The 81,452-nt window shown below is 42.9% G+C and carries 67 protein-coding genes, 17 tRNA genes and 9 pseudogenes (1 of these 93 only partly in view); 67 read left to right on the plus strand and 26 right to left on the minus strand.

The window, feature by feature from the left end; all coding sequences use genetic code 11:
* From LC586_RS03790 to LC586_RS03875, 18 genes and pseudogenes are all read left to right on the plus strand, one after another.
* Positions 1 to 436 (plus strand): annotated as a pseudogene (locus tag LC586_RS03790) (group II intron reverse transcriptase/maturase) (it extends 1,078 nt beyond the left edge of the window).
* Between the two features lie 157 nt (positions 437 to 593).
* A tRNA-Asp gene (locus tag LC586_RS03795) sits at positions 594 to 667 on the plus strand.
* A gap of 73 nt (positions 668 to 740) precedes the next feature.
* Positions 741 to 813, plus strand: a tRNA-Cys gene (locus tag LC586_RS03800).
* Between the two features lie 10 nt (positions 814 to 823).
* Positions 824 to 899, plus strand: a tRNA-Met gene (locus LC586_RS03805).
* Positions 900 to 902: 3 nt separating this feature from the next.
* Positions 903 to 974 (plus strand) — tRNA-Trp (locus tag LC586_RS03810).
* 145 nt (positions 975 to 1,119) lie between these two features.
* The gene (locus tag LC586_RS03815) at positions 1,120 to 2,130 is read left to right on the plus strand and encodes a hypothetical protein (RefSeq protein ID WP_229483129.1); all 1,011 of its coding nucleotides are present in this window, start codon (positions 1,120 to 1,122) and stop codon (positions 2,128 to 2,130) included.
* Positions 2,131 to 2,237: 107 nt separating this feature from the next.
* A tRNA-Tyr gene (locus LC586_RS03820) sits at positions 2,238 to 2,319 on the plus strand.
* A gap of 4 nt (positions 2,320 to 2,323) precedes the next feature.
* Positions 2,324 to 2,411: transfer RNA gene (locus LC586_RS03825), tRNA-Ser, on the plus strand.
* 4 nt (positions 2,412 to 2,415) lie between these two features.
* Positions 2,416 to 2,490: transfer RNA gene (locus tag LC586_RS03830), tRNA-Arg, on the plus strand.
* 21 nt (positions 2,491 to 2,511) lie between these two features.
* Positions 2,512 to 2,586 (plus strand) — tRNA-Phe (locus LC586_RS03835).
* A 6-nt stretch (positions 2,587 to 2,592) separates the two neighbouring features.
* Positions 2,593 to 2,667: transfer RNA gene (locus LC586_RS03840), tRNA-Asn, on the plus strand.
* 150 nt (positions 2,668 to 2,817) lie between these two features.
* A tRNA-Gln gene (locus LC586_RS03845) sits at positions 2,818 to 2,890 on the plus strand.
* Positions 2,891 to 2,893: 3 nt separating this feature from the next.
* Positions 2,894 to 2,969: transfer RNA gene (locus LC586_RS03850), tRNA-Gln, on the plus strand.
* Between the two features lie 6 nt (positions 2,970 to 2,975).
* Positions 2,976 to 3,049, plus strand: a tRNA-Leu gene (locus LC586_RS03855).
* 177 nt (positions 3,050 to 3,226) lie between these two features.
* A tRNA-Ala gene (locus LC586_RS03860) sits at positions 3,227 to 3,300 on the plus strand.
* Between the two features lie 6 nt (positions 3,301 to 3,306).
* Positions 3,307 to 3,380, plus strand: a tRNA-His gene (locus LC586_RS03865).
* Between the two features lie 7 nt (positions 3,381 to 3,387).
* Positions 3,388 to 3,470: transfer RNA gene (locus LC586_RS03870), tRNA-OTHER, on the plus strand.
* A gap of 262 nt (positions 3,471 to 3,732) precedes the next feature.
* Positions 3,733 to 3,803: transfer RNA gene (locus tag LC586_RS03875), tRNA-Lys, on the plus strand.
* 93 nt (positions 3,804 to 3,896) lie between these two features.
* Here the strand turns inward: LC586_RS03875 and nagZ are convergent.
* Positions 3,897 to 4,985, minus strand: coding sequence for a beta-N-acetylhexosaminidase (gene nagZ / locus LC586_RS03880; protein WP_229483131.1), 1,089 nt, complete (start codon positions 4,983 to 4,985; stop codon positions 3,897 to 3,899).
* Positions 4,986 to 5,368: 383 nt separating this feature from the next.
* On the opposite strand from nagZ, the gene LC586_RS03885 reads away from it, so the two are divergent.
* The 5 genes from LC586_RS03885 to LC586_RS03905 all read left to right on the plus strand — a co-directional run bounded on the left by LC586_RS03885 (position 5,369) and on the right by LC586_RS03905 (position 10,918).
* Positions 5,369 to 6,325, plus strand: coding sequence for a phytanoyl-CoA dioxygenase family protein (locus LC586_RS03885; RefSeq protein ID WP_229483133.1), 957 nt, complete (start codon positions 5,369 to 5,371; stop codon positions 6,323 to 6,325).
* A gap of 492 nt (positions 6,326 to 6,817) precedes the next feature.
* A complete protein-coding gene (gene pds, locus LC586_RS03890) occupies positions 6,818 to 8,257 on the plus strand; it encodes a 15-cis-phytoene desaturase (protein ID WP_229483134.1) in 1,440 nt (479 codons plus the stop codon).
* On the plus strand, positions 8,241 to 9,173 hold the full coding sequence (gene crtB, locus LC586_RS03895; RefSeq protein ID WP_229483135.1) for a 15-cis-phytoene synthase CrtB: 933 nt from the start codon (positions 8,241 to 8,243) through the stop codon (positions 9,171 to 9,173). Before pds ends, crtB begins: the two co-directional genes overlap by 17 nt.
* 141 nt (positions 9,174 to 9,314) lie before the next feature.
* Positions 9,315 to 9,406 (plus strand) — tRNA-Ser (locus LC586_RS03900).
* A gap of 192 nt (positions 9,407 to 9,598) precedes the next feature.
* Positions 9,599 to 10,918 carry an ABC transporter substrate-binding protein gene (locus LC586_RS03905; RefSeq protein WP_229483137.1) on the plus strand — a complete coding sequence of 440 codons (1,320 nt, stop codon included), beginning with the start codon at positions 9,599 to 9,601 and terminating at the stop codon, positions 10,916 to 10,918.
* A 77-nt stretch (positions 10,919 to 10,995) separates the two neighbouring features.
* On the opposite strand, the gene LC586_RS03910 is transcribed toward LC586_RS03905, so the two are convergent.
* Positions 10,996 to 11,838 carry a hypothetical protein gene (locus tag LC586_RS03910; protein WP_229483139.1) on the minus strand — a complete coding sequence of 281 codons (843 nt, stop codon included), beginning with the start codon at positions 11,836 to 11,838 and terminating at the stop codon, positions 10,996 to 10,998.
* Positions 11,839 to 12,503: 665 nt separating this feature from the next.
* Between LC586_RS03910 and LC586_RS03915 the strand changes: the two genes are divergently transcribed.
* From LC586_RS03915 to LC586_RS03925, 3 genes are all read left to right on the plus strand, one after another.
* Complete coding sequence (locus LC586_RS03915) at positions 12,504 to 12,821, plus strand: hypothetical protein (protein ID WP_229483141.1); 318 nt, start codon at positions 12,504 to 12,506, stop codon at positions 12,819 to 12,821.
* Between the two features lie 250 nt (positions 12,822 to 13,071).
* Positions 13,072 to 14,799, plus strand: a complete 1,728-nt coding sequence (locus LC586_RS03920; RefSeq protein WP_229483143.1) for a succinate dehydrogenase/fumarate reductase flavoprotein subunit — start codon at positions 13,072 to 13,074, stop codon at positions 14,797 to 14,799.
* A 269-nt stretch (positions 14,800 to 15,068) separates the two neighbouring features.
* A complete protein-coding gene (locus LC586_RS03925; RefSeq protein WP_229483145.1) occupies positions 15,069 to 15,956 on the plus strand; it encodes a 4a-hydroxytetrahydrobiopterin dehydratase in 888 nt (295 codons plus the stop codon).
* 117 nt (positions 15,957 to 16,073) lie between these two features.
* Here the strand turns inward: LC586_RS03925 and LC586_RS03930 are convergent, their stop codons facing one another.
* Positions 16,074 to 16,472, minus strand: a complete 399-nt coding sequence (locus LC586_RS03930) for a helix-turn-helix domain-containing protein (RefSeq protein WP_229483147.1) — start codon at positions 16,470 to 16,472, stop codon at positions 16,074 to 16,076.
* The gene (locus LC586_RS03935; protein ID WP_229483149.1) at positions 16,456 to 16,755 is read right to left on the minus strand and encodes a type II toxin-antitoxin system HigB family toxin; all 300 of its coding nucleotides are present in this window, start codon (positions 16,753 to 16,755) and stop codon (positions 16,456 to 16,458) included. Before LC586_RS03935 ends, LC586_RS03930 begins: the two co-directional genes overlap by 17 nt.
* 199 nt (positions 16,756 to 16,954) lie before the next feature.
* Here LC586_RS03935 and LC586_RS03940 point away from each other — a divergent pair, with 199 nt between their 5' ends.
* The 4 genes from LC586_RS03940 to LC586_RS03950 all read left to right on the plus strand — a co-directional run bounded on the left by LC586_RS03940 (position 16,955) and on the right by LC586_RS03950 (position 19,844).
* A complete protein-coding gene (locus LC586_RS03940; protein WP_229483151.1) occupies positions 16,955 to 17,917 on the plus strand; it encodes a protochlorophyllide reductase in 963 nt (320 codons plus the stop codon).
* Positions 17,918 to 18,153: 236 nt separating this feature from the next.
* The gene (locus LC586_RS40505; protein WP_267921642.1) at positions 18,154 to 18,282 is read left to right on the plus strand and encodes a hypothetical protein; all 129 of its coding nucleotides are present in this window, start codon (positions 18,154 to 18,156) and stop codon (positions 18,280 to 18,282) included.
* 166 nt (positions 18,283 to 18,448) lie between these two features.
* Positions 18,449 to 18,913, plus strand: coding sequence for a DUF29 domain-containing protein (locus LC586_RS03945; RefSeq protein ID WP_229483153.1), 465 nt, complete (start codon positions 18,449 to 18,451; stop codon positions 18,911 to 18,913).
* Positions 18,914 to 19,223: 310 nt separating this feature from the next.
* On the plus strand, positions 19,224 to 19,844 hold the full coding sequence (locus LC586_RS03950) for a TMEM165/GDT1 family protein (protein WP_229483154.1): 621 nt from the start codon (positions 19,224 to 19,226) through the stop codon (positions 19,842 to 19,844).
* A 129-nt stretch (positions 19,845 to 19,973) separates the two neighbouring features.
* Here LC586_RS03950 and LC586_RS03955 read toward each other — a convergent pair whose 3' ends face one another.
* Positions 19,974 to 20,867, minus strand: a complete 894-nt coding sequence (locus tag LC586_RS03955; protein ID WP_229483156.1) for a tetratricopeptide repeat protein — start codon at positions 20,865 to 20,867, stop codon at positions 19,974 to 19,976.
* A gap of 378 nt (positions 20,868 to 21,245) precedes the next feature.
* Between LC586_RS03955 and patR the strand changes: the two genes are divergently transcribed.
* Positions 21,246 to 22,268: a heterocyst master regulator PatR gene (gene patR / locus LC586_RS03960; protein WP_229483157.1), complete on the plus strand. Its 1,023-nt coding sequence runs from the start codon at positions 21,246 to 21,248 to the stop codon at positions 22,266 to 22,268.
* Positions 22,269 to 22,432: 164 nt separating this feature from the next.
* Here the strand turns inward: patR and LC586_RS03965 are convergent, their stop codons facing one another.
* The 3 genes from LC586_RS03965 to LC586_RS03975 all read right to left on the minus strand — a co-directional run bounded on the left by LC586_RS03965 (position 22,433) and on the right by LC586_RS03975 (position 26,554).
* The gene (locus tag LC586_RS03965) at positions 22,433 to 23,602 is read right to left on the minus strand and encodes a homocysteine biosynthesis protein (protein WP_229483159.1); all 1,170 of its coding nucleotides are present in this window, start codon (positions 23,600 to 23,602) and stop codon (positions 22,433 to 22,435) included.
* Between the two features lie 249 nt (positions 23,603 to 23,851).
* Positions 23,852 to 25,126 carry a methionine adenosyltransferase gene (metK, locus tag LC586_RS03970; RefSeq protein WP_229483161.1) on the minus strand — a complete coding sequence of 425 codons (1,275 nt, stop codon included), beginning with the start codon at positions 25,124 to 25,126 and terminating at the stop codon, positions 23,852 to 23,854.
* 423 nt (positions 25,127 to 25,549) lie between these two features.
* A complete protein-coding gene (locus LC586_RS03975; protein ID WP_229460473.1) occupies positions 25,550 to 26,554 on the minus strand; it encodes a phosphoribulokinase in 1,005 nt (334 codons plus the stop codon).
* 1,200 nt (positions 26,555 to 27,754) lie between these two features.
* Between LC586_RS03975 and cpcD/petH the strand changes: the two genes are divergently transcribed.
* The 8 genes from cpcD/petH to LC586_RS40510 all read left to right on the plus strand — a co-directional run bounded on the left by cpcD/petH (position 27,755) and on the right by LC586_RS40510 (position 34,056).
* Complete coding sequence (gene cpcD/petH, locus LC586_RS03980; protein WP_229483236.1) at positions 27,755 to 29,068, plus strand: bifunctional rod-capping linker CpcD/ferredoxin--NADP reductase PetH; 1,314 nt, start codon at positions 27,755 to 27,757, stop codon at positions 29,066 to 29,068.
* A gap of 150 nt (positions 29,069 to 29,218) precedes the next feature.
* Positions 29,219 to 30,505, plus strand: coding sequence for a homoserine dehydrogenase (locus LC586_RS03985; protein ID WP_229483163.1), 1,287 nt, complete (start codon positions 29,219 to 29,221; stop codon positions 30,503 to 30,505).
* A gap of 162 nt (positions 30,506 to 30,667) precedes the next feature.
* Positions 30,668 to 31,390, plus strand: coding sequence for a Uma2 family endonuclease (locus LC586_RS03990; RefSeq protein WP_229483165.1), 723 nt, complete (start codon positions 30,668 to 30,670; stop codon positions 31,388 to 31,390).
* Between the two features lie 228 nt (positions 31,391 to 31,618).
* Complete coding sequence (locus LC586_RS03995; protein WP_229483167.1) at positions 31,619 to 32,401, plus strand: Uma2 family endonuclease; 783 nt, start codon at positions 31,619 to 31,621, stop codon at positions 32,399 to 32,401.
* A 47-nt stretch (positions 32,402 to 32,448) separates the two neighbouring features.
* Entirely contained in the window at positions 32,449 to 32,601 is a 153-nt protein-coding gene (locus LC586_RS04000) for a hypothetical protein (protein ID WP_229483169.1), read from the plus strand.
* Positions 32,588 to 32,887, plus strand: coding sequence for a type II toxin-antitoxin system HigB family toxin (locus LC586_RS04005; RefSeq protein ID WP_229483171.1), 300 nt, complete (start codon positions 32,588 to 32,590; stop codon positions 32,885 to 32,887). Before LC586_RS04000 ends, LC586_RS04005 begins: the two co-directional genes overlap by 14 nt.
* Positions 32,871 to 33,269 carry a helix-turn-helix domain-containing protein gene (locus tag LC586_RS04010; protein WP_229483173.1) on the plus strand — a complete coding sequence of 133 codons (399 nt, stop codon included), beginning with the start codon at positions 32,871 to 32,873 and terminating at the stop codon, positions 33,267 to 33,269. Before LC586_RS04005 ends, LC586_RS04010 begins: the two co-directional genes overlap by 17 nt.
* A gap of 658 nt (positions 33,270 to 33,927) precedes the next feature.
* The gene (locus LC586_RS40510; RefSeq protein ID WP_267921643.1) at positions 33,928 to 34,056 is read left to right on the plus strand and encodes a hypothetical protein; all 129 of its coding nucleotides are present in this window, start codon (positions 33,928 to 33,930) and stop codon (positions 34,054 to 34,056) included.
* 175 nt (positions 34,057 to 34,231) lie between these two features.
* Here the strand turns inward: LC586_RS40510 and LC586_RS04015 are convergent, their stop codons facing one another.
* Both LC586_RS04015 and LC586_RS04020 read right to left on the minus strand, forming a co-directional pair.
* Positions 34,232 to 35,560 carry a serine/threonine protein kinase gene (locus LC586_RS04015; RefSeq protein ID WP_229483175.1) on the minus strand — a complete coding sequence of 443 codons (1,329 nt, stop codon included), beginning with the start codon at positions 35,558 to 35,560 and terminating at the stop codon, positions 34,232 to 34,234.
* A 148-nt stretch (positions 35,561 to 35,708) separates the two neighbouring features.
* Complete coding sequence (locus LC586_RS04020; RefSeq protein WP_229483177.1) at positions 35,709 to 36,743, minus strand: serine/threonine protein kinase; 1,035 nt, start codon at positions 36,741 to 36,743, stop codon at positions 35,709 to 35,711.
* Positions 36,744 to 36,953: 210 nt separating this feature from the next.
* On the opposite strand from LC586_RS04020, the gene LC586_RS04025 reads away from it, so the two are divergent.
* From LC586_RS04025 to LC586_RS04035, 3 genes are all read left to right on the plus strand, one after another.
* Entirely contained in the window at positions 36,954 to 37,205 is a 252-nt protein-coding gene (locus LC586_RS04025) for a UPF0175 family protein (RefSeq protein WP_163930595.1), read from the plus strand.
* Positions 37,198 to 37,683 (plus strand): PIN domain-containing protein, encoded by a 486-nt coding sequence (locus tag LC586_RS04030; protein WP_229483179.1) that lies wholly within the window; start codon positions 37,198 to 37,200, stop codon positions 37,681 to 37,683. Before LC586_RS04025 ends, LC586_RS04030 begins: the two co-directional genes overlap by 8 nt.
* Before the next feature lie 72 nt (positions 37,684 to 37,755).
* Positions 37,756 to 38,457 (plus strand): Uma2 family endonuclease, encoded by a 702-nt coding sequence (locus LC586_RS04035; RefSeq protein WP_229483181.1) that lies wholly within the window; start codon positions 37,756 to 37,758, stop codon positions 38,455 to 38,457.
* A 53-nt stretch (positions 38,458 to 38,510) separates the two neighbouring features.
* On the opposite strand, the gene LC586_RS04040 is transcribed toward LC586_RS04035, so the two are convergent.
* From LC586_RS04040 to LC586_RS04060, 5 genes are read right to left on the minus strand one after another with little or no spacing between them, the layout of a single operon-like run.
* Positions 38,511 to 39,050, minus strand: a complete 540-nt coding sequence (locus LC586_RS04040; protein ID WP_233715467.1) for an oxygenase MpaB family protein — start codon at positions 39,048 to 39,050, stop codon at positions 38,511 to 38,513.
* Positions 38,984 to 39,361, minus strand: coding sequence for a hypothetical protein (locus tag LC586_RS04045; protein ID WP_229483183.1), 378 nt, complete (start codon positions 39,359 to 39,361; stop codon positions 38,984 to 38,986). Before LC586_RS04045 ends, LC586_RS04040 begins: the two co-directional genes overlap by 67 nt.
* 25 nt (positions 39,362 to 39,386) lie before the next feature.
* A complete protein-coding gene (locus LC586_RS04050) occupies positions 39,387 to 40,517 on the minus strand; it encodes a CO2 hydration protein (RefSeq protein ID WP_229483239.1) in 1,131 nt (376 codons plus the stop codon).
* 19 nt (positions 40,518 to 40,536) lie between these two features.
* Complete coding sequence (locus LC586_RS04055; protein WP_229483185.1) at positions 40,537 to 40,677, minus strand: hypothetical protein; 141 nt, start codon at positions 40,675 to 40,677, stop codon at positions 40,537 to 40,539.
* Positions 40,678 to 40,687: 10 nt separating this feature from the next.
* Positions 40,688 to 42,163 carry an NADH-quinone oxidoreductase subunit M gene (locus LC586_RS04060; protein ID WP_229483241.1) on the minus strand — a complete coding sequence of 492 codons (1,476 nt, stop codon included), beginning with the start codon at positions 42,161 to 42,163 and terminating at the stop codon, positions 40,688 to 40,690.
* Here LC586_RS04060 and LC586_RS41355 point away from each other — a divergent pair.
* Positions 42,060 to 42,284, plus strand: a complete 225-nt coding sequence (locus tag LC586_RS41355) for a hypothetical protein (protein ID WP_229483245.1) — start codon at positions 42,060 to 42,062, stop codon at positions 42,282 to 42,284. The two genes, LC586_RS04060 and LC586_RS41355, sit on opposite strands and share 104 nt — an antisense overlap.
* A gap of 88 nt (positions 42,285 to 42,372) precedes the next feature.
* On the opposite strand, the gene LC586_RS04070 is transcribed toward LC586_RS41355, so the two are convergent.
* Positions 42,373 to 44,229 carry an NAD(P)H-quinone oxidoreductase subunit F gene (locus LC586_RS04070; RefSeq protein ID WP_229483187.1) on the minus strand — a complete coding sequence of 619 codons (1,857 nt, stop codon included), beginning with the start codon at positions 44,227 to 44,229 and terminating at the stop codon, positions 42,373 to 42,375.
* 661 nt (positions 44,230 to 44,890) lie between these two features.
* On the opposite strand from LC586_RS04070, the gene LC586_RS04075 reads away from it, so the two are divergent.
* From LC586_RS04075 to LC586_RS04115, 9 genes and pseudogenes are all read left to right on the plus strand, one after another.
* Positions 44,891 to 45,199 (plus strand): carbon dioxide-concentrating mechanism protein CcmK, encoded by a 309-nt coding sequence (locus LC586_RS04075; protein WP_190891121.1) that lies wholly within the window; start codon positions 44,891 to 44,893, stop codon positions 45,197 to 45,199.
* Between the two features lie 95 nt (positions 45,200 to 45,294).
* Complete coding sequence (locus tag LC586_RS04080) at positions 45,295 to 45,639, plus strand: carbon dioxide-concentrating mechanism protein CcmK (RefSeq protein ID WP_039748664.1); 345 nt, start codon at positions 45,295 to 45,297, stop codon at positions 45,637 to 45,639.
* A 7-nt stretch (positions 45,640 to 45,646) separates the two neighbouring features.
* Complete coding sequence (ccmL, locus tag LC586_RS04085) at positions 45,647 to 45,949, plus strand: beta-carboxysome shell vertex protein CcmL (RefSeq protein WP_109011817.1); 303 nt, start codon at positions 45,647 to 45,649, stop codon at positions 45,947 to 45,949.
* Positions 45,950 to 46,049: 100 nt separating this feature from the next.
* Positions 46,050 to 47,714: pseudogene (gene ccmM / locus LC586_RS04090) on the plus strand (beta-carboxysome scaffolding protein CcmM); the annotation flags it as partial.
* Positions 47,715 to 47,816: 102 nt separating this feature from the next.
* Positions 47,817 to 48,062 (plus strand): annotated as a pseudogene (locus tag LC586_RS42525) (RuBisCO small subunit-like domain-containing protein); the annotation flags it as partial.
* A 165-nt stretch (positions 48,063 to 48,227) separates the two neighbouring features.
* Positions 48,228 to 49,001, plus strand: a complete 774-nt coding sequence (ccmN, locus tag LC586_RS04100) for a beta-carboxysome scaffolding protein CcmN (RefSeq protein ID WP_229483189.1) — start codon at positions 48,228 to 48,230, stop codon at positions 48,999 to 49,001.
* 57 nt (positions 49,002 to 49,058) lie between these two features.
* The gene (ccmO, locus tag LC586_RS04105; protein ID WP_229483190.1) at positions 49,059 to 49,847 is read left to right on the plus strand and encodes a beta-carboxysome assembly protein CcmO; all 789 of its coding nucleotides are present in this window, start codon (positions 49,059 to 49,061) and stop codon (positions 49,845 to 49,847) included.
* Positions 49,848 to 50,259: 412 nt separating this feature from the next.
* The gene (locus LC586_RS04110; RefSeq protein WP_229483191.1) at positions 50,260 to 51,201 is read left to right on the plus strand and encodes a LysR family transcriptional regulator; all 942 of its coding nucleotides are present in this window, start codon (positions 50,260 to 50,262) and stop codon (positions 51,199 to 51,201) included.
* Positions 51,202 to 51,345: 144 nt separating this feature from the next.
* Positions 51,346 to 52,968 carry a mucoidy inhibitor MuiA family protein gene (locus LC586_RS04115; RefSeq protein WP_229483193.1) on the plus strand — a complete coding sequence of 541 codons (1,623 nt, stop codon included), beginning with the start codon at positions 51,346 to 51,348 and terminating at the stop codon, positions 52,966 to 52,968.
* A gap of 225 nt (positions 52,969 to 53,193) precedes the next feature.
* On the opposite strand, the pseudogene LC586_RS04120 reads toward LC586_RS04115, so the two are convergent.
* Positions 53,194 to 53,351: pseudogene (locus LC586_RS04120) on the minus strand (ISKra4 family transposase); the annotation flags it as partial.
* A 517-nt stretch (positions 53,352 to 53,868) separates the two neighbouring features.
* Here LC586_RS04120 and LC586_RS04125 point away from each other — a divergent pair.
* A pseudogene (locus LC586_RS04125) lies at positions 53,869 to 54,777 on the plus strand (HetZ-related protein 2); the annotation flags it as partial.
* Positions 54,752 to 55,069: pseudogene (locus LC586_RS04130) on the plus strand (Uma2 family endonuclease); the annotation flags it as partial. The pseudogenes LC586_RS04125 and LC586_RS04130, both read left to right, overlap by 26 nt.
* A gap of 38 nt (positions 55,070 to 55,107) precedes the next feature.
* Here LC586_RS04130 and LC586_RS04135 read toward each other — a convergent pair.
* Complete coding sequence (locus tag LC586_RS04135) at positions 55,108 to 55,308, minus strand: hypothetical protein (protein WP_229483194.1); 201 nt, start codon at positions 55,306 to 55,308, stop codon at positions 55,108 to 55,110.
* Between the two features lie 248 nt (positions 55,309 to 55,556).
* Here LC586_RS04135 and mnmE point away from each other — a divergent pair, with 248 nt between their 5' ends.
* From mnmE to LC586_RS04150, 3 genes are all read left to right on the plus strand, one after another.
* A complete protein-coding gene (gene mnmE / locus LC586_RS04140; RefSeq protein WP_229483196.1) occupies positions 55,557 to 56,975 on the plus strand; it encodes a tRNA uridine-5-carboxymethylaminomethyl(34) synthesis GTPase MnmE in 1,419 nt (472 codons plus the stop codon).
* Positions 56,976 to 57,070: 95 nt separating this feature from the next.
* Complete coding sequence (locus LC586_RS04145; protein WP_229483198.1) at positions 57,071 to 57,598, plus strand: GNAT family N-acetyltransferase; 528 nt, start codon at positions 57,071 to 57,073, stop codon at positions 57,596 to 57,598.
* 463 nt (positions 57,599 to 58,061) lie between these two features.
* Positions 58,062 to 58,211, plus strand: a complete 150-nt coding sequence (locus tag LC586_RS04150; protein WP_229483199.1) for a hypothetical protein — start codon at positions 58,062 to 58,064, stop codon at positions 58,209 to 58,211.
* 159 nt (positions 58,212 to 58,370) lie between these two features.
* On the opposite strand, the gene ilvD is transcribed toward LC586_RS04150, so the two are convergent.
* Positions 58,371 to 60,056 carry a dihydroxy-acid dehydratase gene (gene ilvD, locus LC586_RS04155; RefSeq protein WP_229483244.1) on the minus strand — a complete coding sequence of 562 codons (1,686 nt, stop codon included), beginning with the start codon at positions 60,054 to 60,056 and terminating at the stop codon, positions 58,371 to 58,373.
* A gap of 105 nt (positions 60,057 to 60,161) precedes the next feature.
* Between ilvD and LC586_RS04160 the strand changes: the two are divergent.
* Positions 60,162 to 60,254, plus strand: a pseudogene (locus LC586_RS04160) (LysR family transcriptional regulator); the annotation flags it as partial.
* Between the two features lie 446 nt (positions 60,255 to 60,700).
* Here LC586_RS04160 and LC586_RS04165 read toward each other — a convergent pair.
* The 3 genes from LC586_RS04165 to LC586_RS04175 all read right to left on the minus strand — a co-directional run bounded on the left by LC586_RS04165 (position 60,701) and on the right by LC586_RS04175 (position 67,130).
* Positions 60,701 to 61,453 (minus strand): calcium-binding protein, encoded by a 753-nt coding sequence (locus LC586_RS04165; protein ID WP_229483201.1) that lies wholly within the window; start codon positions 61,451 to 61,453, stop codon positions 60,701 to 60,703.
* Positions 61,454 to 62,776: 1,323 nt separating this feature from the next.
* Positions 62,777 to 63,640: a calcium-binding protein gene (locus tag LC586_RS04170; protein ID WP_229483203.1), complete on the minus strand. Its 864-nt coding sequence runs from the start codon at positions 63,638 to 63,640 to the stop codon at positions 62,777 to 62,779.
* 655 nt (positions 63,641 to 64,295) lie between these two features.
* On the minus strand, positions 64,296 to 67,130 hold the full coding sequence (locus LC586_RS04175; protein ID WP_229483205.1) for a coiled-coil domain-containing protein: 2,835 nt from the start codon (positions 67,128 to 67,130) through the stop codon (positions 64,296 to 64,298).
* A gap of 572 nt (positions 67,131 to 67,702) precedes the next feature.
* On the opposite strand from LC586_RS04175, the gene LC586_RS04180 reads away from it, so the two are divergent.
* From LC586_RS04180 to LC586_RS04195, 4 genes are all read left to right on the plus strand, one after another.
* On the plus strand, positions 67,703 to 68,983 hold the full coding sequence (locus LC586_RS04180; RefSeq protein WP_229483206.1) for a histidine kinase: 1,281 nt from the start codon (positions 67,703 to 67,705) through the stop codon (positions 68,981 to 68,983).
* Positions 68,984 to 69,138: 155 nt separating this feature from the next.
* Positions 69,139 to 69,597, plus strand: a complete 459-nt coding sequence (locus tag LC586_RS04185; RefSeq protein WP_229483208.1) for a BON domain-containing protein — start codon at positions 69,139 to 69,141, stop codon at positions 69,595 to 69,597.
* A gap of 184 nt (positions 69,598 to 69,781) precedes the next feature.
* Entirely contained in the window at positions 69,782 to 70,216 is a 435-nt protein-coding gene (locus LC586_RS04190; protein WP_229483210.1) for a CAAD domain-containing protein, read from the plus strand.
* 748 nt (positions 70,217 to 70,964) lie between these two features.
* A complete protein-coding gene (locus LC586_RS04195; RefSeq protein WP_229483211.1) occupies positions 70,965 to 71,372 on the plus strand; it encodes a hypothetical protein in 408 nt (135 codons plus the stop codon).
* Between the two features lie 214 nt (positions 71,373 to 71,586).
* On the opposite strand, the gene LC586_RS04200 is transcribed toward LC586_RS04195, so the two are convergent.
* Together LC586_RS04200 and LC586_RS04205 are read right to left on the minus strand one after the other, a co-directional pair.
* The gene (locus tag LC586_RS04200) at positions 71,587 to 73,176 is read right to left on the minus strand and encodes a metallophosphoesterase family protein (protein ID WP_229483213.1); all 1,590 of its coding nucleotides are present in this window, start codon (positions 73,174 to 73,176) and stop codon (positions 71,587 to 71,589) included.
* Positions 73,177 to 73,294: 118 nt separating this feature from the next.
* On the minus strand, positions 73,295 to 74,266 hold the full coding sequence (locus LC586_RS04205; RefSeq protein WP_229483214.1) for a YegS/Rv2252/BmrU family lipid kinase: 972 nt from the start codon (positions 74,264 to 74,266) through the stop codon (positions 73,295 to 73,297).
* Positions 74,267 to 74,456: 190 nt separating this feature from the next.
* Between LC586_RS04205 and LC586_RS04210 the strand changes: the two genes are divergently transcribed.
* The 4 genes from LC586_RS04210 to LC586_RS04225 all read left to right on the plus strand — a co-directional run bounded on the left by LC586_RS04210 (position 74,457) and on the right by LC586_RS04225 (position 79,780).
* The gene (locus tag LC586_RS04210) at positions 74,457 to 74,879 is read left to right on the plus strand and encodes a lysozyme inhibitor LprI family protein (RefSeq protein WP_229483216.1); all 423 of its coding nucleotides are present in this window, start codon (positions 74,457 to 74,459) and stop codon (positions 74,877 to 74,879) included.
* Between the two features lie 249 nt (positions 74,880 to 75,128).
* Positions 75,129 to 76,100: a hydroxymethylbilane synthase gene (gene hemC, locus LC586_RS04215; protein ID WP_229483217.1), complete on the plus strand. Its 972-nt coding sequence runs from the start codon at positions 75,129 to 75,131 to the stop codon at positions 76,098 to 76,100.
* 139 nt (positions 76,101 to 76,239) lie between these two features.
* The gene (gene glgA / locus LC586_RS04220; protein ID WP_229483219.1) at positions 76,240 to 77,679 is read left to right on the plus strand and encodes a glycogen synthase GlgA; all 1,440 of its coding nucleotides are present in this window, start codon (positions 76,240 to 76,242) and stop codon (positions 77,677 to 77,679) included.
* An 898-nt stretch (positions 77,680 to 78,577) separates the two neighbouring features.
* On the plus strand, positions 78,578 to 79,780 hold the full coding sequence (locus LC586_RS04225; protein WP_229483221.1) for an acyltransferase family protein: 1,203 nt from the start codon (positions 78,578 to 78,580) through the stop codon (positions 79,778 to 79,780).
* Positions 79,781 to 80,189: 409 nt separating this feature from the next.
* On the opposite strand, the gene LC586_RS04230 is transcribed toward LC586_RS04225, so the two are convergent.
* The gene (locus LC586_RS04230; RefSeq protein WP_229483223.1) at positions 80,190 to 80,606 is read right to left on the minus strand and encodes a hypothetical protein; all 417 of its coding nucleotides are present in this window, start codon (positions 80,604 to 80,606) and stop codon (positions 80,190 to 80,192) included.
* Positions 80,607 to 80,655: 49 nt separating this feature from the next.
* Positions 80,656 to 81,055, minus strand: a pseudogene (gene tnpA / locus LC586_RS04235) (IS200/IS605 family transposase).
* Between the two features lie 73 nt (positions 81,056 to 81,128).
* Between tnpA and LC586_RS04240 the strand changes: the two are divergent.
* A pseudogene (locus LC586_RS04240) lies at positions 81,129 to 81,452 on the plus strand (hypothetical protein); the annotation flags it as partial.

The following is an 81,452-nucleotide window of genomic DNA, read 5'->3' on the forward strand; positions in this document are numbered from 1 at the left end:
GAGGAACTACCACCGCTTCTGCAAGATGGTAGGTTCAAGGTTCTCCTTGTACCACATCCAACGCAGAGCTTATGAGGTGTTCAACAGGGAAACGAAGAACGACCGATACACAAGCAAGAAGTTGCTTGACAAGGCGTTCCCTGCAATTCCCTACTCCGAAAACAAACACGTCAACGTCAAAGGAAGCAAATCACCTTTCGATGGAGACATCACCTACTGGAGCGAACGAAACAGCAAGCTCTACGACGGTGAAACCTCTAGAGCCTTAAAACGGCAACGCCATTCATGTGGACATTGTGGACTAAAAATGTTTGGGGAAGAGAGAGTACACTTACACCACGTAGATGGAAATCATCACAACTGGAAGGCTAAAAACCTACTAGCCATTCACGAAAGCTGCCACGATTACATTCACATGGGCAAACGCGAAAGCTAAGAACATCGGGAGCCGGATGCACGGAAACGCGCACGTCCGGATCTAACAGAGAGGTGCGGATGATAATACATCCCATCGACTCTACCAATAAGAAATGGGCAAGTTCACCAAAAATCTGTGCCTAGAAGCTTAAATATTAGGCACAGATATCAACTATGGGGGTATAGCTCAAATAGCTAGAGCGATCGCCTGTCGAGCGATAGGTTACGGGTTCGATTCTCGTTGCTCCCGTGTAGCCTTGTGGACGACTAGATAAGTCGCTGTGCCTCTCAAGCGCGTGCAACTTCCGTCGAGGCTCCTAAATGGCTGAGTAGCCAAGTGGTCGAAGGCGTCGGTCTGCAAAACCGATATCGTGAGTTCAAATCTCACCTCAGCCTCTGGTGCGATCGCAGCGTAGCTTAATCAGCAAAGCCCCAGGTTCATACCCTGGTATATGCGGGTGCAAATCCCGCCGCTGCCACCAAATGCAGGGATGGTGTAACGGCAACACCTCGTGACTCCAAATCCGATGTTCTAGGTTCAAATCCTAGTCCCTGTGTCAGAACCTATCCCACTAATAATATATGTGTTACAAAGCTTAACTGGTGTTTAGACTAAAAACAGGCGTTCGCCAAAAAATAGTTATTTTGTACTAAAACTAAGCCGGAATGCACTGGTGTAAAAAATAGAGGGCGGTATAAGCTATGGGACAAAGAGCAAATCTAATTCTTGTCGAAAGCGGTAAGTACCAGTTGTTCTACAACCATTGGTGCGCTAATACGATATATCGCGATTTGTTTTGGGGCGTGGAACACGCCGTCGAGTTCATTCGAGCGCAGCAGGAAGTTGACGAATCGGGTTGGCTTGACGAGGTGTGGGCGGAAGGCGGCGCGGTGGTCGATCTTGACAAGCGAGTTTTTCTGATTTTTGAAAGAGAGGACATTGCCTCTGACGTTCAATTGCGCCGAGTGTATCTCGACGTTTTGCGCTCTGTCTGGCAGGGGTGGCAAGTGCGATGGGCTTACGAGGGAATTGCCGACATGGCGGACTACGTCGGCTTCCCGCGCGAAAATGTTTTAGTTGAAGTAAAAAGCGAAGACGTTTTGCGATTCGAGGTGTTGCAACAGCAAAAACTCGGCTGGATCGACACGGTGGCGAGCATTGTCACCGAAGACAAGGCGGTAAAGCTGTTTCCGCTTTACGACAATACGCAAGACTATCTCTACTATGGAAGTCCGTTGCTTGCCGCGATTCGTGAATATCAAGGCTTAGACGATCTAATAATCGCCGACGGCGACCAATTTCCCCGCGGCGGGTTTCATCTTGATGTCATGGCAAGAACGCTCGAGTTTTGGGTAGCACCAAGCATACCCGACATTAAAAACCGCGTGCGGCGAAAGTGGCAAGGTTGGAGCGTGCAGTCACATCGCGACCGATTCGAGTTTCAGGCGGAGCGAACAAGCGGGCGACTGCGGTTTCCCACCGGATTTGAACGCGACTTTAAAACGGAAATCAAAAGGATGCTGTTGGGCAAGATGGCAATAAGCGGAGCCGAATTGATTTTACAAAGGGTTCAAGCTCACTTGGAGGAAGGGCAAGAGGTCAAGGTAAACCCGTGGATAATGGCGGATGTTCGCCTTGACGTGGATTTAATGCAGCGGCAAGAGATTTTGAACCGGGCGTTCGAGGCGTTGTCGCAGAAACAAAAGAACTAATGACTGGACTTTAGACTAAAGGTGAGTTTCTTGAACATGACTGATTTAGTCTAAACTCCAGTTCAAAGCACAAATGCGAGTTCAATTCTCGTCGAGGGAATGATTATGGGTCGGTGGCCGAGTCTGGCTGAAGGCGACAGTCTGTAAAACTGTTCTTTTTGCACGCAGGTTCAAACCCTGCTCGACCCACTATGGAGAGGTGGCTGAGTGGCCCAAAGCGTCCTCCTGCTAAGAGGAAACGGGTAGTTTACCCGTCACAGGTTCAAATCCTGTTCTCTCCGCTTTGAGAGTGTGGTGTAATCGGATAACATCTCAGTCTACGAAACTGAGGACTTGAGGGTTCAAATCCCTCCGCTCTCGTTACACGATCTCTTCTCCTATCCCCCGGTAGCTCAGTTGGTAGTTAGCGCCTGTTTGAAAAACAGGAGGTCGTCGGTTCGATTCCGACCTGGGGGGCTTCGTTGCCTCATAGCTCAATGGTAGAGCAAGCGGCTGTTAACCGCGCGGTTGTAGGTTCGAGTCCTACTGAGGCAGCCAATCATAATTCGTAATTACTAATTCGTAATTCGTAATTAAATAGGGGTTGATACCCACGTTTTTATAAACGGCTTTTATGTTAGTCGGGATTTAAATCCCCGTCACAAAACATAATTACGAATTACGAATTAGTAATTACGAATTGTTTAATGCCGGGTGGACGAATTGGTAAGTCGCATCGCTCTGAACGATGAGGTTGCAGGTTCAAACCCTGCCCTGGCAATAAAGCCCTGTGGTGTAATTGGCAACATAGCGCCCTTTGAAGGCGAAGATTCCAGGTTCGAGTCCTGGTGGGGCTGCCAAACTTTGCTCTTGTAGCCCAATTGGAAGAGGCTGCCGTCTCAAAAACGGTGTGTTGTGGGTTCGATTCCCACCAAGAGTAGCAAAATTTGCTCCTGTAGCCCAATTGGAAGAGGTGGCAGACTTAAAATCTGTTTTGTTGTGGGTTCAAGTCCTACCACTCCCGCTTAAACAAGTCAAAAGTCAAAAGTCAAAAGAAAGAATTTAATTATTTCTTTTTCTTTATTACTTTTTACTTTGCTATTTTCACTTGTTTGATGGGGTCATAGCTCAAATGGCTAGAGCGCCTGTTTTGCAAGCAGGAAGTTATGGGTTCAAGTCCCATTGATTCCACTGATGGTGTCTGAAGCCAAAGTGGTCGAGGCGCTGGTTTGTGGAACCAGTCATAGCGGGTTCAAGTCCCGTCAGCCACCCTTGAATGGAAGATGCCGCTGAATGGACGGCAACTGGTCTTGAAAACCAGGGTATGGGCAACTATAGGGGTTCGATTCCTCCATCTTCCACTTATCCACCTGAAGCCGAAAAGTGAGGCGCTGTGCTGATAACACAGAAATAGAAGGGGCAGTACCTCCCTGGTGGATTTATACAGCAGAATTCAGAATTCAGAATTCAGAATTCAGGAGTAAAACACGCTTTATACCTGGGTAACAGATTTAGCTTGTGTACCTCACCTTCCTTGAAATCTGCTGTATCTAGTGTTGGTGTTACAAAGGTTGCGATGTAAGTATACGATCGCACTTGCTCATTTCTTATTTAAATTAACTAGGGTGGTTGGCATAACGGCTGTGCAGCAGGCTTTTAACCCGCAGAAATAGGTTCGACCCCTATACCACCCACTAAGCAATTCAAAATTCAAAATTCAAAATTAGAAATGCAATCCTAGCCAGCCTTTTGGCAATTGCTAATATGTAATTTGAATGCACCTTAGATTATGAATAGCAACTAGCGATCGCTAGTTGAGCATGTTGCAATAGTATATCTTTATCCAAAATTTGTACGGTATATTGCGGTGTTACTGCCAGTAGTTTCTCAATTCTTTCTCTGGCTGCTTCCACTACTGATTCATCTAAGCTACCCTTGCTGAGGGAATCGACGAAATCTTCAGCAATCTGATAAGTTCTTTCAATAGATGATGAATTAATATTACGCGAGACAATAAACAGGTCGCAGCCTGCATGAAATGACCGCGCTACAGTACCAGCTTTAATAAACATATCTGAGATCGCTTTCATATCTAAGTCGTCAGATACAACTACTCCCTCAAAGCCAAGTTCCTCTCTAAGTATGGTTTTGAGAATAGCCTGCGAAAGCGTTGCTGGCACATCAGCATCTATCTTAGGAAATAAAATATGGGCAGTCATGATTAAAGGAATCTGTACTTCGATTAAAGCTCTGAAAGGTATAAGTTCTCGAAGTCGCACATCTTCTAAAGTTAGATTCAGTATTGGTAGCTCAATGTGAGAGTCTTTGCTGGTGTCTCCATGTCCGGGAAAGTGTTTGGCGCATCCCAAAATTCCTGAATCTCGAAGTCCAAGGTAGTAGTCACGCGCACCTTGAGTAGCAGTTTCGGGAGTGTTACCAAAGGCACGAGATCCAATCACGGGGTTGTGGGGATAGGAAAAAATATCTGCTACAGGTGCCCAAGATAAATTTATTCCCAGTGATTTTAGTTCTAATGCTGTGGCTTTTGCTACTTCGTGGGCGTGCGATCGCAGCAATAACGCATGAGGAAACTGGGTAATCGGCAGTGGTGTACGAATAACACGACCTCCTTCATGATCCAAAGTCATAAACATCGAATCACGTTCAGTATATTCTCGTATCTGATTGTTTAAATCTTTGAAGCTTTCTAGCCAAATCTGATATGGGATGCCATCCAAAAAGTTCTTGGCAAAAAAGATTACTCCAATCGGTCTCAATTCATTAAGGGCACGTTTATCATCATCGCTTAATGTCGTGCCAGAAATACCTAGAATCAGGTGATGTCCAAAGCACCTTAGCTCCTGCGATATTGGCATAATCCTTTACCTATACTTGTGTAGCAAACAACTGGGACATTCAACCTATGAAGACATAAACCCTGATTCTACACTTTTATGGGGAGTGGGAACTTTTAAAAGGCAGGAGGGAAAAAATTTTCCGTTTGCTCTCCTACTTGTTGAACAATGCCCTATGCTCACTACCCTTCAACCTCTCAGTAACTCTTTAAAAAAGACTGACTTATAAAAAGAAAGAGTAAATAGACTCTCAGCAAGTATTATTCATTATTTCACAATTAAGATACAAATTACATGATATTACTTACATAAGTATAGATTAGTGTTTCCGCAAAAGGATTTTTGCGGTACTCCTTTGGAATCACTCTGTGAATGCATCCTACTATCTGAATCTCAGGAGACTTATGTCTATAAGTTTATTCAACAACTATCTAGATAGAATTTTTTCCAATTTTTATAATATTTGTTATGAAAATTATAAAGGATTGACTAAAAACCCGAGATGGCTTTTAATGCGTAAAATTGCCCGATTTAAAACTGGGCGAACTATAATGATATTTTTGTTAAAACCCTCAAAAAAATTATGTTCATCAGTTGTTATTGAGAGCAATAGTTGTTTTACAGATGTGAATGTAGACGACGTTGTTAACACCCTCAAAACTGAAGGATTATATTTGGGAATTAATTTACCCCAAGAGATTGTTAAAGAAATAGTCGAATTTGCTCATTCAACAGTTTGTTATGGCAATCGAAAAACAAATATGGGTTTCTTCTATCATCAAAAAGAACAAGCTCAAATCAATTCAGGAAAACATTTTATTATCGGTAGTTATTTTAATACGTCTTTGCTTTGCCCTGCTATAAAAAAACTTCAAAATGATCCAAAGTTATTGGAAATAGCTGCTAGATATTTAAATGCCCAAGCAGTACATCAAGGGAATATGATGTGGTGGAGTTTTTCAGGAAAAACAACGTATTATGAAAAAAGCCAAGCTGCTCAATTGTTTCATTACGATATAGACGATTATCGGTTTCTAAAGTTTTTCTTTTATTTGACTGATGTAGATGATCAAAGCGGCCCTCATGTCTGTGTTCGTGGTAGTCACAATAAGAAGAAGCTGTCACATCTTTGGCTACGTAAACGGGAGACAGATGAAGAAATCATCGATTATTATGGTTCTGAATCTTTAGTAAAGATTTGTGGCAACACTGGTTTTGGATTTGTGGAAGATCCGCTTTGTTTTCATAAAGGAATTACTCCTACTCATAAAGACCGTTTAATATTACAAATAGAATTTGCCCGAACTGACTATGGAATGCAGCACGATTTCCGAGCATCTTCCTTACTGAAATGTATTTAGGTAACTTATATAGTAATGAGTTTACTCTTCAGTTTCCACAATTGTAACCCAGTTACCATAGTAAAAATACTTAGATGCAATATATTTGGTCTTTATTTTTACACTAATTAAGTGTTTGCAGAACAAAAATATCCTGGAAATAAACTGGTAGTCTTTCACCACTGTCCGAGATATTTTCTTAGAGCAGATAGACGGATTCCAAAAGAAATCAACTAGTTTAAGACCACGTTTGAGATTAACTATTTTTAGTTAAAGGAATTACTTTATGTTTGCCTAAATTTCCTGAATGTAAATTTAGATGAAATGCTTCCCAAAACCTATTAGCAACAATGGTGTTGGCAATTTTGTTGGGTAGGTGCGCGTAGGTAAAATTCTCTTTGGCAAAAGTTTTTTGGGGAAGCGATCGCACAATAACTGCCAAATGTTACGGTTTGCAACGTATAATGAGAATCGACAAAACCATTAAGAAATATTGAAGGGCATTAGGGTTAAATGCGAGTAGCGATCGCGGGTGCTGGTCTAGCAGGACTTTCCTGCGCGAAATATCTCACGGACGCAGGTCACACTCCCATTGTCTTGGAAAGCCGGGACGTATTGGGTGGTCTTGTTGCGGCGTGGAAAGACTCTGACGGCGACTGGTACGAAACCGGGTTACACGCCTTCTTTGGGGCATATCCTAATATGCTCCAATTGCTTAAGGAGTTGGGCATTGAAGACAGACTCCAGTGGAAAGAGCATACGTTAATTTTCAATCAACCGGACAAGCCTGGGACACTCTCGCGTTTTGATGTTCCAGATATTCCATCTCCTTTCAACGTGATTGCGTCGATTCTTCGCAACAAAGACATGTTGACTTGGGAGCAGAAGATTCGATTTGCAGTTGGCCTACTTCCTGCAGTGGTTCGGGGCCAGAAGTATGTTGAAGACATGGACAAGTACAGCTTCTTAGAGTGGTTGAAAAGGCAAGGTGTTGACGAGCGGGTAACTAGTGACGTTTTTATCGCCGCATGTAAAGCGCTCACCTTTATCAATCCTGATGAAGTTTCGGCAACCATCCTGTTAACTGCACTGAATCGCTTTCTGCAAGAGCGGTATGGCTCCAAGATTGCATTTTTGGATGGTTCTCCCACAGAACGTCTATGCAGCCCGATCGTAGATGACATCACAGAACGCGGTGGAGAAGTGCGGTTGAATGCCCCATTGAAAGAAATTTTGCTCAACGCCGATGGCACGGTAAAAGGATACTTGATTCGAGGCTTAAATGGGGCAGAAGATGAAGTTATCACAGCAGATTCGTATGTATCTGCCATGTCGGTTGACCCTTTAAAGGTGATGTTGCCTAAACCTTGGAAGCTTATGGAGTTTTTTCAAAAGCTAGAAGGTTTGGAAGGAGTACCAGTGATTAACCTGCATCTGTGGTTTGACCGGAAACTTACAGAAATTGATCACTTGCTTTTTTCGCGATCGCCTCTCCTAAGCGTTTATGCTGATATGAGCAATACCTGCCGTGAATACGCCAACCCCAATCGCTCAATGCTGGAATTAGTTCTAGCTCCGGCAAAAGATTGGATTGCCAAATCTGATGAGGAGATTGTGGCTGCAACGATTGCTGAGTTGGAAAAACTTTTCCCCGACCACTTTGGGGGAGACAATCCAGCAACATTGCTGAAATCTCATGTGGTGAAAACGCCGCGTTCAGTTTACAAAGCGACCCCTGGTCGTCAACAGTACCGCCCCGCACAAGTTACGCCCATTGCCAACTTCTATCTCGCCGGAAGTTATACCATGCAACGCTACTTAGGCAGTATGGAAGGTGCCGTACTTTCTGGTAAGCTGACAGCGCAGGCAATTTCTGAGGCTCTCCCGGTAGCAAATTCCTCAAACCTGCAAACGCTCACCCGACCGCCCGCAACGAATGCTGCAACTGCCTGATTCCCCCCCGCGCATGAAAACGCTGGTCTCTGTAGACGAGTCCTACAAACTTTGTCGGCATCTCACAGCAAAGTATGCCAAGACTTTTTACCTGGGTACTTTGCTCATGAGTCCGGTAAAACGTCAATCTATTTGGTCAATTTACGCTTGGTGTCGCCGTACAGATGAATTGGTAGATGGGCCCGCATCTGCTATTACCACGCCAGAAACCCTAGACCTATGGGAACAGCAGCTGGAATCGATTTTTGCGGGACACCCATTAGAAAATTACGATGTCGCTTTAGTTGATACCCTCCAGCGCTTTCCGATGGACATTCAGCCCTTTCGGGATATGATTGCTGGTCAGCGCATGGATTTATATCGCAGCCGTTATGAAACCTTTGAGGACTTATACCTCTACTGTTACCGCGTTGCTGGTACTGTTGGCTTAATGTCAACAGCAGTTATGGGTGTGGATAGCACCATATACACAGCTCCGTGGCAGCAGAACAAACAACCTTATGTTCCCACAGAAGAAGCGATCGCTCTGGGAATTGCCAATCAACTCACCAACATCCTGCGGGATGTGGGAGAAGATGCCAAACGGGGGCGAATCTACATTCCCCTTGAGGACTTGGCAAAATTCAACTATAGCGAACAAGACTTCTTCAAAGGTGTGGTAGATGATCGTTGGCGGGCGCTGATGCGCTTTCAAATTGACCGGGCCCGCCAATTCTATAGCACATCCGACCAGGGAATTACTTATTTAGCATCTGATGCCCGTTGGCCTGTGTGGGCAGCATCAATGCTGTACGGTCAGATTTTGGAGGTGATTGAACGCAACGATTATGATGTGTTCAGTCAACGGGCTTACGTTCCCCAGTGGAAAAAGTTACGCACTTTGCCCCTGGCTTGGATGCGATCGCAAGTCCTTTAAAAAATTAGTCATTTGTCCCTAGTCCTTAGTCCTTAGTATTTTATAAATAACTAATGACTAATGACTAATGACCAATGACTAATGAAAAATGACTATTGACTCTTAAGAGCAAGTCTGGTAACATTGATATTCGTGAGTCATGGAGAGGTGGCTGAGTGGTCGAAAGCGGCAGATTGCTAATCTGTTGTACGGCAGGCAACTCCGTACCGAGGGTTCGAATCCCTCCCTCTCCGTTTTCAAACTTTTGATACACAGAATATATTCTGTGTAAAAGAATAATACCAATGTAGGGGTAAACACTTCTACTCCCAAAGATGGATGATATGATTTATCCTTTGGAGTCTTCGTAAGATCCAGCTAACTTAGAAACCTAGTTTGAATCTTAATTTTTAGGCTCCTAAGTATCTGAGGAGTAAAAATTACTTATGAGAAAAATTACCGCCGCTTTAACCTTCAGTATAGCTACCCTAGCAATTGGGTTCCTAGTTGGGGCTTGTAGTGATAATAGTATCCCCAATGGCACAGCTAATACCGGAAGTACCGCTACCCCAGCAGCAAACTCAACTACTACAAGCAGTGATAAAGCGCTAAAAATTGGTTCCCTGCTACCGACAACAGGTGACTTAGCTTCTGTCGGACAGCAGATGCTAGGTTCTGTCCCTTTACTCGTCGATACGGTCAACGCCTGCGGTGGAGTGAATGGCGAACCAGTAAACTTGGTGCAAGTAGACGACCAAACCGACCCCAGAGCCGGTGCTGCCGGTATGACCAAACTAGCAACTTTAGATAAAGTGGCAGGTGTAGTTGGTTCCTTTGCCAGTAGCGTTTCTAGTGCAGCAGTCTCCATTGCTACACCGAATAAAGTTATGCTGGTTTCTCCTGGTAGTACTAGTCCTGTCTTTACTGAAAAAGCGCAAAAAAACGACTATAAAGGCTTTTGGGCGCGTACTGCTCCCCCCGATACTTATCAAGCACTAGCTTTAGCTCAACTTGCCAGAAAAAAAGGTTTCAAGCGAGTTTCTACAGTCGTGATTAATAACGACTATGGCGTTGGCTTTGAAAAAGCATTTGTGCAAACTTTTGAAAAATTGGGTGGAACTATAGTTAATAAAGATAAGCCTGTTCGCTACGACCCGAAAGCCCAGACATTTGATACAGAAGCGGCTGCTGCTTTTGCTGGTAAACCAGATGCAGTCCTAGCTGTGCTGTATGCAGAGACTGGTAGTCTGTTCCTGAAAGCCGCCTATCAGCAAGGTGTGACGAAGGGAGTGCAAATTTTACTGACAGATGGAGTAAAATCACCTACTTTTCCAGAACAAGTTGGCAAAGATGGTGATAAATTTATTTTAACTGGAGCGATCGGTACAGTACCCGGTTCCGATGGTAAAGCACTAGAAGCTTTCAACAAGCTGTGGAAGGATAAAAAGGGCGGTGCGCCAGGAGAATACGCTCCTCAAGCTTGGGATGCGGCTGCTTTACTTACGTTGGCTGCACAAGCTGCTAAAGAAAATACAGGTGTTGGTATAGCCAGCAAAATCCGTGAAGTGGCTGATGGGCCTGGTACAGAAGTTACCGATGTCTGCGAGGGATTGAAGTTACTTAAAGATGGTAAAAAGATTAACTATCAAGGAGCCAGTGGCAACGTAGATGTTGATGCTAACGGCGATGTCGTCGGTGTTTACGATGTTTGGACAGTAGGAGACGATGGCAAAATCAAGGTAATTGACAAAGTTACCCCCAAGTAAAAAGTTAGGAGTTAGGAGTTAAGAGTTATGAGTGAAACATTACTAACTCTTAACTTCTAATTCATAACTCCTAACTCTTAAAAGCCAGTAAAGTTGTAACCAACTCCTAACAACAAGCCTATATCAGTTTCATCGAAAAATCCGGCATTCACAGCAGCCGTTGCAGTAAATTGAGGAGTTAGAGGCACATCAATGCCACCAGATACTAAAAAGGCTAATTGCGAATCATCACCAGTTTTGTAAGCTGCACCCACTCCAACGTAAGGTGCGATCGCTAACGGTTCGCTAAAAGCATCTGCTGACTGAAAGGTAAAATCGTAGGTGATAGGAAGTAGAACTGTGGTGTTGTCCCCAAATACAGCTGAGGGTCGCACCGATATAGCATTTGTCAGTCCAATTTTGCTGACTACCGCGAAGTTACCGTCACCCAAAGATGAGTCCCCACCACTCAAACCAATGTTAGCAGCGACACCAATATAGCTGCTGCCACCACGGGTAGTTGTACCTAAATCAATATCTGATTGCGCCACTTTGGTAGCAGATGGTTGAACAGTAGTTTGAGAAGTTGGTTCTACAAACTCAGAGGTAAGTGTTGCAGATGAGGTTGCCACTGTGCCTGGAATGGGTGTAGGCGTTACACTAGCGTTTTCCTGTATCGCAGCGTTTGGGGGCTGCTGTACCTTAGCTAAATTTGTTGCTGTAAATGTTTCAATTGTTTCTGTAGAGAGATTTTGGCTTACAGTGTCTAGTTCTGTACTAAACTCGTTGGGAGACGCTACGGTTGCGGAAGGGTCGGTTAATGCTTGACTGCTCACCTTGTCAACTGTCTGGGCACTTGCAGATAAGCCGCTACTCAGGACTGTAAGAGCAGCTATACTTGGTAACCAAAAAACACCTTTACGAAAAAAAATAGTATTCACGTTCACTCCTAAAACAATATTGCCACGAAAAATAAAGGGTTTTGTTGATTAAAGTCAACAAATTCGGGCAATACTCAAAATTTAACATCAAAAAATTGGTTTTTCCATTCTGACTTTACTGGATTTATCTAGTTAACCAAATTCCGCGCTTTTTTGTCCCCGACAACTAACAAGCCGCAAGTTTTGTGGTGGGGTCTAAATCCCTATTACAAAACTGTACTTCCGACTTCCGACTTTCGACTTCCGACTTCTTTAATATTTACTATCAAAAAATTAAATACCATATCCTAAATATCTAGAATTTGGCAGATGACAAAAATTATTTTTGCTTTAGGCAAAGAGTCTATTTATTAAGGAGGTCATTAGGATTGCGAAAACTTTTAACAAAAAACTTAGCCTATATCAACACCTAGCTCTCTTAGTTTTTGTGCTAACTCCGTAGTACAAAAGAAGAAAAGAATTCCAAGTAGCGACTACAAAAGAAGGGCTTCCCGTAGCGTATGGTTGGTGTATTTCCGTCATGCTGCACTAGAAATTGCGCTTTGTAACAAAAAAAGTTGATTATGAAGTTATATTACGAAGCTTGCAAAAATATTTAGAAATTGTCTACAAGGCAAACATAGTTCTAACGTAGAACCTATTAGGAGAGACTTGAGGCAAATGTGATGAGCGGAAATAATATTCAAAAGTATCGGTTTGTCTGTACCCTGACTTTCGGTGACATCTACGGTCAAATAATTGTTTGGTTGATTACAATTACCCTAAGTTTGGCATCAGCCTTGGCGCTTATGGGTGCCAAGCGGCCCGTGTACGCTTTAGCAACAGCTGGTCTTGTAGTTCTGCTATCGCTACCTTTCTTGTTGTTTGCGTTTGTCACTACCTTGTTAAATCATATTGAAGTCACTCCTGTAGGGCCTGAAACCAAAATGGAACCCATACCAGGTAATGTGTCTCAGCAACAACCTGTACAAGCGACTAGCTGAAGACGTTAGGAGTTAGGAGTAGAGACGCGATTAATCGCGTCTGTACAGGAATTAGGAGTAGAGACGCGATTAATCGCGTCTGTACAGGAGTTATAAGTGAAGACCTAACTCTTCATTTTTAACTTTTCTCAAAATTTGTAATAACATCCCTGTCTATAGGCAGGGATTTTTTTTGTAGAGATGCAACGCACTACCTAATTAATCACCTCTCTACAATAGAACAGCAGGGGTTTGCAATCAGGGGCTAATTATGCTGGAACATGATGTGATTATTGTCGGGGGTGGATTGGCAGGATGTCGTGCTGCTGTAGAAATTGCCCGCACTGACCCTAATTTAAATATTGCTGTGGTTGCCAAAACCCACCCGATTCGTTCTCACTCGGTGGCGGCTCAAGGTGGTATGGCTGCATCGCTGAAAAATGTTGATTCAAAAGATACTTGGGAAGCACATGCTTTTGATACTGTCAAGGGTTCTGATTACTTGGCAGACCAAGATGCTGTGGCAATTCTCGCCCAAGAAGCGCCAGATGTGGTAATTGACTTGGAACACATGGGCGTTTTGTTTTCTCGCTTACCCGATGGGCGCATTGCCCAACGGGCTTTTGGCGGACATTCACATAACCGCACTTGCTACGCTGCTGACAAGACAGGTCACGCGATTTTGCACGAATTGGTTAATAACTTGCGGCGTTATGGGGTGCAAGTTTATGAAGAATGGTATGTGATGCGTCTCATTTTGGAAGAAAACGAGGCGAAGGGTGTGGTAATGTTCCATCTTTTGGATGGACATATTGAGGTGGTGCGGGCTAAGGCGGTGATGTTTGCAACAGGGGGCTATGGTCGCGTTTATAACACCACGTCTAATGATTACGCTTCTTCGGGTGATGGTTTGGCAATGACTGCGATCGCAGGTTTGCCCCTAGAAGATATGGAATTTGTCCAATTTCATCCCACTGGTTTATATCCGGTAGGGGTGTTGATTTCAGAAGCGGTGCGGGGTGAAGGGGCGTATCTGATTAATAGTGAAGGCGATCGCTTTATGGCGAACTATGCACCCAGTCGCATGGAACTGGCTCCTCGTGATATTACCTCACGAGCGATCGCTTACGAAATTCGCGCCGGACGTGGTATTCATCTTGATGGTCGTGCTGGTGGCCCCTTTGTCTATTTGGATCTACGCCACATGGGCAAAGAAAAAATTATGAGTCGCGTCCCATTCTGTTGGGAAGAAGCACACCGTTTGGTAGGCGTTGATGCGGTAACTCAACCTATGCCAGTCCGCCCGACAATTCACTATTGTATGGGTGGTATCCCAGTTAACACCGATGGGCAAGTCCGCAGTAGTGGTGATGGTTTAGTTGATGCCTTCTTTGCTGCTGGCGAAACATCTTGTGTTTCCGTACATGGTGCTAATCGTTTGGGGAGTAATTCTCTACTGGAATGTGTCGTTTATGGCAAGAGAACTGGGGCTGCGATCGCGCAATTTGTGCAAAAACGTAAGTTGCCCTCTGTGGATGAACAACGCTATCAAAAAGAAGCCCAGCAACAAATTCAAGCTTTGCTAGAACAACCAGGACAGTACCGCATTAACCAAGTTCGTCAAGCCTTCCAGGATTGTATGACTGATTACTGCGGCGTTTTCCGCACTGAGGCATTAATGAGTGAAGGATTACACAAACTAGAAGAAATACAACAGCGATATCCACAAATTTATTTAGATGACAAAGGTAGTTGCTGGAATACGGAACTTGTGGAAGCCTTAGAATTGCGAAGTTTGATGGTAGTGGGACAGACTATTTTGGCATCAGCCCTGAATCGCCAGGAAAGCCGTGGCGCTCATTTCCGCGAGGATTCTTCCGAGCGGGATGATACCAACTTTCTGAAACACACAATGGCTTACTATTCACCAGCAGGAATTGACATTCAATATCGACCGGTGGCGATTACTATGTTTGAGCCAAAAGAGAGGAAGTATTAGTTATTGAGTGTTGGGGGTTAAAACACAATTTCTTTTAACCATTATTAAAGTACGAAGACGCAAAGGCTGATATTCTCTTTGCGTCAGTCTTTAATAAGATATGGTAATTATTTTGAATTTAATGGGTATCATAGTTTCAGAAATTTTATTGAAATGAAAGTTTTGTGGTGCGGACAAGACACCCACCATCCTATGCAAGTTCAATGCTAATTAGCTGATCGCCTTTAAGTTAACCAGCCATCGACAAGAACAGTAAGTTTCTATTACTTATGCTTAATGCACCAATTTTTGTCAGTTACCGAAGAGCAGATAGTGCTGCCGAAGCTGGACGTTTGCACAGTACTATTCTTCGAGAACTGGGAAGAAATACCGTATTTATGGATACGTCTTCCATTGAACCTGGAACACAATGGTCAAAAGAGTTGGAAGAGGCTTTGCAAAAGGCTCAAATTGTCATAGTAGTCATAGGTACTGAATGGATTCGGATTAGTGATGAATTTGGGTTGCGTCGTATAGATCAAGAAGATGATTGGGTTCGTCAGGAGATTGAGTTTGCACTTCGTGAAGATAAAAAATTACTACCGTTGTTGGTTAGAGGTGCCAAAATGCCTCCGTCTAATAAGTTGCCTACATCAATTAGTGCCTTAACTCGAAGGCAGGCAGTAGATATTCGGGATGCATATTGGGATCATGACATCAAGCTTGTTCTTGAGCAATTAAGATTAGTTACTGATCAAAATAAAAAGAGTGAACGTTCCCTTACAAGCAAGAATCTTTGGGGAATCTACCCCACTCCTGATCCAGAAAAACCAGAGCCAATTAGTGAGGATAAACTTCAGATTGCACTCAGTAGTAACTTATCTAAGTGGAAAAAAGTAGTTAGTCCGCTCCCTGAAGATCCAACTAAAGTGCGTATTGAAATTTTTCGCCAGTACAACTTCCAAACTTTCCGCCATGCCATCGAATTCATGAATCAGGTTGCGCCTGGGTGTGATATTGCACTCCACCATCCTCGATGGGAAAATGTTTGGCGAACAGTTAGAGTGTATCTAACAAGTTGGGATATTGATCATCAAATCTCTGATCGAGATATTCAGTTAGCAAAATATTTTGATAAAGCTTTTTCTGATTTTCCTGGAGCAAAGCTAGATAGCTAGGCTACGGCCAAAAGTTGAAAACGCTTTATATTTAAGCTGGTTTGAAGGATGAGATTGCAATCATAGATGGGAAATCGAACTCAGTGATTGCCTCTCGCTCATAATTTAAATTGAGGCTTAGATAAATAGGCTAGGTGAAACCTTAAAGTAATCACCAAGCATTTTGGCTTGTGCCTTGCTAATCGAACGCTTACCATTAACAACCTCAGACACCACACCACTCGATCCAATAACGCCTACCAAGTCAGCTTGACGGGTTCCACTTGCTTCCATGATGTGTTGAAGTATCTCATGAGGCACAGATAAATCCATCGGGTAGTTCTGTGTTTCATATACTTCAATCAGTTTCACCAGCAATTTATGTAGAACTCGCTGCTCTGGAGTGCGATTTTTCGCAAAGGTTAGACGCTCTACTACTGTCAACACACGTTCATATTCGTCTTCCGTCTCAATCACTTTGGGAGCAACTTCAGCTACCAGATTGCGATAAGCAGTTTCGTCAAAAGTAAAAGTCATTTTTCCATTTGCCTTTATTATATTCAGTATGTGTAAGAAAGTATTTGTAGTAAACTACCTGGTCTTCATAATCAATACCGACAATTAGGCGATAATCATTACCCTTGACATTGAAAACAGTGAAGTTTCCAACTGCTTCAGCATCCTTGTAAATCTTACGAACGTCCTCTAAGTTCTGCCATTTTGTCTTCTTCACAGTTGCATACCAGTTGTCAATCTGCTTCTTGACATCGGGATACTGAGCGGTATCAGTGCGAAGGTTGCGAATTGCAATTAAATGCATTTGTTTCTAACTTTTTTGTCACATATTTTCAATGAAGAATTAATTACTTTAAGATTCTCTCAAAATGAGAGTAAAAAGTCAAAAGTAGTTATTATTTGGAGTGCGGGTTAGTTCAGCCTAATACAGCATCGAAAAAGCTGGTGACAATGATGGCTCACTGGTGTGAGATCCTAGAGACAGTCAATGGAGGCTGAACATAATGGAACAACATCACAAGCCAACGGTTATAATCACAGGTGCCTCTTCAGGGGTCGGTTTGTACGCTGCCAAGGCTCTTGCTGAAAGGGGATGGTACGTAGTGATGGCGTGTAGGGATATAGCGAAGGCTCAACTTGCAGCCCAATCTGTAGGAATCCCCCACCAGGGTAGCTACACCATCATGCATATCGATCTTGGCTCACTGGATAGCGTTCGACAATTTGTGAAGAACTTCCGAGCAAGCGGAAACTCCCTAGACGCTTTGGTGTGCAATGCTGCAATTTATATGCCCTTAATAAAGGAGCCTTTACGCAGTCCAGAAGGTTACGAGTTAACTGTCACCACAAATCACCTTGGACATTTCCTTTTGTGCAACCTGATGCTAGAGGATCTAAAGAAGTCATCTTCAGAGCCAAAGCTCGTAATTTTGGGAACTGTCACCCACAATCCAGATGAACTGGGTGGGAAGATTCCGCCGCGTCCTGACTTGGGCGATTTGCAAGGCTTTGCAGAAGGATTTAAAGAGCCAATTTCGATGATTGACGGCAAGAAATTTGAACCAGTCAAAGCTTACAAAGACAGCAAGGTTTGCAACGTGCTGACTATGCGGGAACTGCATCGGCGCTATCATGAGTCAACCGGTATCGCCTTTAGCTCTCTCTATCCGGGATGTGTTGCAGAAACGCCGCTATTTAGAAACCACTATCCTTTGTTTCAGAAAATCTTCCCTTTATTCCAGAAGTACATTACTGGGGGATATGTGTCTCAGGAGTTGGCGGGAGAACGGGTTGCTGCGGTAGTTGCCGATCCTGAGTACAATCAATCTGGTGCTTATTGGAGTTGGGGAAATCGCCAGAAGAAAGACGGCAAGTCCTTTGTTCAAAAAGTCTCTCCTCAAGCCCGCGATGATCAAAAAGGCGATCGCATGTGGGAACTAAGCGCCAAGTTGGTTGGAATTGCGTGACCGAACAGAATGCAATAATTTGATTTTTACTTGATAATGACCTCTAAAGGTGAGGTGAGTGATGGCAAAGGTAAAACGCAGCGTTGGAGAAGGTTTTGATTAACCGTTCCACTCGATGCTGATGAATCATAGGACTTACGCAAAAACCCTCTCAAACTCTCATTCCTCCGTGACGCGCCAGTTGCTTCTCCCTACAGCCCTTCGGGCATCCTACGGCAGGCGCTAGCCTCTCACGAATGGGATTCGGGGAGACGCTGCGCGAACAAGTCGGGGAACCCGCCCAACGCACTGGCTTCTCTGCGCCCTCTGTGGTAGCCGCAGGGCTTGCCGATGCAGCGTCTACGTTTTCCGTTACTCGTGCGTAAGTCCTAAATCAACAGAACATCGCAAAATTTACATACTGGAACGTGAGACTACACCTCTGACAAAATTAATACCTCCTAATTCCTAGAGTTCGTAGGGTGCGTTACACTCTGTTAACGCACCGATGTTAATCGTAAAGATATGCGAGAAATTATCTAACCATTTCCGATGGAAACTGCCATGTCTTTCCTAAAAGCGCATTCCCAAACGCTATATGACACGGATTACTTGCAATGGATAGAAACGACTGTGGAAAAATTGCAAAGTCACGACTACGCGAACGTGGACTGGGAAAACCTCATCGAAGAAATTGCCGACATGGGAAGGAGTGAGCGTCGGAGCCTCAAGAGTAATCTGATTGTAATTCTGGTGCATTTGCTCAAATGGCAATTTCAGCCTGAAAAGAGAAGCGGTAGCTGGGAAGGAAGCATCATTGAACATCGTAGACGTGTCAAAGAAGCTCTAGATGATTCGCCTTGTCTCAAATCCTATTTTGAGAGCGTCTTTGCGGAGTGTTATGCACAAGCGGTTAAGCAAGCAAAAGCTGAAACTGGTTTGTCAGTGGAATCCTTTCCTCTGGTGTGTCCATATCAGCTATCAGAAGTCACAGATGATGAGTTTTTACCTCAGTAAGCACTGAATCAGGCTATATGTGTCGCTTCATTCTCTGTATAGTTATACCTCTCCATTCCCTACTCTTGACTTCTACCTATAACAAATGTATAATTTACCTCCATAGAAGGGGAGTAGCTGCTGGCAAAAAACATAAAAGCCAGTACATCTGAATCAACATACTGGCGATGAGCCTGGTTCAGATGGCAAGTAATCAATATTTGAAAGCGAGACCTTCACTAAGTTCACACCGAAAAGTGTAAACTTGGTGAGGTCTTTTGGTTCTCATCAAGCTTCACATCGGTAAACGATTCTTCAGGAGCTTGAGAGAGTGTTAACAGCTTTTACCGCAGGTTTATTATTAATAACAGTTTCAGAACTAGGCGATAAAACATTTTTTATTGCTGTGATTTTGGCAATGCACCACTCGCGGCGGCTGGTATTTACAGGTGTGACAGCTGCTTTAGCCGCGATGACAATCCTTTCGGTGCTATTTGGACAAGCGGTATCTTTTTTACCAAAAGTTTATATTCATTACGCTGAAATAGTTTTGTTTATTGCCTTTGGTCTCAAGCTGTTATATGACGCTAGTAAGATGTCTCCTGCTGCTTGTGATACAGAAGTTATAGAAGAAGCCGAAGCTGCGGTGAAAAAAGCAGATTTGCAGTTGCCAAAGCAAAAGACTTCGTTAGCAATTATCATAGAAGCCTTTGTGTTGACATTTATGGCAGAGTGGGGCGATCGCACCCAAATTGCCACCATTGCCCTAGCCGCAGGTAATAATCCCATTGGAGTGACAATAGGTGCAATTTTAGGACATGCCATTTGTGCTGCGATCGCAGTTATCGGCGGCAAAATGATTGCCGGACGCATTTCTGAGCGTCAACTCACCTTAATTGGCGGATGCCTGTTTTTGGTGTTTGGTGTTATTGCTGCCATTGAGGGAGCATGAGGGGATGAAGCAGGGGAGCAGGGAGCAGGGGGAGCAGGGGGAGCAGGGGAGGCAGAATAAGAACTTCTGATTATTGAGCCATGCCCAATGCCCCATGCCCAATGCCCAATGCCCAATACCCAATACCCATTATTTAGGCGTACTTTTCAATGAAGGCGCGGGAGATGCAGCAGGATTAGGGAGGGGGGAGGCCGTTGCTGCATTCTTAATTTCATCTTTATACTGAGCAGGTGCTAAAGCTGCGGCGCTATCAAACAAAAGTTTTGCATCTGCGTCTTTGCCCTGTTGTTTCAAGAGCATCGCTTTGGCGACAACGGGGCGAAAATCCTTGGGATCTTTCTTAATTGCTTGGTCATATACAGAGCTAGCTTCAGCGTAGCGTTTCTGGGAAGCGTGAACAGAACCTAACAGCACCTGCACGGCTACTGTATCTACACTTCCAGGCTGAATTGTATTTGCTTGGGCTGCCTTAGAGAGGGTTTCTTGCAGCAAACCAATGGCTGCTTCCGGGCGTTGCTGACTTATTAACAGAGCCACCATTCCTTGCAAAGCCTTCAAATCGCCTGGTTTAGTCTCCAAAATCGAGCGATAAGCTTGAGCGGCTCCTTCACGATCGCCAATTTGCTGTTTGGCTTGAGCCAGTAGCACTGAATATTCTGACTGTTCGGGATTCAGCTTGGCTAGCTTTTCTAAAGGTTCAATGACGACTTGGATATCAGCTGGTTTAACCTCACTTTTTTCTTTTTGACTCAGTAATTGTAGCCGCGCCTCTAATAAGCCCTTAAGCGCAGTCTGATTTTCTGGTTCCCTTTGCAAAACCAGTTCATAACCTCGTACTTCGTCTTCCAGTTTTGATTTTTGGTCAGCAGAGGTCAAAGTGCCTCTGGTACTAGCGGTATTCTGGTTTGAGGGTGGCGTATTATTAAATGCTCCAATTATGGGAATCACCGAAACACCCACAAAAGCAAGAATTGCTAGCGCCAAGACGACTTGAACTATCCAACGATTGCGCGGTTGAGACACAGTTTTGTCTTTCTCCTAAATTTTAATGACATTATCATTTACACAAATCGTAAAGTTAAAAATTTCCAAAACTTTGCGGAATACCGCCAATTGCCTGTGAATTTTATAACAATTAACTATTTACACTGCTAAAGTAAGTGATGACTTTAGGAGGAGCCGTCAGAATTGTAGCTATGATATGCTTCCGAAACTAGTGTAAAGGCGCTAAATTACACGTTTAGTGTTTATACACTCAATTTAGCGCCTTTAGTATTGTATAGAGTACCCTAGTGTGACTTTGTGAAAAGCAAATATACTTTCATCAGTCGCACAAATGCTCTTTTCAGCTGCCTTTGTAAAATCCCACAATGGGATGTGTCTGTGCCGCAAGGAGTTTTTATGAATTCCGACCTGATGCCGTTGCCTGAATCTTCCAATTCTTCTGCCTCTAACCAGGGCCCAACTGACATAGGGGTATCCCCTAATGTTAATACAGTAACAGTCCAGTCCTCTAAACCTGAAAATTCGCCTGTCAACCCCATTGAAACTGACTCAAATGGCAACTTAATAAATCGACAGCAACCGATTCCGCCTCCCAGTGAGCCGATGCAATATCGAGCGATCGGGTTAGTTAGGGGTCGCTATCATGCTAGCAGCGAACAATTTACTCAAGGTACGCTGCTGACCACAGATGGTGTAGAACTCAATGCCGTCCTCCTAGGCCGGATTATGAGCTTAGTCAAGAATCATCTAGACTTAGAAAAAGAACACTTGTGGGTAGTATATCCACGCACAAGACAAGAGAATGATACCTTGCACATCCAAATCGTCGGAGTTTGGGAGCCAGAAAATCTGGCAAAAAACTCAACAGATGAAGACGAGTCAGACTTGGAGTTGCAATTACAGATTCCCGATGATGGCTTATCCGAAAATGAACTAAGTACAATTCCCGTAATTCCCTCATCAGAAGTTGCAGATGGTGGTTTTTCTGTTCGTGGTGAGGTAGTATACCAATCTTTTGACGCTAAGAGCTTGGTAGTCAAAATTAGGCAGGCTGCACGCAAACCAACTGAGAAACCCAAGTATTTTAAATTGAAATTGAGGGGTGTGCTGACTACCAAAGCAGTAGGAAAGTTCTGGGACTTCCAAGCCAAGCGAGAAGCTGACGTTTTGATAGTAGAAAAAGCTGAGGCGATCGCTGACTTGCCCAAAAAACGCAAACCACCATTCAAAGGTGGGCCTCGTGCTGGCGGTGGCGGTAGTGCTGGTGGTAGAAAACCATTCCCCCCCAAACGCAGTGGCGAAACCCCACGTCCTATCAAGAAAACAGGCGCAGGCGGTGACACCTCTGTGGTGTCAAAACCTATACCTAAAACACCCGCTCCTAAGCCCATCAAGCGACCGAAACCGACTCAAGAATAAGGTATGGGGAGCAGGGGGAGATGAGGGAGCAGGGGGAGATGAGGGAGCAGGGGGAGATGAGGGAGCAAGGGGAGATGAGGGAGCAAGGGGAGATAAGGAAGAAAATTTATCTTGTCCCCCTCATCCCCCTCATCCCCCTCATCCCCCCCATCCCCCCCATCCCCTCAAAAATCCGTCCTACGGTCTTGGGGTAGAAAAGATCGCTCCATCGGAATTGGGGAAACTGGTTCTGTCAGGGTAAATGTACCTGCTTCGATCCACTTTTTCAACTCTAGGGCGACTTGCCTAGAAAAAAACAAACTCGCTAAGGGGGCAGAGCGTACAGCTTTGCCCTCAATGGTGATCCGCCCAGATTTGAGTTGGGCGTAACTCACCAAACCAAAGGTGGGACGGACGCGCCGGGGAATGGAAAAATCTACTATTGGGGCTACTAAGTCTTGATCTTGGACTGCACAGTGTTCAACTACTTGTTCATTTAATACAGGGAGTGGTACACCAACACCTAACATCAATGAGGGGCCATAACTTTTGAAGTAACATCCCCGCACCCAGTGAGCATTCATTTGCTTGGCATCACCAATTAAAGCTAAAGTGGCGGAAGGCCCAATCGGTGTACGATTAGCTAAACGCTTTTGTAAAGGGAAGTGCTGAGTGCCTTCCCAGGCGACATAGCCAATACCACCGCCTAAAAAGATTCGAGTACCTATACCAACGAGCTGCAAATCGGGATCGTTGAGTAAGGGAGAAATAGCACCGGGGTTAGAGTAAACGGCATTCCCCAGACGCGGTTGTAAAGGGCCAAGATAGGTGAAGAGGGGGCGATCGCCACCATTTACACCAACAATAAAATTTTGATAAAGATTGCGCGGATTAAATAAATAGAACTGATTAATCGTTTCACTGGTAATTGTAGTTTCAAAAGTTGCTCTGGGATAACAATCTGTTACTTGCCCTTGCGCTTTTACATGTATAGATTTACCAGCGATCAAATCTTCGATTACATGACCGCCGCCACGTTCTCTGACTTCTTCCCCGTCCGTCGTCTCCACAGCAGAACTCGCACCCAAATATAAATCTACTGCCCCAAACCCAGAGTAAGCTGGAACGCCATCTAACCAGCATCGGCGAATTTTTATCGGGGGGTCAGTGTGTCCGAGATTGATAATTGCACCACTTGATTCCATTGGCTCAAATGTACCAGTGGTAATTACATCAACTTCTTTAGCAGCTTTAGTAACACCGATTTCTACAACTCGTGCTTTTAATTCTTCAGTTGTCAACACTACCGCACGTTGGCGGCTGATTTTTTCGTTAATTTCTGCAATTGTTCGCATTTTATCAGTGCTAGTGCTTCCTGCTGTCTTCCTTTTTGAAGGATATCTTGATAAATCACAGACTCTTGCATAATTTCCTCTCGAAATAGTTGTCGCTAATCTCTGCGCGACAGCTTAACACCCCGGATAGGGTTAAAATTTCGTTGGGTCTTAAACCCTTTAATTTACGATAAATGAGGGTATAGGCAATTTGTGAAGTTGCCAATACCCTCAGATATATAAACTAAGTTTTTGCAGTAGTGTATAAGTCTAAGTTAGTACCTGAGCAACTACTGCCGAAAGTGACTCGTTTGCTGCTTGCTTCAACAATTCGGCTTTATCGGTTTGTTCCCAAGGCAAGTCTAAATCAGCCCGCCCAAAATGACCGTAAGCCGCGACGTCCTGATAAAAACGTCCGCCTCGTTCACTTGGTAAGTTACGTAAGTTGAAGGTATGGATAATCCCTGCTGGACGGAGTTCAAAGTGCTGGTTGATTAATTCCAGTAAGGTTTCTTCATCCACTTTACCCGTGCCAAAGGTATCCACTAGGATACTTGTTGGTCGCGCTACGCCAATAGCATAGGATAGCTGAATTTCAACTTTTTCTGCCAACCCAGCAGCGACAATATTTTTCGCCACATAACGAGCCGCATAGGCAGCAGAGCGGTCTACCTTCGTGGGATCTTTACCGGAAAAAGCGCCGCCACCATGCCGTGAATAACCACCGTAGGTGTCAACAATTATTTTCCGTCCTGTCAGACCTGAGTCTCCCTGAGGGCCACCAACGACAAATTTGCCAGTGGGGTTGACTAAAAAACGTGTTTCCTGATTAGGCTTAATTTCCATGTCGCCAAAAACAGGTTCGACCACTGCTAACCAGAGGTCTTGTTTAATTTTGGCTTGTACAGCCGCCTCATCCGTGATTTCCCCAATACTGGCTGTATGCTGGGTGGAAATTAGAATAGTATCAATCCCTACTGGGCGTCCATCTTCGTAGACCACAGTTACTTGGGTTTTACCGTCAGGGCGCAGGTATGACAGTTCACCTGTTTTGCGGACTGCTGCCAATCGGCGAGCAATACGGTGGGCGAGACTGATGGGTAAAGGCATCAGTTCTGGTGTTTCGTTACTCGCAAAACCGAACATTATACCTTGATCGCCTGCACCAATTTTATCGAATAGCTCATCACTATCTTGCTGGCGGGTTTCTTGAGCAGTGTTAACGCCTTGGGCAATATCGGGTGATTGTTCATCTAAAGCCAGCAGAACGCTGGTGCTGTTAGCAGAAAAGCCATTATCGGCATTGGTATAGCCAATTTCGGCAATTTTCTGACGGGCAAGATTGACGAAATTCACATTGGCTTTGGTGGTTATTTCACCAGTGATTAGCACCAAACCAGTATTAACTACTACTTCAGCAGCGACACGGCTGCTGGGGTCTTGTGTCAGTAGGGCATCCAGAATGGTATCAGAAATCTGATCGCAGATTTTATCTGGATGACCTTCGGTAACTGACTCGGAGGTAAATAAATATCGACGAGACAAAGGAAATTCCTCCTGACTTGAGTTTTTTGGCTGACTAAATGTAGTATTTAGTTCAACTACCTAATTTAACGTGAGTTAGATAAACCTCTTCCTAAGTTGAACTAAAGTTCAAGTCTGCCCCTCTCTAACTCGGAGAGACACAGTTTTGCGTAGTAAAACCTCTTAGAGGTCTTTTGATTCGGCTCGTTAGGCGAACACCACATAAGCCGTCGAACTCACATTAATTTATGAAATCATAACAATATTTATACTTCAGTAGTTAGTATCTTCTTGATATCGATAAAAACCACTAGCTATAAGGTAAGTATCTGTAAAGAAGATAAATTTATGCTAATTACTTTTGTGACTAAAATGTATTTAATAACACAAAAAAGGGGGACACCCAGAAGCGCCCCCACAAACTTTGACACAAACACTGCTGCTTTAAACTTGAACTGCTAACTTTGCTTCCGTAGCTGTCAACCGCTCATAAGCAGCACGCATTTTCAAACCTGTAAGCACTTGGAAGAAACCAGTACCATTATTGGAACCTGGATACTCGCGGTGCTGAAGTAACAAGTGAGTCAATTCACCCTGATATTTAGTGGATGTATTGCTGAGATGGGTTTCGATATAAATTACTTCTTCCAAGTTGTCAAATTGACCATCCACCTCTAGTACTGAGACATAGCGGCCGTAGTAAACATCTGAACCGTAGTACAGTTGCATACCAGGATAAGAACAGGTCAGTTTGCGTCCACAAGGAGTCCAATTAATTGTTGACCCTTCATCAAATAGGTAGGTTGGATCAAAGCCTTCCTTACCTTCGCGCTGGAGCATACGTACCCGCAGGACTCTGCGCTCCGTGTCGTTTTTGATCAAGTTCGTGGGTAATACTTGGAGAACCACATCAGCAAATTCTCTTTGTGGTTCGATAAACTTATCAAAGTCAGGTTTGCGGGAATTGATTTGCGCTAAGACATCTTCGTAGCGATGACCGCGTTCAGCCATATCTCGCTGGATTTTCCAGGCAATTTTGACTTCATCACTAATGTCAAAATATACACTGAAGTCGATTAGCGATCGCACCCGCTCATCATATAAAGGATGCAGCCCTTCAACAACTATAATGTGATTCGGCTCTATCCGCTCTGGCGGATCAATCAAGCCAGTTTCGTGGTTATAAATCGGCTTATCAATCGCTTGACCACTTTTGAGCGCTTTAATTTGCTCATACATCAAGTCAAAATTGTTTGCTCTGGGGTCTAGTGCCGTTATCCCCGTTTCTTTACGCTGTTTGCGATCCAGGGAATGATAGTCATCCAAGCAAATGACTGTCATTAAATCTTCACCAAACAAATCTATCAAACGACGCAAAAACGTAGATTTCCCGCACCCAGAGTCTCCGGCTACTCCAATCAGTACCACGCGTTCCGGCTTATTTGTCATAAATCTCCTCTAAAATACTAAAATTGTCTCAATATTTTTTCACACAGCAGATTCTGAAGCCAGGAGTTTACCCCTTTGGTTTATCCTGCGTTCTTGCTACCTAGCACATCTATAAGACACCAAGCAAGTAGGCAACAAAAGTAATTAAGTTGCTACTCGTCGGACTAGCCTGAATTTTGGTGCCGGTAAGTATTTAATCCTAGTGGTATATTTGATTTTAACAGAAGGGGGTATCCCATACAAGATTGCTCTCAAGAAGAATTAGGGTGGTTCATGAATCATTTTTTTGTTAATTTAGTTGTTAATTTAAAAATGGGGATCAGCACCGCCCATAAGCGTTGCGCCTTTATCAGTCTGCCACTTGTGACTAGAAACAAGACTATAAGGTATAATTTATTATTGCCGCGAATTTTTTGATGTTCCTAAATTGTAATTCCTGCTCGACAATACTTAATATATTCAAAGCAAAAATCTATCCAACGAATGAGCAAACAACTTGCATTAGTCAAATTATTGGCTGTAGATTTATAGATATGCTCATATAGAAGCGTTGACGTTATGGCCAAGTACTGATAGGGGTTGACAGATTTTTCACATCAAGTGAAACTGATTACAGTTGCTAAAATCATGGTTCTCTATGTCGTTATCTTTGTAGCTTGAGTTGTCAGACTCATGTCATTATCCATAGACAGGTCATGAATATAGCTAACAATATTCCGAGATAGTAGATTTAAAGAAGTAAAACCAATCGGAAGAAAACCTTCCGGAATTGGCGTTTCCGATTTAAACCCTTGGAGTAGGCAAGCGCAACCGCAATTTTTGGAAGTCAACTGAGCAGTAGCTTCCAGTAATCGAAGCAGGCTTCCGACAATATCTGCCCCTTTAAGTTGCTCGTTGGGTAATAAGGTAAAAAACTATCTCCCTGATGGGGGTGGTAGTTAACGAAAAAAAGATTAAATTGACTCATTATTAACATTCTCCACAAGACTTATCCTTTACCTTAGAAGGTGAACAGGTGTGTTTTTTGCTATGCCTGCATGTCTTTGGTGAGTGTACTTAGCAAGGCATTAATTTAATGATGCCGTTTTTCCTTTATGGCCAGTTTTGTGAAACGAAAATCCGGTAAACTAAAGCTGGCAAGGTAGGGGAATAGTTTTTTTTTGAAAAACGGTTAAGTAAATTATCGGAGTGGTAGAACGAATGTACAATCAAGGTGCTGTTGAGGGTGCTGCCAACACAGAATTAGGTAGCCGCATCTTCCTTTATGAAGTGGTGGGTTTGCGTCAGAGCGAAGAAACTGATCAAACTAACTACCCAATTCGGAAAAGTGGCAGTGTGTTCATCAGAGTGCCTTACAACCGCATGAATCAAGAAATGCGACGTATCACTCGTCTAGGCGGCACAATTGTTAGCATCCAACCTGTAACTGCGCTACAGCCAGTTAATGGTAAAGCCTCACTTGGGAATGCTACAAGCGTTGTCAGCGAGTTAGCTACATCTGGAGAAACTGCTAACAGTGAAGGGAATGGTAAAGCCACACCTGTGAATGCTCATAGTGCTGAAGAACAGAACAAGGACAAGAAAGGCAACACCATGACTCAAGCGAAAGCCAAAAAAGACCACGGTGACGTTCCTGTTAACACTTACCGTCCCAATGCTCCGTTTATTGGCAAGGTAATATCTAATGAACCGCTAGTCAAAGAAGGCGGTATTGGTATTGTTCAACACCTTAAATTTGACCTATCTGGCAGTGATTTAAAGTATATAGAAGGTCAAAGTATTGGGATTATTCCGCCAGGATTAGACAAGAACGGCAAGCCGGAAAAACTTAGACTGTATTCCATCGCCTCAACTCGTCATGGCGATGATGTGGATGACAAGACAGTATCACTGTGCGTCCGTCAATTGGAGTATAAGCACCCAGAAACTAGCGAAACAGTCTACGGGGTTTGCTCTACGCACCTGTGTTTCCTCAAGCCAGGGGAAGAGGTAAAAATTACAGGGCCTGTGGGTAAGGAAATGTTGTTACCCAATGACCCTGATGCTAATGTCATCATGATGGCAACCGGAACAGGTATTGCGCCGATGCGGGCTTATCTGTGGCGTCAGTTTAAAGATGCGGAAAGAGCAGCTAACCCAGAATACCAATTTAAAGGATTCTCTTGGTTAATATTTGGCGTACCAACAACTCCAAACCTCTTATATAAGGAAGAACTGGAAGAAATCCAACAAAAATATCCTGATAACTTCCGCCTCACTGCTGCTATCAGCCGCGAACAGAAAAATCCCCAAGGCGGTAGAATGTATATTCAAGATCGCGTAGCAGAACATGCTGATGAATTGTGGCAGTTAATTAAAAATGAAAAAACCCACACATACATCTGCGGTTTGCGCGGTATGGAAGAAGGTATTGATGCAGCCTTAACTGCTGCTGCTGCTAAGGAAGGCGTAACCTGGAGTGATTACCAGAAGCAACTCAAGAAAGCCGGTCGCTGGCACGTAGAAACATACTAAATTTAGTCATTAGTCATTGGTCATTAGTCATTAGTCATTAGCAAAGGACAAAGGACAAATGATAAAGGACAAATGACAAAGGAAGCAGGATAATCAGTAGGTAGGGCAAACGCTCTACCTACAATTGTTATTGGTGAAATTGGGTGCAAAATGGGTGTGAAACTAGGAATACTGGGATTAGGCACCGTGGGAACGGGAACAGTGCAGTTGTTGCAAGATAGCGCTGGGCGTCACCCATTGTTGCAAGAGATAGAAATCTATCGGGTGGGAGTGCGATCGCTTGATAAACCCCGTGGAGTAGAATTGTCTACGGAAGTCTTAACCACAGATTTAGAATCAATTGTCAACGATCCGGCGGTAGATATAGTTGTCGAGGTGATGGGCGGATTGGAGCCGGCGCGATCGCTCATCCTCAAAGCCTTAAGTAATGGTAAGCATGTAGTCACCGCCAATAAAGCAGCGATCGCCCGCTTTAGCGCAGAAATTTTCACAACTGCCAATCAAGCTGGCGTATACGTCATGCTAGAAGCTGCTGTAGGTGGTGGTATTCCGGTGATTCAACCCCTAAAGCAGTCTTTAAGTGTTAACCGTATTCACACTGTAACTGGCATCGTGAACGGTACAACTAACTACATCCTGACACGGATGCAAACAGAAGGCAGCAACTTCAATGATGTTTTAGCTGATGCCCAGCGTTTGGGTTATGCTGAGGCTGACCCTACAGCCGATGTCGATGGCTTAGACGCAGCCGATAAAATTGCTATCCTGGCATCATTAGGCTTTGGTGGACGCATCAACCTACAAGATGTTTATACTGAGGGGATTCGGCAAGTAAGCAAAACAGATATTGCCTACGCCGAAAAATTGGGATTTGTAATTAAATTGTTAGCGATCGCTAAACGTGATACTCCCTCATCTCCTCTCTCTGTGAGAGTTCATCCTACATTAGTGCCTCAAGCCCACCCTTTGGCTAGCATCAACGGCGTTTACAATGCCATTCTTGTGGAAGGAGAACCAATTGGGCAAGTAATGTTTTTCGGCCCCGGTGCTGGTGCTGGCGCAACCGCCAGTGCTGTGACATCAGATATTTTAAATCTAGTTGCTGTCCTCAAAACTAATACAGCAGTTGCAAATCCCTTATTAACTTGTGGGCATCAGGAATATTGCCAAATTGCGCCGATGGCAGAATTGATAACTCGTTTTTACGCCCGTTTCCTCACCAATGACCAACCTGGAGTTATCGGTAAATTGGGGACTTGCTTTGGTAACTATGGCGTTAGCTTAGAATCAATTGTCCAAACTGGCTTTCAAGGGGAACTAGCAGAGATTGTAGTTGTTACCCATGATGTACGGGAAGGCAACTTTCGGCAAGCTTTGGCAGAAATTCGGAATTTGTCAGCGATCGAAAGCATTCCCAGCTTACTGCGTGTACTTTGAGATTAGTCGGGAGTGAGGCTCGTCAAGTCGCTTTGCTCCAATTCGTAATTACCCCAAAGGATTACAATCTCCATTTTATACAGACCAAGCTGCGAGTAAAACTTGGTTAACTACGCAAGCTAAACTAAAAAATAAACTTCACCCCAGCGCGAGGCTAGACCTATGACCTCTGCAACCGACCCATCCACCGCCCTCACTCCTTTCCCCAATCATACGCAGCTACCAGAGTCTGATGGTACTTTTGTGAAAAACTGGCAAGAGCATCCCCAAAGCATCTTACTCACTGACTCGATTACACCTGTCCTTAAACAATTACATCCTGAAGACCAATATTGTATAGGTCAGGACTTAGGTATTTACTGGCGTTTGACAGACCCGCCAGAACGAGGAGCAGAAGCACCAGATTGGTTTTATGTAGGAAATGTACCGCCCTTGCTCGATGGACAAACGCGGAGGTCTTATGTACTGTGGCGAGAATTTATTGCCCCTTTAATTGCTTTGGAATTTGTTTCTGGGGATGGTAGTGAAGAAAGAGATAAAACTCCTTGGAAGGGGAAATTCTGGATTTATGAGCAAGTAATTCATCCGGCTTTTTATGGCATTTATGAAGTGAATAAAGCCAGTGTAGAAGTTTATAAATTAATTGGTGGACAATATCAGTTATTAGCAGCAAATGAGCGCGGACATTATCCAATTACGCGCTTGGGAGTTGAGTTAGGTTTATGGCATGGAGTTTATCAAAACGCCCAATTGCCCTGGTTGCGTTGGTGGGATTTACAGGGTAATTTGTTGTTAACTGGTGAGGAAAGAGCCGAACAGGAAAGACAAAGAGCCGATCGCTTGACTGCTCAATTGCGATCGCTTGGTATTGAACCAGAAGTCTAGCTTAAGCTGTTACGCAAATAAGATTGCACATCAACTGGTGAGGTTGTCCTAAGTCATTTGTCCAAAGTCCAATTGTAAACACAAATGACTAATGACTAATGACTAATGACAGTCTACACGGAGTTTGTGCAATATGTAGGCGCGTTAGCTTAAGAGCAAAGTCTTGACAGTCCTAGCCTCATGGCAAGCTAAACTAAAAACAACCCTTACTCCTGCAAAGGTAGTCTTATGACCTCTGCAACCGACCCATCCACCGCCCTCACTCCTTTCCCCGACCATACGCAGCTACCAGAGTCAGATGGCACATTTGTGAAAAACTGGCAAGAGCATCCCCAAAGCATCTTACTCACTGACTCGATTACACCTGTCCTCAAACAATTACATCCTGAAGGTCAATATTGTATAGGTCAGGACTTAGGTATTTACTGGCGCTTGACAGACCCGCCAGAACGAGGCGCAGAAGCACCAGATTGGTTTTATGTAGGAAATGTACCGCCCTTGCTCGATGGACAAACACGGAGGTCTTATGTACTGTGGCAAGAATTTATTGCCCCTTTGATTGCCTTGGAATTTGTCTCTCTTGATGGTAGTGAGGAGCGAGATAAAACCCCTTGGAAGGGGAAATTTTGGATTTATGAGCAAGTAATTCATCCGGCTTTTTATGGCATTTATGAAGTTAAGAAAGCCACTGTGGAAATGTACGAATTAATTGGTGGGCAATATCAGTTATTAACAGCAAATGAGCGCGGACATTATCCTATTAAGTCCTTGGGAGTTGAATTAGGTATTTGGCATGGAGTTTATCAAAACGCCCAATTACCCTGGTTACGTTGGTGGGATTTGCAAGGTAATTTGTTGTTGACTGGTGAGGAAAGAGCCGAACAGGAATCCCAACGGGCTGAACGAGAATCCGAACGGGCTGAACAGGAATCCGAACGGGCTGAACAGGAAAGACAAAGAGCCGATCGCTTGACTGCTCAATTGCGTAGACGCAAAGCGGCTTGTCGTTAGACATCGCTCGGCATTGAACCAGAAGTCTAAGTCTTTGGCTGATTTGTATGAGAAAAACCCCTATTGATTTGTATCGTATGGGAAATGCGACTTCTTCGAGAATAGATAATATTCGTTTACAAGATATTGAAACTTACGAAGAAGATGGTGATATGTGGGTTATTGCAGTAATCAGAGTAAAATTAAATGCACGTTATTAGTCGCAGAATTCTACGGGAATTTTGTGAGGCACACGCAGATGCAAGGGAAGCACTTTATGATTGGTATAGGATAGCAACTAAAGCTGAATGGAAAAATCTGCTTGAAGTTCAGGCTATTTATCCAAAAGCAGAAGCAGTTGGTAACTTCACCGTGTTTAATATTAAAGGAAACAACTACCGTTTGATTGCTGATATTGTTTACAAAACTCAAAGAATCTATATTAAATATGTCCTAACTCACGCTGAATATGATAAGGATAAATGGAAAAATGACCCGTATTTTTAATCCGGAATCTTATGGTAAATTGCTAGCCGAGTATCAGCCAAAAATAATTACCACGGAAGCAGAAAACGAACAAGCGATCGCACTCGCATTAACTTTAGAACATCGTCCCAATCGTACACCAGAAGAAGAGATGTTGTTGCAACTGTTGGTGACATTAATTGAGCAGTTTGAAGAAACCCATTACCCAATCCTCCAAGGTACACCCAATTCGATGTTAGTGCATCTGATGGACGCACGCGATACTACAACCGAAACATTAGCTGAGGTAATTGGTTCATTGGAAATTGCCTTGCAAATTGTTAATGGCGATCGCACCATTAGTAAAACTCAAGCACAAGCGTTGGCGGACTATTTTAATGTAGATATCAGTTTATTTACCTAGCTTATCTTTCATAACAACGCTCTTCAAACCAGCGCTTGGTATTGAGCCGGAAATTTAATATTTTGGTATAACGCTCTTAAAACCAGTAACTACGCAAATATATTTTTATACTTTTAAAAATATATTTCTAAATATTTTTACATAGATTAAGCATGAGGAATCAGGGCGATCGCAGGGAATCTTCATGAGCGAAGCGAGATAAAGGCGCAACGAGCTTCGCAAAAATTAAATAGGAGTTCGATATTGCAATCAAGCGAGAAGCGCGATATTAAATTCGGGCAGTCGTTTATTGAATTCGGGCGGTCGTTTATTGAATTCGGGCGATCGTTTATTGAATTCGGGCGGTTGTTTATTGAATTCGGGCGGTCGTTTATTGAATTCGGGCAATCGTTTATTGAATTCGGGCGGTCGTTTATTGAATTCGGGCGATCATTTCTTGAATTCGGGCGATCGTTTCTTGAATTCGGGCGATCATTTCTTGAATTCGGGCGATCGTTTCTTGAATTCGGGCGGTTGTTTATTGAATTCGGATAACTGTCACTAAATTCACGTAATAAATATAATATTTTTTGTATTAAATATTTTAAATACTACTGAATATTGCGGGTGTTAACCAAACTTCGGCGGGTTTCAGTCCCCGGCTGAGATAATTGGTTCCTTGGAAATTGCCTTGCAAATTGTTAATGGCAATTCTCCTTTGGAGACGCTTCGCGATCACACCATTAGTAAAACTCAGGCAGAAGCGTTGGCTGACTATTTTAATGTAGATATTAGTTTATTTACCTAGCTTATCTTCCATAACAAGGCTCTTAAAACCAGCGCTTGGTATTGAGCCGGAATATTTAATATTTTGGTATGAGATTAAAGGTGCGTAGACGCGCAGCGGCTTGTCCTTAGACATCGCTTCTCTACTTGATACAACAGCTACAAAATCTTTTGCCGATTAGCTTCAGATGATAAGGCTATGAACCTGTATTAAAAATTCTATGTCCTAACCATCCCAAACCCAAGCCTAGACTAGAAGTGCTAGCTAAAATTAAAAAAGTATGAACTTTGCTAAAAGATTTTCGTAATTCATTTCCAGCTATAGCTATAGCCCAAGCTACAGCCCCAGCCAAAACCCAAGCACCAGCCCAAGCGCCAACCCAAGCGCAAGCCCAAATCCAAGTCACAGCCCAAGCCACAGCCCAAGCGCCAGCCCAAGCTACAGCCCAAACACAAGCCCAAGCCACAGCCCAAGCCCAAAGTATGTACGAAGCGTTAGACGCGGCTAATAAGTACCCTATCAATAGGTAACTTAATAATACAAAAGTTAAGCAGCCCCAGGCAATAATTTTAGGTGATTTAGTAGCTGCTTTACCTGGATTTGCCTTTAAGTTTAGGTTGGTTTTGGGACGAACAACTTTTTTTCTATAGACATATCTGCGAATTAACTTCAAAGCCTTATAACTCAAGGGTGGAGGCGTTACTTTTGGTGCTTCTAACATTGCCAACCACACCTGCATCGACTGAGGGCGGTCTTTTGCCTCCAGCGCCATACCCTTGAGAATTGCTTGATTTAATCTCTCACTGATGCCTGAATTAATTTGTCTAGGTGGAGTCAGGGAGGTATTCTCTAGCTTGCGAGCCAGAGAAGTTGTAGGGGATTGACCCGTCACTCCATAATAGAGTGTGGCAGCCAGACAGTAAACATCGACCGTTGGCTCCCGGCTGCCTCTAGTCATCTGTTCATAAGGTGCAAACCCATGATTACCCGCATTGCCTGTTGAACTCAAAGTTTTAGGCACAAGTTCTTTGGCAATGCCAAAATCAATCAGAACTGCTTTGCCATTACTCCCCAGCATGATGTTTCCAGGGTGAGCATCTCGGTGTACTAGCCCTGCTTGATGCACTACTACTAACGCTTCCCCAATTTGACGGATACAGGGCACAATCTCTACTTCTGGTAACGCTCCCCTGCGTCTCAGTGCCTCAAACAAATTTTCTCCTGGTACAAAATCCATCACCAAGCAGTGGATAGCACCTTCTATAAAGAAGTCAATCACTCCCACAATATGAGGATGTGGATCTTCAGATAAACGTGCTAGTGTCCGCCCTTCTTGGATAAATCGCTCTACGTACTTGTTATAATCCGGGTCATGGCTGAGATATTCATTGGGTGTTTTAATGACAACTGTCTTGTTTAGCTCAATATGCAATGCCTTATAAGTAATTCCGAATCCCCCCTGTCCCAAGACTTTCTCAATTACATATTTGCCAGCTTGTAATCTTTCTCCAGCTATCCAAGGCATGAACACCTCTAATTAATTCATAATTCGTAATTCGTAATTAAAACACTTTAAAAAAGCTGGACATGGGTGTTTTATATGACTTAACTGTGTTTCACAAATAATACAGTTTTGCAGAATTTTGTACAACACAATGAAAGTTTAGCTATATCTACAGGCTTTTGGTAGATGAGGGACTAGGAGACGGTGACGGTTGATTGGAAGATGGAAATAGGTGGAAAATAGGAATCCAAGGAGCTATACCTGCAAGTAAGGTTCCTATAGCTGCAATCGTAGCTATCACCACTCCCCAAAACTGGATTTTTCGCTCCCAATTTGACTTGGTATTAGATGGTACAATTACTGAGGGCTGGGAGTTTTCCGCAGTCAACCCTAAAGAATCGAGCCATTCTCGCATTGATTGCGATCGCTCCTTCGGATCTAGCTTCATACCTGTTAAAATTGCGCGGTTTGTGCGATCGCTAACCTGATTATTCCAATCTTTAGGTTCCACTAAACGAGCGTTGTCAATCTTACGTTTCAGCGCACTGACGGGTGTTTTTCCAGTTAAAAGTACATATAAAGTAGCTGCCAGTGAATAAATATCGCTATAAGCCCCAGTTGGTATACTTTGAGCGTAAAGCTCAGGGGGTGTAAATCCTTCAGAAGTTTCCTTCGTTCGGTTTGTGGTTAAGATATGGTCAAAATCCAAAGCTAAACCAAAGTCGATTAGCACTGCTTCAGGTTGTCCATCTCGCACCCGCAAAAAGATATTTCCTGGATGCACATCCCGATGAATCAACCGATTTTCATGCACTACTATCAAAGCTTCCCCTATTTGCTGAATGTAGCGTAGTGCTTCTTGTTCTGAAAGTATTTGTTGACGACGATCAGCCAAACTCACCCCGTCCACATATTCCATTACTAGACACCAATGCTCTCCTTCCTTGAAGGGTTGTGCAACCTGTACAATATGCTTATGCTTACATAGAGTAAGTTTTACCGCCTCTTGCCAAAACATCGTCTCTAAACGTTCGCGCTCTTGCTGGGTAAGGGACTTGAGCAAGTCATCATTTAAGGTTTTAATGACTAAGCGATCGCTATTATTATTTCTCACCAAATAAGTAATGCCAAAGCGTCCTCTTCCCAACTCTCTTTCAATAGTGTATTTTCCACCTTGCAAGCGATCGCCTTTTACCCAAGCCATGTTTGCAACTCCCAAAATGCTTAGATTAATTCTCACACAAGTAAATTTTGACAAGCTAAGTTAGCTTTAACAAAGAGAGCGATATTTGTCTTGAAAAGTTCACATCGGCGGAAGCCGCCGCTACGACGCGCTACGCCTACGCTTTTTTCTCCCACACCCTAAAATTGCTAAAGTGAAGTCTAGAAACGGTTTTCACACTGCATAACTTTTATGACTACTGTCACCTTAGAGCTACCTGAAGAAATATTCTCTGCCCTGCGCCTGTCACCTAATGAGTTTGTCCGTGAATTGCGTTTGGCTGCGGCCATCCACTGGTATGGACGCGGTGAAATTTCCCAAGAGAAAGCAGCTAATATCGCCGATTTAGATAGAACAGATTTTCTCCTGGCTCTATCCCGTGAACAAATCGATGCCTTCATTGTTGATTTTGATGACTTACAACGGGAATTAGAACGTGGCTGAACCACCTGTAATTAATGCTTCACCTCTCATATTTTTGTCTAGAAGTAGTTTCCTGGATTTGTTGCAGTTATTGGGTGAAGAAGTTTTAGTTCCATCAGCCGTAGCTGTTGAAATTCAGCAAAGAGGCACAGAAGACCCAACTGTTGCAGCACTTTCACAAACAAACTGGTTAACAGTTGTAGAAGCACCTGCAACTCCTGAGATTATCCAATCTTGGGATTTAGGTAAAGGCGAATCATCTGTTTTGACTTGGGCGTATACTCACCCTGGTACAGAAGCAATTATGAATGATCTTGCGGCTCGTAGATGTGCAGCAGTACTGGGGATTCCTGTGCGAGGAACACTAGGTATAGTTTTGACAGCAAAGCAACGTGGCAAAATAACAATGGCACGACCAATTATAGAGAATTTACGCTCATCAGGAATGTATCTTTCTGACCGTGCGATCAATCAAGCACTGGCATTAGTTGGCGAGTAGTAAGCGATCGCCCTATCTCCTCTTCCACTGCTAAACTAAAAAACAACCCTTACATCCTGCAAAGGTAGCCTTATGACCTCTGCAACCGATCCATCCACCGCCCTCACCCCGTTTCCAGACCATACACAGCTTCCTGAGTCTGATGGTACTTTCGTGAAAAACTTTCAGGAACATCCCCAAAGCATTCTCCTAACAGACTCGATTAAACCGATATTGGAAAAACGTCATCCTGATGGGCAATACTGTATTGGTCAAGATAGCGGTATCTACTGGCGGATCACTGACCCTCCAGAAAAAGGCGCAGAAGCTCCCGACTGGTTTTATGTAGGGAATGTACCACCTACTTTGAATGGACAAACGCGCAGGTCTTATGTACTCTGGCGAGAGTTTATTGCCCCATTGATTGCATTAGAATTTGTTTCTGGGGATGGTAGTGAAGAAAGAGATAAAACTCCTTGGAAGGGGAAATTTTGGATTTATGAGCAAGTGATTCGTCCTCCCTTCTACGGCATTTATGAAGTTAATAAAGCCAGCGTAGAAGTCTATGAATTAATTGGTGGACAATATCAGTTATTAACAGCGAATGAACGCGCACATTATCCCATACATCCTTTAGGAGTTGAGTTAGGGATTTGGCAGGGACAATATCAGAATATGGAATTACCTTGGCTACGCTGGTGGGATTTGCAAGGTAATTTGTTGTTGACTGGTGAGGAAAGAGCCGATCGCTTGACTGCTCAATTGCGATCGCTCGGCGTTGAACCAGAAGCCTAATATTTTTGGACTGTGGGTTATGGCAAGAGTTACTGACACAAGACACCGATCGCTTAAACAAGTTTGTCAGAGCTTTGCTGCTTAAAATTTTCCGATGGCCCCACATTTGCAATTTCATAGCCAGTGGGATAGCTGGGGATAGGAGAGTCAATATAAAAATTAGGATGATTTCGAGGTGGGAATAACCGGATTAATTTGGCTCGGATTTTTAGTAGACTTACCATAGCCGATCGCAGCAGTGGTGAGGGATAGGGAAAACCAAAGGCATTGAGCATTGTGTCATCCAGTAAAGCGTAGATACCTGGTTTGATGGAAGAACGCATCCACGAAGGAAACCAACTCAAAAATAAATCGCGTGTAGCTTCCCCAACTCGACAATTTGTATCGGAATAGCAAAAGTTTTGGCCTTCGTAGTCAAGGTTATAGCGCTCCAATTCTTCGTAGGTTTCAGGGATATTCTGAATCTGCATTTGCTTACCTACTTCTCGCCAGAAGTAAAAAGACGCTAATTTTTCTTGTTCGCACATCAGCCGCCAACCAAACCGCGCATTCCAGCGGATAGGCTCGAAAATGAAAGTTGAAAGTACATACAGGAAATCAGTGCATTCATGCGTTGCAGGGCTTGTTTGCCGCGATCGCTATCATAGCCCCACTTAATCATCTCTCCAACAATTATTGACGTATCATCGTAGCGTTTTTGCGGACAATGAGTAAATTCTCCTGTCTGATTCAGCAATTTAGAGATACTAGGAACGCAATAAGTTCGCATCAAAGCAACTTCGAGCGATCGCGTCATATCCCAAGGAAACTCATAGCCATTCATTAAGTTATAAATCCGGCAATGATCTTGCACTGGATCAAGTTGCTGAATTAGGTGAAAATTTTTATAACGATTGAGAAGCATCTGAAATTTCTCTGTATAAATTCAGTTATTTATTGACATCCAGCAACCGCGAAGTTTCTAACCGACTCATCCACTTCTCTAAATAAACTCGATTACCTTTCTCCTCATTTGGATCTTTAGTATCCAAAGGATAAGGCATCAGTCCCAAAATCGTTGCTGTTGTCACGCAAAACATCGATTTTTGGAAACTCATGCAAATTTGTACCCGCAAATCATCTTCACCCCGAAGACTGCGACGATAAATTTCGTGCAAATACTCTGGAAGATAATGACGCATATCCTGCATTAACAAGGTGGGAGGAATACCTGCACCGCCAATAGGCAAAGGATCGGCATACAATGCGCCATATTGAAATCGAGTTTGATCTGGGGGAATTTGATAACCTTGGGCGTTGTATGAAACTGTACCGTGGAAAGGAGTTCCCCGGAAGAATACTGCTTCTACATAAGGTATTGCTGTATCTGCTAAGAAGGTCAAACCAACGCTTTTGGGAATGATTTCATAGACCTCACCCCGAATTTTGACGGCGTAGGTAATTGGGTTTGATGCATTTGCCACTAACCCTGCTTTAATGTGTTCTACAACTTGGGGAATCGATTTGATTTCGCCTCGATCATAGCGGTCTGATAAGTTGAGGAACATATCAGCCATGACTCGCCAGAATTGACCTAAACCGGTGTAGTAAGCAGAGACGCGCAATTGTTCTGTTAAAAAATCTGGAAACAGTTGGTTAATACCCAGAATTAAAGGATTATTTTTAAACTTTGCGGTGATAACAGCTTGCGCTCTTTCTTTAAATTCATTTGTATCTAAATACGTATCTAGTCCACCGCCACCGTGCCACATCATGCCTTTCATGCAATACTCGGCATATTCAAAATTAATTCGGTCATGCCACCAGTGACGGAGTAATTTCTGAAAATAAACCTCTCCATTAAAGTATTTAAAAAATGGGAAAAATATTAAAAACTGATGCTCGGCAATATAGTTAAGATTTTTTGAGTAGGCATCTAAAACTACGCCATAGCTTTTAAGAATACCAACAACTTCTAGCACATTTTCTGGACTGTCGGGGACTAATGCATCTCCTTTTTGCAAACGTTCAATATACTCAGCTAAGGGATTGTGAACCGCTTTCTTTTTAATAGTTACCATTGCTATCTCTCCAAAAACTTTAGGAATTAGGGCATTGGGCATTGGGCATGGGGCATTGGGCATTGGAAAGAGGCAGAGGGGCGGCGTGCAGGGAACAGAGGGGGAATTCTTCTCCCTTGCTCCCAGCTAATAGCTCCCCTGCTTCTTCCCCATTCCCCATTCCCTACTCCCTAATCCCTAGTCCCCATTGCTTTATCCAAGGACACTGCTACTACTACGTTTTGGCTATTCACCATTGCTGTAATTGTTGGTTCAGTCCAGCGTGCTAACCAACCAGGTTGAATGCCGAAAATCACAATCAGCACAGCTAAAATTGCAGCTGGGCCGCGATCGCTCCAATACACCCGTGGTAAGTTGGTAACTTGTGCAGACAAGCGTCCAAAAAAGGCACGGTTGAGAAGTATTAGGAAGTAAACCGCAGTTAAGCCTGTACCAATCATTGATAGCAGCGTTTGCACTGGAAAAACTGGGAAACTGCCCCGAAAAACGATGAATTCGGAAATAAACCCCAGCATTCCCGGTATCCCAGCGCTGGCCATAACTCCCACAACAATCAAGCTACCAATTACGGGCATACCCCGTTCTGGATTCAGCAGCCCTTGGAGGACTTCTAAATCACGGCTTCCGGCTTTTTTATACACAACCCCCACCAGTAAAAACAGCATGGCGGAAATCAAGCCGTGGCTAATCATCTGCATAACAGCACCCAACACGCTTAATGGTGTGGAAGCTGCCGCCGCTAAAAGTACGTAGCCCATGTGTCCAATAGAACTGTATGCCACCATTTTTTTCATATCGGTTTGAGCGATCGCGCAGGATGCACCATACAGTACACTTACTACTGCCCAAGTTGCTAACCAAGGAGCCACATAAGCCCAAGCTTCTGGTAACAAGTTCATGCCAAACCGCAGTAAGCCATAAGTTCCCAACTTCAACAACACTCCAGCCAACAGCACAGAAATTGGTGTGGAAGCTTCAACGTGAGCATCTGGCAACCAAGTATGGAAGGGAACCAAGGGTATTTTAATCCCGAAACCTACCAAAATCCCTGCTAGCAGTAAAAGCTGTGTCGCTAGAGGTAGAGTCGTAGGGTTCAAGGTTGCTAGTGCAAAGCTAGAGGAACCACTCAGCCAAACCATGCCGAGAAAACTTGCCAAAATCAAGATTCCCGAAACGGCAGTATAAATGAGAAATTTTGTTGCAGCATAACCCCGCTTTTCCCCACCCCAAATGGCTATCAACAGATATAGCGGGATTAGTTCCAATTCGTAAAACAAGAAAAATAGCAGTAAATCCTGTGCCAGAAAAGCTCCAGTCACCCCAGCGCTCAATAATAATATCAAAGAGTAATAAAACTTAGGACGCTGTAGGGATTCATCGCTGCTGTAGATGGCAATGCAAGTTAACAATCCATTCAAAACCAGCAGTGGCAAAGATAAACCATCTATTCCCAGGTTATAGTTCAAGCCTAAGACATCTATCCAAGGCAGAGACTCGGCAAACTGTTGAGTGATTTGCCCTGGATGGAACTGAATTGCTAGTATGATTGTCCACAAGAAAGCAATACTGGCAAAGACTAAAGCCACCCCACGGGCGAATTTACCATTGATGCCAGAGGGCGAGAAACCAATTAAAGCTGCGCCGATTAATGGCACTAGAATTAACACACTAAGCATAGACGGAATTCAGGTTAGGGGAGCAGGGGAAGCAGGGGGAGCAGGAGGAGCAGGGGAAGCAGGGGAAGCAGGGGAAGTAGGGGGAGAGTAAAAACTTTTAACTCCTGTACAGACGCGATTAATCGCGTCTCTACTCCTAACTCCTGTACAGACGCGATTAATCGCGTCTCCTAACTCGCTTAAAAAGGTAATTTATCTAGTAAACCAGATGACCAGCTGATGAATAAACCCAAGACGCTGACGACCGCTAAGATGGTCAACATATAGCCCTGAGATTGCCCAGAAATGCTGTACTTTAAAGTTTGTCCGCCGAGAATCGTCGCAAAGCCAACCAAGTTTACTAGACCATCGACTAAATAGCGATCGCTCCAAGCAGAGATTTTAGATAGCAGTGCGACTGCACCCACTACCGTTACCCGATAAACTCGGTCAATATAAAAATCATAACCTAACAAGTCCTGCACAAATCTCCACGCCAAGATTCTGGATCTTGACCAAGCTTTGTGTAAATGAACTGTAGACCCTACACCTACCCCCACCACGGTAGAAATAAACAACGCTAACGCTACATACCAATTAATACTTTCCCAATCTGGTAGCAAGTACCATTGCTGTAGCATCAAAGGCACAAGCAGAGTCAAGACTGTGAGAATCACCATTGGTAAGGCCATTTGCCAACCAACTTCTGGGGTGCGACGGGTTTTTTGTTGTGGTTTACCCCAGAAAACTAATCTGAATACTCTGGTCAAGTTTAATGCTGTTAAGCCATTGACTAATAATAAAACCCCAATTACCCAAGGGCTAATATTCACAAAACCGTCAGCCCATGCTAACATTGCCCAAAAGCTTCCTAGTGGTAGCAGTGTTACCATTCCGGCTGCACCGACAATAAAAGCAGTAGTTGTGGCTGGCATCCTTGACCACAGACCGCCCATTTCTGTTAAGTCTTGGCTTTGGGTAGTCAAGATTACTGAACCGGAACTCATGAATAATAATGCTTTAGCGATCGCATGAGTTAACAGCAACATCAAGGCTACACCCCCCTGCTGTAACCCCACCGCCAAAAACACTAAGCCCATGTATGCACTGGTGGAATGAGATAGCGATCGCTTAATGTCAATTTGAGCTATGGATACTAATGTCGCCCCAATTGCTGTCACCGTTCCCATTACTACTAATACATTCAAGGCAACTGGCGACAGGGCTAACAATGGTTGTAGTTTATAGAGCAAATAAGCACCACCAGCTACTACTAGTGAGTTTCTCATTACCGAGGCGGGGTTGGGCCCTTCCATTGCCTCATCCAACCAAAGATGCAGGGGAAATTGAGCGCATTTACCAGCAGGCCCAGCAATTAACGCCAACCCTAGCAATGTTGATGCCATTGGGCTTAAATTAGCCGTTTGCGCCCACTCATATAAATTTGAAAAGTTCAAACTGCCGGCTAAGGTGGAAAGTGTCACCACTCCCATCAGCAGCAACAAGTCTCCCACCCGTTTGGTTAAAAACGCATCCCGCGCTGCTGTCACTACTAGCGGTTGAGCATACCAGAATCCCACCAGCAAGTAAGTCGAAAGCGTCAGCACTTCCAAAAGGCCATAGCTGAAAAACAAAGAATCACTGATTGCTAAAGCACTCAGCGCTGCTTCAAAAAATCCTAGCAGCGCAAAAAAACGCGCCAACGACCAGTCTTTTTCCATGTAACCCAGAGCGTAAACTTGTGCAAGTAAGCTTAACCCTGTAATTAAAACTGTTGCCCCAATGCTGACTGCCGAAAGTTCCAAGGCAAAAGATAAGTCTAAATCAGCAGCTTTAAACCACGTCACCAGTAACTTTTCTGGTTCTCTATCCCAGATAATGTTAAATACAAACAGGCTATGGGCAAAAGCCAAAACGGTCGTCAACAAGTTTATGTATGCCGCAGGTCTTGGCCCTGTTCGCTGAATTATTCCTATTCCCCACGGCAACGTCAAAATTGCGCCTAATAAGCTATATAAAGGCACAAACCAACTTGTTGAAAATAGAAATTGATGCATTTAAATTCACCTTGACGACTCAGCCTTAATTTTAAAAAAGCTTTTATACAATTATTTATTTTACAAAATTAATTTAGTAGAAATATCAATATTTTTTTTACTCTTGTTTCAACTAAATTCTCATAAGTATTTTTACTTTTCTTTACCCTATTAAACTTCGATAAAATATAACTTTACATAGGTTAAAGCATTTACTTGCTTTAACCTCACCTTTGTTTTTACATTTTTATTTCTACTTTGAACAAACTACTTTATACGATATATTTGGAAAAATTATATATTTTTCACTTAGTCCTTGTACATATAGCAAAAATTGGCAGAACCTAGACACAGCATAAGATATAGCCGCTTGTCGTCCCTCCCCAGATAAAATTACCCTTGGTTATGAATGTCGTTTTGTAAATGTGATAAAGAAATTATAAAGCATAAGTGGCTCCTCTAGGAATCAGTGAACTTTAATTGCTCAGGAGGACAGATAAATTTTTGTTAAGTTTTTTAAAACTTTCTTATCATAAACTATTATAGTAATTTATATTGCCAGGAAGGCCAACCTTTCCTATGCTTAATTTGGAAGTGTTTTCTTAGCTATTAAGATCAAGCTCTCCCCGTCAAAAATTTTAAGCGACAGTACAGATTGGATTAATATTGTAGGAGTTCTGCGATGCCAATTGCAGTTGGGATGATTGAAACGAAGGGCTTTCCAGCAGTAGTGGAAGCTGCTGATGCGATGGTGAAAGCCGCCCGTGTGACTTTAGTAGGGTATGAAAAAATTGGTAGCGCTCGCGTCACCGTGATAGTTAGGGGAGATGTATCGGAAGTACAAGCTTCCGTAGCTGCTGGGGTTGAAGCGGCGAAAAGAGTAAATGGTGGTGAAGTGTTATCCACTCACATTATTGCTCGTCCTCACGAAAACCTAGAATACGTATTGCCGATACGTTACACAGAAGCTGTGGAACAGTTCCGTACCTAAAAGCTGTTTAAACAAAGTAATTAACACTCTTTACCTTTTTGAGCATCGCTTTCTTTTGTCCAGGGCTAAAAACTTTAAATAGGGATTAAAATCTAATGTCAATTGCAGTGGGAATGGTTGAAACGCTAGGCTTTCCAGCAGTAGTGGAAGCTGCTGATGCAATGGTGAAAGCTGCCCGTGTTACTCTAGTAGGCTATGAAAAAATCGGTAGTGGTCGAGTTACCGTGATTGTTCGGGGTGATGTGTCGGAAGTGCAAGCTTCCGTAGGCGCTGGTGTTGAATCAGTGAAGCGAGTCAACGGCGGACAAGTGCTGTCTACTCACATCATTGCTCGTCCTCACGAAAACTTGGAATACGTCCTACCAATTCGTTATACCGAAGATGTAGAGCAATTCCGGGAAAATGTGAATGCAATTCGTCCTTTCGGTAGAAGACCGTAATTAAAGAATGCAAGTCGCCAAAGTTCGCGGCACAGTAGTTAGCACACAAAAAGATCCAAGTCTTCGAGGTGTCAAACTACTGTTGTTACAATTAGTGGATGAAGACGGCAACATCCTGCCACAATACGAGGTAGCAGCAGATATTGTGGGAGCAGGAGTAGATGAGTGGGTACTTGTCAGTCGTGGCAGTGCCGCTCGTCAAGTTATTGGCAATGAACAGCGACCATTAGATGCAGTGGTAGTAGCGATCATAGATACTATTCACGTTGAAGATCGCCTAATTTACAGCAAAAAAGATCAATATCGATAAGTCATTAGTCATTTAGTCATTAGTCACTTGCTCTCGACAAAAGGCAAATGATAAAGGACAAATGACAAATGACAAGTGACAATACAGGAGGAATCTCGAAATGGCAGTCCGCAGCACGGCGGCACCTCCAACCCCGTGGTCGAGGAATTTAGCTGAAGCCCAAATCCATGAAACAGCCTTTGTGCATCCGTTCTCCAATCTGATTGGGGATGTACATATAGGTGCAAATGTAATCGTTGCTCCGGGGACTACGATTAGAGCGGATGAAGGCACACCTTTTTATATTGGTGAAAATACTAATATTCAAGATGGTGTAGTGATTCATGGCTTGGAGCAAGGTCGAGTAATTGGCGATGATCAAAATAAATACTCGGTGTGGGTAGGTAAAAACAGTTGCATTACCCACATGGCTTTAATTCACGGACCAGCTTATGTAGGAGATAATTCCTTCATTGGCTTTCGCTCTACGGTGTTTAATGCCAGGGTAGGTGCAGGTTGCATCGTGATGATGCACACTTTGATTCAAGACGTAGAAATCCCCGCAGGTAAGTATGTACCTTCGGGAGCGATCATTACCAATCAGCAGCAAGCTGACCGCTTGCCAGATGTGCAAGATCAGGATAAGGACTTTGCTCATCATGTGGTTGGGATTAATCAGGCGCTGCGAGCTGGTTATCTTTGTGCTGCGGATAGCAAATGTATTGCACCAATTCGGGATGAGAACACTAAATCTTATATAGGTAATGGTGTTACTGTTTTAGAGCTAGAAAGGAGTAGTGAAGTGTCGAGCAATAGCTTGGGTGCAGAAACAATAGAGCAGTTGCGCTATCTATTGGAACAAGGGTATAAGATTGGTACAGAACACGTAGACCAGAGACGGTTCCGCACGGGTTCTTGGACTAGTTGCCAACCAATTGAACCGAGATCCATCGGTGAAGCGATCGCAGCATTAGAAAGCTGTGTAACAAGCCATAGCGGCGAGTATGTCCGGCTGTTTGGTATTGACAAAGATAGACGACGTGTGTTAGAAAGCATCATCCAACGCCCGGATGGTGATGTTAAACCAGCTACCAATTTTAAGGCTCCGGCTAGTAGTCATAGCAATGGCAGCTACAGCAGTAGCTACAGCAGTAATGGTAATGGTAACGGCTCTAGCAGTGGTAAAGTCAATGGCGAAACTGTAGAGCAAATCCGCCAACTTTTGGCAGGTGGTTACAAAATTGGCATGGAACACGTAGACGAGCGCCGTTTCCGCACTGGTTCCTGGACTAGCTGCAAGCCAATTGAAGCAACTTCTATAAATCAAGTAATTTCCGGCTTGGAAGAATGTATAGAAAGCCATCAAGGCGAGTATGTGCGTTTAATCGGCATTGATACCAAAGCCAAACGACGGGTATTAGAGAGCATAATCCAACGTCCAAATGGTCAAGTAACCTCCTCTGGTAGTCAGAAATCATTTACTAGCAGTGGGGCCTCTGCTAATGCTACGGCGACAGTTACTAGCAACCGTTTGAGTACAGAAGTGGTAGACCAACTCCGGCAATTATTGGCCGGTGGGTATAAAATTAGCCTTGAACACGTAGATGAACGACGGTTCCGTACAGGTTCCTGGACTAGTACTGGTCAGATTCAAGCCTCCTCAGAAAGAGAAGCGATCGCAGCCGTAGAAGGACACCTTGGCGAATATCAAGGGGAATATGTACGCTTAATTGGTATTGACCCCAAAGCCAAACGGCGGGTATTAGAAACAATTATCCAACGTCCAAATGGTCAAGTAGCCTCCTCTGGTAGTCAGAAATCATTTACTAGCAGTGCGCCTTCTGCAACAGCAACAGCAACAGCTACCAGTACCCGCTTGAGTACTGAAGTTGTAGACCAACTCCGACAATTATTGGCTGGCGGCTCTAAAATTAGCCTTGAACACGTAGACCAACGGCGGTTCCGTACAGGTTCCTGGACTAGTACCGGTCAAATTCAAGCCTCCTCAGAAAGAGAAGCGATCGCAGCCGTAGAAGGACACCTTGGCGAATACCAAGGGGAATATGTGCGCCTAATTGGTATTGACCCCAAAGCCAAGCGTCGGGTATTAGAAACGATTATCCAACGGCCTTAAAAAGTTAGGAGTTAGGAGTTAGGAGTTAGGAGTTAGAAGTTGAAAAAAATTGTTAATTCATAACTCTAAACTTAAAATTTATAACTTCTTACTTTTAATGAACTCCTAACTCCTCACTTATAACTCCTAACTCTCTATTTTCCGGCTTCCGAGGTTAAAATTTCCATGTCTGTGCCGCTACTGCGCCTCAGCAATAACTTTGATTCTTATATTAGTGGTGAGGTGACTATTCATCCAAGCGCAGTACTTGCACCTGGGGTGATCCTCCAAGCGGCTGTGAACAGCAAGATCATCATTGGGCCAGGGGTCTGTATTGGGATGGGAGCAATTCTCCAAGTCCATGAAGGAACCCTAGAGGTACAAGCAGGCGCAAACTTGGGAGCCGGTTTTTTGATGGTTGGCAAGGGCAAAATTGGAGCAAATGCTTGCATTGGTTCGGCAACAACAGTTTTTAACTGTTCAGTTGAACCTGGACAAGTAATTGCGCCTGGTTCAATTTTAGGAGACACCAGTCGGCAAGTTGCTCAAACCAAGCAACCAGAATCATCCACGAATAACCCTACGGCTACAAGTGCGCCACCGCAGAAGGAAGAGAAAAATGGCTCAGGGGGAGGTAAGGAAAAAGAAGTTTCCTCAACTAAATTCTCAGCTTCAGCTTTTGTGGATTTCAAACAAAATAAGTCGATTTCTTATTTTAAATCTCCCGCCACTCCAGAAAGCCAGTCTCCTCCCGTAGAAGAACCCGCCAATGATGTTGACTTGACCTTGCAACAATCCGCCCAAGAGTCTACAGAACATGACTCAGACCCCAATCAGCTAACCACAGAATCTGCTAACGGTTTCGGGACTCAAATTTATGGGCAAGGGAGCATACACAGGCTGTTGACTACATTGTTTCCCCATAGACAATCCTTGAGCGACCCAAACTCTGACGATTAGTCCGAGTAAGTGTTAATTGTAAGTTGTCAGCTTTGTGATTATCTGGGAAAGTTCATAATGGAAACATCTAATCAACGGTCTATGAGTACCATGCATGGAGCGAGTAGTCAAGAAACCTTTCAGGACACTGCTTTGGGTTTAGTTTCTACCCGCAGCTTTCCAGCAATAGTTGGGACGGCGGATATGATGCTCAAATCAGCAGGAGTTCACCTAGTTGGGTATGAAAAAATTGGTGGCGGGCATTGTACTGCGATCATCCGAGGTGGAATTGCTGACGTGCGTCTTGCGGTAGAATCTGGTGTCCAAACGGCTGAACAGTTTGGTCAGTTGGTTTCTAGCTTAGTGATTCCCCGACCTTATCCCAACCTAGATATAGTACTTCCCATCACAACCCGTTTTACTAAATTGATGGAAGAGGGGAATTACAGCCGTCTGAGTAACCAAGCAATTGGTTTGGTAGAAACGCGAGGATTTCCGGCGATGGTAGGAGCATGTGATGCCATGCTTAAAGCTGCTGATGTTCATTTGGCAGCATACGAAAAAATTGGTGGGGGATTGTGTACAGCGATTATTCGGGGTTCCGTAGCAAATGTAGCAGTAGCAGTGGAAGCAGGGATGTTTGAGGCAGAACGCATTGGGGAATTAAATGCAGTAATGGTAATTCCCCGACCGCTAGATGAAATGGAGCAAACTTTGCCATTAGCAAGCTGCTGGATAGAAGAACGCGAACCGTTAAACTTGCCAGTGAATATTAAAGAACAAGTTGCCGAAATTGAGGTACTAAGATTACCAGATTTAACCAAACTACCGACAAAAATTGCAGAAGAATTATGGAATGATGAATGATGATAGATGAATTTGCGAAAATCATCATTCAGCATTCATCGGGAAGTGAAAGGAATCTTACGCTTTTCTTGTTGTTCTGATAATAGCTTCTTAAATCCATAAATAAAATACCTTTCTTTTAATAGAAGTAATAGAGTTTTGTCTATAATATATTAAAACTCATAACTTTCTATGAGCATCGCTATATAGGACTCGTATTTGATTTTTGAAAAAATCAATACACCCCGAAAAGGCTTCTTGCCCACTCCCTACTCCCCGCCTATCGCGCTTGTGCTGCGCTTCTCTGCGAGACGCTTTGCGAACGCGCAGCACACAAATAATTTCAAAAATCAAAGCGAACTACTATAGCATTTGCAAGTGTTCAGTAATCTAGTTTTATATTGATGAATAGCTATTTACAGGAGAACCACCTTTGAAGCAAGCGACGCTGCACCAGTTAAAGGTATTCGAGGCGGCAGCACGGCACAGTAGCTTTACTCGCGCTGCTGAGGAATTGTTTCTCACCCAACCTACCGTTTCGATGCAGATCAAGCAACTCACTAAATCTGTAGGGTTGCCATTATTTGAGCAAGTGGGGAAGCGGTTGTATCTCACCGAGGCAGGACGAGAATTATTTGCCACTTGTCGGCAGATTTTTGAAAATATAGCCCAGTATGAAATGAAGGTTGCAGATTTAAAAGGGCTAAAACAGGGACAATTACGTTTGGCAGTAATTACAACAGCAAAATATTTTATCCCACGTTTGTTAGGGCCGTTTTGCCAACTTTATCCAGGGATTGATATCTCTCTGCAAGTAACGAATCACGAACAAATCTTGGAACGGATGAATAATAATCTGGACGACTTATATATTATGAGCCAAGTTCCAGACAATATGGATGTGACTTGTGAACCATTTTTAGAAAACCCTTTGATAGTCTTTGCACCAGTTAATCATCCGTTATCCAAGGAAAAAAATATTCCGATCCAACGCCTATCTAACGAACCTTTTATTATGCGGGAACCAGGTTCAGGAACTCGTCGCGCCGTCCAAAGTCTATTTGAAGAACAAGGGGTTATAGTAAAAGTCAAGCTAGAATTGGGAAGTAACGAAGCAATTAAACAAGCGATCGCAGGTGGTTTAGGAATTTCTGTTTTATCCCGTCATACTTTACTATTAGACGCCTCAGAGTTTAGCATTTTAGATGTACAACACTTCCCCATTCAGCGAAATTGGTACATGGTTTACCCATCTGGCAAGCAGCTATCTATCGTCGCTCGTGCCTATTATGAATATCTCCTAGCTGCGGCAAAGAATTTTGTAGAGCAAAACGCTGATATTGCTTCTAGTACCCTTGAACCAACTCACGGGTAATTCATAATTACGAATTACGTTAGCGTAGCGGGGCGTAGCCCATTACGAATTACGAATTACGAATTACCTAAAGGGGTTGACGGCTAGACTGGGAAGCATTGACAATTAACCAGCAGAACCATTAAAAATGGGGGAAAACTGGCAGTGGTTAACCCGGAAATACCGTCTTGGCGCAAAACAGTACAAAGCGAGATTGTAGCTGTTACAGTGTACGCTGACAGAGCATTGGTTACACGGCGAGGTGTAGTTGATTTAACAGGAATTGAACAGGAACTAGTAATTAGCCCAGTGCCAGAGACTCTGGAAAGTGAGTCTGTTAGGGTTAGTGGTACAGGTACGGTAGGGGTGCGTTTAGTGGGAGTAAGTAGCGATCGCATCTACACCACTGAACCTGTAGCGGAACGAGTCGCACATTTGACAAGGCAAATTCAGCAACTAGAAGCAGAAAAACGCCACCTGCAAGCCCAAGTAGATGCTTTAGCATTACAGTCTAGTTTTATCGACGGGTTGCGTGAAAAAACAGAGGAACCCTTTGCACAGAGTTTGTCTCGGAAAAATCTCAGCCTTAGCGAAACTTTGGATTTTTTGAACTTTCTCGGAAGCCAGTATAGTGAGTATGCGATCGCATCTGGAGAGTGCAAAACTCAACAGCAGGAATTAGACAAACAACTGCAAGCTCTCCACACCTCATTGCAAATAATCCAAACACCCCATCCTAAAGAGAGTTTTAGCTTAGTTGTAGGAATTGAAGTTGCAGGTGAAGGCGAGTTTGAGCTAGAGGTATCATATTTGGTGAATCGCGCCAGTTGGACTCCGCTATATGACTTGCGCTTTAGCACCACCAGCGATATTGTCCATCTGAGCTACCTTGCAGAAATCACTCAAAGCACTGGCGAAGATTGGATTGGTGCAAATCTCACCCTTTCTACCGCTAAACCGGGATTAGGTACACTCCCACCCAAACTTGAACCCTGGTATATTGATGCCCCCCGTCCACAACTTTTACGACAACGACGATTTTCTGCCCAGCCACCACTCCTGCCTACCATAGCAGCCTCTGCTGGTGAAGAAAATTGGCAAGAACAAGACGAAGTTATAGAGGATAGTCTTATCCCAGCAGAAATCGTTACAGCAGAAGTATCCAAAGAAGGGAGTGTAGTTATCTTTAAATTGAATGGTGGCGGTAACATTCCCAGTGACGGCGCACCTCATAAAACTACAATTTTCAATGATGATTATCCTTGTAGCTTCGATTATGTGGCAATGCCACGCTTAGTAAGCTTTGCTTATCTGCAAGCCAATGTAAAAAATAGTCTCAACGGTGCAACTTTGTTACCAGGCAAAGCGAATATTTTCCGCGAGAATGTTTTTATTGGGACAACTCAGCTAGAAAATATTGCACCAGGGCAAGAGTTCAAACTGAACTTAGGGATTGATGAAGGTTTGAAAATTGAGCGCGATTTAGTTGAACGTCTGGTAGACAAAAGATTGATTAGCAACCAGCGTCGGATTACTTATAGTTATCGGTTGTTCATTACTAACTTATTAGAGAAAGAAGTAAATCTAGAAGTAACTGAACAATTACCAGTTAGTCGCAACGAGCAAATTAAAGTGCGTCTGAGCCGCAGCAACCCGCAAATTCAACTTGGTGAAATGGGGATTTTAGAATGGCAGTTAACTCTTCCACCCCAGGAGCGACGAGAGATATATTACCAGTTCATTGTTGAGCATCCGCCTGAATTAATGGTTGTTGGGTTAGACATTTAGATTATAAATCAATACGCTTGGGTTAAGGCTAAAACTTTTTGTCAAAGTTATTTTTTAACGAACCGCGTTCGCGCAGCGTCTCGTTAGAGAAGGACGCGTTCGCGCAGCGTCTCGAAGAGAAGGAAGAGAAAAAAGAGAAGGAAGAAATGCTTAACTGAACTGTATTGGATTTTGAGCCTAATATTGTACATTTTTCTGGTCGAGCATTTCACTTTTTAAGGTGGATCAAACAGACCATAATCCATTGAGGTAGGCACAGCGATGAGCAAGGACTTGAGGCACATTTTCTCGTTTCCATTGTGCCCCTAAATCTTTGTTCTACGGTCAACCTGTTTAACGGCAGATTCAACCGAACCAGAACCAATCAAACAAATTTGTTCAGCTTATTGATTTTCGCCCTCTTTGCAAAAACTGGGATGCTCCCCAAAAATATTGGATACAATTTATCAAAAACCCTTTGTTACAAATTAATTATATTTTTGATAACAATCATGAGTTTTATATGAGGTTTTATATGAGGTTTTATATGAGGTTTTGAACTAAGTTAAATCAAAAATAATGCCATAATAATCAGGAATACCTTAAACAAGCGCCCATATTGTCATTACGTTAGTAGATTTCTTCTTCGGATTTCCTTATTTTCACATAATTTGGTTTTATGTTGCCTACTTACTTTTGCCTCTGTTGAGATAAGGGAAGCTGACTGAGATATTGGGTATTCCTGTTCAGGATGTGCAGGTTGTAGCTTTTTCAAAACAGCAAATCGCTACCCCACAACTTAAAACATTGACGACAAACTCGGAGTAAAAGGAAACTATTGTCGAGTATATAGAGTGTGCAGGTTTTGAGAGTCAGGGAATCGCCACTCTCAAACAGGGTTCCGAGGAGGGCAATCTCACTATGACAACAGATGTGGAACAACTAGCTCTAGATTGGCGAAAGCGCTTGGCTGCGGAATATCCAGACCAAAATGAAGCTGCTAGGCAAAGTATTATTCTCTGGCTGTTGGGATCTGACTCAAAACGGTTTGATCTGTTTAACCCTAAGGAACTCGATATCGCCAAACAAGCGATGGAATATCGCTGGAGAATTTTACGTCAACGCTATTTGGGACTAGGGCGAGAACGTGCTTATCGGAACTTGATAACGCGATTGGGGAGTTTAGTAACATTACGGAATAAAATTCAGACTTGGGTTGCCCTCAGCCGCGATCGCCAGCGTAGTGTGATGGATATATTGCAAGCAGTACTCCAAGAATTACTGCAAACTGATGCCTACATGCAACAACAAATGGCTGATATTGCCAAATATACAACTGATAGACGATTGAGGGATGCTCTGCTATTTGCCAGTGTAGAAGAATATTGTCTGCGACCAATACGCAATCAACCCTTATTAGCTTATCGGTTTGTGAATTATTTGCGTCGCACTCAGCGTGGTGGCTTAACCCAAGTGCCGGGCCGTGACTTAATTAGACTGCTGTCAGAAGAAGTTCTCACAGACAACAATGACAATCGAGTTAACTTAAGCTAATGAGCATTTAAGTTGCATAAAAGCAGGGCTGGAGCCGCTTACTACAAGCTAATCAACGTGGAAAAATGAACGACGATTAGCTTAGTGGATAGTCAGGCGATCGCAGAATTTATTGAAGCATAACAGCTAGAGGAACAACTTGTGCTGCGTCAGTCAGTACAAAAAGAATTTGAAAATTATTTACAAGAAAATCTGGGAACAGACGCAGTAGAGTGGCTACAACTGTATTTACAAGGCAAATCTAAGAAGAGAGGGCCTAAAAAAACAAATTTACCAAGATATCTTTCGCACACCAGATTACTTCTAGTTTGACCCAGAAACCTTAGAATTTACAGGGTTCCATTTGCTTGATGGTGAATATCAACCCTTGGAACCCAATCCCCAAGGCTGGTTGTGGAGTCAACAGCTAGGTTTGTATTTGGGGGTTTCTCAAGAAAATTTACGTTTTTTCACTCCTGAAGCAGAACTGGTTCCAACACCGGAAGAAGTTGCACAACAGGCGAAGCAAGGTAGCGATCGCTTGGCGGCAAAACTGCGAGAATTAAATATAGATCCAGATACTATTTAACCTTTGCGCTATCTTGCTTGAGCCTGTTGGCGCGAATGCTATGGATCTTCAGGAAAAACCCATTTTGGCGGTTCCGTCATTTTTTTTCGCAGACGTTCTTGTGCCAACTCCAACATTTTGTCTAAGGGAGTCTCTTCAATAAATTTTGCAGCGGCGTCTCTAAACTCGATATTCGGGCATTTATCCCCTAAAACACACCCGTTAACACAGGCTACAGCGCAGTTAATGTTTTGCTCCACAGTAAATTCCTCTCTCTAAAAGTTATGAGCAGAGACGCGATTAATCGCGTCTGTACAGGAGTTATAATTTTCACTCCTAACTCTTTACTATCAGGCATTACCCTCCAGGTAAATTTTACCTTGCCAGTTGCCATCCCATTAGTCTAAATACTTACCATTTAGAAAGTTATCAATTATGAGTTATGATTTGGACTCCTAAGTACAGACGCGATTAATCGCGTCTCTCCTCACTCTTATGAAAGGCGCTCATGTCAGAAGTTTTTGCTACTACTGGAACTATCGCTGCGATCGCCACTGCTGTTGTCCCCCAACAGGGTAGTGTTGGGATTGTGCGGGTGTCCGGTTCTCAAGCAATGGCTCTAGCCCAAACTCTTTTTCACGCACCAGGGCGACAAGTTTGGGAAAGTCACCAGATTCTCTACGGTTACATTCGCCATCCCCGGACGCAACAACTGGTAGATGAAGCCCTGTTGCTGATTATGAAAGCCCCCCGTTCTTACACGCGTGAAGATGTGGTGGAATTCCATTGCCACGGGGGAATTATGGCAGTGCAACAGGTATTACAACTGTGTTTGGAAAACGGTGCAAGACTAGCCCAACCTGGAGAATTTACTCTCCGCGCCTTTTTGAATGGACGATTGGATTTAACTCAAGCCGAAGGTATTGCTGATTTAGTGGGAGCGCGATCGCCTCAAGCTGCCCAAACTGCCTTAGCTGGTTTGCAGGGAAAATTAGCTCATCCGATCCGGCAGTTACGCGCTAACTGTTTGGATATTTTGGCTGAAATCGAAGCTCGAATCGATTTTGAGGAAGACCTGCCTCCGTTGGATGATAAAGTCATAATATCAGAAATCGAGAAAATTGCCGCAGAAATCAGTAGGTTATTGGCAACCAAAGACAAAGGTGAGTTGCTACGCACAGGTTTAAAAGTGGCAATTGTGGGGCGTCCAAATGTGGGTAAGTCGAGTTTATTGAACGCTTGGAGCCAGAGCGATCGCGCCATTGTCACTGATTTACCCGGTACAACCCGCGATGTTGTCGAATCGCAGTTAGTTGTCGGGGGAATTCCCGTACAAGTGCTAGATACTGCGGGGATTCGGGAAACAACAGACCAAGTGGAAAAAATTGGTGTAGAGCGATCGCGTCGTGCCGCCAATGCAGCTGATTTAGTCTTGCTTACCATCGACGCTTCAGCAGGTTGGACGGAAGGCGATCAAAAAATTTATGAACAAGTGCAACACCGTCCATTAATTCTAGTTATTAATAAAATTGATTTAGTAGAAGAAGGCGAAAGCAAAAATCTTCAATCCCAAATCGTTCGACTTCGCTCAGTCGAAGTCCCAAATCTAAAATCTAAAATTGTCACAGCAGCAGCCCAAAATCAAGGGATTGATGCTTTAGAAACAGCAATTTTAGAAATAGTTAAAACAGGAGAATTGCAAGCTGCTGATATGGATTTAGCCATTAATCAAAGGCAAGCAGCAGCCTTAACTCAAGCTAAAATTTCCTTGGAACAAGTACAAGCAACAATTGCCCAGCAACTACCTCTTGATTTCTGGACAATTGACTTACGCGGTGCAATCCAGGCACTAGGAGAAATTACTGGTGAAGAAGTTACAGAATCAGTTTTAGATAAAATTTTTAGCAAATTTTGTATTGGTAAATAAAGGATAGATTGCCAAAAGCGAAATACAACCCAACATTTCTACTAATATTTGTGAAGTTTTACTATTATTTAACTGAACCTGCAATTGATAACTAAATGTACATCTCAATTCGCCAAGCAACCATACAAGATACGGTGATAGTCTCGGATGTCTTGTTAGAAGCAGCTTTGTGGCTCCATAAGCGTGGTATGCCTCTGTGGCGTGATAGCGAGGTTTCGCCAGAAAGTATCTCGGAAGATGTTGCTAATGGCTTGTTTTTTATTGCTGAATGTGCAGGTGAACCAGTTGGTACAATCAAGTTTCAGCTTGAGGATTTACTTTTCTGGCCCGACATTTCTCAGGAGGAGTCAGCATTTCTACATCGTCTTGCTATTCGGCGACATTACTCTGGTGGTAAAGTCTCTTCAGCACTGCTTACTTGGGCAGTCAAGCATACACAAACACTTGGTAGACATTATTTACGTTTAGATTGTGATGCTTCGCGTCTGCGCTTAAGAGCGATATATGAAGGCTTTGGTTTCCGTCACCACAGCGACAGACAAGTTGGTACTTATTTTGTCTCTCGCTACGAATATGAAATACCTTCGGCATATAAAAGGCATTTAACCCGAACCAAACCTTGACTTTGCTACCTAACGGAAATCTTAGCTTCCCGTCTTTTAATTTGACAACCTGACTAGGAAAAGTTACTAAATTTAAACCCCCTTTCCTATAGCCTGGTAATTTAGGTTTTTGAGTTACAATTCCTTTCTTAATGCCTTTTAGTAACCCGACATAGGACTTAAACGATTCTGCAACTGTAGTTAAACATTGTTGTGCAACTTGAGAATACATTGCACCAAAGTGCGAATTCTTTCCTAACTCACGATGCAAATCAAACTTACTCGGAATCTTGCCTGTTTTGAAAAACAATTGTCTAGCGTAGTAGGTTCCGCAATTAGCAAGCTTTGTGGATTCACTGCACAAAAATTCTAAAACTGCTTTTAACTCTGAATTGGGATTTATTCTAATTTGCTGACATCCATACATTTGTTTTAACTCCTTCCGTCTATGTTAGCATAAAAGCACAAATAATGTTAGTGCATTATGAAAACAAAATCAATAACAATTAGATTGTCTGAAAGAAGAAGATATAAATTAGAATTATACGCTGCTCAAAACGATAGAACAATAACTAGTCTTATTGAAGAATGGATAGACAGTCTAAAACTTAAAGAAAATTCTGAAGGCGGTTAAAACCGCTCGTGTCGTTTTTCATCCCTGCTCTAAAGAGACAGGGCGCTCATTCTCCCGGTTTATTCTTGTAAAATTTCAACGCAAAGTACTTTGAATAAATTGGGTAGCCTACACTGACCTGACGGTACAGTGTAGGTAGTTAACATCATGTCAAGTTAACTAAAACAAGTCCAAATCTGTTACAGCACCAATACTGCTAGAAGATACCAATTTGGCATATTTCGCCAACACGCCTTTAGTGTAACGCAAAGCGGGGGGCTGCCAGTTGGCACGACGACGAGCCAATTCTTCTTCAGATATATTCAATTGCAATAAACGAGCAGGTGCATCAATAGTAATACTATCGCCTTCTTCTACAAGAGCGATCGCACCACCAACGGCTGCTTCTGGAGCAACATGACCAACCACCATGCCGTAAGTACCGCCAGAAAAGCGTCCGTCGGTAATTAATCCCACAGCATCACCCAAACCAGCACCGATAATTGCTGAGGTGGGAGCCAACATTTCTCGCATCCCAGGCCCACCCTTAGGCCCTTCATAGCGGATGACTAGAATATCACCAGCTTGAATCTTACCGGCCAAAATTGCATCTAAAGAGGCTTCTTCCGATTCAAACACCCGTGCGGGGCCGGTAATTACTGGTTTTTTAACACCAGTAATTTTAGCTACAGCCCCTTCCGTTGCCAAATTACCTCTGAGAATAGCTAAGTGTCCTTGAGGATACATCGGGTTATTCCAAGTCCGAATCACATCTTGATTGGCAGATGGCTCTTCTGGTATATCTGCCAATAACTCTGCAATCGTTTGACCAGTGATTGTGAGGCTATCACTATGTAATAAATCATGCACAAGTAGCATTTTCATTACTTGCGGAATGCCACCAGCTTTGTGCAAATCTGTAGCCACATATTTACCGCTTGGTTTTAAATCACACAAAACGGGAACACGGGCGCGGATAGTTTCAAAGTCATCCAGCGTTAACTCTACATTAGCGGCGCGGGCGATCGCTAAGAAATGCAATACTGCATTCGTCGAACCACCCACCGCCATAATCACAGAGATGGCATTCTCTATAGATTTGCGGGTGATAATTTGCCGGGGCAAGATTTGTTTGCGAATGGCTTCGACTAACGCAAATGCCGATTTTTCCGTGCTGTCGGCTTTTTCGGCATCTTCGGCTGCCATTGTCGAAGAATAGGGCAAACTCATTCCCAGCGCTTCAAATGCTGAAGACATGGTGTTAGCCGTGAACATTCCCCCACAGGAACCAGCGCCAGGACAAGCGCGACTTTCGACTTCTAATAATTCCTTGTCGTCAATTTTTCCAGCACTGTATTGACCAACAGCTTCAAAAGAACTGACAACAGTCAAATCGCGTCCGTTATAGTGACCGGGTTTAATTGTGCCACCGTAAACAAAGATAGCAGGGATATTCATCCGTGCGATCGCCAGCATTGCCCCGGGCATATTTTTATCACAACCACCAATCGCCAGCACACCATCCATACTTTGTCCAGTACAGGCGGTTTCAATGGAATCGGCAATAACTTCCCGCGACACTAGGGAATATTTCATCCCTTCAGTTCCCATCGAAATCCCATCGCTAATGGTAATCGTGCCAAACATTTGTGGCATTGCTCCGGCGGTTTTTATCCCAGCTTCTGCTATGAGCGCTAGTTGATTTATCCCCATATTACAGGGAGTGATTGTACTGTAGCCATTGGCAATACCCACAATGGCTTTGTTGAAATCTTCATCTTTAAAACCAACTGCACGCAGCATAGCTCGATTAGGCGATCGCTGCACCCCTTGCGTCACAATTTGGCTTCTTAAATTCTCCGACATAGTTACATCATCCTCTGACTTGCATGTATAAGTATGATAGGTAGCAATTTTTGACATGTCCAATATATATTTATGAATATTTGAGACTTATAAAATATCAAAACTATGGAACTGCGACACCTGCGCTACTTCATTGCTGTAGCTGAGGAACTACACTTTAGTAAAGCCGCAGAGCGACTTCACATCGCTCAACCGCCCTAAGAGGCAGTTTTATTTGATTCGTGAAAAATATAAAATTTGAAAACGAACCGCAAAGTATTGGCTTTGGGCGCAAAGGGAAGAAAGAAGAAAGAGATATATAATAATACCATCCTTGACAGTTTAAAGCCGAGTGCATTTTGTCACAGTTGGCGCATGTTTGGCTTTGCACCTGAATTCTTCAACATTAGACTTTTTGCGTAAATAAAAAATCACACCCCATTTCTAAGAGCGATCGCTTAGGAGTGGGGTGTTAGTCACTTCTTCATCAAACCTGATTTTCTCATGTATATGCGGCGCGATCAAACCTTAACAAGCATTGGTAATTCTGTATTTCTCAGATGTGCTTGTGTTACCTCTTGCATAAATCAAAAATAATAACCCCACTCCTAAGAGCAAGCGCTCAGAAGTGGGGTGTTAGCCACTTTTACAAGAGGTCTATTAAATTAAAGGATAATGTCGTTTGCCACTAGTTGTGGTGTTCCTGTCAGCCCAATCTCAAACTCAGCCGACAGATCCCCATCAGTGCTAGCTTGAAGGATACCTCCTGAATAACGAACCTGACCGGCTGCGGTGAATGCGCCAGACCCAATGAAAGTAAAGGCTTGGTTGCCCCCTACAGTAGAGTTAGCGTCAATGGTAGATAGATCGATTTGATCACCTGCAAAGATACCGTTTCCAACGAAGTCAGTGATAACATCCCGTGAAGAAGCAGCAGGACTATCTGAAACTGAGTTGAAATCGAAAATATCACTCCCTGCACCGCCAGTGAGAGAATCACTCCCTGCACCGCCAGTGAGGATATCGCTGCCAGCACCTCCATTTAGGCTATCGCTACCTGCACCGCCAGTGAGGATATCGCTGCCAGCACCTCCATTTAAGGTATCGCTACCAGCACCTCCATTTAAGGTATCGCTGCCGACACCTCCATTTAGGCTATCGCTGCCAGCACCCCCATTTAGGATATCGTTGCTGGCATTGCCGTTGAGGATATCGCTGCCAGCACCCCCATTTAGGATATCGTCGCCGGCATTGCCGTTGAGGATATCGCTGCCAGCACCCCCATTTAGGATATCGTCGCCGGCATTGCCGTTGAGGATATCGCTGCCAGCACCCCCATCTAGAGCAGGGCGCAAGATTAGCGGGGAACCGTTGACGGTATTGTTGTCATTGAAAATGGTACCGTTGATAATTGCCATTAGTGAGTTTTTCCTGAATTTAGAGGGTAAAAAAATAACCGCGTCACTTCGCCATCAGAAAACGGTGTTGCTGATTAAGAGTATGAATTTGGTTTCCTCCACAGGCGCAAGGAAACAGTTTCAAACATTTAATTTTTGAATTTCACACTTTTATCCAGCAACGCCGAGAAAACAAGGCAAAGAAATAACGAGTGGGAAGACATAACTGAATGACACCTAATTAGAACAGGTGTTTGCTGTTAAGCCTGAAGATTTCAGAAGATTAAAAAAGCACTGGATGTATTGATGATGTTGGCATCCAAATTGTGCCAAGAGTGATGTTTGATGTTATATTCTTGTACCTGATGTCTTAACTGATTACAGTAGGCTGCTAAAAAACAAGCAGATTTCCTCCTACGGAATTGCATAGGTTTTAGAACGTTTTGATTCTATTCAGAATCACAAGACTATGATATTACCCTCAAGGCTAATTTTTTCTATCTATAAGAAAGAGTAATTAATATTGTTTTATTTATCTCGCCAGAGCAAAATCTGAAACCTTTGCTTAGATAGGGTTAGTTTTGCATATTGAGATTTGTTGGGTTGTTTATGTAGTTATGTATAAGGAAGTAATTGCCAATACGTTAAAAGCCTTGTTGATAAGTGCGTAGGCGTAGCCCGCCGTAGGCATCGCTGCACCGTTGCGTTAAAATTGAGCTTCTCAAATTCTCCGACATCTTTTTTACTTCCGTGGCATCATCGCCAGTGTTGCGATTCTATTATTTGATTTTCTCATGCATAGCCGGTGCGATCAAACCTTAGCAAGCATTGGTAATTCTCTATTTCTCAGATGTGCTTCTGTTACTAATTAAAGAGATTAGCAATCTTAATCTTAAGGATGAAGCCAATATGAGCTACTTTTTTAGTTAAATATCCTTTCTTAGTATTTAACTGTGCTTGATTACAGCAATACCATCCTTGACAACTTAAAGACGAGTGCATTTTGTCAATTTGCCTAAATACAAAAATCAATTTGCATAACAATAATCACTATAATAGGACTTACGCATTGACAAGAAATATTAAATATGGATCAAGGTTAAAAACCATATCTTTCGTAAGGGCACAGCATTGCTGTGTTCCTACAGCATGGTCTATTTACGATCGCAGAATAATTAAGAAAAGCCTAAAACAACCTATTTTAGGTAATGCACATCACGATACATTTGTACAGTGCGTAACTCCTATATAAAAGGAAGAGGTAAGTTAAGCTTACCTCTTCCCGCGACTGTTAAATTATTAGAATTCTGCCTTGTGCTTTATTTTCAAGACAGGTCTATTAAATTAAAGGTTAATGTCGCTTGCGACTAGTTGTGGTGCTCCTGCTAGGCGAATCTCAAACTCAGCCGATAGATCCCCATCATTGCTAGCTTGAAGAATACCTCCTGAATAACGAACCTGACCAGCTGCGGTGAATGCGCCAGATCCAATGAAAGTGAAGGCTTGGTTGCCCCCTATAGTGGAGTTGGCGTCGATGTTAGATATATCGATTATGTCACCTAGCAAGTTACCGTTTCCAAAAAAGTCATTGATAATATCCCGTGCAGAACCAGCAGGACTATCTGAAATTGAGTTGAACTGGAAACTATCGTTACCTGATCCTCCACTGAGAGCATCAGTCCCACTACCGCCAACGAGGCGATCGTTGCCACTACCGCCAACGAGGCGATCGTTGCCATTACCACCGCCAAGGACATCGTTGCCATCACCACCGCCAATGACATCGTTGCCATTACCGCCAATGAGGCTATCGTTGCCACTCTCACCGAGCAGGGTATCGTTGCCAGTACCACCGACAAGGGTATCGTTGCCATCACCACCAATGAGGCGATCTTCGGCACCAGCACCAGCAAGGACATCGTTGCCAGCACCGCCAACGATACTATCCCTACCAGCACCACCGGTAATGACATCGTTGCCAGCACCACCGATAAGGGTATTGTTGCCAGCACCACCGGTAATGACATCGTTGCCACCACCGCCATCGATGCGATCGTTGCCACTACCACCGAGAAGGACATCACTGCCACTAGTGCCGTTAATGACTCTGTTACCACTACCGCCGAGCTGGACAGAGTTGTTAGGAGGATTGACGGTAAGGTTGTCGATGTCGGGAATAATGCTAGAGAGATCGGGAATGACTGCCATAAATGAGCTTCTCCTGAATTTAGAGGGTAAAAATTACCTCGTCACTTCACCATCAGAAAACGGTGTTACTAATTAAGAGTATGAATTTCCTTTACCCCAAAGGCGCAAAGGAAACAGTTTCAAACATTAAATTTTTGAATTTCACACTTTTATTTAGCAATGCCGAGAAAAGAAGGTGGAGAAATAACAAGTGGTAAGAGATAAATGAACTACACCTGATTGGAACAGGTCTTTACTGTTAAGTCCAAAGATTTGAAAAGCACTGCATATATTGATGATTTTGGCATCAAAATCGTGCCAAGAATCATTTCTATATCCTTATGCTTTATGTATTCATTGGTTACAGTACTAGGCTGCTAGGGAACAAGCAGATTTTCTAGTACAGAATCGCATAGCTTTTACGATGTTTTTACTGTATTCACAATCACAAGATTATAATATTACCCTGAAGGGTACTTTTTTCTATCTATAAGAAATAATAATTAATCCTCTTTTATTTGTTTCGCCATAAAAAAATCTGAAACCTTTGCTCAGACGGGGTTTTGTAATTTATATCTGAATAATAAGGCCATGATAGTGCCCTGAGGGTAGTTTGTTTTATTTATAAAAAAAGTGGCATTAATTACCACTTTTTTTTATAAATTTCTGATGAATTTTAACGAGGTAAAGGTAACCCTGTAACGGCCACTGCTCCAGCGATCGCACTGGCTGCAAGGGAAGTTAATGCTGTCCCAAATAACCACCACGCAGCGTTTGCAACGGTTTTTTTGGTTTCTTGGGCTTGCTTTTTAGTTTGCTCTTGGATCGCTTTTAAGCGTTTTTTTGTTTCTTGTTGAATGCGTTCAGCTCGTTGTAGTACGCCATCCCGCGCCGCTTCTATTTGGTCGATGATTCTATTAGCATCCTGTTGAGAAATATCTTCACGAGAACTTAATACAGCAATTAAAGTATCACGATCAAATTGACTGAGCCGATCGCGCAATGCTTCAAATCCAGCTTGCGGATCGTCGAACACTTTCGCAAAGTCTTGCTTAATTCCTTCATAGTTGAGTTCGGAACGATCAAGCGAGTTGAGATAGTTGCGAACTCTAGCAAAAACTCCATCAAGCACTGATTGCACTTTTTGCTGGATCTGCTGGAATTGTTCGACAATGGAGGTGCGAACAGACTCAATTTGATCCACAATCCGGTTCGCTTCCTCTTCTGAGATATCTTCCCGTTGGGATAACAGCGCCACAATTGTCGAACGATCAAATTTGGAGGCGCGATCGCTTAAACTCCCAATTCCAGCGCGGGGAGAAGACAACAGCAATTGCAAATCGCGTTTAATTGCTTCTGGGTTGAGTTCTTCTTTGTTAGTGTTACGTAGGTAATCTTCGAGATTGGCTTCAAAATCTAAAGCTTGTTGAGCAGTACGCTTGGCTAAACGTCGTGGCGCTCTCACAATACTAGCGATCGCATCTTGTGCCTGATCAATGATCTGATTAACTTGCTCTTGGCTCAAGTCTCCCCGTTGACTTACGAGTTTAACCAAGGTTTCTCGATCCACATGAGACAAGCGATCGCGCAGTGCTAAAGCTCCAGCTTTTGGATCATCGAGTAATTTTTCTAAATCCCTCCTGATACCTTCGGGATCAAGTTCTTCTAAGTTGGTATTGCGGAGATATTCGGCGATCGCTTTTGTAGTTTTTTCGTACTGTTCTTTCGCCTGCTGCGGTACTTGCAAAATATTATCTCGGACTGCTTCAAGCTGATCGAGAGTTTGATTTATCTGTTCTTCGCTCAAATCCTGACGCTGACTGAGCAATTGTACTAATGTATCGCGGTCAAATTGCCCGAAGCGATCGCTTAAATCTTCAAACCCAGCTTCTGGATCTTCCACCAATTTGGCAAAGTCACGTTCAATACCTTCAGGGTTGAGTTCTTCTTTCCCCGTCGAACGCAGATAATCTTCAATGCGGGTGCGGAAATCTTGCCCTTTTTCTCGCGCTTGGGCCTGTTTTACAGTTTCTAAAACTTCCGAGCGATCGCTTTCCATTTGTTCGGAAATTTCTTTCACCCTAGCTTCACTGATATCACCTCGCTGCTTCAGCAAGTTGGCGAAATATTCAAGATTGAGTTCTTCCAACTCCCGTCTCACAGTTGTCGGATCTGCATTAACGTCATAGATGAGTTCTTTAAATTCATCTCTTAGGGTAATGCGGTTAAAATGCCAAGGGAACGAATTCAATATGTAGTCTTCTACATCCGCCTTAATTGTGTTTTCGGGTGATATCGGCAACCTTGCAGATACTTGTTCAGTTGCTTGATCTCTGAACTTTTGAAGTTGTTCTGTGATTTGATTGACATCGACATCTTGAACTTTTTCTTTCAGTTTTTGCAACTGATTAGTAATTTTGTTGACATCGATATTGGAAAAGTTGGTCTGATCCAGCACTGCTGGTACAGCCGCGCTCAAGCCATAGCGAATAGCTTGCTTGATTATACCATTGGTTTGCTTGCCATTCCCACCTCCGACTGTAACCAGTTCTTGAAGGCGTTCACCTAATTGCTCTGAATTCAATTCTTCGGGAGTAGCAGACTTAAGCAAATTAATTACTTGTTCTGTGGGATTGCTGCGATTCAAAGCTTGTTCCCAAGCACCTTGAAATTGGTCGGCAATACGATTGATATCTTCTTGAGATAAATCTGTGCGACTGCTAATTAAATCAACAAATGTTTGACGATTGATATTTCGCAATAGGTCGTTATTAGCTACAGATTGCAAATCTGTATCTTTAAGAAGCTGGTCAAATTGGTTACGAATTTCTGTGATATCAAGCTTTGGTAATTGCAGAGAACCTAAAGAACTTTGGAGTGTAGTTCTAATATCTTCAGGATTAAAGCCTGAAGTTAATTCTCGCCGGACTGCGGCTGTAATATCTTCAGCAGTAGAAACTAACTGTTTTTTCGCAGTATTAGCACTGATGCCAGCAGTTGCTGTACCCATCAGAGTTTGAAAACCAGAAGTGACAGTACTAGCGATAGAACCAATAAAAGAACCTACTGCTGATGAACCGAACCAAATCACCAGTGAGAAATAGGTAGCCCAGATGACTACACCGATAATTGCACCTAGAGATTCACTTTCGATTAAGCTAAGTTTTACCGCTAGAAAACAAGCAATAAATAATGCAATACTAACGGTTAGTAACGCCCAAGCACCAATTTTAGTCTGAACTGAACGAATTTTACTACCCAAACTTTCTGAATCATCATCAGAATCTGAGTCAATTTCCCAAGATGAAATTCCGACAGCGACTGAAAAATTAGTCAATAATAATTGAAAGGCAAATGCCATTAAGACTCCAGCCAGCAATGCTACCAAGAATTTAGGCCCAGAAAAAAGAACTGATGCTTCTTCTGGAGTTAGTGCTTCCTGAGCTATTATTGGCGCTAATCCAACAGATAGCCAGTTCCATGCCCAAATAGTTAAAACACCTTGAAACATAGTATTTTCCCACTTGTAGTCAATTAAATAACCATTGATAAAATGGCTTACTCATCAATGTACTTGCCAGTTATATAAATTGACACTTTCTTAGGTAAGAAGCTTGGTTGCCAAAAGTCGTATCTTACAAAAAACAAATGTTTTTATTAATTTTTACCTAAAGAAAATAATGTGAAGTTTGGTAATTTTAGATTAATTTATTTGATAAAATTCAATCTGCTTGGTATTAGTAAAATTTTCCTCCAAAACTTTAAACTGATACATAGTTATATCTTTATTATTATAATTTACATTTAATAGATAGGTTTGTAACAAAAATTTAGCTGATTTTAAAACTAATATTTTAGAGATTGTTTTGATAAATCAAATAATCAGCATCTAATTTTCATCAGGCATAATTTATTTGATTATTAAAATTTGTTGCTATCTTTAGATAAAACCACGTATGTCTAATGATAGAGATAAAATTTCTTCCAACAGATTGATGAAATGTAAATAGAAACATGTATTAATAAGGGAATTAGGAGCTATAAATTTAGTGAATAATTTATTTTTGCTGAGGAGAAAGAATAATGGTTGTAGGTGTACATAAACGTGGTGTAGGTGTATTTTCTCATCGTCGAGATGTTGAACATGCCCTACATGAATTAAAAAAAGTTGGTTTTGACATGAACAGAGTCTCTGTCATCACCCAGGATGGAGACAGAGATGATATTTCTGGGGCTGAAGTACGCGATCGCGTTGGTGATAAATCTGACGAAGGTGCTAAAGTCGGAGCAGCTACAGGCGGTGCTTTGGGCGGATTGACTGGTTTATTAGTCGGTCTTGGTACTTTGGCAATTCCTGGAATCGGGCCAATTATGCTGGCTGGAGCCGCAGCAACAACCTTAGCTACCACTCTCGCTGGGGCTGGTATTGGTGCAGTAGCTGGTAGTTTGCTTGGTGCATTAGTTGGTTTAGGAATTCCCGAAGAACGAGCCAGAGTTTACGACGAACGCGTGAGACGGGGACACTATTTAGTCATCATAGATGGCACAGATACAGAAATTGCCACAGCAGAAGCAATTCTACATCAGGGTGGTGTGGAAGAGTTTGGCATTTATGAAAATCCAGATGCTAGAAATGCAACTGCGGATTATGTCGCTCCAACATCTAATGTTGCTGATAGTAGTGTTGCCAAACGCGCGATTGGAGTCTTTTCTCATCGCCGAGATGCAGAGTCAGCAATTACAGAATTACGAGATGCAGGTTTTCCCTTAAGTAGAGTTTCCATCATAGCCAAGGATACAAACGGTCATGGGATCGCTGGTGTAGATGTAGATAAAAATGTCGGCACAGGTAATAAAGCGGACGAAGGTGTAAAAGCTGGAGCAGCTACAGGCGGAGTTGTAGGCGGCTTGACTGGCTTATTAGTTGGTCTTGGAACTTTAGCAATTCCTGGAATCGGGCCTGTAATTGCAGGTGGTGCAGCAGCGACGGCTTTAGCATCAACAGTAGCTGGCGGTGCGATCGGTGCAGCAGCTGGCGGTATTGTTGGCGGACTCGTTGGCTTGGGAATTCCTGAAGACAAGGCGCGAGTTTATAGCGATCGCTTCCAAAAAGGCGACTACTTGGTAATTATCGATGGTACGGAAGCTGAAATCCGCCAAGCTGAAGCGATTCTCAGACGTAGAGGTATTGAAGAATTTGCTATTTATGATGGCACTGATTTAGGCGAACATCGCCCAGGTTTAGACCGAGGAACGCATCACGATACAGCAGTTGTGAATAGCGATCGCACCAATTATTCAACCGGCCTTCATGGAGACGATCCTGCTGTAATCATTGTTGACCGTCGTGATGAAACACTTTAACCCAAAGTAGTTGTCACTCACACTAATTATCCAAAAAAAATTGCAGGAGCAAGAAGATAAAAACTTTGCTCCTCACTTAAGAAACTTGCTCCTCACTTCTGCCGTGAATATCCACAAACTCGACAAGTTTCACTTTCCGATTCAGAATTAAACCTATGCAAAAGCTAACTCCCTTCTTAATTAGTTCACTTTTAATTTTTGGTGTAGCTGCTTGTGATAACGCTTCTAAAACAACTGTGTCTGCACCCGATCCTAATGAAGCACCAACCGCGCCAAGCGTAGAAACAACACAAGCTGCTCAACAAGACGCTCAAAGTGAAGTTCGCAGAAGACAACTTAATTCTGATATCCGTGCCCGCGAACAGCGCAATAATACAACTGGTGGCGATACAGACAGAGCTACAGGTGATCTAGCAAGTGAAGTTCGCTCCAAGCTGGAGGCAAACATACCCAAGGGTCAACTAACAGTTAAAGCAGCAGAAGATGGAACTGTCACTGTTGCAGGAACTGTGAACAATCAGCAGGAATTGGCTAAGATTGAACGTTTAGCTAAGGAAATTAAAGGTGTCAAAGCTGTAGTTGTTACAGCAACAGTTGCCCCACCAACCAGGTAAGATAGCTAACATCAATCCAAGTGAGTAGGTAGGCATAAATAAATTTAGATGCCCCTGCTCAGTCTTAGGGGTCAGTTATATTTATTACTGACCATTAATAATTGACAACTGACGGTCTTAATAATTATATTTATTGACGTTATGTCAGTTATAGAAACTCTTGTACTTGCCGAAAATAAAAACTATGGAAACTGAACAACAGCAACGTGAATCCATCAATGCCTCCTTATCACAAGGCACGCTAGCGCTTGAAGGTACAGATACTGCAAACTTGCCAAAGTTACCACCAGCACCTGAACCGGAATCTCAATGGCAGCAAATTAGTAGACAAGTTTCTCAATTTTTGGAGCAATTGCCCGAATATTTAGGTAGCTTTTTTAACAACTACAAGCAGCCTTTAACAACAGTTGGTTTGATTTTGGCGGCGATTGTTACAGCCAAGGTAGTACTAGCAGCACTGGCTGCAATCAATGATATTCCATTACTATCACCGACTTTTGAGTTAATTGGAATTGGTTATGCCACTTGGTTTACTTCCCGTTATCTACTGAAGGCTTCAACCCGGCAAGAATTAGCCGATGAAATTCAATCACTGAAAAACCAATTTGTAGGCGAATAAATTTATCAACCATTAAACTAGTACACTGTGGCGTAAGTTTGCCAACCTTATACCATTTCTTTGTGAGGCTGCGCCAAATTTTCTTTCTTCTTTGTGTCCTTTGCGCCCTTTGCGGTTCGTTCCTCATATAGTTTGGCGCATCTTCATACAGAATTGGTATTAGACCTCTTGCATAAATCAAAAATAAAGAACCCCACCCCGCATTTGAGTAAAGCAAACGCTCCCCTCCCCGATGCTTTGGGGAGGGGTTGGGGGTGGGGTGTTAGGGACTTTTGTAAGAGGTCTCTTTACTAGCCTTAGCAGACTAGTACCGCAAGGTAAAAGTCAAAAGTATTGTATTCCAAGCTCTTGCGCCATTAGAAATAGTATGTTTATTTACGCGGCCATCGTACTAGTTTGTATGGTTTGCTAATTAAATATATACAATCTAAATGTTCACATTCCCGACTTTTTAGACAAGTCGGGAATTTTGTAATTATCCTATTTCGGATACAAAAGGCAGTAGGGACACAATAATGTTCATTGCTGTCAGTGTCAACTTCAGCTAAAACGCTTGTTTTACAACATGAACGTAAATTAGATGGATTTAGCCGGACTTCATATTAGTCTTTTCGATACATCAAAAGATAGAGAGCATAACATTATATTTAATTTTAAATCACTTCTAAAGATAGTAGATCGAAGATGAAAAACAACCTAATCTAGGCTTTGAGGTTATTTAATAGATTCTTTAACGAGGACATAATTTATGGCTAATGAAGCAGTTAATAAAGGTATAGATTCATCTGATCGAGCCGAAGTAGATACATACGATCGCGGGATTATCCCAGCTGAAACAGCTGCTCGTATGGAAAGAGAGGGAACTCTGTACAAAACACTCCCCACAGAAGAAAGGGAGGCGGATGCACCTACCGATGACCAAACCGATCCGGAAAGTATACGCACCACTGATGGATACACCGTGGACAAAGAAGGTTTGTTAAACAACTATGCAGTTGAACCGGAAATGTACTACGAAGAACCGGGTGATGCACGCAAAGCAGCAGCAGAAGATACAGCTCAACGTATTGAAGAACTCGCAGAAGTTAATCAGGACGAGGAAGGCAAGTTGACCGAAAAGGGTGATGCACGCGGTAGAGGCCCAGGAATAGTTTAATTACAACCATCCTTTTTGCTGGGTGCAATTACACGTAAGAAGGTTAAATAAGCACTTTGTAGAGACCCAATCATTGCGTCTCTACTTATACAGCGTATTTCAGGTAAATGAAGTACACGGGTAGGGGCACAACATGTTGTGCCCCTACGATTATCTGTACCTCACGCCTGTTGCAATCTGTTGTATGTATGGGCTAATAGTTTCGAGAAGTATGTCAATAGATAATCAGCGGCTCAAGCTTACGATTATGCCATTGCCGCTGATGCCATTCGGCAACCAAGGGACGGACAATGAACTTGGGATGGCGTTCGCCCTTGGCGTTGGCAAAGCCATCGCCTTTAACGTCAATGCGTAAACCTGAGTAAGGTCGTCGCTTCCGAGAACCTTCACCGTTGCGACCAATGAAGAGATGCGATCGCGCCACTAATCTATTTTCATTTCCAAAAGTCTCCATCAAATCTGCTCCCTCAATCCGTTGGCGTCGCAAACTAAACCCGCTACCGCCACAAACAATCCAGTGGATATGAGAATCAGCGTGTCCTGTATCCATTGTCTCCAGGTGTTCCAAGCAGTGAGCGTGACCGTTTAATACCAAGTCAACCAAAGGACGCCCCTGAGTTAGGGAACCTATTTCTTTAGCTACCGCATCCAGCACACCACGGAGGCGATCGCGAATTATCAGAGTTTGTGCTTGCTGCCACTTTGTTGCTTCAGTTACATAAGGTGGATGGTGGAAATAAATCACCCTTCCCCGAACTTCAGAGTTATTCCAAGATTCAATTAATTTTTGCTTAAGCCAGTTTAGTTGTTCAGTGTCAGTCAGCGTTGTTTTATCAGCAGCTAATTGCTTGTCGATATCAACAATAATTTCTTCAATTTGTGACAGCTTGGCGTGGTAGTCGTCTAATTGGTCGGCTTCGCTGGGGTTTTCTGGACGAAGCTTGGCTGAGGTTTCAATGATTTGCTGCTTTTCTTGCTCTAAATTTTCACGCCGTTTTTCTAAAATTCTGCGATCGGCATCGCCTTGTTTTGTTTTAGGCAGGGGCGGTGGATCGTTAAATGTATTTGAATCCAAGGCAAAGAAATCAATCCCGCCATAGCGAAAAGTGTAGTAGCGATTGGGAAGGCGAGTAAAGTGCCCAGGTTCATAGCTGAGACAATAACCTGTATCTGTCTTGGCTGTGTAATACTGATTTAAATGATTATTTAACTCTCCTGGAAGCTGAAACGCCTGAAGATAGTCCATAAATGCCCGTGCGTAGGCTTCACCCGTTCCTGAACCATGCAAGCCTACATCTAGGTCTAACCGCGATCGCAACAGGTGGCGAATGGGTAATGTTGTCAGAGAGGCCAAGCTCAATAGAATCGGCAAGTTATAGTAATCGTGATTTCCCAGTACAGGTAAAATGGGCAGCTTAAAAATCATCTGGTCATAAGCAATCCGTTGGGGATGCTCTCCCCCCAAAATAAACTCTCGGTAAGGCTGGATGAAGTTTTGCTGATAGTATTCACTCGACCCCACTAAATAGATCACATCCCCGGTATGCAGCATAAAACGGGATTCGCTGTGATGGGGCAACATGAGTTCTGCCACCTTTCGCTGGGGGTTATGTCCCCGGTGCTTGCCGGAACCACTATCACCTACAACTAAAAATGAGAACTCAGAATTGTCTGTTTGACCATCCTCCAACACCAGCCGAGTTTGGTCGATGTTCCGTTCCACAATTAACGGATCTTGCCACCGTACCCGTTGATTCATTTTACGAATTTTGTTAGCGATCGCTGGATCAGATACAAGTTTCAATGCAACCTACTCCTGAATTTTCAATTAGGAATCGGGCAAGAGTCATTTCTAACTTGTTATTCTCCCCCTGCCTCCCCTGCCTCCCCTGCCACCCCTGCCTCTCCTACCTCCTTTGCCCTCACTCCTCCACTGTGTCTTTCATCTCAATAGTCAGATTAGGGAGTCCCTCTAGTTTTTCGGTAGGCTCAACTTCTTCTACTAATGGCACAAAAATGTTCAAACCTGCTGGTACACACTTAATTTCTACTGGTGTTGTGCCCATTATTTCACCATCTAGAACGACCTTTTGCGGTGGGTTAGTTGTAATTTTAAATTGTTTGGCTCGCAGGAAGCCAATATCATTCCGTTCTACGGCGTTACCTGTAGAAGCCGTTTGGAATAGATGAAATGTAGCTGCGATCGCTCCTGCTTTGTTAGCTGGAGCTACAATCGTTAAATCTAGTAACCCATCATCATAAATCAAACCTGCTGGGCCTTGGGCTAAGACTGAAGTGGGAGGCGCGGCATTTGCTACTGTAACTGCACAGGCACTAGTTTTAATTATCCGGTCTTCTGTTTCAATTTCAACATCAAAGTTTTTTAAGTTTCTCAGTTGCTGAATTCCTGCCAAAACGTAGGCCATCATCCCAAAGCGATTCTTGGCGTCTCGGTCTGCCAATTGTACAGTTTCAGCTTCAAAGCCAATACCTGCCAAGAGTACCATTGGCTTATCATTGCAATAGGCTACATCTACATGGCGGGTTCCTCCCTGCAAAATTGTCTGACAGGCATCTGCGATCGTGTCAGGAATTCCTAAAGCTGTGGCAAAAGCGTTTGCTGTTCCTCTAGAAATAATTCCAAATGGAATATCAGTACCCACTAAAGCCGTTGCCGCCGCCGAGAGAGTGCCATCTCCCCCCGAAGCAATGATTGCGTCTACTCCCCTCGCTACTGCTGCATTAGCCAGTTCATCAGCGTCGATTTCTTCAGTTGTGAGATAAATATCTAGGTCAATTTCTGTCTCTAATATTGCCCGAATTTCTGCCAGTTCTATATTTGGGTCACCCTGACCCGCAACTGGATTGAAAATGAGGCAGGCGGAACGATTCATAAAATATAAACGCTAAACTTAGATCATTAAAATACTAAATTCTTTTTAGCATTCTTGTGAAATTTCGGCTTCCTTCTGGCGGCTGGTTTGTCTTTTATAAGAAGTTTAGAAGTTTTCTGCGTCAGAACATGCCAATACTGATGCGTATTTTGGTATATTTTGTCTCTAATTAAACAATAAAAATTTTGCTATGCGTCAATTATTACTAGTTTTAGCAGGTATGCTAACTCTCAGCAGTTTAGATACTCCCACCATGACAATAGCAGGCACAACGCCTGATTTACGCGAGATCCGCTTAGTTCAAAGGGTCAACTGCAATAATCCTCAAACTCAAACAGCAATTAATGAATGCGCGAAGTTATCTTATCAGAATGCAGACAAAAAACTGAATCGATTTTATCAACAATTGCTACCTACCTTAGAAAGGTCTAGGAAACAGAAATTGATTGCTGCACAACTAGCATGGATTAAGTTCCGAGATACCAATTGTGAGTTTGAGAGAAGCAAATATGAGGGAGGAAGTATTGCCCCTAGCATTTATTCTGGTTGTCTAGAAAATACCACAAAATTACGTACCCAAGAATTACAAGAATTTCTCAAATCTGACCCTTAAATAGTCGAATAAATTATAGCAGTTTTCAATCGATGTACTGGACATTTTTATTGTTTTCGAGTGATAAATAAAGCGGCTTGTACCGTAATAGTGCTGAATTAAGTAGTACTGTTTGAGATTCCTGAAACCAGCGTTAGGTAAAGAATTGTAATCCCCAATCCAAAATCGAAACCCCAAAATTGGTATGAGTCCCTGACTACGGTAGTCTAGATGAGAGTGAATTTCTCGCCTAGTTTGATATATTGTTTTATGACTTCAGTTGTTTCTAGCCCTCCACGCACTATTCGGATTGGTTCACGCAAAAGCCAACTTGCTCTGGTTCAGACCTACTGGGTACAAGAGCAACTCCAGAAAGCCTTTCCCGATCTCACTTTTGAAGTCCACACCATGTCTACCCAAGGCGACAAAATCTTGGATGTAGCATTAGCTAAGATTGGCGATAAAGGACTTTTTACTAAAGAACTTGAACTCGGAATGCTCAATCAAGAGATTGACTTTGCCGTTCATTCCCTCAAGGATCTGCCCACTCACTTACCAGAAGGGTTAACACTAGCAACAATTACTGAACGGGAAAATCCAGCAGATGCATTAGTTGTACATGAAAAGCACAAAGATAAACAAATTGATACACTGCCAGAAGGTGCAGTAATTGGTACATCTTCGCTGCGGCGGTTAGCACAGTTACGCCATCACTTCCCCCACTTTACCTTTAAAGATGTGCGGGGAAACTTGATTACACGATTGGCAAAACTGGATGCAGGCGAATACGATGCCCTAATTTTAGCAGCAGCAGGGTTAGAGAGATTGGGAATGGGCGATCGCGTTCATCAAATTCTCCCCAAAGAAATCTCCCTTCACGCTGTTGGACAAGGAGCTTTGGGTATAGAATGCCGTGCTGATGATAGTGAAGTGCTATCTTTACTCAAAGCGATCGAACACTCCGAAACACGCGATCGCTGTCTCGCCGAACGATCTTTTCTACGCTCTTTAGAGGGCGGGTGTCAAGTCCCTATTGGTGTAAATACAGAAATATCTGGTGATAATTTGACCTTAACAGGGATAGTCGCTAGTGTAGATGGTCAAAAGTTCGTAAAAGATACCGTCACAGGGATTGCCAATAATGCTGAAGCGCTAGGCATAGAACTAGCACAAGTGTTGCGGCAACAAGGAGCGCAAGAAATTTTAGCAGAAATTTTTGCGGTGATTGGGCGCGGTTCTTAAGCAATTGGGCAAGCAGATGTGATTAGATAAGAATTGATCGCCTTTGCACCAAAGATGTGCCAGACGCGACAAATCGCGTTTGTCGGCATCATAGAGTTAATTTGACAATATAGACAGAACCGGGGAAGCAAAAATTACCATGCGGATTCTATTTGTTGCAGCAGAGGCAGCACCCATTGCCAAAGTAGGAGGAATGGGTGATGTTGTTGGGGCATTACCCAAATTTCTGAGAGAAATGGGGCATGATGTGCGGATATTCTTGCCTTACTACGGCTTCCTGCCAGACAAAATGGAAATTCCCTATGAACCCATCTGGTGGGGAGATGCGATGTTCCAGCACTTTGCAGTATACGAAAGTGTTCTGCCTGGTACTGATGTTCCCTTGTACTTATTCGGACATCCCGCCTTCATGCCCCGCCGCATTTATTCTGGAGAAGATGAAGATTGGCGGTTCACTTTGTTTGCTAATGGTGCAGCCGAGTTTGCCTGGAATTACTGGAAGCCAGAAATTATCCATTGCCACGATTGGCATACGGGGATGATTCCTGTGTGGATGCACCAAGATCCTGATATCAGCACAGTGTTTACCATTCATAATCTGGCTTATCAAGGGCCGTGGCGTTGGTATTTAGAAAAAATTACTTGGTGTCCCTGGTATATGCAAGGACACAACACAATGGCAGCGGCGGTGCAATTTGCCAATAAGGTAAATACAGTTTCGCCCACTTATGCCGAGCAAATCAAAACACCGACTTACGGTGAAACATTAGAAGGTTTGCTGTCCTTTATTAGCGGGAAATTATCTGGGATTATCAACGGTATTGATACCGAAGTTTATAACCCAGAAAATGACAAATACATTACTCAAACCTTCACTACTGATACTTTAGATAAACGCAAGGCCAACAAAATTGCTTTGCAAGAAGAACTAGGGTTAGAAGTCAACTCCAAAGCCTTTTTCATTGGAATTGTGACCCGATTAGTGGAACAAAAAGGCATTGACTTGATATTGCAAATCCTTGATCGCTTCCTTTCTTATACAGATGCACAGTTTGTGCTGTTAGGGACAGGCGATCGCTACTATGAAACTCAGATGTGGCAATTAGCATCCCGCTTTCCCGGACGCATGGCAACTTACCTACTGTATAACGATGCCCTGTCTCGCCGCATCTACGCTGGTACTGATGCTTTCTTGATGCCTAGTCGTTTTGAACCATGCGGTATCAGCCAAATGATGTCTTTACGCTATGGTTCTGTGCCCATTGTCCGCCGCACAGGTGGATTAGTTGACACCGTAAGCCATCACGACCCCGAAAATGCAGCAGGCACCGGTTATTGCTTTGACCGCTATGAACCGCTAGACCTTTTCACCTGTATGATCCGGGCTTGGGAAGGCTTCCGTTTCAAACCACAATGGCAAGAACTACAAAAGCGGGGCATGAGTGAAGACTTTAGTTGGTATCAATCTGCCAAAGAGTACGTGAAGTTATACAGGTCAATTTACGGTCTGCCAGAAGAAGAGGAGACACCACAACCAGAGTTAGTCTTAAACGAAGCGATGGCTAATAGCAAGTCATAAACATCTGTACGGGTGTACAGATATATGAACCTAATTTTTGGAACTCATGATAGCATTGTTCAGATTAACCTGATATCTGAAGATGCTAATCATGAGTTTTTTTTGTTTTTGAAAAAATTTTTTCTTTGTAAGTATCTAAAACTGCTTTATTACTGTCATACCATTTCTTTGTGAGGCTGCGCCAAACCCTTTTAACTTCTTTCTTTCTTTCTTTCTTTCTTTGTGTCCTTTGCGTCCTTTGCGGTTCGTTTCTCTTTCTTCTTTCTTGTACTTAAATATGGTTTAGCGCATCTTCATACAGAATTGGTATCACCAGATAAAAATCAGAAACCTTTGTTGTGATTAGTTTTTATACATGTAGGGTAGGGGTAGCTTGACTTCAGCAAAGCGCAACCCAACAAAGCCACGGAAATGTTGGGTTACCCTGCGGAAAGCCCCTTTGAGTCTACGTTCCTCGACCCAACCTACACAGTTTAAGATTTTTGGCGCTAACTGAACCGTATTGGGTAGCCCGTGAGATTCCTGAGCTTTGCTTAAGGTATTTCATCTTTCTTATTTGAGTTTGATGAAGATGCTATGAACTTTTAAAAAAACTTTTTGTAAACTTGTAAGTATTCATATATAGATAATTGTATATTATTTGTTGTATTGAGCTAACAATTGTCCTTTTTATATTCTCCCTTGTTTTAAAACTTTAACTAGGGAAATATTTTTCTATATAGCTCAGTTAATAACTCTAGAAGATGAATTAGTTTTGGCTTTTTTTGATGTATTGGCACGTCTCTATATATACTTTTCAAGTGGCACAACTCACGATTATAAGTGAGACATAAGACGTTGCATAATTTTGATTAGTGATTCTCTTTTATAACAATTTAGTCTTTGTTATATAACCAAAATGCAAGTAGAAAAAACTCAGACGCAGCCTATTTATAATATTTCTTCAATCAGGGATTTTCGATGGTCAATTCATCTTGATTTATTAAGAGGACTAGCTTCTTTATTAGTTTTTCTTGGTCACATGAGACTTTTATTATTTATAGAATATTTAGAAATTAGTAATCCTAGTTTTTTGATAAAAAGGTTAAATTCATTAACAGTCTTGGGTCATCAATCTGTAATGATTTTTTTTGTCCTAAGTGGATTTTTTATTTCATCTAGTGTAATAAGGAGAATTCAGCAAAAGCAATGGTCTTGGGTTAATTATTTAGTAGATCGTTTAACACGCTTATATATAGTATTAATTCCTGCTTTATTGCTGTCTTCTTTTTGGGATTCTCTGGGTATAAAAATATTTGGTACTGGACAAGACAGCTTTTACGGAGAAAAGTTTCACAACGGTCATTTAGCCACTTATAAAATTTTGGAAAATTTCACATTTCAAAATGCTTTGGGAACTATAGCTTTTGTGCAAACAATTTTTGTAGATTTATTCGGTTCAAATAAGGCAGTTTGGAGTTTAGCCTATGAATTTTGGTACTATATACTTTTTCCTTCAATCATCCTATTCTTTTGTGTTAAATCCTTAAAAGCGCGTGTTTTCTACGCTTTTTTGGCTTCAGGCATATTATTAATGGTTGGTTCGGAAATTAGAATTTATTTTCTGGTTTGGCTGATGGGAGCGTTGGTTAGTATATGTCATCCTTCTAAATATCTGAAGAACAAGAATATCCTAAATTCACTCATTATTTTGTCTATACTAATCCTGTGCATTGCCTTAATAAGTGAACGTTTTATATCTAACCCAAAGATAGCAGATTTTTTAATAGGAATTTATACTGCTGGTATGATATATCTTTTAGTTAATAGTCGTAGTCAGATAACACGAGAGGGAGCATACGAAAAATTTTCTAAAGGTTTAGCAGGATGTTCATACACTCTTTATCTTGTCCACATGCCGATACTGTGCTTTATCAGAGCATGTGTAATTGGCGATCGCCCTTGGGAGCCAGATATTTTGCACTTATTATTGGCACTCATTATAGTTGCATTTGTATTTTTATATGCGGTTGTAATCGCACATTTTACTGAAGCAAAAACAGACAAGTTTAGAAAACTAATCATGTCTTGGATAAAAAATAGACGTTTAAATCAGGCTTAACTGTATTAATCCCAATCCCTGTAGAGATGCGATGAATCGCGTCTCTACTCCCTATTGATTACTCGTTGCTTTCGCCTTAATTAAGCAGTCACAATTTCCCTACCTGATACCAATTCTGTATGAAGATGCGCTAAATCATATTTAAGTGCAAGAAAGAAGAAAGAAAAACGAACCGCAAAGGACGCAAAGGACACGAAGAAAGAAAGAAAGAAAGAAAGAAAGAAAGAAAGAAGTTAAAAGGGTTTGGCGCACCCTCACAAAGAAATAGTATGACAAGAAAGGGTATGACAAGTTTTCTAAACGGTCTAGCGCTAATAAACAAGCATATTTCAAGTCCAAAATCGGCGTATTTAGGAAAATTTTGAGTTCAGTAATTGATCGGGAATTGCCCAATTCGCTAAGAGCTATCCTACCCTCTGTTAACGTGAGTTCGACGGATAGGAATGTTAACAGACTCATCCTCAACCAAACTCCCATCAATTTTTCGGACACGCCGTTTGAAGGGAGCACTACCAGATATACTCACCCTATCAGTAGCATTAACTGTAATATCACCTGCAAACCCACTGCTGTCTTTCAAAGCATTGGCAAGGATTTGTCCACCATTAACCGCTTCCAAAGTATTCGCATTCACTGTGATATTGCCAGCATTTCCCTCACCAAAAGTGCGGGCATCTACAACCCCATTGTCTGCTACCCGAAAAGCATTGGTATTAATAATAATGTTTCCTCCCTGCCCTCCTTGATAGGTACGTGAAAATAACCCACTTGCTGTTTTATCAATGGCAACTCCAAAAATGTTGACCGGATAAGTCGCGGCGTGCAAGCCCCTAAATTTATTTATGGGGGTAAGCCGCAGGCGAATTTATTCGCCGTCATGTTTCGTTCTGATTTTGAATGTACATTTTAATAGTGTCTAAAGTCGCACCGCCAACAGTGGACACAAAGTAAGAATTAGTCCATAACGAAGGCAACCGACTTTAAAGCTTCAGGAAATTCTAACCGCAAATATCTAGATGTTGCACCTTTAAATCTTTTCACCGCTCGGTGTACTCCAAACTGAGGATCAACATCTATCAACAGATGTACATGGTCAGGCATTATCTCCATTTCTAGGATTTCAACTTTAATTTCAATAGCGATAGTCGCAAGCAATTCTTTGAGTCTGGATGCAATAGCACTAACCAGTACTTTTCGTCTGTATTTGGGGCAAAAAATAATATGATACTTGCAAGAATAGACAATATTGTTGTTTGATTGAAATTTTTCAGTCATTCTGGTAACAATAGTTTACTACTCCACATCTATATGATAGGATAAATCAAACTAATCAGGGGGTGATTCAAGAGTGTTGGTACTGGAGTACAAAGCTGTCATCAAGAAAACTCAGTCAACCGCAATAGATGAAGCTATTCGTACAAGTCAGTTTGTGCGAAACAAAGTGCTTAGATATTGGATAGATAATCGTGGCGTTGGCAAAAAAGAACTGTACCAGTACAACACTCAGTTACGTTCAGAATTTAAATTTGTCAGTGATTTAAATAGCCACGCTTGCCAAGCATCAGTAGAAAACGTAGAACGTGCTATTAACAGGTTTTTTGATAACTGCAAAAAAAATAAACAGGGATTGAAAGGTTATCCCAAGTTTAAAAAGCATAGCCGTTCAGTTGAG

This window comes from Nostoc favosum CHAB5714 (genome assembly GCF_020829495.1).
GTDB classification, from domain to species: Bacteria; Cyanobacteriota; Cyanobacteriia; order Cyanobacteriales; family Nostocaceae; genus Nostoc; species Nostoc favosum.

Coding starts and splice junctions, on each gene's coding strand:
- ccmO (WP_229483190.1), top strand. CDS start 49,059: ATGGAAACATCTAATCAACGGTCTATGAGTACCATGCATGGAGCGAGT.
- LC586_RS04010 (WP_229483173.1), top strand. CDS start 32,871: ATGACCCGTATTTTTAATCCGGAATCTTATGGTAAATTGCTAGCCGAG.
- LC586_RS04035 (WP_229483181.1), top strand. CDS start 37,756: ATGACCTCTGCAACCGATCCATCCACCGCCCTCACCCCGTTTCCAGAC.
- hemC (WP_229483217.1), top strand. CDS start 75,129: ATGACTTCAGTTGTTTCTAGCCCTCCACGCACTATTCGGATTGGTTCA.
- LC586_RS04080 (WP_039748664.1), top strand. CDS start 45,295: ATGTCAATTGCAGTGGGAATGGTTGAAACGCTAGGCTTTCCAGCAGTA.
- LC586_RS04225 (WP_229483221.1), top strand. CDS start 78,578: ATGCAAGTAGAAAAAACTCAGACGCAGCCTATTTATAATATTTCTTCA.
- LC586_RS03945 (WP_229483153.1), top strand. CDS start 18,449: ATGGAAACTGCCATGTCTTTCCTAAAAGCGCATTCCCAAACGCTATAT.
- cpcD/petH (WP_229483236.1), top strand. CDS start 27,755: ATGTACAATCAAGGTGCTGTTGAGGGTGCTGCCAACACAGAATTAGGT.
- ccmL (WP_109011817.1), top strand. CDS start 45,647: ATGCAAGTCGCCAAAGTTCGCGGCACAGTAGTTAGCACACAAAAAGAT.
- LC586_RS04175 (WP_229483205.1), bottom strand. CDS start 67,130: ATGTTTCAAGGTGTTTTAACTATTTGGGCATGGAACTGGCTATCTGTT.
- LC586_RS03975 (WP_229460473.1), bottom strand. CDS start 26,554: ATGACAAATAAGCCGGAACGCGTGGTACTGATTGGAGTAGCCGGAGAC.
- nagZ (WP_229483131.1), bottom strand. CDS start 4,985: ATGCCAATATCGCAGGAGCTAAGGTGCTTTGGACATCACCTGATTCTA.
- LC586_RS40505 (WP_267921642.1), top strand. CDS start 18,154: ATGGGATTCGGGGAGACGCTGCGCGAACAAGTCGGGGAACCCGCCCAA.
- LC586_RS04050 (WP_229483239.1), bottom strand. CDS start 40,517: ATGGTAACTATTAAAAAGAAAGCGGTTCACAATCCCTTAGCTGAGTAT.
- LC586_RS03990 (WP_229483165.1), top strand. CDS start 30,668: ATGACCTCTGCAACCGACCCATCCACCGCCCTCACTCCTTTCCCCAAT.
- LC586_RS03815 (WP_229483129.1), top strand. CDS start 1,120: ATGGGACAAAGAGCAAATCTAATTCTTGTCGAAAGCGGTAAGTACCAG.
- LC586_RS03940 (WP_229483151.1), top strand. CDS start 16,955: ATGGAACAACATCACAAGCCAACGGTTATAATCACAGGTGCCTCTTCA.
- LC586_RS04190 (WP_229483210.1), top strand. CDS start 69,782: ATGGAAACTGAACAACAGCAACGTGAATCCATCAATGCCTCCTTATCA.
- LC586_RS04055 (WP_229483185.1), bottom strand. CDS start 40,677: ATGGGGAATGGGGAAGAAGCAGGGGAGCTATTAGCTGGGAGCAAGGGA.
- LC586_RS03965 (WP_229483159.1), bottom strand. CDS start 23,602: ATGCGAACAATTGCAGAAATTAACGAAAAAATCAGCCGCCAACGTGCG.
- LC586_RS04195 (WP_229483211.1), top strand. CDS start 70,965: ATGGCTAATGAAGCAGTTAATAAAGGTATAGATTCATCTGATCGAGCC.
- LC586_RS04005 (WP_229483171.1), top strand. CDS start 32,588: ATGCACGTTATTAGTCGCAGAATTCTACGGGAATTTTGTGAGGCACAC.
- LC586_RS04025 (WP_163930595.1), top strand. CDS start 36,954: ATGACTACTGTCACCTTAGAGCTACCTGAAGAAATATTCTCTGCCCTG.
- LC586_RS04170 (WP_229483203.1), bottom strand. CDS start 63,640: ATGGCAGTCATTCCCGATCTCTCTAGCATTATTCCCGACATCGACAAC.
- LC586_RS04165 (WP_229483201.1), bottom strand. CDS start 61,453: ATGGCAATTATCAACGGTACCATTTTCAATGACAACAATACCGTCAAC.
- LC586_RS04205 (WP_229483214.1), bottom strand. CDS start 74,266: ATGAATCGTTCCGCCTGCCTCATTTTCAATCCAGTTGCGGGTCAGGGT.
- LC586_RS41355 (WP_229483245.1), top strand. CDS start 42,060: ATGATTGTCCACAAGAAAGCAATACTGGCAAAGACTAAAGCCACCCCA.
- LC586_RS04000 (WP_229483169.1), top strand. CDS start 32,449: ATGAGAAAAACCCCTATTGATTTGTATCGTATGGGAAATGCGACTTCT.
- ilvD (WP_229483244.1), bottom strand. CDS start 60,056: ATGTCGGAGAATTTAAGAAGCCAAATTGTGACGCAAGGGGTGCAGCGA.
- mnmE (WP_229483196.1), top strand. CDS start 55,557: ATGTCAGAAGTTTTTGCTACTACTGGAACTATCGCTGCGATCGCCACT.
- LC586_RS03985 (WP_229483163.1), top strand. CDS start 29,219: ATGGGTGTGAAACTAGGAATACTGGGATTAGGCACCGTGGGAACGGGA.
- LC586_RS04150 (WP_229483199.1), top strand. CDS start 58,062: ATGAAAACAAAATCAATAACAATTAGATTGTCTGAAAGAAGAAGATAT.
- LC586_RS03995 (WP_229483167.1), top strand. CDS start 31,619: ATGACCTCTGCAACCGACCCATCCACCGCCCTCACTCCTTTCCCCGAC.
- crtB (WP_229483135.1), top strand. CDS start 8,241: ATGCTGCAACTGCCTGATTCCCCCCCGCGCATGAAAACGCTGGTCTCT.
- LC586_RS04180 (WP_229483206.1), top strand. CDS start 67,703: ATGGTTGTAGGTGTACATAAACGTGGTGTAGGTGTATTTTCTCATCGT.
- LC586_RS03920 (WP_229483143.1), top strand. CDS start 13,072: ATGCTGGAACATGATGTGATTATTGTCGGGGGTGGATTGGCAGGATGT.
- ccmN (WP_229483189.1), top strand. CDS start 48,228: ATGTCTGTGCCGCTACTGCGCCTCAGCAATAACTTTGATTCTTATATT.
- LC586_RS04145 (WP_229483198.1), top strand. CDS start 57,071: ATGTACATCTCAATTCGCCAAGCAACCATACAAGATACGGTGATAGTC.
- LC586_RS04185 (WP_229483208.1), top strand. CDS start 69,139: ATGCAAAAGCTAACTCCCTTCTTAATTAGTTCACTTTTAATTTTTGGT.
- LC586_RS03930 (WP_229483147.1), bottom strand. CDS start 16,472: ATGACTTTTACTTTTGACGAAACTGCTTATCGCAATCTGGTAGCTGAA.
- pds (WP_229483134.1), top strand. CDS start 6,818: ATGCGAGTAGCGATCGCGGGTGCTGGTCTAGCAGGACTTTCCTGCGCG.
- LC586_RS04070 (WP_229483187.1), bottom strand. CDS start 44,229: ATGCATCAATTTCTATTTTCAACAAGTTGGTTTGTGCCTTTATATAGC.
- LC586_RS04020 (WP_229483177.1), bottom strand. CDS start 36,743: ATGGCTTGGGTAAAAGGCGATCGCTTGCAAGGTGGAAAATACACTATT.
- LC586_RS03915 (WP_229483141.1), top strand. CDS start 12,504: ATGAGCGGAAATAATATTCAAAAGTATCGGTTTGTCTGTACCCTGACT.
- patR (WP_229483157.1), top strand. CDS start 21,246: ATGAATTCCGACCTGATGCCGTTGCCTGAATCTTCCAATTCTTCTGCC.
- glgA (WP_229483219.1), top strand. CDS start 76,240: ATGCGGATTCTATTTGTTGCAGCAGAGGCAGCACCCATTGCCAAAGTA.
- LC586_RS04210 (WP_229483216.1), top strand. CDS start 74,457: ATGCGTCAATTATTACTAGTTTTAGCAGGTATGCTAACTCTCAGCAGT.
- LC586_RS04045 (WP_229483183.1), bottom strand. CDS start 39,361: ATGCTTCTCAATCGTTATAAAAATTTTCACCTAATTCAGCAACTTGAT.
- LC586_RS03925 (WP_229483145.1), top strand. CDS start 15,069: ATGCTTAATGCACCAATTTTTGTCAGTTACCGAAGAGCAGATAGTGCT.
- LC586_RS03905 (WP_229483137.1), top strand. CDS start 9,599: ATGAGAAAAATTACCGCCGCTTTAACCTTCAGTATAGCTACCCTAGCA.
- LC586_RS04015 (WP_229483175.1), bottom strand. CDS start 35,560: ATGCCTTGGATAGCTGGAGAAAGATTACAAGCTGGCAAATATGTAATT.
- LC586_RS04075 (WP_190891121.1), top strand. CDS start 44,891: ATGCCAATTGCAGTTGGGATGATTGAAACGAAGGGCTTTCCAGCAGTA.
- LC586_RS03935 (WP_229483149.1), bottom strand. CDS start 16,755: ATGCATTTAATTGCAATTCGCAACCTTCGCACTGATACCGCTCAGTAT.
- LC586_RS03885 (WP_229483133.1), top strand. CDS start 5,369: ATGTCTATAAGTTTATTCAACAACTATCTAGATAGAATTTTTTCCAAT.